The organism is Rhodovulum euryhalinum, assembly GCF_004342445.1.
Classification (GTDB): Bacteria; Pseudomonadota; Alphaproteobacteria; order Rhodobacterales; family Rhodobacteraceae; genus Rhodovulum; species Rhodovulum euryhalinum.
On the sequence record NZ_SLWW01000013.1, the window covers coordinates 1 to 111173 of the forward strand.

At 68.3% G+C, this 111173-nt stretch carries 107 protein-coding genes and 1 tRNA gene (1 of these 108 running past the window's edge); 46 read left to right on the forward strand and 62 right to left on the reverse strand.

Annotated features, from left to right (window positions below):
- Positions 1 to 166 precede the first annotated feature (166 nt).
- Positions 167 to 1168, reverse strand: coding sequence for a porphobilinogen synthase (gene hemB / locus EV655_RS14575; RefSeq protein ID WP_132546095.1), 1002 nt, complete (start codon positions 1166 to 1168; stop codon positions 167 to 169).
- A gap of 117 nt (positions 1169 to 1285) precedes the next feature.
- Here hemB and EV655_RS14580 point away from each other — a divergent pair, with 117 nt between their 5' ends.
- Together EV655_RS14580 and mfd are read left to right on the forward strand one after the other, a co-directional pair.
- Entirely contained in the window at positions 1286 to 1813 is a 528-nt protein-coding gene (locus EV655_RS14580) for a component of SufBCD complex (RefSeq protein WP_243645092.1), read from the forward strand.
- A gap of 32 nt (positions 1814 to 1845) precedes the next feature.
- A complete protein-coding gene (gene mfd, locus EV655_RS14585; RefSeq protein ID WP_132546096.1) occupies positions 1846 to 5289 on the forward strand; it encodes a transcription-repair coupling factor in 3444 nt (1147 codons plus the stop codon).
- A gap of 18 nt (positions 5290 to 5307) precedes the next feature.
- On the opposite strand, the gene EV655_RS14590 is transcribed toward mfd, so the two are convergent.
- From EV655_RS14590 to EV655_RS14600, 3 genes are all read right to left on the reverse strand, one after another.
- On the reverse strand, positions 5308 to 6522 hold the full coding sequence (locus EV655_RS14590; protein ID WP_132546097.1) for a multidrug effflux MFS transporter: 1215 nt from the start codon (positions 6520 to 6522) through the stop codon (positions 5308 to 5310).
- Positions 6523 to 6601: 79 nt separating this feature from the next.
- Positions 6602 to 7252: a DsbA family oxidoreductase gene (locus tag EV655_RS14595; RefSeq protein ID WP_132546098.1), complete on the reverse strand. Its 651-nt coding sequence runs from the start codon at positions 7250 to 7252 to the stop codon at positions 6602 to 6604.
- Positions 7239 to 8768, reverse strand: a complete 1530-nt coding sequence (locus tag EV655_RS14600; protein ID WP_132546099.1) for a class I adenylate-forming enzyme family protein — start codon at positions 8766 to 8768, stop codon at positions 7239 to 7241. Before EV655_RS14600 ends, EV655_RS14595 begins: the two co-directional genes overlap by 14 nt.
- 61 nt (positions 8769 to 8829) lie before the next feature.
- Between EV655_RS14600 and EV655_RS14605 the strand changes: the two genes are divergently transcribed.
- Entirely contained in the window at positions 8830 to 9453 is a 624-nt protein-coding gene (locus tag EV655_RS14605; protein ID WP_132546100.1) for a helix-turn-helix domain-containing protein, read from the forward strand.
- Between the two features lie 14 nt (positions 9454 to 9467).
- Here the strand turns inward: EV655_RS14605 and EV655_RS14610 are convergent, their stop codons facing one another.
- Entirely contained in the window at positions 9468 to 9581 is a 114-nt protein-coding gene (locus EV655_RS14610; RefSeq protein ID WP_132546101.1) for an entericidin A/B family lipoprotein, read from the reverse strand.
- A gap of 3 nt (positions 9582 to 9584) precedes the next feature.
- Positions 9585 to 11357: an extracellular solute-binding protein gene (locus EV655_RS14615; protein WP_243645093.1), complete on the reverse strand. Its 1773-nt coding sequence runs from the start codon at positions 11355 to 11357 to the stop codon at positions 9585 to 9587.
- 343 nt (positions 11358 to 11700) lie between these two features.
- Here EV655_RS14615 and EV655_RS14620 point away from each other — a divergent pair, with 343 nt between their 5' ends.
- Positions 11701 to 12474 (forward strand): 3-hydroxybutyrate dehydrogenase, encoded by a 774-nt coding sequence (locus EV655_RS14620; RefSeq protein WP_132546103.1) that lies wholly within the window; start codon positions 11701 to 11703, stop codon positions 12472 to 12474.
- A 63-nt stretch (positions 12475 to 12537) separates the two neighbouring features.
- Positions 12538 to 13575 (forward strand): patatin-like phospholipase family protein, encoded by a 1038-nt coding sequence (locus EV655_RS14625; protein ID WP_132546104.1) that lies wholly within the window; start codon positions 12538 to 12540, stop codon positions 13573 to 13575.
- 211 nt (positions 13576 to 13786) lie between these two features.
- On the opposite strand, the gene EV655_RS14630 is transcribed toward EV655_RS14625, so the two are convergent.
- Positions 13787 to 14395: a LysE/ArgO family amino acid transporter gene (locus tag EV655_RS14630; protein WP_243645094.1), complete on the reverse strand. Its 609-nt coding sequence runs from the start codon at positions 14393 to 14395 to the stop codon at positions 13787 to 13789.
- Between the two features lie 10 nt (positions 14396 to 14405).
- The gene (locus EV655_RS14635) at positions 14406 to 15146 is read right to left on the reverse strand and encodes a DUF502 domain-containing protein (protein ID WP_132546106.1); all 741 of its coding nucleotides are present in this window, start codon (positions 15144 to 15146) and stop codon (positions 14406 to 14408) included.
- Between the two features lie 527 nt (positions 15147 to 15673).
- On the opposite strand from EV655_RS14635, the gene rpsB reads away from it, so the two are divergent.
- Together rpsB and tsf are read left to right on the forward strand one after the other, a co-directional pair.
- Positions 15674 to 16444, forward strand: a complete 771-nt coding sequence (gene rpsB, locus EV655_RS14640; protein ID WP_132546107.1) for a 30S ribosomal protein S2 — start codon at positions 15674 to 15676, stop codon at positions 16442 to 16444.
- Positions 16445 to 16554: 110 nt separating this feature from the next.
- Positions 16555 to 17430, forward strand: a complete 876-nt coding sequence (gene tsf, locus EV655_RS14645; RefSeq protein WP_132546108.1) for a translation elongation factor Ts — start codon at positions 16555 to 16557, stop codon at positions 17428 to 17430.
- A gap of 464 nt (positions 17431 to 17894) precedes the next feature.
- Here the strand turns inward: tsf and EV655_RS14650 are convergent, their stop codons facing one another.
- Entirely contained in the window at positions 17895 to 18647 is a 753-nt protein-coding gene (locus tag EV655_RS14650; protein WP_132546109.1) for a LuxR family transcriptional regulator, read from the reverse strand.
- Positions 18648 to 19349: 702 nt separating this feature from the next.
- Positions 19350 to 20390, reverse strand: a complete 1041-nt coding sequence (locus tag EV655_RS14655; RefSeq protein WP_132546110.1) for an ATP-binding protein — start codon at positions 20388 to 20390, stop codon at positions 19350 to 19352.
- A 210-nt stretch (positions 20391 to 20600) separates the two neighbouring features.
- Here EV655_RS14655 and EV655_RS14660 point away from each other — a divergent pair, with 210 nt between their 5' ends.
- Entirely contained in the window at positions 20601 to 20981 is a 381-nt protein-coding gene (locus EV655_RS14660; RefSeq protein WP_132546111.1) for a hypothetical protein, read from the forward strand.
- Here EV655_RS14660 and EV655_RS14665 read toward each other — a convergent pair.
- The 4 genes from EV655_RS14665 to EV655_RS14680 are packed head-to-tail and all read right to left on the reverse strand — an operon-like array spanning position 20978 to position 24265.
- A complete protein-coding gene (locus tag EV655_RS14665; protein ID WP_132546112.1) occupies positions 20978 to 22156 on the reverse strand; it encodes a trans-sulfuration enzyme family protein in 1179 nt (392 codons plus the stop codon). The two genes, EV655_RS14660 and EV655_RS14665, sit on opposite strands and share 4 nt — an antisense overlap.
- Positions 22157 to 22188: 32 nt before the next feature.
- Positions 22189 to 22716 carry a gamma carbonic anhydrase family protein gene (locus EV655_RS14670; RefSeq protein ID WP_132546113.1) on the reverse strand — a complete coding sequence of 176 codons (528 nt, stop codon included), beginning with the start codon at positions 22714 to 22716 and terminating at the stop codon, positions 22189 to 22191.
- Entirely contained in the window at positions 22713 to 23360 is a 648-nt protein-coding gene (gene gmk, locus EV655_RS14675; RefSeq protein WP_132546114.1) for a guanylate kinase, read from the reverse strand. The genes EV655_RS14670 and gmk overlap by 4 nt, the downstream gene beginning before the upstream one ends.
- 5 nt (positions 23361 to 23365) lie before the next feature.
- Positions 23366 to 24265 carry a YicC/YloC family endoribonuclease gene (locus tag EV655_RS14680; protein WP_341540304.1) on the reverse strand — a complete coding sequence of 300 codons (900 nt, stop codon included), beginning with the start codon at positions 24263 to 24265 and terminating at the stop codon, positions 23366 to 23368.
- Positions 24266 to 24417: 152 nt separating this feature from the next.
- On the opposite strand from EV655_RS14680, the gene EV655_RS14685 reads away from it, so the two are divergent.
- Entirely contained in the window at positions 24418 to 25032 is a 615-nt protein-coding gene (locus EV655_RS14685; protein ID WP_132546115.1) for a PAS domain-containing protein, read from the forward strand.
- A 69-nt stretch (positions 25033 to 25101) separates the two neighbouring features.
- Here the strand turns inward: EV655_RS14685 and EV655_RS14690 are convergent, their stop codons facing one another.
- Positions 25102 to 26472, reverse strand: coding sequence for a class II 3-deoxy-7-phosphoheptulonate synthase (locus EV655_RS14690; RefSeq protein WP_132546116.1), 1371 nt, complete (start codon positions 26470 to 26472; stop codon positions 25102 to 25104).
- A 239-nt stretch (positions 26473 to 26711) separates the two neighbouring features.
- Between EV655_RS14690 and EV655_RS14695 the strand changes: the two genes are divergently transcribed.
- The 9 genes from EV655_RS14695 to EV655_RS14735 all read left to right on the forward strand — a co-directional run bounded on the left by EV655_RS14695 (position 26712) and on the right by EV655_RS14735 (position 34581).
- Positions 26712 to 27629, forward strand: coding sequence for a GlxA family transcriptional regulator (locus tag EV655_RS14695; RefSeq protein WP_132546197.1), 918 nt, complete (start codon positions 26712 to 26714; stop codon positions 27627 to 27629).
- 213 nt (positions 27630 to 27842) lie between these two features.
- Positions 27843 to 28388, forward strand: a complete 546-nt coding sequence (locus EV655_RS14700; protein ID WP_132546117.1) for an antibiotic biosynthesis monooxygenase family protein — start codon at positions 27843 to 27845, stop codon at positions 28386 to 28388.
- A gap of 86 nt (positions 28389 to 28474) precedes the next feature.
- Positions 28475 to 29659 (forward strand): ABC transporter substrate-binding protein, encoded by a 1185-nt coding sequence (locus tag EV655_RS14705; protein WP_132546118.1) that lies wholly within the window; start codon positions 28475 to 28477, stop codon positions 29657 to 29659.
- 103 nt (positions 29660 to 29762) lie between these two features.
- The gene (locus tag EV655_RS14710; RefSeq protein WP_132546119.1) at positions 29763 to 30551 is read left to right on the forward strand and encodes an ABC transporter ATP-binding protein; all 789 of its coding nucleotides are present in this window, start codon (positions 29763 to 29765) and stop codon (positions 30549 to 30551) included.
- Positions 30552 to 30620: 69 nt separating this feature from the next.
- The gene (locus tag EV655_RS14715; RefSeq protein WP_132546120.1) at positions 30621 to 31331 is read left to right on the forward strand and encodes an ABC transporter ATP-binding protein; all 711 of its coding nucleotides are present in this window, start codon (positions 30621 to 30623) and stop codon (positions 31329 to 31331) included.
- A 28-nt stretch (positions 31332 to 31359) separates the two neighbouring features.
- Positions 31360 to 31755, forward strand: coding sequence for a hypothetical protein (locus EV655_RS14720; RefSeq protein ID WP_132546121.1), 396 nt, complete (start codon positions 31360 to 31362; stop codon positions 31753 to 31755).
- Between the two features lie 110 nt (positions 31756 to 31865).
- Positions 31866 to 32276 carry a hypothetical protein gene (locus EV655_RS14725; RefSeq protein ID WP_132546122.1) on the forward strand — a complete coding sequence of 137 codons (411 nt, stop codon included), beginning with the start codon at positions 31866 to 31868 and terminating at the stop codon, positions 32274 to 32276.
- Entirely contained in the window at positions 32276 to 33286 is a 1011-nt protein-coding gene (locus EV655_RS14730; RefSeq protein WP_132546123.1) for a branched-chain amino acid ABC transporter permease, read from the forward strand. The genes EV655_RS14725 and EV655_RS14730 overlap by 1 nt, the downstream gene beginning before the upstream one ends.
- 11 nt (positions 33287 to 33297) lie before the next feature.
- Positions 33298 to 34581 (forward strand): branched-chain amino acid ABC transporter permease, encoded by a 1284-nt coding sequence (locus tag EV655_RS14735; protein ID WP_243645095.1) that lies wholly within the window; start codon positions 33298 to 33300, stop codon positions 34579 to 34581.
- 12 nt (positions 34582 to 34593) lie between these two features.
- On the opposite strand, the gene EV655_RS14740 is transcribed toward EV655_RS14735, so the two are convergent.
- Positions 34594 to 34842, reverse strand: a complete 249-nt coding sequence (locus tag EV655_RS14740; protein WP_132546125.1) for a hypothetical protein — start codon at positions 34840 to 34842, stop codon at positions 34594 to 34596.
- A 116-nt stretch (positions 34843 to 34958) separates the two neighbouring features.
- On the opposite strand from EV655_RS14740, the gene EV655_RS14745 reads away from it, so the two are divergent.
- Complete coding sequence (locus tag EV655_RS14745; protein ID WP_132546126.1) at positions 34959 to 35558, forward strand: nucleotidyltransferase family protein; 600 nt, start codon at positions 34959 to 34961, stop codon at positions 35556 to 35558.
- A 31-nt stretch (positions 35559 to 35589) separates the two neighbouring features.
- Here the strand turns inward: EV655_RS14745 and EV655_RS14750 are convergent, their stop codons facing one another.
- From EV655_RS14750 to ypfJ, 3 genes are all read right to left on the reverse strand, one after another.
- Entirely contained in the window at positions 35590 to 36024 is a 435-nt protein-coding gene (locus EV655_RS14750) for a hypothetical protein (RefSeq protein ID WP_132546127.1), read from the reverse strand.
- A gap of 699 nt (positions 36025 to 36723) precedes the next feature.
- Positions 36724 to 36807, reverse strand: a tRNA-Leu gene (locus tag EV655_RS14755).
- Positions 36808 to 36855: 48 nt separating this feature from the next.
- Positions 36856 to 37716, reverse strand: a complete 861-nt coding sequence (gene ypfJ / locus EV655_RS14760; RefSeq protein WP_132546128.1) for a KPN_02809 family neutral zinc metallopeptidase — start codon at positions 37714 to 37716, stop codon at positions 36856 to 36858.
- Between the two features lie 127 nt (positions 37717 to 37843).
- Here ypfJ and EV655_RS14765 point away from each other — a divergent pair, with 127 nt between their 5' ends.
- Both EV655_RS14765 and EV655_RS14770 read left to right on the forward strand, forming a co-directional pair.
- Complete coding sequence (locus EV655_RS14765; protein WP_132546129.1) at positions 37844 to 38422, forward strand: YqaA family protein; 579 nt, start codon at positions 37844 to 37846, stop codon at positions 38420 to 38422.
- A gap of 2 nt (positions 38423 to 38424) precedes the next feature.
- Positions 38425 to 38895: a disulfide bond formation protein B gene (locus EV655_RS14770; protein ID WP_132546130.1), complete on the forward strand. Its 471-nt coding sequence runs from the start codon at positions 38425 to 38427 to the stop codon at positions 38893 to 38895.
- 11 nt (positions 38896 to 38906) lie between these two features.
- Here EV655_RS14770 and EV655_RS14775 read toward each other — a convergent pair whose 3' ends face one another.
- On the reverse strand, positions 38907 to 39176 hold the full coding sequence (locus EV655_RS14775; protein ID WP_132546131.1) for an usg protein: 270 nt from the start codon (positions 39174 to 39176) through the stop codon (positions 38907 to 38909).
- Between the two features lie 193 nt (positions 39177 to 39369).
- On the opposite strand from EV655_RS14775, the gene gyrA reads away from it, so the two are divergent.
- The 4 genes from gyrA (at position 39370) to gluQRS (ending at position 45052) form a co-directional block, all read left to right on the forward strand.
- Complete coding sequence (gene gyrA, locus EV655_RS14780) at positions 39370 to 42114, forward strand: DNA gyrase subunit A (RefSeq protein WP_132546132.1); 2745 nt, start codon at positions 39370 to 39372, stop codon at positions 42112 to 42114.
- Between the two features lie 175 nt (positions 42115 to 42289).
- Positions 42290 to 42832, forward strand: a complete 543-nt coding sequence (locus tag EV655_RS14785) for a DoxX family membrane protein (protein WP_132546133.1) — start codon at positions 42290 to 42292, stop codon at positions 42830 to 42832.
- Between the two features lie 41 nt (positions 42833 to 42873).
- On the forward strand, positions 42874 to 44214 hold the full coding sequence (gene trmFO / locus EV655_RS14790; RefSeq protein ID WP_132546134.1) for a methylenetetrahydrofolate--tRNA-(uracil(54)-C(5))-methyltransferase (FADH(2)-oxidizing) TrmFO: 1341 nt from the start codon (positions 42874 to 42876) through the stop codon (positions 44212 to 44214).
- On the forward strand, positions 44207 to 45052 hold the full coding sequence (gluQRS, locus tag EV655_RS14795; RefSeq protein WP_132546135.1) for a tRNA glutamyl-Q(34) synthetase GluQRS: 846 nt from the start codon (positions 44207 to 44209) through the stop codon (positions 45050 to 45052). The genes trmFO and gluQRS overlap by 8 nt, the downstream gene beginning before the upstream one ends.
- 2 nt (positions 45053 to 45054) lie before the next feature.
- Here the strand turns inward: gluQRS and hisI are convergent, their stop codons facing one another.
- A complete protein-coding gene (gene hisI, locus EV655_RS14800; protein ID WP_132546136.1) occupies positions 45055 to 45414 on the reverse strand; it encodes a phosphoribosyl-AMP cyclohydrolase in 360 nt (119 codons plus the stop codon).
- Between the two features lie 66 nt (positions 45415 to 45480).
- On the opposite strand from hisI, the gene EV655_RS14805 reads away from it, so the two are divergent.
- The gene (locus EV655_RS14805) at positions 45481 to 45933 is read left to right on the forward strand and encodes an iron-sulfur cluster assembly scaffold protein (protein ID WP_132546137.1); all 453 of its coding nucleotides are present in this window, start codon (positions 45481 to 45483) and stop codon (positions 45931 to 45933) included.
- Positions 45934 to 46063: 130 nt separating this feature from the next.
- Here EV655_RS14805 and EV655_RS19030 read toward each other — a convergent pair whose 3' ends face one another.
- From EV655_RS19030 to sciP, 5 genes are all read right to left on the reverse strand, one after another.
- Complete coding sequence (locus EV655_RS19030; RefSeq protein ID WP_279389343.1) at positions 46064 to 46186, reverse strand: hypothetical protein; 123 nt, start codon at positions 46184 to 46186, stop codon at positions 46064 to 46066.
- A 108-nt stretch (positions 46187 to 46294) separates the two neighbouring features.
- Positions 46295 to 48385: an ATP-dependent DNA helicase RecG gene (gene recG / locus EV655_RS14810; protein WP_132546138.1), complete on the reverse strand. Its 2091-nt coding sequence runs from the start codon at positions 48383 to 48385 to the stop codon at positions 46295 to 46297.
- A complete protein-coding gene (ligA, locus tag EV655_RS14815; protein ID WP_132546139.1) occupies positions 48382 to 50508 on the reverse strand; it encodes an NAD-dependent DNA ligase LigA in 2127 nt (708 codons plus the stop codon). Before ligA ends, recG begins: the two co-directional genes overlap by 4 nt.
- A gap of 80 nt (positions 50509 to 50588) precedes the next feature.
- Positions 50589 to 51308, reverse strand: a complete 720-nt coding sequence (ctrA, locus tag EV655_RS14820; protein WP_132546140.1) for a response regulator transcription factor CtrA — start codon at positions 51306 to 51308, stop codon at positions 50589 to 50591.
- A 120-nt stretch (positions 51309 to 51428) separates the two neighbouring features.
- Complete coding sequence (gene sciP / locus EV655_RS14825; protein WP_132546141.1) at positions 51429 to 51707, reverse strand: CtrA inhibitor SciP; 279 nt, start codon at positions 51705 to 51707, stop codon at positions 51429 to 51431.
- Positions 51708 to 51835: 128 nt separating this feature from the next.
- Between sciP and mnmA the strand changes: the two genes are divergently transcribed.
- On the forward strand, positions 51836 to 52984 hold the full coding sequence (mnmA, locus tag EV655_RS14830) for a tRNA 2-thiouridine(34) synthase MnmA (RefSeq protein WP_132546142.1): 1149 nt from the start codon (positions 51836 to 51838) through the stop codon (positions 52982 to 52984).
- Between the two features lie 67 nt (positions 52985 to 53051).
- On the opposite strand, the gene lpxB is transcribed toward mnmA, so the two are convergent.
- The 13 genes from lpxB to pyrH form a co-directional block, all read right to left on the reverse strand.
- On the reverse strand, positions 53052 to 54209 hold the full coding sequence (gene lpxB, locus EV655_RS14835) for a lipid-A-disaccharide synthase (protein ID WP_132546143.1): 1158 nt from the start codon (positions 54207 to 54209) through the stop codon (positions 53052 to 53054).
- A complete protein-coding gene (locus EV655_RS14840; protein ID WP_132546144.1) occupies positions 54194 to 55042 on the reverse strand; it encodes an LpxI family protein in 849 nt (282 codons plus the stop codon). Before EV655_RS14840 ends, lpxB begins: the two co-directional genes overlap by 16 nt.
- Positions 55039 to 55836, reverse strand: coding sequence for an acyl-ACP--UDP-N-acetylglucosamine O-acyltransferase (lpxA, locus tag EV655_RS14845; RefSeq protein WP_132546145.1), 798 nt, complete (start codon positions 55834 to 55836; stop codon positions 55039 to 55041). The genes EV655_RS14840 and lpxA overlap by 4 nt, the downstream gene beginning before the upstream one ends.
- A gap of 3 nt (positions 55837 to 55839) precedes the next feature.
- Positions 55840 to 56301: a 3-hydroxyacyl-ACP dehydratase FabZ gene (gene fabZ, locus EV655_RS14850; protein ID WP_132546146.1), complete on the reverse strand. Its 462-nt coding sequence runs from the start codon at positions 56299 to 56301 to the stop codon at positions 55840 to 55842.
- A gap of 87 nt (positions 56302 to 56388) precedes the next feature.
- Complete coding sequence (locus EV655_RS14855; protein ID WP_132546147.1) at positions 56389 to 56982, reverse strand: OmpH/Skp family outer membrane protein; 594 nt, start codon at positions 56980 to 56982, stop codon at positions 56389 to 56391.
- A 4-nt stretch (positions 56983 to 56986) separates the two neighbouring features.
- Positions 56987 to 59308 (reverse strand): outer membrane protein assembly factor BamA, encoded by a 2322-nt coding sequence (bamA, locus tag EV655_RS14860; RefSeq protein WP_132546148.1) that lies wholly within the window; start codon positions 59306 to 59308, stop codon positions 56987 to 56989.
- Positions 59309 to 59442: 134 nt separating this feature from the next.
- Entirely contained in the window at positions 59443 to 59580 is a 138-nt protein-coding gene (locus EV655_RS18735) for a hypothetical protein (RefSeq protein WP_165905363.1), read from the reverse strand.
- A 98-nt stretch (positions 59581 to 59678) separates the two neighbouring features.
- Positions 59679 to 61025, reverse strand: a complete 1347-nt coding sequence (gene rseP / locus EV655_RS14865) for an RIP metalloprotease RseP (RefSeq protein ID WP_132546149.1) — start codon at positions 61023 to 61025, stop codon at positions 59679 to 59681.
- A 28-nt stretch (positions 61026 to 61053) separates the two neighbouring features.
- Entirely contained in the window at positions 61054 to 62235 is a 1182-nt protein-coding gene (gene dxr / locus EV655_RS14870) for a 1-deoxy-D-xylulose-5-phosphate reductoisomerase (RefSeq protein WP_132546150.1), read from the reverse strand.
- Positions 62236 to 62240: 5 nt separating this feature from the next.
- Complete coding sequence (locus EV655_RS14875; RefSeq protein ID WP_132546151.1) at positions 62241 to 63032, reverse strand: phosphatidate cytidylyltransferase; 792 nt, start codon at positions 63030 to 63032, stop codon at positions 62241 to 62243.
- Positions 63032 to 63757 carry a polyprenyl diphosphate synthase gene (gene uppS, locus EV655_RS14880; protein ID WP_279389344.1) on the reverse strand — a complete coding sequence of 242 codons (726 nt, stop codon included), beginning with the start codon at positions 63755 to 63757 and terminating at the stop codon, positions 63032 to 63034. Before uppS ends, EV655_RS14875 begins: the two co-directional genes overlap by 1 nt.
- 27 nt (positions 63758 to 63784) lie before the next feature.
- Positions 63785 to 64351, reverse strand: coding sequence for a ribosome recycling factor (gene frr, locus EV655_RS14885; protein WP_132546152.1), 567 nt, complete (start codon positions 64349 to 64351; stop codon positions 63785 to 63787).
- 55 nt (positions 64352 to 64406) lie between these two features.
- Positions 64407 to 65144: a UMP kinase gene (gene pyrH / locus EV655_RS14890; RefSeq protein ID WP_132546153.1), complete on the reverse strand. Its 738-nt coding sequence runs from the start codon at positions 65142 to 65144 to the stop codon at positions 64407 to 64409.
- Between the two features lie 88 nt (positions 65145 to 65232).
- On the opposite strand from pyrH, the gene miaA reads away from it, so the two are divergent.
- Both miaA and EV655_RS14900 read left to right on the forward strand, forming a co-directional pair.
- Complete coding sequence (miaA, locus tag EV655_RS14895; protein ID WP_132546154.1) at positions 65233 to 66105, forward strand: tRNA (adenosine(37)-N6)-dimethylallyltransferase MiaA; 873 nt, start codon at positions 65233 to 65235, stop codon at positions 66103 to 66105.
- Between the two features lie 135 nt (positions 66106 to 66240).
- Positions 66241 to 67029 (forward strand): AraC family transcriptional regulator, encoded by a 789-nt coding sequence (locus tag EV655_RS14900; protein WP_132546155.1) that lies wholly within the window; start codon positions 66241 to 66243, stop codon positions 67027 to 67029.
- Between the two features lie 14 nt (positions 67030 to 67043).
- Here EV655_RS14900 and lpdA read toward each other — a convergent pair whose 3' ends face one another.
- From lpdA to EV655_RS14925, 5 genes are all read right to left on the reverse strand, one after another.
- Positions 67044 to 68438 (reverse strand): dihydrolipoyl dehydrogenase, encoded by a 1395-nt coding sequence (gene lpdA / locus EV655_RS14905; RefSeq protein WP_132546156.1) that lies wholly within the window; start codon positions 68436 to 68438, stop codon positions 67044 to 67046.
- 40 nt (positions 68439 to 68478) lie between these two features.
- The gene (locus EV655_RS14910) at positions 68479 to 69057 is read right to left on the reverse strand and encodes a DUF924 family protein (RefSeq protein WP_132546157.1); all 579 of its coding nucleotides are present in this window, start codon (positions 69055 to 69057) and stop codon (positions 68479 to 68481) included.
- 73 nt (positions 69058 to 69130) lie between these two features.
- The gene (locus EV655_RS14915; RefSeq protein ID WP_132546158.1) at positions 69131 to 70411 is read right to left on the reverse strand and encodes an MFS transporter; all 1281 of its coding nucleotides are present in this window, start codon (positions 70409 to 70411) and stop codon (positions 69131 to 69133) included.
- A gap of 52 nt (positions 70412 to 70463) precedes the next feature.
- Positions 70464 to 71552: a tRNA preQ1(34) S-adenosylmethionine ribosyltransferase-isomerase QueA gene (gene queA, locus EV655_RS14920; protein WP_132546159.1), complete on the reverse strand. Its 1089-nt coding sequence runs from the start codon at positions 71550 to 71552 to the stop codon at positions 70464 to 70466.
- The gene (locus EV655_RS14925; protein ID WP_132546160.1) at positions 71549 to 74860 is read right to left on the reverse strand and encodes an AsmA-like C-terminal region-containing protein; all 3312 of its coding nucleotides are present in this window, start codon (positions 74858 to 74860) and stop codon (positions 71549 to 71551) included. Before EV655_RS14925 ends, queA begins: the two co-directional genes overlap by 4 nt.
- Positions 74861 to 75009: 149 nt before the next feature.
- Here EV655_RS14925 and EV655_RS14930 point away from each other — a divergent pair, with 149 nt between their 5' ends.
- From EV655_RS14930 to EV655_RS14940, 3 genes are all read left to right on the forward strand, one after another.
- Positions 75010 to 75471 (forward strand): peroxiredoxin, encoded by a 462-nt coding sequence (locus EV655_RS14930; RefSeq protein WP_132546199.1) that lies wholly within the window; start codon positions 75010 to 75012, stop codon positions 75469 to 75471.
- A 250-nt stretch (positions 75472 to 75721) separates the two neighbouring features.
- Positions 75722 to 77065 carry a M23 family metallopeptidase gene (locus EV655_RS14935; RefSeq protein WP_132546161.1) on the forward strand — a complete coding sequence of 448 codons (1344 nt, stop codon included), beginning with the start codon at positions 75722 to 75724 and terminating at the stop codon, positions 77063 to 77065.
- Entirely contained in the window at positions 77055 to 77618 is a 564-nt protein-coding gene (locus EV655_RS14940) for a bactofilin family protein (RefSeq protein WP_132546162.1), read from the forward strand. The genes EV655_RS14935 and EV655_RS14940 overlap by 11 nt, the downstream gene beginning before the upstream one ends.
- 117 nt (positions 77619 to 77735) lie before the next feature.
- Here the strand turns inward: EV655_RS14940 and prfB are convergent, their stop codons facing one another.
- From prfB to EV655_RS18740, 5 genes are all read right to left on the reverse strand, one after another.
- Entirely contained in the window at positions 77736 to 78863 is a 1128-nt protein-coding gene (gene prfB / locus EV655_RS14945; RefSeq protein ID WP_132546163.1) for a peptide chain release factor 2, read from the reverse strand.
- An 86-nt stretch (positions 78864 to 78949) separates the two neighbouring features.
- Positions 78950 to 81481, reverse strand: coding sequence for a penicillin-binding protein 1A (locus EV655_RS14950; protein WP_132546164.1), 2532 nt, complete (start codon positions 81479 to 81481; stop codon positions 78950 to 78952).
- Positions 81482 to 81605: 124 nt separating this feature from the next.
- On the reverse strand, positions 81606 to 82841 hold the full coding sequence (locus tag EV655_RS14955) for an N-acetylmuramoyl-L-alanine amidase (RefSeq protein ID WP_132546165.1): 1236 nt from the start codon (positions 82839 to 82841) through the stop codon (positions 81606 to 81608).
- Between the two features lie 133 nt (positions 82842 to 82974).
- Entirely contained in the window at positions 82975 to 83583 is a 609-nt protein-coding gene (locus EV655_RS14960) for a superoxide dismutase (RefSeq protein WP_132546166.1), read from the reverse strand.
- A 302-nt stretch (positions 83584 to 83885) separates the two neighbouring features.
- Positions 83886 to 84053 carry a hypothetical protein gene (locus EV655_RS18740; RefSeq protein ID WP_165905365.1) on the reverse strand — a complete coding sequence of 56 codons (168 nt, stop codon included), beginning with the start codon at positions 84051 to 84053 and terminating at the stop codon, positions 83886 to 83888.
- Positions 84054 to 84498: 445 nt separating this feature from the next.
- Between EV655_RS18740 and ccmI the strand changes: the two genes are divergently transcribed.
- Genes ccmI through EV655_RS14975 form a run of 3 tightly spaced genes read left to right on the forward strand, consistent with a single transcriptional unit; the run spans position 84499 to position 86410 of the window.
- Entirely contained in the window at positions 84499 to 85734 is a 1236-nt protein-coding gene (gene ccmI / locus EV655_RS14965; protein WP_132546167.1) for a c-type cytochrome biogenesis protein CcmI, read from the forward strand.
- On the forward strand, positions 85731 to 86210 hold the full coding sequence (gene ruvX, locus EV655_RS14970; protein WP_132546168.1) for a Holliday junction resolvase RuvX: 480 nt from the start codon (positions 85731 to 85733) through the stop codon (positions 86208 to 86210). The genes ccmI and ruvX overlap by 4 nt, the downstream gene beginning before the upstream one ends.
- The gene (locus tag EV655_RS14975) at positions 86207 to 86410 is read left to right on the forward strand and encodes a DUF1289 domain-containing protein (protein WP_132546169.1); all 204 of its coding nucleotides are present in this window, start codon (positions 86207 to 86209) and stop codon (positions 86408 to 86410) included. The genes ruvX and EV655_RS14975 overlap by 4 nt, the downstream gene beginning before the upstream one ends.
- A 2-nt stretch (positions 86411 to 86412) precedes the next feature.
- Here the strand turns inward: EV655_RS14975 and aroB are convergent, their stop codons facing one another.
- Positions 86413 to 87534, reverse strand: coding sequence for a 3-dehydroquinate synthase (aroB, locus tag EV655_RS14980; protein ID WP_132546170.1), 1122 nt, complete (start codon positions 87532 to 87534; stop codon positions 86413 to 86415).
- Positions 87531 to 88076 carry a shikimate kinase gene (locus EV655_RS14985; protein WP_132546200.1) on the reverse strand — a complete coding sequence of 182 codons (546 nt, stop codon included), beginning with the start codon at positions 88074 to 88076 and terminating at the stop codon, positions 87531 to 87533. Before EV655_RS14985 ends, aroB begins: the two co-directional genes overlap by 4 nt.
- A 122-nt stretch (positions 88077 to 88198) precedes the next feature.
- Here EV655_RS14985 and EV655_RS19035 point away from each other — a divergent pair, with 122 nt between their 5' ends.
- The 4 genes from EV655_RS19035 to EV655_RS15000 are packed head-to-tail and all read left to right on the forward strand — an operon-like array spanning position 88199 to position 92159.
- Entirely contained in the window at positions 88199 to 88333 is a 135-nt protein-coding gene (locus EV655_RS19035) for a hypothetical protein (RefSeq protein ID WP_279389345.1), read from the forward strand.
- Positions 88323 to 89864: a hypothetical protein gene (locus EV655_RS14990; protein ID WP_132546171.1), complete on the forward strand. Its 1542-nt coding sequence runs from the start codon at positions 88323 to 88325 to the stop codon at positions 89862 to 89864. The genes EV655_RS19035 and EV655_RS14990 overlap by 11 nt, the downstream gene beginning before the upstream one ends.
- The gene (locus tag EV655_RS14995; protein ID WP_132546172.1) at positions 89861 to 90796 is read left to right on the forward strand and encodes a site-specific tyrosine recombinase XerD; all 936 of its coding nucleotides are present in this window, start codon (positions 89861 to 89863) and stop codon (positions 90794 to 90796) included. The genes EV655_RS14990 and EV655_RS14995 overlap by 4 nt, the downstream gene beginning before the upstream one ends.
- Before the next feature lie 55 nt (positions 90797 to 90851).
- The gene (locus EV655_RS15000; RefSeq protein ID WP_132546173.1) at positions 90852 to 92159 is read left to right on the forward strand and encodes an HlyC/CorC family transporter; all 1308 of its coding nucleotides are present in this window, start codon (positions 90852 to 90854) and stop codon (positions 92157 to 92159) included.
- Positions 92160 to 92282: 123 nt separating this feature from the next.
- Here EV655_RS15000 and EV655_RS15005 read toward each other — a convergent pair whose 3' ends face one another.
- Positions 92283 to 93821, reverse strand: coding sequence for a helicase HerA-like domain-containing protein (locus tag EV655_RS15005; protein WP_132546174.1), 1539 nt, complete (start codon positions 93819 to 93821; stop codon positions 92283 to 92285).
- A 401-nt stretch (positions 93822 to 94222) separates the two neighbouring features.
- Between EV655_RS15005 and EV655_RS15010 the strand changes: the two genes are divergently transcribed.
- Positions 94223 to 94861 carry an invasion associated locus B family protein gene (locus EV655_RS15010; RefSeq protein ID WP_132546175.1) on the forward strand — a complete coding sequence of 213 codons (639 nt, stop codon included), beginning with the start codon at positions 94223 to 94225 and terminating at the stop codon, positions 94859 to 94861.
- A gap of 63 nt (positions 94862 to 94924) precedes the next feature.
- Here EV655_RS15010 and EV655_RS15015 read toward each other — a convergent pair whose 3' ends face one another.
- The 4 genes from EV655_RS15015 to EV655_RS15030 all read right to left on the reverse strand — a co-directional run bounded on the left by EV655_RS15015 (position 94925) and on the right by EV655_RS15030 (position 99193).
- Complete coding sequence (locus tag EV655_RS15015) at positions 94925 to 96133, reverse strand: beta-ketoacyl-[acyl-carrier-protein] synthase family protein (RefSeq protein WP_132546176.1); 1209 nt, start codon at positions 96131 to 96133, stop codon at positions 94925 to 94927.
- Entirely contained in the window at positions 96130 to 96396 is a 267-nt protein-coding gene (locus tag EV655_RS15020; protein WP_132546177.1) for an acyl carrier protein, read from the reverse strand. The genes EV655_RS15015 and EV655_RS15020 overlap by 4 nt, the downstream gene beginning before the upstream one ends.
- Before the next feature lie 36 nt (positions 96397 to 96432).
- Positions 96433 to 97524 (reverse strand): UDP-3-O-(3-hydroxymyristoyl)glucosamine N-acyltransferase, encoded by a 1092-nt coding sequence (gene lpxD, locus EV655_RS15025; RefSeq protein ID WP_132546178.1) that lies wholly within the window; start codon positions 97522 to 97524, stop codon positions 96433 to 96435.
- A 61-nt stretch (positions 97525 to 97585) separates the two neighbouring features.
- Positions 97586 to 99193: a L,D-transpeptidase family protein gene (locus tag EV655_RS15030; protein ID WP_132546179.1), complete on the reverse strand. Its 1608-nt coding sequence runs from the start codon at positions 99191 to 99193 to the stop codon at positions 97586 to 97588.
- 331 nt (positions 99194 to 99524) lie between these two features.
- On the opposite strand from EV655_RS15030, the gene mepK reads away from it, so the two are divergent.
- A complete protein-coding gene (mepK, locus tag EV655_RS15035; RefSeq protein ID WP_132546201.1) occupies positions 99525 to 100091 on the forward strand; it encodes a peptidoglycan L,D-endopeptidase MepK in 567 nt (188 codons plus the stop codon).
- A 76-nt stretch (positions 100092 to 100167) separates the two neighbouring features.
- Here mepK and EV655_RS15040 read toward each other — a convergent pair whose 3' ends face one another.
- Together EV655_RS15040 and EV655_RS15045 are read right to left on the reverse strand one after the other, a co-directional pair.
- Positions 100168 to 100887, reverse strand: coding sequence for a cytochrome b/b6 domain-containing protein (locus EV655_RS15040; RefSeq protein ID WP_132546180.1), 720 nt, complete (start codon positions 100885 to 100887; stop codon positions 100168 to 100170).
- Complete coding sequence (locus tag EV655_RS15045) at positions 100880 to 102520, reverse strand: tetrathionate reductase family octaheme c-type cytochrome (RefSeq protein ID WP_165905366.1); 1641 nt, start codon at positions 102518 to 102520, stop codon at positions 100880 to 100882. The genes EV655_RS15040 and EV655_RS15045 overlap by 8 nt, the downstream gene beginning before the upstream one ends.
- Before the next feature lie 272 nt (positions 102521 to 102792).
- Here EV655_RS15045 and EV655_RS15050 point away from each other — a divergent pair, with 272 nt between their 5' ends.
- Genes EV655_RS15050 through EV655_RS15060 form a run of 3 tightly spaced genes read left to right on the forward strand, consistent with a single transcriptional unit; the run spans position 102793 to position 105709 of the window.
- Positions 102793 to 104010, forward strand: coding sequence for an NAD-dependent epimerase/dehydratase family protein (locus tag EV655_RS15050; RefSeq protein ID WP_132546182.1), 1218 nt, complete (start codon positions 102793 to 102795; stop codon positions 104008 to 104010).
- The gene (locus tag EV655_RS15055) at positions 104007 to 104843 is read left to right on the forward strand and encodes a glycosyltransferase (RefSeq protein ID WP_132546183.1); all 837 of its coding nucleotides are present in this window, start codon (positions 104007 to 104009) and stop codon (positions 104841 to 104843) included. The genes EV655_RS15050 and EV655_RS15055 overlap by 4 nt, the downstream gene beginning before the upstream one ends.
- Positions 104840 to 105709, forward strand: coding sequence for an NAD-dependent epimerase/dehydratase family protein (locus EV655_RS15060; RefSeq protein ID WP_132546184.1), 870 nt, complete (start codon positions 104840 to 104842; stop codon positions 105707 to 105709). The genes EV655_RS15055 and EV655_RS15060 overlap by 4 nt, the downstream gene beginning before the upstream one ends.
- A 30-nt stretch (positions 105710 to 105739) precedes the next feature.
- On the opposite strand, the gene EV655_RS15065 is transcribed toward EV655_RS15060, so the two are convergent.
- Positions 105740 to 106411: an alpha/beta hydrolase gene (locus tag EV655_RS15065; protein WP_132546185.1), complete on the reverse strand. Its 672-nt coding sequence runs from the start codon at positions 106409 to 106411 to the stop codon at positions 105740 to 105742.
- Positions 106408 to 107037 carry a DNA-3-methyladenine glycosylase family protein gene (locus EV655_RS15070; RefSeq protein ID WP_132546186.1) on the reverse strand — a complete coding sequence of 210 codons (630 nt, stop codon included), beginning with the start codon at positions 107035 to 107037 and terminating at the stop codon, positions 106408 to 106410. Before EV655_RS15070 ends, EV655_RS15065 begins: the two co-directional genes overlap by 4 nt.
- Positions 107038 to 107263: 226 nt before the next feature.
- On the opposite strand from EV655_RS15070, the gene EV655_RS15075 reads away from it, so the two are divergent.
- Positions 107264 to 107839, forward strand: a complete 576-nt coding sequence (locus EV655_RS15075) for a lipid-binding SYLF domain-containing protein (RefSeq protein WP_132546187.1) — start codon at positions 107264 to 107266, stop codon at positions 107837 to 107839.
- Between the two features lie 19 nt (positions 107840 to 107858).
- Here the strand turns inward: EV655_RS15075 and EV655_RS15080 are convergent, their stop codons facing one another.
- Together EV655_RS15080 and EV655_RS15085 are read right to left on the reverse strand one after the other, a co-directional pair.
- Positions 107859 to 108185: a YnfA family protein gene (locus EV655_RS15080; RefSeq protein ID WP_132546188.1), complete on the reverse strand. Its 327-nt coding sequence runs from the start codon at positions 108183 to 108185 to the stop codon at positions 107859 to 107861.
- 38 nt (positions 108186 to 108223) lie between these two features.
- Complete coding sequence (locus EV655_RS15085; protein WP_132546189.1) at positions 108224 to 109096, reverse strand: NAD(P)-dependent oxidoreductase; 873 nt, start codon at positions 109094 to 109096, stop codon at positions 108224 to 108226.
- A 79-nt stretch (positions 109097 to 109175) separates the two neighbouring features.
- Between EV655_RS15085 and EV655_RS15090 the strand changes: the two genes are divergently transcribed.
- Positions 109176 to 111173 carry the 5' portion of a penicillin acylase family protein gene (locus tag EV655_RS15090; RefSeq protein WP_132546190.1) on the forward strand. The gene runs 471 nt beyond the window's last position, so only the first 1998 of its 2469 coding nucleotides appear in the window; its start codon is at positions 109176 to 109178; the stop codon falls past the right edge of the window.

The window sequence follows — 111173 nt, forward strand, 5'->3', positions numbered from 1 at the left end:
CCTCCTCCCCGCTCCTTCCCCCCCGCCCCCCCCCCCGCGCCCCCCCCCCCCCGCCCCCCCGCCGCCCCCCCCCCCCCCCCCCCCCCCCCGGTCGGCCTGGCCAAGCCAGGCCGAACCCCGGTCCGCGCCGGTTTCCTTGCGATCGCTCCGGTCTGGCCGCGCGGCCTTATCCGCGGCGCAGGACCCTCGCGGCCTCGGGCGCGAAATAGGTGAGGATTCCGTCGCAGCCCGCGCGCCGGAAGGACAGCAGGCTTTCCATCATCACCTTCTCGCGGTCCAGCCAGCCGTTCTGCGCGGCCGCCATCAGCATCGCGTACTCGCCCGAGACCTGATAGGCGTAGGTCGGCGCACCGAAGGCGTCCTTCACCCGCCGGCAGATGTCGAGATAGGGCATGCCGGGCTTGACCATGACCATGTCGGCCCCTTCGGACAGGTCCCGCTCGATCAGCCGCAGCGCCTCGTCGGTATTGGCCGGATCCATCTGATAGGTCTTCTTGTCGCCCTTCAGCGCGCCCGATGCCCCCACCGCGTCGCGGAACGGCCCGTAGAAGGCGGACGCGTACTTCGCCGCGTAGGACATGATCGCCACGTCCGGATACCCGTTCTCCTCCAGCGCGCGGCGCATCGCGCCGATCCGCCCGTCCATCATGTCGGACGGGCCCAGGATGTCGGCCCCCGCCTCGGCCTGGGCCAGCGCCATCTTCACCAGCGCCTCGACCGTCTCGTCGTTGACGATGATCCCGTCGCGCACGATGCCGTCATGGCCGTTGGCGTTGTAGGGGTCGAGCGCGACATCGGTCATCACCGCGATCTCGGGCACCGCGGCCTTGATCGCGCGGATGGTGCGGTTCGACAGGTTTTCGGGGTTCCACGCCTCTTCGCACAACTCGGTCTTGAGCGCGGGGTCGGTATAGGGAAAGAGGCAGATCGCCGGGATGCCGAGGCCCGCGGCCTCCTCGGCGGCCTTCACCGCCAGGTCGATCGACCGGCGCACCACGCCGGGCATCGAGGGGATCGGCTCTTCCACGCCCTCGCCGTCGCGGATGAAGATCGGCCAGATCAGGTTGCCCACGCCCAAAGTGGTCTCGCAGGTCAGCGCGCGCAGCGCGGCGGTGCGGCGGGTGCGGCGCAGGCGCGTCATCGGGAACGGGGCGAGGGTGGGGCGCATGGCAACGGCTCCTTCAACATTTGCTGCGACTGGGTTACACGGATCGGATCGTACCTCAAGAGCGGGATTCGTCGCGAAGCGTGCCGCCCACCGGCCCGGAACGGAGAGACAGGCCCCTTGGACTGGAACCAGCAAGTCTTCGAGCTGATCGACATGCGGTCGTTCTCGAACCTCTGGTACTGGATCGCGCTTGCGGTGCTGTGGTCGACCTCCAGCCACTGGGTGCTGGGCGTACCCTTCGACCTGGTGCAGCGTGCCCGCCGAAAGGGCGGCGAGGCGGCCGAGGACGTGGCCGCCCTGGTGCGGATCAACGCGCGGCGCTACCTTTTCATCGCGCGGGTTTCGGGGCTGTGGATCACCGGGTTGACCGGATTCATCCTCAGCCTGCTGGCAAGCATCGGTTTCTTCTATGGCAACGAGTTCTGCCAGGCGGTGTTCCTGCTGGTCGCCCCGCTGACGCTGGTCGGGCTGTGGTCGGTGCGCACCGCGCGGGCCTATGAACAATACGCGCACGAGGGCGAGGCCCTGTACCGCCTGCTGAAATGGCATCGGCTGGGGGTGCAGCTTCTGGGCATCCTGTCGATCTTCGTGACTGCCATGTGGGGCATGTGGCAGAACATGGCGATCGGCGTGCTCGGCGGTTGACACGGCGCGCCCGGCGCGTATGTCCCGCCCCCATGGCAGACAATCTTCACATCACGGCGGGCGGTGCGCCCGAAGGCTTTGACGCCCGCCTGCTGGCCCGCGAGATCGCCAGGACCGGCCAGCCCGCGATTCATGTCGCGCGCGACGACAAGCGGCTGGCGGCGATGCGGGCGGCGCTTGGCTTTTTCGCGCCCGACACGGTGGTGCTGGATTTCCCCGCCTGGGACTGCCTGCCCTATGACCGCATGTCGCCCAATGCCGATGTCGAGGCGGCGCGCATGGCGACGCTGGCCGCGCTGGCGGCGGGGGTGCCGGGGCCGTTCGTCCTGCTGACGACGCTGAATGCCGCGACCCAGCGGCTGCCCGCGCGCGAGGTGCTGCGCGAGGCGTCCTTTACCGCGCGCGTCGGCACCCGCGTCGACGAGGCGGCGCTGCGCTCGTTCCTGGTGCGCATGGGCTTTTCCCAGGCTCCGACGGTGATGGAGCCCGGTGATTATGCCGTGCGCGGCGGCATCATCGACATCTATCCCCCGGGCGAGGCCGGGCCGGTCCGGCTGGACCTGTTCGGTGACGTGCTGGACGGCGCGCGCCGCTTCGACCCGGCGACGCAGCGGACCACCGAGAAACTGAAGACGGTCGAACTGGCGCCGGTCTCCGAGGTAATCCTGGACGACGCCGCGATCACCCGGTTCCGCCAGAACTATCGGATCGAATTCGGCGCCGCCGGCACCGACGATCCGCTGTACGAGGCCGTCAGCGCGGGGCGCAAGCATGCCGGGCTGGAACACTGGCTGCCTTTCTTCCACGACCGGCTGGAAACGCTGTTCGACTATCTGCCCGGGGCCAGCGTGTTCCTTGACGACCAGGTGACGCCCACCCGTCTGTCGCGCTGGGAGTCGATCGAGGACCAGTACCAGACACGGCGCGAGGCGATGGCGCAGAAGGGGCGCATCGACACGGTCTACAAACCCTGTCCGCCGGGGTTGATGTATCTCGACGACGCTGCCTGGGGGCAGGCCGTCGCGGGACACCGGGTGGTGCAGTTGAACCCGCTGCCGCAGGGCACCGGGCCCGGCGTGATCGACGCGGGGGGGCGGATCGGGCGCAATTTCGCCCCCGAGCGCAAGCTGGAACAGGTCAGTCTTTTCAGTGCCCTGAAGGATCATGTTCAGGTCCGGCGCCAGGAGGGCGCCGTTGTCGTCGCCTCCTATTCCGAAGGCGCGCGCGAGCGGCTGAAGGGATTGCTGGAGGACGAGGGCGTGGCCGACGCGCGCCTTGCCGCCGATATCCGCGACGTGACCGAGGGCCGCGGGCTCTACCTCACGGTCTGGGCGCTGGAGCATGGTTTCGAAGGGCCGGGGCTGACGGTCATCTCGGAACAGGACGTCCTCGGCGACCGGCTGATCCGTGCGCCCAAGAAACGGCGGAAGGCCGAGAATTTCCTGACCGAGGCGCAGGCGCTGTCCCCGGGCGATCTTGTGGTCCATGTGGAACATGGCGTGGGCCGTTACACCGGCCTCGTGACGATCACCGCCGCGGGCGCGCCGCATGAATGTCTGGCGCTGGAATATGCGGGCGGCGACCGGCTGTTCCTGCCGGTCGAGAACATCGAACTGCTGTCGCGCTATGGCCATGACGAGGGGTTGCTCGACAAGCTGGGCGGCGGCGCCTGGCAGGCCAAGAAGGCCAAGCTGAAGGCCCGCATCCGCGAGATCGCCGACCGGCTGATCCGGGTCGCCGCCGAACGCCATCTGCGCCACGCCCCGATCCTGGAACCCAGCCACCACATGTGGGAGGCGTTCTCGGCGCGGTTCCCCTATCAGGAAACCGACGACCAACTGGCCGCCATCGCGGACGTTCTGGGCGACATGGCTTCCGGCACGCCGATGGACCGGCTGATCTGCGGCGATGTCGGGTTCGGCAAGACCGAAGTCGCGATGCGTGCGGCCTTCGTGGCGGCGATGTCCGGCGTGCAGGTCGCGGTGATCGCGCCCACGACGCTGCTGGCGCGCCAGCACGCCAAGAACTTCATGGAACGGTTCCGCGGATTCCCGATCGAGGTGCGGCAATTGTCGCGCTTTGTCAGCCAGAAAGAGGCGGCGGCGACGCGGGCGGGGCTGGCGGACGGGACGGTCGATATCTGCATCGGCACCCACGCCCTGCTGGCCAAGGGCATAAGGCTGAAGAATCTCGGCCTTCTCATCATCGACGAAGAGCAGCATTTTGGCGTGAACCACAAGGAACGGCTGAAACAGTTGCGCACGGACGTCCATGTTCTGACGCTGACCGCGACGCCCATTCCGCGCACCTTGCAGATGAGCCTGACCGGCGTCCGCGACCTCTCGATCATCGGCACGCCCCCCGTCGACCGGCTGTCGATCCGGACCTATGTAAGCGAATTCGACACGATCACCGTGCGCGAGGCCCTGCTGCGCGAGCATTACCGCGGCGGGCAAAGCTTTTTCGTGGTCCCCCGGATCAAGGATCTGCCCGAGATGGAGGCGTTCCTGCGCGACCACGTCCCCGAGGTGTCGTTCGTGGTCGCCCACGGGCAGATGGCGGCGGGCGAACTCGACGACCGGATGAACGCCTTTTACGACGGAAAATACGACGTGCTGCTGGCCACGACCATCGTGGAATCCGGCCTCGACATCCCGACCGCGAACACCATGGTCATCCACCGCGCCGACATGTTCGGCCTGGCGCAGCTTTACCAGATCCGCGGCCGTGTGGGCCGGGCCAAGACGCGGGCCTATGCCTACCTGACGACGAAGCCCCGCGCGCCGCTGACGGCGCAGGCGCAAAAGCGGCTGCGGGTGCTGGGCTCGCTGGATACGCTTGGCGCAGGGTTCACGCTGGCCAGCCAGGATCTCGACATCCGCGGTGCGGGCAACCTGATCGGCGAGGAACAGTCGGGCCATGTGCGCGAGGTCGGCTTCGAGCTTTACCAGTCGATGCTGGAAGAGGCGATCGCCCGGATCAAGTCGGGCGAGCTTGACGGGCTGAGCGAGACCGACAGCGACTGGTCGCCCCAGATCAACCTGGGTGTGCCGGTTCTGATCCCCGAGGACTATGTGCCCGATCTGGACGTGCGCCTGGGCCTTTACAGGCGGCTCTCGGGGCTGGCGACCAAGGTTGAACTCGAAGGCTTTGCCGCCGAGTTGATCGACCGGTTCGGCAAGCTGCCGAAAGAGGTCAACACGCTGCTTCTGGTGGTGCGCATCAAGGCGATGTGCAAGCGCGCGGGCATCGCGCGGCTGGATGGCGGGCCCAAGGGCGCCACGATCCAGTTCTGGGGCGACAAGTTCGCGAACCCCGCCGGGCTGGTCGAGTTCATCCAGGGCCAGAACGGGCTGGCCAAGGTCAAGGACAACAGGATCGTGATCCGCCGCGACTGGACCAGGGACAGCGACAGGATCAAGGGCGCCTTCGGGATCGCGCGGGATCTGGCGGAGAAGGTGAAAGGCGCGGCGTAAGGGTTCGGCCGGAACGCCCTAGCGTTCAGGCAGCCGCCGCATCAGCAGGACCGCCGCCGTCACCGCCAGCACCACGCCCGCCGCCAGCGGCCGCGGCGTGCCGTCGAAGGCCTGCCCGACCGGCGACGCCAGAATGGCCGACATCACCGTGGCAAGCGCCCCGATGATCGAGGCGGCCATCCCTGCGATGTGGCCCAAGGGCTCCATCGCCAGCGCGTTCAGGTTGCCGATGGTCAGTCCCAGCATCCCGAACAGCGTGATCGCCCACAGGATGAAGGTCGCGAACTCTGCGCCCGGCGGCAGGATGCCGCCCCAGAACAGCCCCGCCATCACCGCCGACAGCACCATCTGCCCGGTCAGCGTGACCCGCACCAGGAACCGCATCCCCAGCCGCCCCACCAGCATCGCGTTGGTAAAGCTTGCACTGCCCGCAATGACCGCGATCAGGCCGAACCACAGCGGGAAACTGTCGCCGCGCCCGAAATGGATGTCGAAGACCTGCTGGATCGAGGTCAGCATCATGAACAGCACCGAAAAGATCAGCGTCTGCACCAGGACCGCGATCCGCGCGACCGGATCGGCAAAGACCTCGCGCGCGGCCTCGATCAGGGGGCCGGGCTTCAGCGGGCGCCGCCGGGCGGGCGGCAGGGTCTCGGGCTGGCGCAGCGCGTACCAGCCGATCGAGATCGCCGAGAAGACCAGAAAGGCCGCGAAGATCGCCCGCCAGCCCGCCAGCGCGATGATGCCCGCGCCCACCAGGGGCGCTATGGCCGGCAACAGCGTGAAGATCATCATCACGAAGGACACGATCCGTGCCATGTCGCGCCCGGCATAGAGGTCGCGGATCACCGCCAGCGCCACCACCCGCGGCGCCGCGGCACCCAGCCCCTGCAACACCCGGCCCATCAGCATCGTTTCCAGCGTCTGGCCCGTCCCCGCGATCAGCGCCCCGGCAAGGTAGAGCACGGCGCCGCCGAGGATCACCCGCTTGCGCCCGAAGCTGTCCGAGAGGGGGCCCGCGATCAGCGTGCCCATCCCCATCCCCCCCACAAAGGCGGTGACCACGAATTGCGCGTGGTTCAGGTTGGCGGGCGTCAGTTCGGCGCCGATCTCGGGCAGGGCGGGCAGCATCGCGTCGATGGAAAACGCCACCGTCGCGAACAGCAGCGCCATCATCGCGATGAATTCGGGACGCGACAGCCGCCGTGCCCGGGTGATGTCCGCCTGTGTCATGGGGGCCTCCGGTTGCATCCCCCTCTTGCGACAGATCGCCCGGGGGTGCCAGCCGATAAATCCGCGCCGCGCCCGTGCCCTAGTGCAGGGGACCCGTGTCCGGGTCGCCCGCCAGTTCGGCGATCACCTGCAGCCACAGCGCGGTGGGCTGGGCGCCCACCAGCACATGGCGGTCGGCCACGATGAAGGTGGGCACGCCGGTCACGCCGCGCGCACGGGCATGGGCGTCGCGGTTGCGCATCTCGTCCAGATCGGCGTCCGAGGCCAGAAGGCGCGCGACCATCGCGCGGTCCATGCCGGCGCCCGCGGCGATGTCGGCCAGGACGTCCGGATCGCCGATATCGCGCCCCTCCAGGAAATAGGCAGCGAAAAGACCATCCACGGCCGCCGCCTGCCGGTGCTCGATCCCCGCCCAGTGAATCAGGCGGTGCGCGTCCAGCGTGTTGGGCGTGCGCGCGATCGCGGCAAGGTTCAGCTCGATGCCGGCCACGCGGGCCTTTTCGTCGATCTCGGCATAGACGCGCACGGCCTCGATCTGCCCGCCGAACTTGGCCTCGAGATAGGCGCGCCGGTCCATGCCGCCGCGCGGCATGTCGGGGTTCAACTGGAACGGGTGCCAGGCGATGGTAAAGGGATGATCGGGCCGCTCGGCCAGCGCGTTGTCCAGCAGCCGCTTGCCGATCAGGCACCAGGGGCAGATCGGATCGGCGAAGATATCAAGCCGGACCATGGGCCGCCTCGTAACTCGCGCGGATCAGCCGCCGGTTCAGCTTGCCGTTCGGGTTCTTCGGCAACTCGTCCATGTGGATGTAAAGCCGCGGCTGCTTGTAGCGCGCCAGCCGTTCGGCGGCAAAGGCGGCAAGCTCGTCCTCGGGCACCGGCTCGCCGGTGTAGAAGGCCGCGATCACCGAGGTGTCGGCCCGGATCGCGATCTCGGTCGCGGCGACCTCGTGCACGCGCGGATGTTCGGTCAGCGCGCGCTCGACCTCCAGCGGCGATACCCGCACGCCGCCCGCGTTCAGCATGTCGTCGGACCGGCCCAGATAGGTGATCGCGCCGTCCTCGGCCATCTCGACCATGTCGCCGGTCAGGAACCATTCGCCATGGAACCGCGCGGCGGTTTCCGCCTCGGCCTTGAGATAACCCAGCATCAGGCCCGGATCGCGGCGCGACACGGCCAATTGCCCCGGCTGGCCCCGGCTGACGGGCGCGAGATCCTCGCCCAGCACGGCCACCCGGCGGCCCGGCTGCGGATAGCCCGAGGCGGGCAGGGGGGCGGGGCGGGCAGGCGCACCCGAGATGAAGGTCGAGCACTCCGACATGCCCAGCGCCTCGTAGACCATGGTGCCCGTCGTCTCGGCCCAGGCGGCCCGCGTCGCCTCGGGCATCTTTTCGCCCGCCGACAGACCATGGCGCAGCACGGGCAGCACGACATGGGGGAACTCGCGCAGCATCTGGCGGTAGACGCCCGGCGCCGCGGCAAAGATCGTCGCGTCGAACCGTCTCAGCAGCAGCGGCAATTGCGCGGGCCGAACGCCGGGCGCGGGGATCAGCGCGGTCGCACCCATGGACCAGGGATCAAGCAAGCCGGTGCCCAGCGTGTAGGTCCAGTTGAACGCGCCCGCATGCAGCAGCCGGTCGTCTTGCGTCAGGCCATACCAGCCGTCCCACATCATCCGCCGCGCCCAGACCGCGCGATGCGCATGGATCACCCCGCGCGGATTGCCCGAGGTGCCCGACGTGTAGACGACATAGGCGGGCCGGTCCGGGTCGCCCAGGACATAATCGGCGGGCGTGTGCTCGTAGAAGATGCGCTGTGCGTCCAGGTCCAGGACGGGGGCGGCACAGTCTCCGGGCAGGGCGATGCCCGGACCGGCAAGGATCACCGCGGGCTCGATCTCGCGGGCAAGCTTCGTGATCTCGGGCACGGTCAGCAGCGCCGAGGTGGGCACCGGCACCAGCCCCGCGGCGATCGCCCCCAGATAGCCGATCGGGAACTCGACCCCGTTGCCAAGGCGCAGCAGGACCCGCGCCCCGGGCGCAAGGCCCATCGCGGACAGGCCCGCGGCAAGGCCGCGCACGGCGGCCTCAAGCCGGCCATAGCTCCAGCGTTCGGCGCCATGCGGGCCGATCACCGCCAGCGCGACCTTTTCGGGCGTGCGCGCGGCCGGGGCCAGCACATAGGCGGCCAGGTTGAAGGGGGCGGGGCAGGGGACCGGGGCCCCTTCGTCGTAGATCGCTTGCATGGGGCGCGTGCTAGCCCTGCTGCCTTGCGGTTGCAAGGGGCTGGGACTAAGAGCGATCGGGATGGAACGCGCGCGCGAACACGAGTTGATCCGGATCGAGCGGGCCGATGGCCAGGACGACGCGCCCGAGCCTCTGGACCTGGGCCAGAGGGTGCGGGAATTGCGCACCGCGCATGGCTGGACACTGGAACAGGCCGCGCAGCGGGCTGGGCTTGCGCGGTCCACCCTGTCGAAGATCGAGAACGACCAGATGTCACCCACCTACGAGGCGCTGAAGAAGCTGGCCACCGGGCTGGGCGTGTCGGTGCCGCAGCTTTTCACGCCGATGCGCGGGGGCGGGGCAGGCGGGCGGATGGCGGTCACCCGCATGGGCGAGGGTGCGGCACAGGCCACCGCCACCTATGAACACGAACTGATGGCCGGGGCCCTGGTGCGCAAGCGCATGCTGCCCTACCGCACGCGGATCCGCGCCCGCGACATTGCCGAGTTCGACGGCTGGGTGCGCCACGACGGCGAGGAATTCCTGTACGTCCTGACCGGCGTGATCCGGCTTTACACGGAGCTTTATGCGCCGGTCGAGATGCGCCGGGGCGACAGCGCCTATTACGACGCGACGATGGGGCACAACGTGATCTCGGTCAGCCAGGAGGATGCGACGATCCTGTGGGTGACCGCACTGGAGTAAGGCCGGGGCCCGGCTCAGAACGCGTTGCGGACCGCCCGTGCCCCGGACGAGATATCCTCGCCCATGCCCTCGATCGTGCCGCACCCCGCGAGCGCCAGAAGGGTCAGGACAAGCAGCATTCGGATCATGGCTTACCTCTTCTCGGACCACCAGATATCGGGCAGGAATCCGATCCAGTCCCCATATATCGGAAGTGTCTCGGGATAGCGCAGCGTCGCGCGATGTGCAATCAGCGCGGTCGGCGCATACCAGATCGGGATCACGTAGCGTCCCGTCGTCAGCACGCGGTCCAGCGCGCGGGTGGCGGCGACGAAATCCTCGCGGGTTTCCGCCGTCAAGAGCGCGTCGATCATCGCCTCGGCCGCGGGGCTGGCCATGCCCATCAGGTTGCGCGTGCCGGGCCGGGTCACGCCCTCGGCCCCCCAGTAAAGCCGCTGCTCGTTGCCGGGCGAAAGCGACAGCGCGATGGTGTAGAAGGTCATGTCGAAATCGTAGGCATCCGTCCGTTCGGTATATTGCGCGCTGTCGACAGCCGTCACGCGGACCGCGACGCCCAGCCGCTTCAGCTCCTCGACGAAGATGTCGACGATCTTCTGCGCCTCGGTCGCGCCCTGGCGCAGCAGGATCTCGAAGCTGAGGGGCGCCCCGTCCGCGTTGCGCAGCACGCCCGCATCATCCACCCGCCAGCCCGCCGCGTCGAGCCGGGCGAAGGCCGCGCGCAGGTTCTGGCGGTTCGACGGGCGCCCGTCCGCGACGGGCAGGGCATACCCCTCGATCGCACCGGGCAGCAGGTCGTCGGCGAAGGGGGCCAGCAACTCGCGCACCCGGCCCTCGGCGAGCCCCGGCCGCATGGCAAGCTCGGAGTTCGCGTAATACGAGGTGATCCTGGGCGCCGTGCCGCCGGTCAGCACCTCGCTTACGCGTTCGAAGTTGAACGCATGCAGCAGCGCGTCGCGCACCCGCCAGTCGGCGAAGACCGGGCTGCGTGTGTTCATCACCAGCCCCACCATCCCGGTCGGGCGCCGGTGCGCGATCTCCGATTTCACGATCTCGCCCGAGGCCACCGCGGGAAAGTCATACGATTCGGCCCATTTCACCGCGCTCGTTTCGCGGAAGACGTCGATCGCACCGCCGCGGAACGCCTCGAACAGCACGTCACCATCACCGAAGAACTCATAGCGGATCTCGTCGAAATTGTGCTGGCCACGGTTCAGCGGCAGATCGCGCCCCCACCAGTCGGGATCCTTGTGCAGCACCATAAACCGGCCCGGCTCGTAATCCGCGATCACGTAGGGGCCGGACCCCACCGGCGGCTCCAGCCCGCTTGCGGCGAAGTCGCGCCCCTCCCATTGCGCCTTCTTCAGCACCGGGCGCAGGCCAAGGATCAGCGGCAGTTCGCGGTCGGGGCTGCTGAAGGTGAACCGGACGGTGCGGGGTCCGGTGGCCTCTGCCGTTGCCACCTTGTCCCAGGCGCCGCGGTACCGGGGGTGGCCCTGGCGGCCCAGGGTTTCGAATGACCAGAGCACGTCCTCGACCGTGACGGGGCTGCCATCCGAGAATCGGGCGGCCTCGCGCAGGGTGAATTCGACCCAGCCGCGGTCCGGTCCGGTCTCGACCGATTCGGCCAGCAGACCGTAGAGCGTGAAGGGTTCGTCCCAGGACCGGCCCATAAGGGTTTCGTAGCCGAGGCTGCGCAGCCCCCAGGGCGCGGTCCCCTTCAGGATGAAAGGATTGAGGCTGTCAAAGCCGCCCGCCTCGCCCAGCACGATCCGGCCGCCCCGGGGCGCGTCGGGGTTCACATAGGGCAGCGACACAAAATCCGGTGGAAGCGCGGGGGCGCCGTACATAGCGATGCCATGGGCGGGCTCGGCCGCGACCGGTCCGGCCAGGCCGATCATTGCCATGGCGGCCGCAGCGACGCGCACGCGGAGGTAGTTTTCCGGTCTCATTTCGGCAACAATCCTGCTCGGTGCACCGTTCTGGTTTGGTCCGAACCCTAGGCGGGTCGACCAAGTTTTTCAAACTTTTAGCTTGGACCCCGGCGGCGGATTGCGTATAAAGGGACCACTGCTCGATAGGTTTCTTGCCTGTATGAAACCTGCCTCAATAACTTAACGCCCGCCTCGTGCGGGCGTTTTTTTTGGCTTCGCAGGCCGGTCGTTCGGGGATTCGCTTTGGGTGCTTTCCCGTCGGCGGCGCGGCCTGTAGGCTCCTTCGCATCCGCAGCATGACATCGCGAGGGACCCCATGTCGCTATCCGGAAAGACCGCCATCGTGACCGGCTCCAATTCGGGGATCGGGCTTGGAATCGCCCACGAGCTTGCCCGGGCCGGGGCCGACGTGGTGCTGAACTCGTTCACCGACCGGGACGAGGATCATGCGCTGGCGGCCGAACTGTCGCAACAGCACGGGGTGAATGTCCGCTACATCAGGGCCGACATGTCGAGCGCCGAGGAATGTCGCGCGCTGATCGCACAGGCCGGGGCCTGCGATGTCCTGGTGAACAATGCCGGCATCCAGCACGTGGCCGCGGTCGAGGCCTTTCCGGTGGAGAAGTGGAACGCGATCATCGCGATCAACCTGTCGTCCGCGTTCCACACCACCGCGGCCGCGCTGCCGATGATGCGCAAGGCGGGCTGGGGGCGGATCGTCAACATCGCCTCGGCGCACGGGCTGACCGCCAGCCCCTACAAATCGGCCTATATCGCGGCCAAGCACGGCATCGTCGGGCTGACCAAGACCGTGGCGCTGGAAACCGCCGAAGAGGCCATCACCTGCAACGCGATCTGCCCGGGCTATGTCCTGACCCCGCTGGTCGAGGCGCAGATCCCCGACCAGATGAAGGCCCACGACATGGACCGCGACACCGTGGTGCGCGAGGTGATGCTGGCCCGCCAGCCGTCGAAGCAGTTCGCGACGGTCGAGCAGATCGGCGGCACGACGGTGTTCCTGTGCTCGGACGCGGCCGCGCAGATCACCGGCACCACGATCAGCGTCGATGGTGGATGGACGGCGCTGTAGGGCGCGAAGGGGCGCGGCCGGCCGCAACCTGACATCCTTCTCCCAGCCTAGGAGTGCGTGCCCATGACCCCCATCCGGATCAACCTTGCGCTTCAGGGCGGCGGCGCGCATGGCGCCTTTACCTGGGGCGTGCTCGACCGGCTGCTTGACGAGCCGTGGATCGAGATCGCCGGGATCTCGGGCACCTCGGCGGGCGCGCTGAACGGCGCCGCACTCAAGGCCGGGCTGGTGGCGGGCGGGACCGAGGGGGCGCGCGCGGCCCTTGACCGGCTCTGGGCGCAGGTGGGCGCGGTGGGCGATCTGCGGCTGACGCACTGGATGGCGGCCTTCACCCCCGGGGCGGGGACGGTGGCGCGGATGCTGGAGGCCGCGCTGCCCTGGTCGCTGACCGATGCGGCGACCCGGATGGTCAGCCCCTATGCCTACGGCCCCTTCTACCGCAACCCGCTCGAGCGCGTGGTCGAGGGGTTCGACTACGACCGGGTCTGCGCCTGTGACCCGCCCGCGCTGTTCGTCGGCGCGACCAATGTCCGGACCGGCAAGGTGAGGATCTTCGAGGGACGCGCGATCACCACCGAGGCAATCCTCGCCTCGGCCTGCCTGCCCACCCTGTTCCAGGCGGTCGAGGTCACCGATCCCGACACCGGCGAGACCGAGGCCTACTGGGATGGCGGCTTCACCGGCAACCCCGCGCTGTTTCCGCTGTTCGCCGATGATCTGCCCGAGGATATCGTCGTGGTCTCGATCAACCCGCTGGAACGTGCCGAGGTGCCGGTCACGGGACAGGAGATCCAGAACCGGATCAACGAGATCAGCTTCAACGCCTCGATGCTGCGCGAGTTGCGGTCGATCCAGATGGTGAAGGATCTGATCGCCGCGGGGCGGCTGGAACGCGGCACGATGAAGGATCTGCGCGTGCACATGATCGCCGATGACGCGCTGATGCGGCAGTTGAACGTCGCGACCAAGCTGGTGCCGAACCCGGTGGTGCTGGACGAGTTGAAACGCGCGGGGCGCGCGGCGGCCGCGCGGTTCCTGGTCGAGGCCGCGCCGCAACTGGGCCGCGCGGCGACGGTCGATCTGCACAGGCTTTGCGACTAGCAACCGGGCGTGCGCCCGGTCGATGCGCCGGAATGACAGTCTGGGGGATGACCGGTTTCGCCCTGGCTGGCGCCCGGGCGACCCGCGCGGGGGGCGCTGCCCCCCGCGACCCCCGGAGTATTTCCGCCAAGAAGAAGGGCGAACCGGTCTGCTTTTCGCCGACGGTCTCCCCTTTGCGGGGTCCATCGGGCGAGGGAGCCGGGCCGCCGGGTCAAAGCGACAGGACAAGGCCCGCCGCGATCGTCCACATCACGACGCCGATCCCGAGATCGAGCACGCGCCAGGCGCGCGGGCTTGCCATCACCGGGGCCAGCAGGCGCGCGCCGTAGCCGAGGGCGAAGAAGAAGACGAAGGAGGCCGCGACCGCGCCCAATCCGAAGGCCATCCGGTCCGCGCCCGGGGCGAACCGCATCGAGACTGCGCCGATCAGCGCCAGCGTGTCGAGATAGACATGCGGGTTGAGCCAGGTTATCGCCGCGGCCGTGCCCAGCACCGCCCAGACCGATCCGCCCCGGCCATCGGCGGCCAGGGCGTGCCCGCCGCGCAGGGCGGCGCGGATCCGCAGCGCGCCGTAGGCCAGCAGGAAGGCCGCGCCCCCCAGCGTCAGGGCGGTGGGCAGCCATGGCGCGGCCCGGGCGAGCGTGCCGAACCCTGCCACCCCGGCCGCGATCAGCGCCGCGTCCGAGAGCGCGCAGAACAGGCAGAGCGCAAAGACATGGCGTTGCATCAGCCCCTGGCGCAGCACGAAGGCATTCTGTGCGCCGATCGCGAGGATCAGCGACAGCGAGGTGGCAAAGCCGGTCAGTGCCGGGCCGGTCAAGCGCGCGGTCTCAGGCGCCGATCTTTTCGCGCAGCGCGACATCCGGCAGCGGGCCGGGCGCGGGGATGGCCCGTTCGTCGGGCGAGACGAGACCGGCCGAGATGATCAGCTTGGCCGCTTCCTCGACCGTCATCTCGAGTTCGATCACGTCGCTTTGCGGCACGAACAGCAGGAAACCCGAGGTCGGGTTGGGCGTGGTCGGCAGGAAGACCGACAGCATCTGTTCGTCGCGGGGGATGCGGCGGTTCACCTCGCCCTTGGTCCGGGTCGAGACGAAGGCGATCGCCCAGACCCCCTTGCGCGGGTATTCCACGAGGCAGGCGCGGTCAAAGCTGGTCCCGGACTGGGCGAAGACCGTCTCGGCGATCTGCTTGAGCCCGTTGTAGATCGAGCGGACCACCGGCATGCGGCCCACCAGGCGTTCGCCCCACGCGATGAAAGAGCGCCCGATCAGGCCCTTGGCCAGCCAGCCCACGACCAGGGTGAACAGCAGGAAGAAGATGACGCCGAGACCGCGGATGTCGATGCCGATATACTGCTCGGGCTGGAACTTGCTGGGCACCAGCGGCAGCACGAAGCCGTCGATCCAGCCGGTGACGGTCCAGATCAGCCAGACGGTAAGGCCGACCGGCGCGATGACCACGAGGCCGGCGAGGAAGTTGTTCCGGATCCGCGCGAGAAGCGAGCGTCCGATATGGCGCGGATGGCCCTCGGACGGCTCGGACTGGTGGTGGTCGTGCTTCTCGAACATTCCCGTCTTTTCCTGACCCGTCGTCCCCTGGTCGGACCAAAGCTAGGCGCGGCCCGGCGCCTCTACAATAGCCGTCCCCGGTGCAGTCGCCGATTCCCGCGTTCCCGGGCGGGTTTCGCGGCAGGGCAGCGTCCGGACTGCCCGGTTTGACGGCACGGGGCCCGTCCGGCACAGGCATGGGCCGGATACGCGCGGTTCGACGAGATGAAGGCCCTCACCCCGCCAGATTGACGATCCGCGGTGATGCGACTCGCGGTGGACCGGGCAAGGCCGCCGCGGCGGGGGCGGTGCCCATGACCGCCACCTGTCGCACCACGCCGGGGACAATGCTTGGCCTTGATGCCCTCCAATTCGGGTGTTTCGGCCTCGATACGGGGCAGGGGGCTTGTGCCGGGGCGGAAAACGGGCTATTCGCGCGCCACTTCACAGGCGGGGTTGGGCCGGTCGGGGAGACATCCCGTCCCGGTCCGCCGGTTGGGCAACATGCCCTTTGCCCCCGCCGAGGCGCAAACCGGAAAGGACACGACATGGCGCTCCCCGATTTCTCGATGCGTCAGCTTCTGGAAGCTGGCGTTCACTTCGGTCACCAGACCCAGCGGTGGAATCCCCGCATGGGCGAATACATCTATGGCGACCGCAACGGTATCCACATCATCGACCTGACGCAGACGGTCCCGATGCTGGACGCCGCGCTGAACGTGATCCGCGAGACCGTTGCCAAGAACGGCCGCATCCTCTTCGTCGGCACCAAGCGGCAGGCGCAGAAGCCGATCGCCGATGCCGCCGAGCGTTGCGCGCAGTACTACATGAACCACCGCTGGCTGGGCGGCACGCTGACCAACTGGAAGACCGTTTCCCAGTCGATCAAGCGGCTGAACGAGATCGACGAGCGGATGGCCAACGGCGCCGAAGGCCTGACCAAGAAGGAACGGCTGGGCATGGAGCGTGAGCAGGCCAAGCTGCAGGCCTCGCTTGGCGGTATCCGCGAGATGGGCGGCCTGCCGGACCTGCTGTTCATCATCGACGTGGGCAAGGAAGATCTCGCCATCCTCGAGGCCCGCAAGCTGGGCATCCCGGTCGTGGCAGTGGTCGACACCAACTGCTCGCCCGCGGGGGTGGATTATGTGATTCCGGGCAATGACGACGCGGCGCGCGCGATCCAGCTGTATTGCGACCTTGCGGCCCGCGCGGCCCTGGACGGAATGAGCGCCCAGATGGATGCCGCCGGCGTCGATATCGGCGCGCTGGAAGAGGCGCCGGTCGAAGAGCTTGTGGCCGAGGAACCGGCCGAGGCCTGATCCCCGCGGATCGCAGGTCCGGCCCCCCGGACCCGATGTCACGGGATTGATACCGGGCGCGGATATCGCCGCGCCCGGAACTTCATTCGATAATCGAGGAGAGCCGAGCCATGGCAATCACGGCTAGCATGGTGAAAGACCTGCGCGACAGGACCGGCGCGGGCATGATGGACGCCAAGAAGGCGCTGACCGAGACGAACGGCGACATGGACGCCGCCATCGACTGGCTGCGCACCAAGGGGCTGGCGAAGGCTGCCAAGAAGTCGGGCCGCACCGCCGCCGAGGGCCTGGTAGCCGTCGCGGTCGAGGGCGGCACGGGCGTCGCCGTCGAGGTGAACTCTGAAACCGATTTCGTCGCCAAGAACGCAGACTTCCAGGAGATGGTCGGCGGGATCGTCGCCGCAGCGATGGGCGCGGCCGATATCGAGGCGCTGAACGCGGCCGATCTGGGCGGCAAGAGCGTGGCCGACACGATCACCGACAAGATCGCGACGATCGGCGAGAATATGACGCTGCGCCGGATGGCCCGGATCGAGGGCGAGACTGTCGTCAGCTACATCCATAACGCCGCCACCTCGGGGATGGGCAAGATCGGCGTGCTGGTGGCGATGACCGGCGGCGACGAGGCGTTCGGCAAGCAGGTCGCGATGCACGTGGCCGCGGCGAACCCCGCCTCGCTGGGGGCCGACGATCTTGACCCCGCCGTGGTCGAGAAGGAACGTCAGGTCCAGATCGAGATTGCCCGCGAAAGCGGCAAGCCCGAAGCGGTGATCGAAAAGATGATCGAGGGCCGGATGAAGAAGTTCCTGTCCGAGGTGACGCTGCTCGGCCAGGCCTTCGTGCTGAACCCCGACATCACCGTCGAGGCCGCCGCGAAAGAGGCGGGCGCCACGATCACCGGCTTTGTCCGGCTCGAGGTGGGCGAAGGCATCGAGAAGGAAGAGGAGGATTTCGCCGCCGAGGTCGCCAAGGCGGCACGGGGCTGATCCGTCGGCCGGCCGTACCGGCCGGCGCGCGACATCTGCCGGGGGCGGTTCGGGCAGGGGCCCGGGCCGCCCTTCGGCATTGACGCACCATGATCTTGCGGATGCACAACGGACCCTGCGCAGCTGCGGCGGCACGCTGTGCCCGACACAAAAAGAGGCGGTGCGACCACCCCTTGGCCGCACCGCCCCTAACTTCCCACGTCCCCCCAGAAGAGGTCAAACCGCGCGAAGTGGTTCGCACGGCCCGACCGACTATAGGCCGATCCGTACGAGTCCCGGCGATCCGGGGAACGGCCTCGCCAACGAAATTCCGTGGTCGCGACCGTCCGTCAGTTCCCTGGCCCAAGGCCACCACTCACGGAACAAGCGGAATATTGCCGATTTACGCTTGGTCAGGAAAGTAGGGGAATCCTTACTCGAACCGCGCGGGCCGACACCATCAGTCAGCTGGCGAATCGGCAGTGTCAGCCGCTGGCGCTGAAGATCTGGTTCTGGAACCACGCCTTGAGCACGGCCTGGGCGGTGGTTTCGACATCCAGGGTCTCGCGGGCGAGGCGCAGGTGCTTTTCCACCGTGGCCGGTGTCACGCCGAGGATCGTCGCGATGTCCTGCGCGGTCTTGCCATCGCCCACCCATTCCAGAACCTCGCGCTGGCGCGGAGTCAGCGGCGGGCGGGTCGAGTGATAGGGCAGGTTCTGCACCTTCAGGTGCATGACTTCGTTCATCAGCAGGATCTCGGTCCCGTGCTGCGCCCACACGCTGTCCACCTCGTCTTGGCTGACCCCGGCGCGGGCCACCAGCCCGATCGCCCCCCGCGAGCGCACGGAAATGTCACGGAAAGCAATGGTATAACCCGCGAACAAGCCCATCGAGCGGTTGTATTCCAAGACCCGTTCCTCGGCCGGGGTCAATTCGCCCCGGGCGTGGCGTTCGGAAAGTTCGCGCCAGCTGCACACGCCCTCGTTCTGGTTCGCCCAGCGCACCATCGGCGCGTCGCGGTACATTTCCTTGTCGACAAAGGTTCGGATGTATTCCGGGCAAAGGTTCGACAGGACGAACAGATCGTCCCGATCCCCCAGGGAATTGGCCGAGCGGAAGCGAGTGAAACCGTAGATCAGCCGGTCGAAGCCGTATTCGGCCATCCGTTTCGTGTGATACGACCAGAGCTGTTCAACGCTCTGCGCCGCGACGATGGTCCGAAGATGGTCGAACGGCATGGCGCCTCCATGGCTCGGGGTGGCCGCTTGCGCGGTACAGCCGCGGCATCGGCGCGGTTCCCCAAATCAATGGAAATGTTTACGCCACGACATGCCCTCATGTCGAGGGGATGTGCCATTCCGGGCCGTGGGGCGTGCCGTGATCAAGGCCGGTGCCATGGACGCGCAGGATGTCATCGCAGGCTGCGTGCGGGTTCTCAGAAATGACACGCAGGCCGTTGCCCTGATGCGTTTTTTCGGATTTCTTCCGGCAATGCTGGCCGGGCGTGCCGCAGGGCCAGGTTCGTCCGATCCGAGACGCCGGCACCGGCTGGCTTTCATATCAGTATTTACATAATACTGATTATCGGACGAATATATGTTCGCTGGCGAACGTTAAGTGTCTGGAAAGCATGATCGCTTAGGATCGCCGCCGGTGCGCCAACGAAGGAGACCCGCCATGGGGTCCATCTTGAACACTGCCCTTTCGGGCCCGGCATGCTGTGACGACTTAGGGACATGCCGTGCCGATCGCCGGTCTGACGCCGAAGAAATGGACGTGCTGCAACTTTCGCCCGTGGCCATCGTGCGGGCCGAGATGCTGGCCGCGGTCGACGAGTTGCTGGAAACCTTTCGTGTCCGCGGCTAGGCCCGGCTGACGCAAAGGCTGCGCCCCTGACCGTTCCCGTGCACGCGGTGTCGCACGGATGTCGCGTTCGTGCGTCAAGCCACCGGCAACATGACCGAAAAGGTGCTGCCTTGGCCTGGCGTGCTCTCGATGCGAAACCGGCCGCGATGGCGGTTCACGATATGCTTGACGATGGCAAGCCCAAGCCCCGTGCCGCCCATCTCGCGCGAGCGGTGGGAGTCGACCCGATAGAACCGTTCCGTCAATCGCGGGATGTGAACGGGATCAAAACCCTCGCCCCGGTCGATCACGTCGATCCGCACCCCGGGGCCGCGAAAGGCCAGTTCGCGTTCCGACGTGGTCAACACCACGCGCAGGCTGCCGCCGGTGCCGCCATATTTCAGGCCATTCTCTATAAGGTTGTGGAACACCTGGGTCAGCTGGTCCGAGTCGCCCAGCACATGCACCGCGATATCGGCCCCTTCGAGGGTCATCTCGACGCCCGACTCCGCGGCAAGCGGCCGCAGGGTCTGGACCGAGCTGCGCAGCAGCGCCGAGACGTCCACCCGCGCGTCGGGCCGCACCCGTTCTTCGGCCTCGACCCGGCTCAGCGACAGCAGATCGCTGACCAGCCGGCTCATCCGCTTGGCCTCGCGCCCCATGATCTCGAGAAAGCGCCCGCGGGCCGCCGCATCGTCGCGGGCGGGGCCCTGCAAGGTCTCGATGAAGCCCAGCAGCGCGGTCAGCGGAGTCTTCAATTCGTGGCTTACATTGGCAACGAAATCGCGGCGGATCTGGCCCATCTGCTCGCGCTCGGTAACGTCGGTGAAAACCACCACAACCCCTTGTCCCCCATCGGTTCCCAGCGGGCTGGCGACCACCTCGTAAGTGGCCTCGCGGGCCATGTCGGTCGTCAGATAGCGCACCCTGCGCGCCTGCCGCAGCCGCAGTGCCTCCTCGACGCAGTCGAGCAGCGCCGGCTGGCGCAAGACGGTGATGTAGTGCCGGCCGGTTCCGGCCGCGCCGAACATCGCCGAGGCGGGCGCGTTCATCGCGTTCACCCGCTCCTCGCGGTCGATGAGCACGACCGGCAGCGGCACGCCCGCGATGATCGAAGGCACGAGATTGACTGGCATCGACGGGGCGCTCCGGACGGGGACAAGTGGTCTTCCTATGCGAAATGGACCCAACGTCAATCAAGGTGCAATGTGATCGGGATTTGCCTGTGCCCCGGATTCGCCATATAAAGTCAGGGAAACCTGTCTTTTAAGTCAGGTTGACAACCTGAGATTGATTCGCGGCGTGACTTCGTACCGAGGCGCCGCCCAGCGGAGCGGCAAATAGAAATGGAGCAGCAACGCCATCTCCTTCCCGATGCCTCGGTCTGCCCGCCGATTGCGCCGTCCCTTGCGCTTCTGGTCGGGTTCCAGAGGAACGAGCATCCAGAGCTGTGCATGCCCTTTTCAGGCGCGCGATGCGAGACCCTGCCCTACGCGCTTCTGCATGCGGCGCTTGCCTGCGCCCCATGGGCTGAATACGTGGTCTCGCCATTGGTAAGCGACCAGTTCGATGCCCTCGACCTTGCCGCGCAATTGTCGCTTGCCGGTTATCGTGGCCGCTATGTCGTGGTCACGCCGCCGCTGCCCGCACCGAACGTGATCCGCCAGGAACTCGAACAGCTTTGCCCCGGCCTGAAGGTCGAACTGATCCCGCGGGCGCGGATCTAGGCGGCTGCGGCGACGCCGCGGGCCATCTCCTCGATCAGGGTCTCTGCGGGCTCGACGCCCACCGACACGCGGAACATTCCCTCGGTGATCCCCAGTGCCGCGCGTGCATCCGGGGACAGCGCCCGGTGTGACGAGGACGCCGGATGCGACAGGGTCGTCGCGATATCGCCCAGCGTCGGGGCGAAGGCGATGGCCGGGCAGGCCCGGGCAAAGGCATTGGCCGCAGCGCGCCCGCCCGCCAGATCGAAACTCAGCATGTTGCCGAACCGCCCGTCCAGAAGCGTGCGCGCCCGGTCGTGATCCGGGTGATCCGCCCGGCCCGGATACAGCACCCGCCGGACCCCCGGCAGCCCGGCCAGGTGATCGGCCAGCCGGGCGGCGGTCGCCTGGGCGCGGTCATGGCGCAGCTCGAACGACAGAAGCCCGCGCTCGGCCAGCCAGCAGTCGAAGGGGCTGGGAGTCATCCCCCAGGTGGCGGCGGCAACCCGCAGCGCCCCGGCCAGTGCCGGATCGCGCGCGGCGACATAGCCAAGGGTCGCGTCGGCATGCCCCGCCAGCAGCTTGGTCACCGAATGAATCACGATGTCGGCGCCATGCTCGAACGGCCGCAAGGTGCGCGGCGTGGTAAAGGTGTTGTCGACGGCCAGCAGGACTCCGCGCGCACGCGCCACCCGCGCGATGCCTTCAAGGTCCGCCACCCGCAGCGTCGGGTTCGAGACCGTCTCGATCAGGATCAGCCGCGTCTCGGGGCGCAGCGCCGCCGCGACCGCCGCCGCATCGGTCGGATCGGCAAAGGACGCGGCGATGCCGAAACGCGGCAGATCCTCGGTCAGCATCCTCAGACTGCGGCCGTAAAGCTGGTTGCCCCCCAGCACATGATCGCCCGCCCTCAGCGCGGCCAGCATGGCGATTCCGACCGCCGCCATGCCCGACCCGGTGACAACGCCCCCGTCGGCCCCCTCCAGCCCGTCGATCATCCGGCCCAGCACCTCGGCATTGGGATGGCCCTCGCGGGCATAGGCATAGCCGCGCGTCCGCCCCTCGTATTGCGCATCCAGCGCATCGGGGTCGGCGGCGGCATAGACCACCGAGGGCTGCAGCGGCGTCGCCACCGGGCGCGATGCGCTTTCGGGCCAGGGCTGGCGGCGGGCGGGAACATGGGGGGCGTCGGACATCGGGCGGCGGGGCTCCCTTGGAAAGGCCTGCCTCAGGCGACCGTCAGGCCGGCGCGGAAGCGGCGCATGTTCTGCTGATAGTTCCGGGCCGACACGCGCAGGGACTCGATGGCGGCCTCGTCGAGCTGGCGCACCACCTTGCCCGGGCTGCCCATCACCAGGCTGCCATCGGGGATCTCCTTGCCCTCGGTGACCAGCGCGCAGGCCCCGATCAGGCAGTTCCGGCCGATCTTCGCCCCGTTCAGGATGGTGGCCCCCATGCCGACCAGTGTGTTCTCGCCGATCGTGCAGCCGTGCAGCATCGCCTTGTGACCGATGGTGCAGCCCGGCCCGATGACCAGCGGAAAGCCCATGTCGGTATGGCAGACCACATTTTCCTGCAGGTTCGTCCCCGCCCCCACCGTTATCGGCTCGTTGTCGCCCCTCAGCGTCGCGCCGAACCAGATGCCCACCCCGCTTTCGAGGATGACCTTGCCGATCACGTTGGCATCCGGGGCGACCCAGACATCGCCGTCGGCAGGCAGGGTCGGCGCGATCCCGTCGAGGGCATAAAGGGTCATGGCAGGGCCTCGAATTCGGCCTGAAGCGCGCGCACATGGGCCGTCAGGCCCGGCTGCTGGCTGCGCCGCAGGCGGGTTGCGGTCAGGATGGTCTTGAGCTTGTCCTCGGTCGCGTCGAGGTCGTCGTTCACCAGCACGAAATCGTAGCCGTCCCAGTGGCTGATCTCGTCCCAACTCTTCTGCATCCGCTTGGCGATGGTCTCGGGCGTGTCCTGCCCGCGGCTGACCAGCCGGCGGCGCAACTCGGCGATCGAGGGCGGCAGCAGGAAGATCGACAAGGTGTGCTGGCCGAGCGAGGAGTTGCGGATCTGCTGCGCCCCCTGCCAGTCGATGTCGAACAGCACGTCGCGCCCCGCCTCGATGGCCGCGCGCACCGGCGCCTCGGGCGAGCCGTAGAAATTGCCGAAGACATAGGCATGCTCCAGCATCGCACCCTTGGCGACCTCGGCCTTGAAGGCGGGTTCGGTCAGGAAATGGTAGTCCCTGCCGTCCTCCTCGCCCGGCCGGGGCGGGCGCGTGGTGGCCGAGACGGAAAACACGATCCCGGGATCCCAGTCGCGCAGCCGGCGCGCCAGCGTCGACTTGCCCGCGCCCGAGGGCGAGGAGAGGATGATCAGCAGGCCGCGCCGTTGTTGCTGCCCCATGCCCCCTACTCCACGTTCTGGACCTGCTCGCGCATCTGGTCGATGACGTGCTTGAGGTCAAGCCCGATGCGGGTCAGCGGCGTGGATTGCGATTTCGAGCACAGCGTGTTGGCCTCGCGGTTGAACTCCTGCATCAGGAAGTCGAGCTTGCGGCCCACGGGCCCGTCGGCGTCCAGCAGCGCGCGCGCCGCCTCGACATGGGCGGCCAGCCGGTCAAGCTCCTCGCGCACATCGGCCTTGACCGCGATCAGCGCCAGTTCCTGCGCCACCCGGTCCGGATCGGCGCCATCGGAATTGCCCAGCACGCGGGAAAGGTTCGTGCGCAGCGTCTCGGCCATCTGGCCGCGCCGCGCCTCGGCCTCTTCGGCGGCGGACCCGATCAGTTCGGCGATCTGGGCAAGGTGGTCGCGCAAGACCGCGCCCAGTGCCTCGCCCTCGGCGGCGCGCATCGTGACGAACGCGTCGATCAGCGCGTCCAGATCGGCCAGCAGGGCTGTGACAAGCGCCTCGGTCTCGGCTTCGGGAAGCGTGGTGTCGGCGACGCCGCGCATGCCCAGGATATCGGCCGCCGTGGGCACGGCAAGCCGCAGATCGTGCTCGGCCGCCGCCGCCTCGACCTGCTTGAGCATGACGATCGCCGAATCAAGCGCACGCGGATCCAGCACCGCAGCCCCCGCCCCACCGGCCTCGCGCACAAGCTTGACCCCCAGCGTCAGGCTGCCGCGCGCGATGCGCGCCTGCACCGCCGCGCGGGCGGACTGTTCAAGCCCCGGCAACCAGTCGGGCAACCGCAGGCGCAGGTCGAACCCCTTGCCGTTGACGCCCCGGAGTTCCCAGGTCCAGCCATGGCCGTGGCCCTGCCCGCCGCGCGCGGCGAAGGCGGTCATCGAGTTAGGCATCGTCATTAACCATCGGTAAAGACTTTCCTCTCGCTCGTGGCTTTTTTGTGGCATTGTTTGGACGTGGGGCTGTTCCGGACTATCACTTCCCGCAAGAGGCGACAACGCCCGCCGCAGGGAACAACGGACAGCCGGTTTGGTGTGACCGGGGTGACGAGATGTCTGAGAACGACAAGGGTCTGCGGGCAGCGGTGATCGCGCTGGCGGGGTATCGTGGAGGAAACGGCCTCGCGCCGCTCGACGCGATCGAGGCCTATTGGCGCGAGCAACTGGAGTCCCGCGGCGTGGCGCCCAGCCGTGCCGAACTGGACCCGCGCGGGTTTTCCAAGGCGCTGACGAACTGCTTCATCGCCGAGGCGATCACGCCGCGGCATCTGCGCCTGCGCCTGACCGGCCAGCACCTGAGCGAGGTCATGGGCATGGACATGCGGGGCATGCCGCTCTCGGCGCTGATCCTGCCCGACTCGCGGCCGCATCTGGAACAACTGATCGCCGAGGCGCTGGCCGGGCCGGCCCGGCCGACACGGATCAACATCTTCGCACCGCCCCGCTTCGGCCAGCCGGCGCTTTACGGCGGCATGGTGCTGCTGCCGCTGAGGAACGAACCCGGGGCACCGCAGCGCATGCTGGGCGCCTTCGCGACGGTCGGCAAGCAGGGCCGCGCGCCGCGCCGCTTCCGCATTCTGGGTGCGGGCGCCGAGAACCGCCCGGCGATCGCCCCCGGACGCCCGGTTCTGCAAGTGATCGAGGGCGGCCTTTCGGAACGCGTCTGACGCGGGCCGTTCCGGATTGCCCATGAAAAAAGGCGGCCGTGCCGCCTTTTCAGTGTCGTCTTGACAGGCTCAGAGCGCCGCGGCCGCCGCGCCCTCGCCGTTGCGGTTCGCCAGTTCCTCGGCCACGAGGAACGCCAGTTCCAGCGCCTGGGACGCGTTCAGCCGCGGATCGCAGGCGGTATGATAGCGCGAGGACAGGTCCTCGTCGGTCACCGCGCGCACGCCGCCGGTACATTCGGTCACGTCCTTGCCGGTCATCTCGACATGCACGCCGCCCGGGATGGTGCCTTCCGCCTTGTGGACGGCAAAGAATTCCTGCACCTCGCGCAGCACCGACTCGAAGGGCCGCGTCTTGAACCCGGTGGCCGACTTGATCGTGTTGCCGTGCATCGGATCGCAGGTCCACACGACCTCGGCGCCCATGTCGCGCACGATCCGGATCAGCCGCGGCAGGTGGTCGCCCACCGTGCCCGCGCCGAACCGCGCGATCAGGGTCAGCCGCCCCGGCACGTTCTTCGGGTTCAGCGTCTCGATCAGCGTCCTGAGGTCGCTCTCGGTGATCGAGGGACCGCATTTCAGCCCGATCGGATTCAGCACGCCGCGGCAGTATTCGACATGCGCGCCATCCACCTGCCGCGTCCGGTCACCGATCCACAGCATGTGGCCCGACCCCGCCACCCAGTTGCCCGAGGTCGAATCGACCCGGCACAGCGCCTCTTCGTATTCCAGCAGCAACGCCTCGTGCGAGGTGAAGAAATCCACCACCGACAGCGAACTCATCGTGTCGCCATTCACCCCCGCCGCGGTCATGAAGGCCAGCGTGTCCGAGATCCGGTTGGCCATGTCGCGGTATTTCTCGGCCTCGTCGCGGTCGGTGAAGCCCAGCGTCCAGGCATGCACCCGGTGGATATCGGCAAAGCCGCCCTTGGAAAACGCGCGCAACAGGTTCAGCGAGGCCGCGGCCTGGGTATAGGCCTGCAGCATCCGGGTCGGATCGGGAAGGCGCGCTTCCGTCGTCGGTTCGAACCCGTTGATGATGTCGCCGCGATAGCTGGGCAGTTCGATCCCCCCCACCATCTCGGTCGGGGCCGAGCGCGGCTTGGCGAACTGGCCGGCCATCCGGCCGACCTTGATCACCGGCAGCTTGGCGCCCCAGGTCAGCACCACCGCCATCTGCAGCAGCACCTTGAACGTGTCGCGGATCGTGTCGGCGGAGAATTCCGAAAAGCTCTCGGCACAGTCGCCGCCCTGCAGCAGGAACGCCTCGCCCCGCGCCGCCTGGCCCAGCTTGGCCGTCAGGTTGCGCGCCTCGCCCGCAAAGACCAGCGGCGGATACTTTGCCAGTTGCGCCTCGGCGGCGTCCAGCGCCGCCTGATCCGGATAGTCGGGCATCTGCACCCGGGGACGGGACCGCCAGTCGGATTTCTGCCAGGTCGTCATTGTTCTCGCTCCGCAGGTCTTCGGCATTCCGAGGCGCCTTATAGGGGCAGGCGCCCGCCCCCGCCACCACCAATTCCCCTGTCGCGGTCTTGATCCCCCGCGGCAAACCTGTTTTCGCTGGGACGTCAGGCGCGGAGGAACAGGTGGCGGCACGGGCCCGGGACAGCGACCTTGTCGAGGTGGCGGCCGATGGCCGCCGCACGACGGACCTTGTGTTCGTCCTGCTCGACCGCTTCACGATGATGAGCTTCGCCGGTGCGATCGAACCCTTTCGCATCGCCAACCGGATGTCGGGCAAGACGCTCTACCGCTGGCGCCTGGCCGGCGAAGGCGGCGAATGGGCGACCTGCTCGAACGGCGCGCGCATCGCGCTCGACATGGATCTGGACGCGCTGGGCCGCGACGAAACCGTCCTGGTCTGCGGCGGGATCGACGTGCAGCAGGCGACCACCCGGCGGCTGGTCGGCTGGCTGCGGCGCGAGGCGCGCAAGGGCGGCACCATCGCCGGGCTGTGCACCGCGGCGCATGCGCTGGCGCGCGCGGGGTTGCTGGACGGACGCCGCGCGACGATCCACTGGGAAAACCAGGACAGTTTCGCCGAGGATTTCCCCGAGATCGAGCTGACCCGGTCGGTCTTCGTGATCGACGGCAACCGGATGACGACGGCGGGCGGCACCGCGTCGATCGACCTCGCGCTGACGATGATCGCCGCGGCCCATGGCGAGGACCTGGCCAATGCCGTGGCCGACCAGCTGATCTATTCCTCGATCCGCACCGACCAGGACACCCAGCGGCTGTCGATCCCGACCCGGATCGGGGTGCGCCATCCCAAGCTGTCCCAGGTGATCCAGGTGATGGAAAAGAACCTCGAGGACCCGATCTCGCCCGCGACGCTGGCAAGCGACGCGGGCATGTCGACACGCCAGCTGGAACGGCTGTTCCGCCGCTACCTGAACCGCAGCCCCAAGCGGTACTACATGGAACTGAGGCTGGCCAAGGCGCGCAACCTGCTGATGCAGACCGACATGAGCGTGATCAACGTGGCGCTGGCCTGCGGCTTCGCCTCGCCCAGCCATTTCTCGAAATGCTACCGGGCGCATTACCGCACGACGCCCTATCGCGAACGGGGCAGCCGGGGCGGACGCGCCGAGACCTGAACACCGTCCCCGGCTTCTTCTTGGCCCAAATACTCCCGCCGGAGGCAGCCGCGCGCATCGCGCGCGGCCCGGCCCGACGCCGGACAAACGGGGCGCAAGCCCCGTGCGGGCCGGGGCGGGAGCGTCCGGCCGGACGCCGATAGCCCTTGCCTTGCCCTGCCCGCTCCGGTCACTCTGGGCGGACCCGGCTTGCGGGAACGAGCCCCTGACCAGATGCATTGCCTGTTCTTCGACGTCCGCCCGAAACCCGGCCACATGGTCCAGTATTTCGCGCATGTGGACCGGCTGAAACCCGTCCTCGCGCGGCACCGGGGGCTGTTGTATCTCGAACGCTTCCGCCCGCTCGACGCGCCGGACGCGCTGTTGTCGCACCAGCTCTGGCAGGACGAGGCCGCGATCCTGGCCTGGCGGCGCGACATGACCCACCGGGCCAGCCAATGGGCGGGGCGGCGCATCCATTTCGAGGCGTACCGCATCCGCGTCGGCCCGCAGGAACTGTGCCTGCCCGGGCCGGGCACGCTGCCCGCGGAACCCGGGCGCTGGCTGATCGCGGCCTATGGCACGGCCCCCTCCCGCATCGGCCGCGCCTTCGAAAGCGTCACCCGGCCCGGCCGCTTCGTTACCCTGACCGAGGCCGGCGACGGGGCCGAGGCCACGGAGCGCGCCGCCGCGATGGCCGCCGACGGCGCCGAGACGGTGCGCGTGTTCCGTATCGCGCGCGACTACACGATGACCGACCGGGCCGAGGCGCCAGAATAGGTGCGCCCTCTGCCCGCCCTTCCCTTTTGCCGCGCCCCCGCTTAGTCTGGCGGGCGGTTTTCGTACCAACACGGGAGTTGCAACACATGAAGAAGCTGCTGATGGCCTCCGCCGCGCTGGGCCTGATGGCCGGCGCCGGTTCTGCCGAAGAGGTCAAGGTTGGCGTGCTTGCCGCCTTCACCGGCCCGCTGGAATCCCTCGCCCCGCCGATCGCCTCGGGCCACGAGCTTGCGCTGAAGGAGGCCAGCGACTCTGGTCTTTTCCTCGGGGGCAGCACGATCACCGCGATCCGCGGCGATTCCACCTGCGTCGATGCCGCCGCCGCGACCGCCGCGGCCGAACGGCTGGTGACGTCCGACCGGGTGGCGGGTCTGCTCGGCCCGATGTGCTCGGGCGCGACAGGCGCGGTGGTGACGAATGTCGCGGTGCCGAACGGTATCGTCGCGATCTCGGCCTCGGCGACCTCGCCGGCGCTGTCCTCGATCGAGGATAACGGCCTGTTCTTCCGCACCGCGCCCTCCGATGCCCGCCAGGGCGAGGTGATGGCCGACATCATCCTGGAAAAGGGGATCGACACGGTCGCGGTCAGCTATACCAACAACGACTACGGCAAGGGGCTGGCCGACAGCTTTGCCGCGGCCTTTGCGGCCAAGGGCGGCACGGTCACGCTGAACGCCGCGCATGAAGACGGCAAGGCGGACTACTCGGCCGAGGTGGGCGCGCTGGCGTCTGCGGGCGGCGATGCGCTGGTCGTGGTGGGCTATGTCGACCAGGGCGGTTCGGGCGTGGTGCAGGCCGCGCTGGATACCGGCGCCTTCGACACCTTCGTGTTCCCCGACGGCATGGTGGGCGACGCGCTGGTGGGAAATTTCGGGTCCTCGATCGACGGCTCGTTCGGCCAGAACCCGGCCTCGGCGGGCGAGGGCCGCGACATGTTCACCGCGATGGCCCAGGCGGCGGGCTTCGACGGAACCTCGGCCTTCTCGGCCGAAGCCTATGATGCGGGCGCGCTGATGGTGCTGGCGATGCAGGCGGCGGGTTCGGCCGATCCGAACGTCTACAAGGACAAGCTGATGGAGATCGCCAACGCCCCAGGCGAGCCGATCCTGCCCGGTGAACTGGCCAAGGCGCTGGAAATCCTCGCCGCGGGCGGCGATGTGGACTATGTGGGCGCCTCGGCGATCGAGCTGATCGGACCGGGCGAAAGCTCGGGCTCGTACCGCGAGGTCGCCTTCGAGAACGGCGAGTTGAAGGTCGTTGGCTACCGCTGAGGGCGGCGGGCGACGATCCTGACCGAAAGAACAGGCGGCCCGGGGGTTTTCCGGGCCGTTCCTTTAGGCTAATCACGCGCGCCATGGCGCGGGGGACCGACACGTGATCCGGGTAGAGAACCTTCACAAGCATTTCGGCGGCTTCCACGCGGTCGACGGGGCCTCGATCGAGATCGCCACGGGCTCGATCACCGGGCTGATCGGGCCGAACGGCGCGGGCAAGTCGACGCTGTTCAACGTGATCGCGGGGGTGCTCCCGCCGACGAGCGGTCGCGTGACCATGGATGGCGAGGACATCACCGGCCTGCCGCCGCACGACCTGTTCCACAAGGGGCTGTTGCGCACCTTCCAGATCGCGCATGAATTCAGCTCGATGACGGTGCGCGAGAACCTGATGATGGTGCCCGCGGGCCAGTCGGGCGAGACGCTGTGGAACGCCTGGTTCGGGCGCGGCCGCGTGGCGGAGGAAGAAAAGGCGCTGGCACGGAAGGCCGACGATGTGCTGGACTTCCTGACCATCGACCACCTGACCAATGAGAAGGCGGGGAACCTGTCCGGCGGGCAGAAGAAACTGCTGGAGCTTGGCCGCACGATGATGGTGGATGCCAAGGTCGTGTTCCTCGACGAGGTGGGCGCGGGCGTGAACCGGACGCTTCTGAACACGATCGGCGATGCCATCGTGCGTCTGAACCGCGAACGCGGCTACACCTTTTGCGTGATCGAGCACGACATGGATTTCATCGGCCGGCTGTGCGATCCGGTGATCGTGATGGCCGAGGGCAAGGTGCTGGCCCAGGGCCGCGCCGACCAGATCATGCAGAACGAGGCGGTGATCGAGGCCTATCTGGGCACCGGGCTGAAGAACAAGCTGAAGGCGGAAGGCACGGCCTGAGCGGCGTTGCGCGGGCGGAAAGGGCGGATTTGAGTATTTTTGCCAAGAAGAAGGACGGGGCACGCGCGGATGGCTGAACCTTTCCTGATCGGCGACCGGATGACCGGCGGCTATGGCGGTGCGGATATCCTGCATGGCTGCACGGTGGCGGTCGACAAGGGCGAGATCGCGGTGATCGTGGGCCCGAACGGGGCGGGCAAGTCGACCGCGATGAAGGCGGTGTTCGGGATGCTGGACATCCAATCGGGCGCGGTGCGGCTGAACGGCGAGGACATCACCCGCCTGACGCCGCAGGCGCGCGTGGCCAAGGGCATGGCCTTCGTGCCGCAGACCAGCAACATCTTCACCTCGATGAGCGTCGAGGAAAACCTGGAAATGGGCGCGTTCCTGCGCCGCGACGACATCTCGGGCACCATCGAGGAGGTCTATCACCTGTTCCCGATCCTCAAGGAAAAGCGACGGCAGGCGGCGGGCGAACTGTCGGGCGGGCAGCGCCAGCAGGTGGCCGTGGGACGCGCGCTGATGACCCGACCGACCGTGCTGATGCTGGACGAGCCGACCGCGGGTGTCAGCCCGATCGTGATGGACGAGCTGTTCGACCGGATCATCGAGGTCGCGCGCACCGGCATTTCCATCCTGATGGTGGAACAGAACGCCCGCCAGGCGCTGGAGATCGCGGACAAGGGCTATGTGCTGGTGCAGGGGCGCAACGCCTATACAGACACCGGCCGTGCGCTGCTGGCCGACGCGGAGGTGCGGCGCACCTTTCTGGGGGGCTGAGATGGCAAAACCGTTTTCAATCATCGGATTGGCGGTATTTCTTGCAGCACCTGCCGCGGCCGCGCCGCTGGCGCTGGACTGCACCGCCCAGCGGGCCTGCGTCGCCGATCTGGATGCGGCCTGCGAGACGATCGGGATCATCTATGCGCTGGATGTCGGCGCCGACGAGGGCGACAAGGTCGTGCTGACCACCGGCGAGGGTGAACGGTTCTACGAATTCCGCCGCCTCGCAGGGGCCGAGGGCGTGCTGCTGCAGGCCGCGGGCGGGGCACTTGAGCCGGGCCAGGGCGCCGGCGCGATGACCGTGTTCGACGACCTGCGCTTTGTTCTGAGCCGGCACAACCGGATCGCGCTGAGCGAGGAGGATGACGACCTGCGCGCGGTGTCGATCTCGATCCACGGCACCTGCGCGGCGCGCCAATGATGACGGGGGGCCGCTTGACCGCTGCAATGGCCGAAAAACCGGCTAGGATCGATCCGGAACCGCGCGATCTGCGGCCGGCCAAGCCCGGCGTCCCTTCATGGAGAAAAGCCATGTCCCCTTGCCGTTCCTTCGCCCTTGCGGCGGCCCTTGTCGCGCTGGCGCCCCCCCTGCCCGCGCCCGCCCAGCAGGCGACCGAGGCCACCGACAACGACTTTGCCCTTGCCTGCGCCTTCGTCCGGGAATGCCATGAGACCGAGCCTTGCGCCGAGGCCGATTTCGCGCTTGAGGTGACGGGCCGCGTGGGCGGGCTTGGTGCGGGCGTGGTTCTGGCGCGCGCGACGCTGTCCTCGGTCGCGGGCGATATCGACGCCTTCGGCACGCTGGGCAACGGCACGTTGTTCCTGCAGGGCGGGAATGGCGGCGGCCGGGCCTATCTCGTCGTCACCGACGGTGCCGCGCGCTATACCCGGCACATGGCCCAGGGGCCCGTCTCGGTTACATATCACGGAACCTGCGAGTAATGGATCTGCTGAACGCCCTTGTTGCCTTTGCCAACTTCGTGCTGATCCCGGCAACCGCCTATGGCGCGCAGCTTGCGCTGGGCGCGCTGGGGGTCACGCTGATCTATGGCATCCTGCGCTTTTCGAACTTCGCCCATGGCGACACGATGGCCTTTGGCACCATGGTGACGATCCTCGTCACCTGGTGGCTGCAGTCGATGGGCGTGACGCTGGGCCCGCTGCCGACCGCGCTGCTGGCGCTGCCCGCGGGGATCGCCGCGACCGCGGCGCTGCTGCTGGCGACCGACCGGATGGTCTATCGCTTCTACCGCCAGCAGCGGGCGAAGCCGGTGATCCTGGTGATCGTGTCGATGGGGGTGATGTTCATCCTGAACGGGCTGGTGCGGTTCATCATCGGGCCGGACGACCAGCGTTTTGCCGATGGCGAGCGGTTCATCGTCTCGGCGGGCACGTTCAGGCAGATGACCGGGCTGGCCGAGGGGCTGGCGATCCGCACCACGCAAGGCATCACCATCGTCACCGCGCTGATCGTGGTGGCGGCGCTGTTCTGGTTCCTGACCTACACCCGCACCGGCAAGTCGATGCGCGCCTTTTCCGACAACGAGGACCTGGCCCTGCTGTCGGGCATCAACCCCGAACGCGTGGTCGCGATCACCTGGGTGATCGTTGCGGTGCTGGCGACCGTGGCCGGCGTGCTCTACGGGCTGGACAAGACCTTCAAGCCCTTCACCTATTTCCAGCTTCTGCTGCCGATCTTCGCCGCGGCCATCGTCGGCGGCCTCGGCAGCCCGCTCGGCGCCATCGCGGGCGGCTTCCTGATCGCGTTCTCCGAGGTGACGGTCACCTATGCCTGGAAGAAGGTGCTGACCTATCTCGCGCCCGAGGGCCTGGAACCCGAGGGGCTGGTCCAGCTTCTGTCGACCGACTACAAGTTCGCGGTCAGCTTCGTGATCCTCGTGATCGTCCTTCTGTTCCGCCCGACGGGGCTTTTCCGGGGGAAATCGGTATGACGCGCCGGGACATGGCCCTTTTCGCCCTCGTGGCGCTCCTGATCCTCGGCACCGGGTTCGTGCAAAGCTGGAACTCGGCGCTGTTCATCCTGAACTACGGGCTCATCTCGGCGATCATGGCGCTGGGGGTGAACATGCAATGGGGCTATGCGGGCCTGTTCAACGTGGGCGTGATGGGCTTCGTGGCGCTGGGCGGGCTGGGCGCGGTGCTGGTGTCGATGCCGCCCGTGGGCGAGGCCTGGGCGGCGGGCGGGCTGCGGATGGTGGGGGCACTGGCGCTGGGGCTTGGCGTGATCATCGGCGCGATCGTGCTGTGGCGGCGGGCCCCGGCCGGACGCTGGCGCGGGCTTGCGATGGTGGGCTGGCTGGTGGCGGGCTTCTTCGCCTTCCGCGCGGTCTTCGATCCCGCGGTGCAGGCGATCGAGGCGGTGAACCCGGCCGCGACCGGCTATCTGGGCGGGCTCGGGCTGCCCGTGCTGCTGGGCTGGCCGGTGGGCGCGGTGCTTGCCGCGGGCGCGGCCTGGGTGATCGGCAAGACCGCGCTGGGGCTGAGGTCGGACTATCTCGCCATCGCGACGCTCGGGATCGCCGAGATCGTGATCGCGGTCCTCAAGAACGAGGACTGGCTGAGCCGCGGCGTCAAGAACGTGATCGGCGTGCCCCGCCCCGTCCCCTACGAGGTGGACCTGCAGGCCGATCCCGGTTTCGTGGCGCAGGCCGAGGCGCTCGGGCTCGACGCAGTTACGGCCTCGACGCTGGTCGTCAAGCTGGCCTATACCGGCCTCTTCGCGGTCGTCCTGATCGCGCTGATCTGGCTCTCGCAAAAGGCGCTGAACTCGCCCTGGGGGCGGATGATGCGCGCGATCCGCGACAACGAGGTGGCGGCCGAGGCGATGGGCAAGGACGTCAAGGCGCGGCATCTGCAGGTGTTCATCCTCGGGTCCGCGATCTGCGGCCTCGCGGGCGCCATGATGGTGACCTATGACAGCCAGTTGACGCCGTCCTCCTATCAACCGCTGCGCTTTACCTTCCTGGTCTGGGTGATGGTGATCGTGGGCGGGTCGGGAAACAACTGGGGCGCGGTGCTGGGCGGCTTCCTGATCTGGTTCCTCTGGGTGCAGGTCGAACCGCTGGGCGCATTCCTGATGCAGCTTCTGACCTCGGGCATGGCCGAGGAATCGGGCCTGCGCGCCCACCTGATGGAGAGCGTCGCGCATATGCGGCTGCTGACGATGGGGGTGATCCTGCTGCTGGTGTTGCGGTTCAGCCCGCGGGGGCTGATCCCGGAACGCTAGCGCGGCGCCGGATCACCCGTCGCAGGCGCATCCGGGTGGCTTTCGGCAATTGTAGGCGCGGCTGATGCAACTGTCTCCGCAGGCCTTGCCCTTTCGGCAAACCTTGCAGCAATAGGCGGGAACGATCCGCTCCTGGCTCAGCCGCTGCAGCCAGTCCGCAACGCCGCGCGGCGCCACCTGCGCCTTATCGACCGCGAGTGCCGGACCACCGCTCACCGCAAGGGCGAGCGCGGCGACCTTCAGTGATATATAGCGGGCCATCCCCCATTCTCTCCGGTTGCCCGTCGAGCGTTAACCAAGATTAACCGAATCTTCCGGAATTGCCACCCGGCGGTGCTGCGTTTGCGTCTTTGTCACGCCCGGCCTAGTCTGGAACCATGGGCAAGGTGCTGATCCTCGTGCCCGCGGCCGGGACGTCCTCCCGGATGGGCGGGCGCGACAAGCTTCTGGAACCGGTCGAGGGCGAGGCGCTGCTGCGCCGCCAATTGCGCGCGGCGTTGGCCACCCACGCGCCGGTCCTGGTGACCCTGCCCCGGCACGCTGGCGGACCCCGCGCCGAGATGCTCGAGGGGCTGCAAGGCTTTCGCGCCACCTATGTCGACGGGGCCGAGGGCATGGCCGCGTCCCTGCGCGCCGGGGCGCAGGCGGCGCGCGCGGCGGGGGCCGCGGGGCTGATGGTGCTGCTGCCCGACATGCCCGAGATCGTCACGGCCGACATCGCGCTGATGCTGCGCCAGTTCGACGAGGCGCCCGACACCGCGCTGCGCGCCACCGCCGAGACCGGCGAGGCGGGCCACCCTGTGATCTTTCCCGCGCGCTGCTTCGACGCGCTGGTGGCGGTCACGGGCGACACCGGGGGGCGCGCTGTTCTAGCCGGCGAAACCGTGCGCGCCTGCCCCCTGCCCGGCCGCCGCGCGGTGACCGATCTCGACACGCCCGAGGACTGGGCGGGCTGGCGTGCCCGGACCGGATACTAGCCTGGCGCGGCGCGCAAACGCCCAGATCGGCTTAAGCCAATGCCCCCGAGACCCGCATCCGGCGCGCATAAAGATAGAACAGCACCGCCATCCCCGCCGCGCCCGCGATCATCGTCACCCCGAAAAGGCCCGATACGGCCGCCAGCGGCGGCGTCGCGAAAAGGATCAGCCACCCCGCGCAGCCGATCATGGCCAGTGCCGCCATCCCCAGCACCCAGGGCGCGCTTCCGAGCCGCAGGAACAGCATCACCGCGCCCGCAAGCCCGCCCCAGACCGCCATCGCCCAGGCCCCGTCCACCGCCGCAGGCAGCGCGGTGAAATAGTCGGCCTGGCTCTGGGTGAAGATCTGCAGATAGGGCGCGACGCCATACTGGGTCAGCATGTAGTCGGTGCAGCCCGCAAGGTTCCAGAGGATCGCGAGGATCGCCACCGGCATCAGGTGCCAGGTTTCCGTCTCGTCGGTCATCTTCGCCCCCGTCCGGCCCCTTTGGCCACCCGGCCAAACTGCCTGCAAGCCGGGGCGGCTGTCCAGCCGGTGCGACATCATGGGCACGGCCCCGCACCCGGCGGCTGGCCGGGGCGCAAATGCCGCCCCGGCCAGCCCCCAGCCCGGTCCACCGCAGGGACCCCCATCCCCTCGCTTCAAACCGGCCGGAGCGCCGCGTCTTCACCCACCCCGGTCCCCGCGGCAATACACGGGTCCAGACGTGGCACGGCGCCCCGGCCTTTTCCTGCGGCCACCCCCATGGCCCGCAGCCGATCGCCCCCCCTCAGCAAGGCCCGTTCAGGGTATGCCGAACCCCGGCCCCGCCAAAGCGGAATTCGGCGGAAAGAGGGCCGAAGAAAGACGAAAACACGTTTCGGAGCAGGGAGTTGCAGCGTTGGTCCCCTGACATTGTTGCCGCTGGCGAAACGATCCGGGGGACCATCGTCGCCAAGGCGAGAACGATCCGCGCCGGCCCCGGGGGACCGGTCACAGCTTCTGGGCGAACCGGGGCATGATTGTCGCCGGATACCACCGCGGCGCCCTGCCGGTCGCTCGCCCGATCCGCCAGCCCTGCCACGACACGGGTCGGAACCGGTTTCCCGCCAACCGGCCGATTGGCCCCGGCGTGGAAACCGCATCCGACGAATCAGTACCATCCGTATCAATCGGAAAGAGGGGTGGTGCCCGAGGCGAGAGTCGAACTCGCACGCCTTGCGGCGGAGGATTTTGAATCCCCTGCGTCTACCATTCCGCCACTCGGGCCACGCGCTTCGATTAGCGCGCGCCTGCGCCGCGGTCAATCCGGCAGGCTTACAGCCGATCGGCCCCGAACGTGTCGCAGGCGCCCGGTTCGCCGCTGTCATAGCCGCGGGTGAACCAGCGCTGGCGCTGGGCGGAACTGCCATGGGTAAAGCTGTCGGGCATGGGCACCCGCCCCGCGGCGCGTTGCAGCGTGTCGTCGCCGATCCGTTCGGCGGCGTTGACCGCCTCGGCGATGTCGCCGGGTTCCAGGCTGCGGAACCGCGCCTCGGCATGCGCCGCCCAGACGCCCGCGAGGCAATCGGCCTGAAGCTCGATCCGGATCGACATCTCGTTCGCGTCCGCCTCTGCCATCCGGGCACGCGCCGCATTGGCCTGCCCGAGAATACCCATCTCGTTCTGGACATGGTGCGCGACCTCGTGGGCCACGACATAGGCGGCGGCGAAATCGCCCCCGGCCCCCATCTGCCGCGCGAGCGTCGCGAAGAATGCCGTGTCCAGGTAGATCTTGCGGTCGAGCGGGCAGTAGAACGGACCGGTCGCCCCCGAGGCCCCGCCGCAGGGCGACCCGGTCACGCCCTTGTACAACACCAGAACCGGCGGCTCGTAGCGCGCGCCCAGCTTGTCGGCGAACAGCGTGGCCCAGACCTCCTCGGTATCGGCCAGCGTCACCGAAACGAACTCGCCCGCCAGCTTGTCCGCCTCGGTCAGCTCGGCCGGGCCCATGGCCGCCCGCCCCTGCGGATCAAGTTGCCCCTGCACCAGGGGCGTCACGTCGACACCCAGGAACCAGCCGATCAGCACGATTGCCACAAGCCCCAGACCGCCGATCCCGCCGACCTGCATCGCACCGCCGCGCTGCCCGCGACGGTCCTCGATGTTGCGGCTGCCGCGCCGCCCCTGCCACCGCATCGCCTTGCCTCCCCCCGACCTTTCCCCAAGCTTACCGGCAGCGCGCGCCTGCGCACAGCCCCTTCGTCTTGACGCCGGGACGTGGCCGTGGCTTGTGGAGCCCGACCGAACCAAGGGCCGACGACCCATGCTCCGCCGCCTCTATGACTGGACCCTGTCGCTGGCCGAAAGCCCGCACGCGCTGCGTGCGCTGTTCGTCGTGGCCTTCGTCGAAAGCTCGGTCTTCCCGATCCCGCCGGACGTGCTGATGATCCCGATGATCCTGGCCCGCCCCTCGCGGGCCTGGGTGATCGCCGGGGTGGCGCTGGTGGGGTCGGTGCTGGGCGGTCTGGCGGGCTATGTGATCGGCTGGGGCTTTTTCGAAAGCGTCGGCCGCCCGGTGCTGGAGTTCTACGGCAAGGACGCCTATTTCGACGCCTTCTCGGACAGCTACAACGACTATGGCGCCTGGGCCGTGCTGATCGCGGGCATCACGCCTTTCCCCTACAAGGTCATCACCATCCTGTCGGGGCTGACGGGGCTGAATCTCGGGGTGTTCATGGTGGCCAGCGTGATCGCGCGGGGTATCCGTTTCTTCGTGCTGGCCGCCCTGTTGTGGAAGTTCGGAGCGCCGATCCGCGCCTTCATCGAGCGCTATCTGGGGCTGTTGTTCACGTTGTTCGTGGTGTTGCTGATCGGCGGATTCTACGCGGTGAGGTTCCTGTGAGGATGACGCGCAACAGGGCGATCTTTCTGGCGGCGGCCGGCTCGCTGGGGGTGCTGTTCGCAGGCTACTGGTTCCAGTATGTCGTCGGACTTGCGCCCTGCAAGCTGTGCCTGTGGCAGCGCTGGCCGCACCTGATCGCGACGCTGCTGGGGATGGGGGCGATCGCCGTGGGCGGGCGGATGCTGCCGCTGGCGGGCGCGGTGACGATGGCGGTGTCGGCCGGGCTGGGCGCCTATCACACCGGGGTCGAGCGGAAATGGTGGCCCGGGCCGTCGTCCTGTTCGGGCGATGTCGCGGGCTTTCGCGGGATGACGCCCGAACAGATGCTCGACCCGACGCTGGTTCAGCCGGTCGTGCTGTGCGACCAGGTGCAATGGGCCATGTTCGGCCTGTCGATGGCCAGCTACAACGTGCTGATCTCGCTGGGTTTCGCGGTGTTCTGGCTGTGGGGTCTCGCGCTCAGCCGGGGCTGAGCGCGGGGGTCTCAGTGCAGGGTGAATTCGCCCACCACATTGGTCCATTCGCCGGGTGAGATCATCTTGCGATGGGTGAACCGCACCGAATGCAGCGGACCCTCGATCGTTTCCTGCCAGAACTCGATAAACCTGAACAGCCGGGGGTGATCGGGGGCGATGTCATAGTCCTGCCAGACGAACGTGTTCAGCACGTTGCGGTAGTCGGGCATCCGGTAGAAGAATTCGGCCGTCGTCAGGCCATAGCCTTTCAGCATCAATTCGGTCTCGGATTGCGGCACGGGTGAACCTCCTGATCGCGTTAATGAATCAATGATGCCGGATTGCTGTTTATTTTCAATGAAAACAGTATGTTGGCACTCATGTGAGAGCGCTGCCAAAGTGCGGGCGCGTCGGCCGTTGCACCCAACATGAAGGTTCTGATAGAGTGCAGCCAACAAGATGTAGAGCAGCCGAAAAAGGCCGGGCCCAAACGTGAACGACACGCCGGAAACCCCCGATAACGAAGACGAAAACGGCTCTGGTGGCGCCCCCCGGCGCCCCGCCTATGACGGGCCGACGGTCGCGATCGAGCAGGAGATGCAGACCTCCTATCTCGACTACGCGATGAGCGTGATCGTCTCGCGCGCGATCCCGGATCTGCGCGATGGCCTGAAGCCCGTGCACCGCAGAATCCTTTATGCGATGCACGAGACCGGCAACACCCACGACAAGCCCTACCGCAAGTCCGCCCGCCCCGTGGGCGACGTGATGGGGAAATACCACCCCCACGGCGACAGCGCGATCTACGACGCGCTGGTGCGGATGGCGCAGGATTTCTCGATGTCGCTGCCCCTGCTGGACGGCCAGGGCAATTTCGGCTCGATGGACGGCGATAACGCCGCGGCCATGCGCTATACCGAGGTCCGCATGGACAAGCCCGCCGGGGCGCTGCTGGCCGACATCGACAAGGACACGGTCGATTTCCAGGACAATTACGACGGCAAGGACCAGGAACCCACCGTCCTGCCTGCACGCTTTCCCAACATGCTGGTCAACGGCGCGGGCGGCATCGCGGTCGGCATGGCCACCAACATCCCGCCGCACAATCTGGGCGAGGTGGTGGATGCCACGCTGGCGCTGATCGAGAATCCCGACCTCTCGACCGAACAGCTGATGGACTACATCCCCGCCCCCGATTTCCCCACCGGGGCGCTGATCCTTGGCCGGTCCGGCGCGCGCAAGGCCTATCTGGAGGGGCGCGGCAGCGTCATCATCCGCGCCAAGACCCGGATCGAGGAGATCCGCAAGGACCGCTTCGCCATCGTCGTGGACGAGATCCCCTATCAGGTGAACAAGGCCACGATGATCGAGCGGATCGCCGAGGCCGCCCGCGACAAGCGGATCGAGGGCATCGCGCATGTCCAGGACGAATCCGACCGGGTCGGCGTGCGCGTGGTGATCGAACTCAAGCGCGACGCGACGCCCGACGTGGTGCTGAACCAGTTGTTCCGGTTCACACCCATGCAGACCTCGTTCGGCTGCAACATGCTGGCCTTGAACGGCGGCCGGCCCGAGACTCTGACGCTCAGGCAATTCCTGAGCGCCTTCATAGGCTTCCGAGAGGAAGTTGTAGCGCGGCGCACGGCCTATGAACTGAACAAGGCGCGCGAGCGCAGCCATATCCTGTGCGGTCTGGCGGTCGCCGTGTCGAACGTGGACGAGGTGGTGGCGACGATCCGCGCCTCGAGCGATGCCGCCGAGGCGCGCATGCGGCTGATGGAGCGGCGCTGGCCCGCCGCGGATATCGCCGGCTATATCCGGCTGATCGACGATCCGACCCACAAGATGAACGAGGACGGAACCTATTACCTGTCCGAAACGCAAGCCCGCGCGATCCTCGACCTGCGCCTCCAGCGCCTCACGCAGCTGGGCGTCAAGGAGGTTACCGACGAACTTGAAGAACTGGCCGCAAGGATCAAGGATTACCTCGATATTCTCCGCTCGCGCGACCGGATCATGGAGATCATCTCCAACGAACTGAAAGAGGTCCGCGCCCAGTTCGCCGTCCCCCGCCGCACCGAGATCGCCGACTGGTCCGGCGACATGGAGGACGAGGACCTGATCGAGCGCGAGGACATGGTGGTGACCGTCACCCAGTCCGGCTGGATCAAGCGCACGCCGCTGGCAGAGTTCCGCGCGCAGCGCCGCGGCGGAAAGGGGCTGTCGGGGATGCAGACCAAGGAAGAGGACGTGGTGACCACCCTCTTCGTGGCCAATACCCACACGCCGCTCTTGTTCTTCACCACCGACGGGATGGTCTACAAGCTGAAATGCTGGCGCCTGCCCCAGGGCGGCCGCACCTCCAAGGGCAAGGCGATCGTCAACATCCTGCCCATTGCGACGGGCGTGTCGGTCGCCGCGATCATGCCCGTCGACCGGCCCGAGACGGAATGGGAAGAGCTGCAGATCGTCTTTGCCACCACCGAGGGCGATGTCCGGCGCAACCAGTTGTCGGACTTCACCAACGTGATGCGCAATGGCAAGATCGCGATGAAGCTGCCCGAGGGCGTGGCGCTGGTGAACGCCCGCATCGCGACCGAGGATGACGACGTGATGCTGGTCACCGCGGGCGGCCGGGCGATCCGCTTCCCCACGACCGACGTCCGCGTGTTCAAGGGCCGCGACTCGACCGGCGTGCGGGGCATCCGGCTGGGCACGGGCGACCGGGTCGTCTCGATGGCCGTGATCCGGCATTTCGAGGCCACGCCCGAGGAACGAACCGCCTTCCTCAAGCAGCGCCGCCTGATGGCCGGTGTCACCGAGGAGGACGAGAGCGACGAGGACGAAGAGGCCGTCGCCGGCGGCCAGCTCTCTCCCGAGCGCTATGCCGAAATGTCGGCGGCCGAGGACCTGATCCTGACGATCACCAAGCGGGGCACCGGCAAGCTGTCATCGTCCCACGACTATCCCGTCCGCGGCCGCGGCGGCCAGGGCGTGCAGGCGATCGACAAGGGGCTGCGGGGCGGGCCGCTGGTCGCCTGCTTCCCGGTCGAGATCGACGATCACGTGATGCTGGTCACCTCGACCGGCCAGTCCATCCGCTGCCCGGTCGAGGGAATCTCGTTCCGCTCGCGCAGCGCAGGCGGCGTGCGGGTGTTCAACACCGGTGCGGGCGAAGAGGTCGTCTCGGTCGCCTGGATCGCCGATCAGGGCGAAGAGGCGGACGCGGGCGACTGAGGAGCGCCCGCGGTTAAGCCTCTTTTCACCATGCCGTCAAAAAGACACGGCTTGCGGCGCTCTCGGGCCGTTTTTGCGGTGCGCGGTCAGGATTTCGTCAAGAAGTCGCCGGAATGCTCTGCTCAGATTTGAAGCGAGCGAACACCGACCTGCCACCGAAGGGATTTCCGCATCCATGACCGGCAAATCGCCCCTCGTGCAGGCGACCTCGTGTCGTGCGCTGTCCACGGCGCGGATGCTGGTCGCCTCGTATTTCATTGCCCACGCGACCGGGATCATCGTCATGCCCGAAGGCGTCGATTTCGTGCCCCGGGCCGAAACCGCGACGGTCGCTTCCTGGGCCGCGATCACCGTCGTTTGGCTGACCGGCGTGGCGCTGTTCGTCGGCCGGATCGTGCGGCCGGCGGCGTTGACGCTCGGGATCTATACGGTGTGCTCGGCGCTTTTCTCCCATGCGGGGCTGTTCTTCCTGCCGATGGCGCGCCAGACCCTTTGGGTCGAGCTTGCGATGGTCGGCACGCTGGTCATGATCGCGCTCGGCGACAAGGCCGGAACCTGTGCGGCACCGCGCCGGCGCGGCGCCACCGGGTTCGATGCCGAGGACGAGTTGTCCCGCACCCGGCTGGAACTGGCTGCCACCCGCGCCGCGCTGGCCGAGATCCAGGCCAGCGACAAGGTGATCTCCTACGCGCCGGGCACGATCCGCCGGTCGGCCTGAGCCCCCTTTCCTTCCGCCGTCCCGGCCGCTAGATCGGGGCCATGGCAGACCTCCTTCACATCATCGGCGGCGGCATGGCGGGCTCCGAGGCCGCCTGGCAGGCCGCGCAAGCGGGCATCGACGTGGTGATCCACGAGATGCGCCCCGGCACCGGCACCTTTGCCCACCAGACCGACCGCCTGGCCGAGATGGTCTGCTCGAACTCGTTCCGCTCGGACGATGACGAGCAGAACGCGGTCGGCCTGCTGCACTGGGAGATGCGCGCGGCGGGGGGGCTGATCATGGCGATGGCCGATTCCCATCGCCTGCCCGCGGGGGGCGCGCTGGCGGTCGACCGCGAAGCCTTTGCCCTGGCGGTGACCGAGCGGCTGCTTGCGCACCCGAGGATCGCGCTGGAACGATCTGAAATCACGTCTCTTCCCGCCGCTGGTCACTGGATCATCGCGACCGGCCCGCTGACCTCGGACGCGCTGGGTCAGGCGATCCGGGCCGAGACGGGCACGCAGGCGCTGGCCTTCTTCGACGCGATCGCGCCCATCGTCCATGCCGACAGCGTGGACCTGTCCAAGGCGTGGTTCCAGTCGCGCTACGACAAGGGCGAGACCGAGGCCGAGCGCACCGCCTATCTCAACTGCCCGATGGACCGCGCCCAGTACGAGGCTTTCATCGACGCGCTTCTTGCCGCCGACAAGACCGAGTTCCACGAAGGTGAAACCGCCGGGTATTTCGACGGTTGCCTGCCGATCGAGGTGATGGCCGAACGCGGCCGCGAGACGCCGCGCCACGGGCCGATGAAGCCGGTGGGCCTGACCAATCCGCACGCGCCCGACGTCAAGCCCCACGCCGTGGTGCAGTTGCGCCGCGACAACGCGCTGGGCACGCTCTACAACATCGTGGGCTTCCAGACCAAGATGAAGTACGGCGCACAAGTCGATGTCTTTCGGATGATTCCAGGGCTTGAGGGTGCCCGGTTCGCGCGTCTTGGCGGCATCCACCGCAACACCTTCCTGAACTCTCCGACACTGCTCGATTGCGAACTGCGGCTGAAACCGAAACCCCATATCCGTTTTGCCGGCCAGATCACCGGGGTCGAGGGCTATGTCGAATCCGCGGCGATGGGCCTGCTGGCGGGCCGGCTGGCCGCCGCCGAACTGACGGGCCGGGCGCTGCCCCCGGTGCCGCCGACCACCGCCACCGGCGCGCTGGTCGCCCATATCACCGGCGGTGCCGAGGCGAAGACGTTCCAGCCGATGAACGTCAATTTCGGGCTGTTTCCGCCGGTCGATGGGCTCAAGGCCGGGCGCCGCGGCCGCCGCGACCGCTACAAGGCCTATACCGACCGCGCCAAGGCGGACTGGCACGCCTGGCTCGGCCATGGCTGAGGCGCGCACCCGGTTCGCGCCCTCGCCCACCGGGCCCCTGCACCTTGGCCACGCCTTCTCCGCGCTGACGGCGTTCGAGAGGGCGCGGGCGGCCGGTGGCCGGATGCTGCTGAGGATCGAGGACATCGACACCGCCCGCTGCAAACCCGCGTGGGAGGCGCAGATCTTCGAGGATCTCGCCTGGCTCGGAATCGACTGGCCGCGCCCGGTGCTGCGCCAGTCCACACGCCTGCCGGCCTATGCCGCGGCGCTCGGCCGGCTGGCGGCGATGGGGCTGACCTATCCCTGCCGCTGCCGCCGGGCCGACATCCGCGCGGCCCTTTCGGCCCCGCACGCGCCGGTTCTGGGCCCCGACGGGCCGGTCTATCCCGGCACATGCCGCGGCCGCCCGATGGCCGAGGCGGGCCCCGATGACGCGATCCGGCTGGACATGCGCGCGGCGCTGGCCCGCCTTGGCCCCCTGCCCGCCTTCACCGATACCGGCCCGGCCCACGCGGGCCGCCACGACCTTCGGGCCGAGACGCTGGTCGACACCGTGGGCGACGTGGTTCTGGCGCGGCGCGACATCGGCACCTCCTATCACCTGGCCGTGGTGGTCGACGACGCGTTCCAGCACATCACCGAGGTCGTGCGCGGCGAGGACCTGTTTCCCGCAACCCCGATTCACGTTCTGCTTCAGGCGCTTCTGGGCCTTCCCTCACCCGCCTACCACCACCATCGGCTGATCGCCGACGACACCGGCAAGCGGCTGGCCAAACGCGACGACGCGCGCGCCATCGCCACCTGGCGCGCAGAGGGCGCGACCCCCGCCGACATCCGCCGGCTGGTCGGGCTTTGACCTCAGCCGGCCACGGGCGCCATGATCTCCACTTCCTCGCCCCCGCGGATCGCGGTGTAGAAGCAGCTGCGCCGGTTGGTGTGGCAGGCCGGGCCCTCTTGCTCGACGATGACCAGCAGGCAATCGCGGTCGCAATCGACGCGCATCTCGATCAGCCGCTGGACATGGCCCGAGCTTTCGCCCTTGACCCAGAACGCCTGGCGCGAGCGCGACCAGTAGGTGACGCGGCCCGTCTCCAGCGTGCGGGCCACGGCCTCGGCGTTCATCCAGGCCAGCATCAGCACCGCGCCGGCTTCGTCCTGGGCAATGGCGGGGATCAGCCCGGCCGCGTCATAGCGCAGCGATGCGGGATCGAAGGACATCGGCAACTCCTTTGAAAACGGACGCGCCGGGGTTATTTATGCGACACGCGGACAGAAGGGAACGCCATGACCGCCGACACCGATCTCGTCAAGCTCTACTCCCAGCGCATCCTCGCGCTGGCGGCCGACATTCCGCATCTGGGCCGGCTCGATGCGCCGATGGCCAGCGCGCGCAAGCGCTCGCCGCTCTGCGGCTCGACCGTCAGCGTGGACCTGGATGTTGCGGACGGGCGGATCACGCGGTTCGGTCAGGACGTCAAGGCCTGCGCCCTGGGCCAGGCGGCGGCGGCCGTGGTGGGCGCGGCGATCGTCGGCCGCACCCGGGCCGAGGTCGAACGCGCCCGCGACCAGCTCAAGGCCATGCTCAAGGAGAACGGCCCGCCGCCCGAGGCGCCGTTCGACGGGCTCGAGGTGCTGGCGCCCGCGCGCGACTACAAGAACCGCCACGCCTCGATCCTGCTGGCGCTGGAGGCGACGCTGGAAGCCTTCGACGCCGCCGAAGCCGCCGCCTGCGCCTGACAAAAAAACCGCCGCGCTCCGGTGGACGGAGGCGGCGGCAGGGGTGCGGTCCGTGCGTCAGGTCAGGAAGAGGCAGGTTCCCAAACCCCCTGGGGAGGGGCGCAGGCACAGACAGCGGGCAGTGAAATCCTCAGAACAGCGCGGGCAGGTGAAGGCCTGCGAACAGCGTGACCATGAGGGCGGCGGCCCCCAGCGCGTCCTGCCAGAGCGTGCGGCGGCACCGGGACATGGCGTTGGCGAGGTCTGTGATCATGGGTCGTCCTCCTGCTGTGTCGCGTTGTTGCCTCTTTGTTCTCACGGTTCGTTCAAATTGTAAAGAACTTTTTAAGAACATAAGTGAACATCCGAGGATAAAGCGCCCTCAACCGACCTTTATGAGTCGAATCGCCCGGTCCTGTTCCATCAGCCAGAGCAGCACGCGGGCGGCCTGGCCGCGCCCGCTCTCCAGCCCCGGATCGTCGGCCAAGAGCTTGCGCGCATCGCTTTGCGCCAGCGCCATCAGCGCCGATTGCCGTTCCAGATCCGCGATGCGGAACCGCGGCAGGCCGGATTGCGCGGTGCCGATCAGATCGCCCGCGCCGCGCATCGCCAGATCCTCTTCGGCGATGCGGAACCCGTCCTCGGTTTCGCGCAGGATCTCCAGCCGCCGCCGCCCGGCCTCGGTCAGCGGCGGCTGATACATCAGCAGGCAGGTCGAGGCCGCCGCGCCCCGTCCGACCCGGCCGCGCAACTGGTGAAGCTGCGCCAGCCCGAATCCTTCGGCGCGCTCGATCACCATGATCGAGGCATTGGGCACGTCGACGCCGACCTCGATCACCGTGGTCGCGACCAGCACCGCCGTTTCGCCCGCCTGGAAACGGGCCATCGCCGCGTCCTTGTCGGGGGCGGGCATCTGGCCGTGGACCAGCCCCACGCGGCCCTCCCCCAGCGCGGCGCGCAGCCGCGTGAACCGGTCCTCGGCGGCGGTCAGGTCCACGGCCTCGGATTCCTCGACCAGCGGGCAGACCCAGTAGGCCTGCCGCCCCTCGGCGATGGCGCGGCGCAGGTGGTCCACCACCTCGTCGATCCGCCCGGCCGAGATCAGCGCGGTCTTGACCGGCGTGCGGCCCGGCGGTTTCTCGTCCAGCACCGACACGTCCATGTCGCCATAGCTGGCCAGCGCCAGGCTGCGCGGGATCGGCGTCGCGGTCATCACCAGCACGTCCGCCCCCTGCCCCTTGGCGGCCAGTTCCATCCGCTGGGTCACGCCGAAGCGGTGCTGTTCGTCGACGATGGCCAGGCGCAGGTCTTGGAACTCCACGTCCTTCTGGAACAGCGCATGCGTACCGACGAGGATCTGGATGTCGCCCGCAGCCAGTGCGGCGAGTTTCGCCCTCCGCTCGGTGCCCTTGTCGCGGCCGGTCAGGATCTCCAGCACCACGCCGGCCGCCTCGGCCAGCGGGCGCAGGTTGGCCAGGTGCTGGCGGGCGAGGATCTCGGTGGGCGCCATCATCACGCCCTGCCCGCCCGCCTCGACCGCGACCAGCAGCGCCATCAGCGCGACCAGCGTCTTGCCCGCGCCGACATCGCCCTGCAACAGCCGGGTCATCCGCGTGGGCTGGCCCATGTCGGCGGCGATCTCGTCGATGGCGCGGGTCTGGGCGGCCGTCGGCGCATAGGGCAGCGCGGCCAGCACGCGCGCCCTCAGCCGCCCGTCGCCAAGGCTTGCCCGCCCCTTGCCCCGCCGCACCGAGGCCCGCGCCAGCGCCAGCGTCAACTGGTGCGCGAAGAGCTCGTCATAGGCCAGCCGTTGCCGCGCGGGCGAGGTGGCCGCAAGCTCGCGCGGACCGAGCGGCGCATGCGCCGTCCGCAGCGCCGCGGCCCAGACGGGCCAGCCTTCGCGGGCGCGCAGCGCGGGGTCGATCCATTCGGGAAGGTCGGGCAGCCGGTCGAGCGCGGCCTGAACCGCGCGGGTCATCTGCCGGAGGCTGACGCCCCCGGTCAGCGGATAGACCGGCTCGAAATCGGGGATCGCCTCGGCCTGGTCGGGGGGCAGCATGTGGTCGGGATGGGCGATCTGGATCATGCCGTCGAAATGCTCGACCTTGCCCGAGATCACCCGCCGCGCGCCCTCGGGCAGGATCCGGCGCAGCGCCTCGCCGCGGGCGTGGAAGAAGACCAGCGTGAAGGCGGTTTCGGCATCCTGCACCTGCACCCGCCAGGGCCGGCCCCGGCTGCGCGGCGGTTCGTGGCGCAGCACCTCGATCTCGACCGTCGCCACCTCGCCCGGGGGCACCTGGCGAAGGGAGGCCCGCCGCCGCCGATCCACCCCCGAATGGGGCAGCGTGAAGATCAGATCGCGCGGCTTCTCAATGTCGAGTTGCGCCAGCAGCTTGGCGGTCTTGGGGCCGACGCCCTCAAGCCCCGTCAGCTCCCCGAACAGCGGGAACAGGATGTCGGGCCGCCCGCTCATGCGGTCCCGATGAGGGTCAGCCACGCCTCCTCGTCGATGGTCTCGATGCCAAGCTCGGCCGCCTGTTTCGCCTTGGACCCTGCCCCCGGCCCCGCGACGACCAGATCGGTCTTCCTGGACACCGACCCCGCCACCTTGGCCCCCAGCGCCTCGGCCCGGGCCTTGGCCTCGGCCCGGGTCATCTTCTCCAGCGTGCCGGTGAAGACCACGGTCTTGCCCGCGACGGGGCTGTCGACCTGCCCGCGGGGCTGGACGGGCTCGATCGTCAGATGCGCCACCAGCCGGTCGATCGAGGCGCGCTCGGCGGGCTGGTGGAAGGCGGTCACTAGGCTTTCGGCCAGCACCCGGCCGACCCCGTCGATGGACAGCAGATGCGCCCACTCCGCCCCCTCGCCCACGGTGGCGTTGGTCATCGCGGACTCGAAGGCTTGCCACGTCAGGTAGTTGCGGGCCAGAAGGTCGGCGTTCACCTCGCCCACATGGCGGATCCCCAGCGCGAAGATCAGCCGGTTCAGCGGGATCGTGCGGCGCGCGTCGATGGCGGCAAACAGGTTCGCGGCGGATTTCTCGCCCCAGCCCTCGCGGTTTCTCAGCTTGCTGAGGTTCCGCGCGTCACGGTCTTGCAGCGTGAAGATGTCTGCGGGTTCGCGGATCGGCAGGGTCTCGTCGCGGTAGAACATCTCGACCTGTTTCGCGCCCAGCCCCTCGATGTCGAAGGCGCCGCGGCTGACGAAATGCTTCAGCCGTTCGACAGCTTGCGCAGGGCAGATCAGGCCGCCGGTGCAGCGGCGGACGGAATCGCCCTCGTCCCGGATCGCGTCCGAGCCACATTCCGGGCAGGTCGTGGGAAAGGCATAGGGCAGGGCGCCCTCGGGCCGCTTCGACAGGTCGACATCGGCCACCTTGGGGATCACGTCGCCTGCGCGATAGACCTGCACCCAGTCGCCTTCGCGGATGTCCTTGCCGTCGCGGATCGGATCGCCCTTGGCATCGCGCCCGGCGATGTAATCCTCGTTGTGCAGCGTCGCGTTCGAGACGACGACGCCGCCGACCGTCACGGGATGCAGCCGCGCCACCGGCGACAGCGCCCCGGTGCGGCCCACCTGGATCTCGATCTTCTCCAGCCGCGTCCAGGCCAGTTCCGCGGGAAACTTGTGCGCGATGGCCCAGCGGGGCGTGGTGGACCGGAACCCCAGTCGCTCTTGCAGGGTCAGGTCGTCGACCTTGTAGACCACGCCGTCGATGTCGTAGCCAAGCGTCGCGCGGCGCTGTTCGATGGCGGTGTAATGCGCCATCAGCGCGTCGGGACCGTCGCACAGCGCCGTCAGCGGGTTGACCGGAAAGCCGAACCCCGCCAGCCGGTCGATCGCGCCCTTCTGGGTGTCAGCCAGCGGCGCGCTGAGCGCGCCCCAGCCATAGGCAAAGAAGTTCAGCGGGCGGGACGCGGTGATCGCCGGGTCAAGCTGGCGCAGCGATCCTGCGGCGGCGTTGCGGGGGTTGGCGAAGGTCTTTTGCCCGGCCGCGGCCTGGCGGGCGTTCAGCGCCTCGAAATCGGCGTGGGACATGTAGACCTCGCCGCGCACCTCGAGGATCTCGGGCGCGCCGTCGATCCGGTCGGGGATGTCGGCCAGGGTGCGGGCATTGGCGGTGACGTTCTCGCCGGTCTCGCCATCGCCGCGGGTCGCGGCCTGCACGAGGCGCCCGCCCTCGTAGCGCAGCGACAGCGACAGCCCGTCGATCTTGGGCTCGGCGGTGTAGACGAGCGGCGCGTCGGGGGCGAGGCCCAGGTATCGGCGGATGCGGGCGTCGAACTCGGCGATCTCTTCGGGCGCGAAGGCATTCGCGAGCGAGAGCATCCGCCGTTCGTGCCGGACCTTTGCGAATCCCTCGGCGGGCGCGGCACCCACGCGGTCGGAAGGGCTGTCGGGCCGCTTCAGCGCCGGGAATCGCGCCTCGATCGCGGCATTGCGCCGCTTGAGCGCGTCATAGGTTGCGTCGGAGATCTCCGGCGCGTCCTTCAGGTGATAGGCGTCGTCGGCCCGCGCGATCTCTTGCGCAAGACGGAACAGCTCCGCCCGCGCCGCCGCTTCGGTCAAATGCTCGACAGGTGTCTCGGCCGTCATACGCTTTCCCGCGGCTCCCCGGGCTCAGTGATAGGGGCGCTGCGGAAGGATTTCCAGCGGCCCATCGGACCGCGTGCGGATTATGCGCCAAGCGCGATCGACTTCGGCAACTCGCCGCGCATGGGTTCCGGATCGCGCAGCACGTAGCCGCGGCCCCAGACGGTCTCGATATAGGTCTCGCCACCCGTTGCCTGCGCCAACTTCTTGCGCAACTTGCAGATGAACACGTCGATGATCTTGAGTTCGGGCTCGTCCATGCCGCCATAGAGATGGTTGAGGAACATCTCCTTGGTCAGCGTCGTGCCCTTCCGCAGCGACAGAAGTTCGAGCATCTGGTATTCCTTGCCGGTCAGGTGCACCGGCTTGCCCTCGACATCGACGGTCTTGGCATCCAGGTTCACCTCGATCCGTCCGGTGCGGATGATCGATTGCGAATGGCCCTTGGACCGCCGGATGATCGCGTGGATGCGGGCGACCAGTTCCTCGCGGTGGAACGGCTTGGTCATGTAGTCGTCGGCGCCAAAGCCGAAGCCCTTGATCTTGTTCTCGGTATCCGCGGCGCCCGACAGGATCAGGATCGGCGTGTCGACCCGCGCAAGACGAAGCTGGCGCAGCACCTCGTGGCCGTTCATGTCGGGCAGGTTCAGATCGAGAAGGATCAGGTCGTAATCATAGAGCTTGGCCAGATCGATGCCTTCCTCGCCCAGGTCGGTCGTGTAGACGTTCAGGTTGGCGTGGGTCAGCATCAGCTCGATGCTCTTGGCCGTTGTCGGGTCGTCTTCAACCAGAAGCACGCGCATTGCTAGGATCTCCGCTGGTTCGTCGAATGTTCACGATCCTTGACGAACATTGGTTAAATTCATCTTACCTTGGCGTTAACGATAGCATTTACAATTTTAGGTTGTCCAGTTAATTTCGCGTCAAGGTTGTCTGAACTCTTTCAGGGCGGTCACCTTCAACCCGCGCAGGCCGTGTTCGCGCACCGCGCGCCGCCAACTGTCCAGTTCTTCCTCGGACAACGAATAGCGTTCCAGCGCCTCATCCTCGGAGATCAGCCCGGCGGCGACCGCCTTGACCACGGCGGCCTTGCGGCTGGCGACCCATCGCCTGGTATCGACGGGCGGCAGGTCCGCGCGCGTCATGGTGGTACCGTCGGGCAGCGTGACGGTCCGCGGCCCATCGATGCGTTTCAGAAACATCGGCTCTCGTCCCTCTTGCGGATGAGCCGAAACTGGCCGCGCATGCTTAAGAGCGGGTGAAACAGAGGGTTGAGAGTATCTCGCATTTTCCTATATTCCCGCGCATGTCCCCCCCAGGAGTCGTTCCCATGCCGCTGGACAGCGCGACACGCCCGCTGAACTCGCTCGGCTTCGCCAAGCCCGAGGCGGAAACCCGTGTGCTGGTCGCCATGTCGGGCGGCGTCGACAGTTCGGTGGTGGCCGCGCAACTGGCCGAAGAAGGTTATGACGTCGTGGGCGTTACGCTGCAGCTTTACGACCATGGTGCTGCGCTGGCGAAGAAGGGCGCGTGCTGCGCGGGACGCGACATCCACGATGCGCGCCGGGTGGCCGAGAGTGTGGGATTCCCGCATTACGTTCTGGACTACGAGAACGCCTTTCGCGAGGCGGTGATCGAGGAATTCGCCGACAGCTATCTTGCGGGCGCGACACCGGTGCCCTGCATCCGCTGCAACGAACGGGTCAAGTTCCGCGACCTGCTGGAAACCGCCAGGGACCTGGATGCCGACTGCATGGCCACGGGGCACTACATCCGGCGCGTGATGGGCGCGCAGGGGCCGGAACTGCATTGTGCGGCGGACCCCGTGCGCGACCAGTCCTATTTCCTGTTCTCGACCACGCGCGAACAGCTTGACTACCTGCGCTTTCCGCTGGGGGGGCTGCCCGACAAGGCGGCAACCCGCGCGCTGGCCGCGAAATACGGCCTGCCCGTGGCCGACAAGCCGGACAGCCAGGACATCTGCTTCGTACCCGAGGGCAACTATGCCAGCGTGATCGAGAAGCTGCGTCCGGGGGCTGCCGAGCCGGGCGAGATCGTGCATGTGGATGGCCGTATCCTGGGGGTGCATGACGGCGTGATCCACTACACGATCGGCCAGCGCCGGGGCCTGGGGATCGGCGGGCTGTCCGAGCCGCTTTTCGTCGTGCGGCTGGATGTCGACGCGCGCCGGGTGATCGTCGGGCCGAAGGAGATGCTTTCGACCCGGATCGTGCCGGTGCGCGAGGTGAACTGGCTGGGCGATGCACCGCTGACCGCGCGGGCGGAATGGGAGGTCTTGGTCAAGGTCCGCTCGACCCGGCCGCCGCGGGCGGCGATCCTGCGCCCCCTGTCCGACACGCAAGCCGAGGTGGAACTGCTGACCCCAGAGGATGGCGTGAGCCCGGGCCAGGCCTGCGTGGTCTACGAACCCGGCGGGACGCGGGTGCTGGGCGGCGGCTGGATCTGGCGGGGCGCCTGACTTCCGGACCGCGTCTCCCTGTGGCCGGCGTCGGCGTCCTGAGTATTTTTGCCAAGAAGAACGGGGGTCAGGCCAGCCCGTCGAGGACGGCGCGGGCGGCGCGCAGGCCAGGCGGCGGGCCGTCGAGGCCAAGGCGGGTCATGGTGACGCGGGCAGCGTGCCTTTGGGCCGCGCGGGCGGCGGGGTCGTCGATCAGCCGGGCAAGCGCCTCGGCGATCGGGCCGGGCTTGCAGGCGGCGCCGAGGAATTCCGGCACGGCGCGGGTTTCGCTGACGATGTTGACCAGAGTCACCGTGTCCAGCCGCAGCATCCGGCCGATGATCTGGCGGCTGAGCCAGGTCATGTCATAGGCAATGACCATCGGCACCCCGTTCGCGGCCAGTTCCAGCGACACCGTGCCCGAGGCGGCCAGCGCCAGATCGGCGGCGGCAAAGGCGGCGCGCTTTTCCTGCGCCGCGCCGGGCGCGGCCGGGTCCAGCACGACCGGCGTTCCGGGCCAGGCGGCGGTCAGGCGGCGGATCTCGGCGACGACGGGGGCGGCGGCGGGGACGATCACGCGGGCCTCGGGATGGCGCGCCTGAACCGGGCCGAGCGCCGCGCCGAAGATCGGTGCAAGGCGCGCCACCTCGCCCCGGCGCGACCCCGGCAGGGCGAGGATCAGCGGCGCCTCGGGCGCGATTGCATGGGCCGCGCGGAAGGCGGCGGACTCTGCGGCAGTGGCGCGGGGCTGGGCCACGACGGGGTGGCCGACGAAATCGCAGCGCATGCCCTCGGCCTCCATGTAGGGAGGCTCGAAGGGGAAGAGCGCGAGCACCTGGTCGATCACCTGCGCCATCTTCGCCGCGCGTTTCGGGCGCCAGGCCCAGACCGTGGGGGCGACGTAGTGCACCGTGCGGATGCGGCTGGCGGCCTTGACCCGGCGGGCAACGCGCAGGCAGAAATCCGGGCTGTCGATGGTGACGAGCGCGTCCGGCGACAGGCGAACCACCTCGTCCGCGCATTGGGTGATCCGGCGCATCAGCGCGCGGTAGCGGGGCAGCACCTCGGCAATGCCCATCACCGACAGTTCGTCCATCGGAAAGAGGCTGGTCAGCCCCTCGGCCTGCATCAGGGGACCGCCGACGCCGTGGAACTCCACACCCGGCGCTAGCGTCTTCAGCCCCGCCATCAGCGCGGCGCCGAGCGCGTCGCCCGAAGGCTCGCCCGCGATCAGGAAGATCCGCATGGCGGCCGGACCCAGAGGAAAAGGCCAAGCGCGTCGGCGCGGGCCACGGTTTCGGCACGGTCGAGCACCAGAACGCCGCCGGCCTCGATCACGATCCCGGCAAGCCCGGCGCGGGCGGCGGCCTCGACGGTGGCCGGGCCGATTGCCGGCAGGTCCACCCGGCGGTCCTGGCCGGGCTTCGGCGCCTTGAAGAAGACACCCCGCGCGCCCTTCGGATCGGGGCGGCAGGCGCCCGCGACATCGGCGACCCAGGCCAGCATCGCATCCGTCCCGGGCAGCGTCTCGACGGCGAGGCACAGCCCCTGGGCCACCACCGCCCCCTGCCCCAGGTCGGCCGCGCCAAGCGCCGCGACGATTTCGGCCGCGCGGACGGCATCGCGCGCGTCTGCCGCCCCGGGCTGGGCCTCGGTCAGGACACCGGGCGCGGGCAGCAGGTCTGGGGCGATGGCACCGGCGCCCACCACCTCGACCCCCTCCTCCTCGATCAGGGCGACCACGGCGCGCAGCGCGGCGTCATCCCCCTGCCCCAGCATCGGCAGGATCCGGGGCAGCAGCAGCGCGGTTCGCGGGTCGATCCGTTCCGGATCGAGCCGGGGGCGCGTCACGGCGCCGGCCAGCACCACGCGCGAGACACCGCGCTCGTGCAACAGGTCGAACAGCAGCGCGAGGCGCTCCAGCGCGAAGGTTTCGACCGGCAGGCGGTCGGGGTTCTCCATCTCGAACCCCTCGACCTGGGCGATCACGAAGGGTACGCCCGAGGCGGCGAGTGCGCGCGCCAGATGCGCGGGCAGCGCGCCGCGTCCGGCGATAAGGGCGGTCGCGCGCCCCATCAGCCCGGCGTCAGGAAGGAACGGTCGGTGTCGGCGAGGATGAAGGCCACCATCTCGCCGACGTAATCGCTGGTCGCCTCGGCCGACAGGCGGCGGGCGCGGTCGAGGAAGGTGCCCTCGCCCTGGGCCAGCGCCTGGAACGCGGCGCGCAGCGCGGCGATATCCTCGCGCGCGACGCCGCGGCGTTTCAGCCCGACCAGGTTCAGCCCGTCCAGCACGCCCCGCGGTCCCTGGACAAGGCCATAGGGGATCACATCATTGGTGACCATCGTCACAGCGCCGATGATCGCGCCCTTGCCCACGCGCACCCATTGGTGGATGCCCGACAGCCCGCCGATGATGACCCCGTCACCGATGATGCAATGGCCCGCCAGCGCCGCGTGGTTGGCCATGATGACGCCGTTGCCCACCTGCGCGTCATGGCCCACATGCGAGCCCGTCATGAACAGGCAGTCGTCGCCGACGCGGGTGACGCCGCCGCCGCCCTCGGTGCCGGTGTTCATCGTCACGCCCTCGCGGATGCGGTTGCGGGCCCCGACGATCAGGCGGGTTTCCTCTCCGCGGTATTTCAGGTCCTGGGGCACATCGCCGATATTGGCGAAGGGGAAGATCACCGTGCCCGCGCCGATCTCGGTCAGGCCGGTGACGATGGCGTGGCCTTTGACCTCGACATCCGCGGCCAGCCGCGCCTGCGGCCCGATCACGGAGAACGGGCCGATGGTGCAGCCGGGGCCGATCTCGGCGCCGTCTTCGACGATGGCCGAGGGGTGGATGCGGGCGCTGGGATCGACGGCCATGGCCTATTCCTTCGGCAGATCCATCATGGCGGTGAATTCCGCCTCGGCGGCCATTTCGCCCTCGACCGTGGCCACGCCCGCGAATTTCCACACCTTGGACCCGCCACGCTTGACGGTGATGTGCAGTTCCAGCACGTCGCCGGGCACGACCTTGCGGCGGAACTTGCACTTGTCGATGGCCATGAAATAGACCAGCAGGTCCTTGTCGGCCATGTCGAGAGTGACGCCCACCAGAACGGCGGCGGTCTGGGCCATCGCCTCGACGACAGTGACGCCGGGCATGATCGGGGCGCCGGGGAAATGGCCCTGGAAATGAGGCTCGTTGAAGGTGACATTCTTGATGCCGACCGCGCTTTCGTTTGCCACGATCCGCGTCACGCGGTCGATCAGCAGGAACGGATAGCGGTGCGGAATGATCCGCTGGATCAGCTGGATGTCGGCTTCGGTCACGGGGGCACTGGTCATCTGAACGGCTCCTTGCACTCCGGGCCGGGCCCGGTGGCCCGCGTCCGGCAGAGCCCTAGCAACTCCCCACGTCCGGGGCAAGCCGGGCTACTCGGGCGCGGGCACCGTGTCGCCGGGGACGTCCGGCGCGGGCTGGTCCGCATCGGGGGGGGCGAGTCGGGCGTCGATCACCGAGATGGCCTCGTCGGTGATGTCCACCTGCTCGGCCGAAAGGATCACCGCGCCCCGTTCCAGCACCACGACGGCGCCCCGTTCGCGCACGATCTCGGCCACCAGCGGCAGGGCCCGACGGTAGAATGTCTGCTGGTCCGCCTCGCTGCGTTGGGCAAGCGTGCGGGCCTTGGCGTCCTGCGCGCGGCGGATCGCCACCACCTTTTCATCGAATGTCTCGGCCAGCGCACGGAACTCTTCGGGCGGCATCTGGGCGCGGCGTTCGGTCAATTCGCGCTCTTCCGCGATCAGCTGGGCCTCGATCAGCCGGTTCTCGGCGGCAAGCGCGGCGCTGTCGGCCTCAAGCGCATCGACCAGCGCCTGACCCGCGCGGCTTTCCGTGAAAAGCCGCTCCTGGTCGATGGTCAGGATCGGGCTGCGCAGAGGCTGGGCCGGGTCCTGCGCGGCCACGGGCACCAGGCAGGCCAGGAAAAATGCTAGTCCCAGCGCGGCGATGCGCCCTGCGCGCATCCGCTCAGAACCGGGTCTGGATCGTCAGGTCAAAGCTCTGGGTGCGGTCGTAGTCTTCCTTGGCGATCGCCTCGGAGAAGTTGAACCGCAAGGGCCCGATCGGCGTGTCCCAGAAGATCGAGAAGCCGACCGCCGAGCGCAGGTTGAAATCGTCATCCACCCCGCCCGGAGTGTCGAGAGACCAGACCGATCCGACATCGGCGAACAGGCCGCCAGAGATGCCGTATTCCTCGGGCAGGCCCAGCGGGAACTGCGCCTCGAAACGGGCCACCACGAACATGTTGCCGCCCAGCGCCTCGCGATCGGGGGTGGCCAGGTCGCGCGGGCCGATGCCGTTACCGTCGAAGCCGCGGATCTTGCCGTTGAGGAAATAACGGTCCAGAAGCCGGCTGTCGTCGTCGCCCAGCATCGCCAGCGCGCCGCCCTCAAGCTCGGCCCTCAGCGTGATCTCCTCGTTCCAGACAGTGGTCTGGGCGGCGGCCAGCGCCGTGGTCTCGATATATTCCAGATCGCCGCCGAGTCCGGCGTAGTCCTGGCTGAACTGCAATTGCCAGCCGGTATTCGGGTCAAGCCCGGTCAGGCGGCTGTCATAGCTCAGCGTGTAGCCGATCTTGGAATAGCTCAACCCGCCGCGGTTGGCATCGGCCTGAATGATCGCCGCGTTACCGGTATAGTTGCTGATCTCGCCCTCGCCGAAGGTATAGCGCAGCTCCAGCCGGGCGGCCTCCGAGATCGGGAACTCCAGCGAGGGCGAAATCTCGGCCACCTTCGTGTCGTAAAGCGCGTTATAGGCCTCGTCGGTCTCGGCATAGAGTGCCGAGAAGCGGAACCGCACGTCGCGGCCAAGAAAGGCCGGTTCGGCGAAGACCAGCCGCGAGGTCGCGTTGTCGCTGCTGGTGTCGATCCGGACGCTGAGCGACTGCCCGCGCCCGAGGAAATTCGACTCGCTGAACGAGATGGCAGCGCCGAACCCGTCGAGTTCCGAGTAGTTGAGCCCGAAGGCGAGCGAGCCGGTCGGCTGTTCCTCGACATCGACATCGACGATCATCTGGTCGGGCTCGGTGCCCTCGCGCGCGCTGACCTCGGCCTTGGAGAAGAAGCCGAGCGCACGAATCCGGTCGGCCGCCTCGCGGATCTCGCGCGGGTTGAACGGGTCGCCCTCGACCGCCTTGAACTGACGCCGGACCACCCGGTCGAGCGTGGTGGCGTTGCCCTCGATATCGATACGCTCCACGAACATGCGGGGGCCGCGGGTGACGGCGAACTCGATGTCCAGCGTCAGGTCGCGGTCGTTGCGCACGATGCGCGGCTCGACCCGGACGAAATTCATCCCCTTGCGGGTCGCCAGCCGTTCCATCCGGGCGATGGTGTTCTCGATGGCGAGCGGGTTGTAGATCTGTCCCGGCTTGATGTTCGCCGCCGCCTGGAACTCATCGGGATCCACATCGTCGAGGTCCGACACGGTGGTGATCTCGCCAAAGCGGAACTGCTGACCCTCGCGCAGGTTGAAGGTCAGAAGATAGCCGTCACGGTTGCGGGTCAGTTCCGGCGTGACCGAGAGAACCTGGAAATCGACATAGCCGCGCGAGGTGTAGAAGTCCTTCAGCACCTGCTTGTCGAACTCGATGCGGTCGGCGATGAACGTGTCCGACCGGATGATCCGGCGCAGCAGGCCCGCCTGCTTGGTGCCCAGCGCGCCGCGCAGGCGGCGTTCCGAATAGGCGCGGTTGCCCACGAAGGAGATGCGCTCGATCTCGACCACCGCGCCCTCGACGATCTCGAACACCAGGTCGACGCGGTTCTCGGACCGGCGGATGATCCGGGGCGTGACGCTGGCGGCCAGACGGCCCTGCTGTTCATAGGCGGCCACGATCGACGCGGCGTCGGCCTCGGCCATGCTGGGCGCGTAGACCCGGCGCGACTTGGACTGGATGATCGAGGCCAGATCCTCGTCCTTGATCCGCGAGTTGCCCTCGAAATTGATCACGTTGATCGTGGGATACTCGACCACGTTGATGACCAGCGTGCCACCGCGGGGCAAAAGCTCGACCGTTTCGAACAGGCCGCTGTCGGCGATGGCCTGATACGCGTCGTTCAGCCGCGCCGCCGACACCGCCTCGCCCCGCCCGATCCCGGCATAGGAGAGAATCGTCGAGGCATCGACGCGCTGGTTGCCGTTCACCTCGACATTCGAAAACCGGTAGGTCTGGGCCAGGACCGCCTGCGGCGCAACCGCCGAGACGCTTGCAACGCCGAGGAAAACCGAAGCTGCCAGAAGATGGGCTCGCCCGTGCCGGCCGAGATCCCCGCGTGCAAATGTCGACATGTCCGCCCCGCCGTGACGTGTTTTTTCTTCGACTTTTGCTACCGGGAACGCCTGCGGATGTCAAAAGGTCCGGCACCGGTAAAACGCAGACGTTGCCCGCGAAACGCAGTCGGCCTGTGCGATGCGCGCAGGAATCAGAGCCCGTTCAGCCAGGTCCCGAGCGTCAGCGCCAGCGCGATGGCAAAGGGAAACAGCATCCGGTCCCAGTTCAGCTCCATCAGCAGCGCAAGACCGCGATAGCCGTTTCTAAGAGTCTCTATGGCCTCACTCATGGCGACTCCGTCCGGATCCCTGTGATTTGCAAGTGGCCGTCATGCTAGCCGACAATCATGGCAGCAATTGGGCCGGACGGTTGCCGGGATCGCGGCGATCAGGGACAGAAGATGTCGTTCGTCAGCGCAAAGCTCATCAAGCCGATCAGCAGCGCAAGCCCCGCAGCGGTCAGGAACCGCATCGCCCGGTCGCTGGGCGGTCGCCCGGTGATCCCCTCGTAGAGGTAGAACACCAGGTGCCCGCCATCGAGCACCGGAATCGGGAACAGGTTCAGCAGCCCGACCGCCGCGGACAGCATCGCGATGAACCAGATGAAGGTCTCCAGCCCCTGGCTGGCCGCCGCGCCCGAGCTTTCGGCAATTCCGATCGGTCCCGACAGGTTGCACGAACTGATCGCGCCGGTGACCATGTGATACAGGCTCGACAGGCTCGATTGCAGGATGAAGCCCAGCTGATCCACGCCGTACTCCAGCGCCTCGACCGGTCCGGGCACGCGGGTCGCGCTTTCGAAGGCCAGCCCGCCGGTCATCCCGATCAGCCAGCGCGTCTCGAAGCTGCCATCGGGCATCGGCAGGTCCATCGACTTGGGCGTAAGGTTGAAATTCAGCGTCTCGCCCGCGCGCCAGACGGTGACATCAATCGGCGCGCCGGCGCTGGCGGCCACCCGCTGCTGCAATTCGCGGAAGGCGCTGATCGGCGTGCCGTCCAGCGCCAGGATCACGTCGCCCGGCCGCATCCCCGCGTCCGAGGCGGCGGTCTGCGGCTGCACCGAGGCGACGATCGGCGGGAACGGATAGGGGCCGGTCACCTCGCGCTCGGCCCCGTCGCGGCGCACGGTGTAGACCGGCGGCGCATCCATGGGCAGCGTTTCGACCACCGTGTAGAAGGCGGCGTAATCGGGCGTCGGGGTGCCGTTCAGCGCGAGGATCGTATCCCCCGGCGCCAGTTCGGCGCCCGCCACGGCCGCGGGCGGCAGGTCGGCCAGATCGGCCACGGTCGGCGGCTCGACCGCGACGCCGCGGATCAGGGACAGTGCTGCGAAAACCAGGATCGCCAGGGCGAAATTGAACAGCGGCCCGGCCGCGACCGTCGCCGTCCGCGCCCAGAGCGGCGCGCCATGCATCGTGTGGCGCCGGGTCTCGGCATCCATGCCCGCAACGTCGGGCGAGGCCTTGGCGCTGGAGGCGCTGGCGTCCCCAAGGAACCGCACATAGCCCCCCAGCGGCAGCGCCGCGATCTGCCATTGCGTGCCATGCCGGTCGGTGCGGCTGGCCAGCACCGGGCCAAAGCCCAGCGAGAACACGTCGGCCTTGATGCCCGACCAGCGGCCGACAATGTAGTGGCCGTATTCGTGAACGGTGACGATGATCGAAAGCGCCACCACGAACGCGATGATCGTGAAGGCGAAGTTCCCCGCGGAGGGAATCAGCGAAACGAGATCCAAATGCTCAGGGTCCTGGCTTGTGACTGCTCTAGCGTTCCAGGCCGCGCACGATCTCCGCCGCCGCCTCCCGTGCGAGATGGTCCGTTTCCAGAACTTTCTCAAGGCTGTCGGGCGAATTTGTCAGCAGGCTGTCGCCCGAAAGCTGCCCCAGCACGCCCTCGACCACCTCGGCCATCTGGGTAAACCCGATCCGCCGCGCGAGGAAGGCATCCAGCGCGGCCTCCTTGGCGGCGTTGAATGCGGCACCGCTCAGCCCGCCGGCTTGCATCACCTCGCGGGCCAGCCGCAGCGCGGGCCAGCGGTTTTCGCAGGCCGGGCGGAAGTTCAACTGGCCGATCTGCGCCAGGTCCAGCCGCGCCACCGGCAGGTCGCGCCGCGCGGGCCAGTTCAGCGCATAGCCGATGGCGTGGCGCATGTCGGGCGGGCCGACATGCGCCATGATCGCGCCGTCGCGGAATCCGACAAGCGCATGGATCAGCGATTCGGGGTGAACGACGGCCTCGATCCGGCTGGGATCGATTCCGAAATATTCCTTGGTCTCAATCAGTTCCAGCGCCTTGTTGAACATGGATGCGGAATCGACCGTGATCCGCTGGCCCATCGCCCAGTTGGGATGCGAGGACGCCTGTTCCGGCGTTGCGTTCTTCAGTGCCTCGATCGGCCAGTCGCGGAACGCGCCCCCCGAGGCGGTGACGATGATGCGTTCCACCGCTTCGATCTCTTCGCCGACAAGGGCCTGGAAGATCGCCGAATGTTCACTGTCCACCGGCAGGATGCGCGCGCCATGCGCCTCGGCGGTGGCCAGCAGCAGCGGGCCCGCCGTCACCAGGCTTTCCTTGTTGGCCAGCGCCAGCGTCGTGCCGTGTTTCAGCGCGCGCATGCCGGGCACCAGCCCCGCGGCGCCCACGATGGCCGACATGATCCAGTCCGCCGGGCGATCCGCCGCCTCGGCCAGCGCCCCTGCCCCGGCCGCGGCCTCGACCCCGGACCCGGCCAGCGCGGCCTTGAGGTCGTCATAGCAGTCGGGATAGGCGGTCACCGCCAGATCGGCCCTGAGCGCACGGGCCTGTTCGGCCAGCCGCGCAACATTGCGCCCGCCGCTCAGCGCGACCACGTCATAGGCGTCGGCCCCGCCCTGCCGGGTCAACAGGTCGACCGTGTTCTCGCCGATCGAGCCCGTTGCGCCGAAGATCGTGATCCGCCGTGCCATGCGTCCTAGAACCTCACCTCGGGAAGCTGAAAGAAGACCGACGCCAGCAGCAGGCAGAGCGCCGCGCCCAGAAGGCCGTCGAACCTGTCGGCCAGACCGCCATGCCCGGGCAAGAGCGAAGAGCTGTCCTTGACGCCCGTGCGGCGTTTGATCGCGCTTTCGGCGACATCACCCATCTGGCTGGCAAAGGACAGAACGACCGACACCAGCGCAAGCCCCGCGCCCGCCCCGGTCAGCGCCGCAAAGACCGCGCCCGCCAGCCCCGCCGAAACCCAGCCCGCCAAGGTCCCCGACCAGGTCTTCTTCGGGCTGACACGCGGCCAGAACTTCGGCCCGCCGATGAAGCGGCCCGCGAAATAGCCCGCCACGTCGGTCGCGATGACGACCAGAACCAGCCAGACCATCCACGCCATGCCCTGATCGACGCGAAAGCGTGCCAGCGCATAGCCCGCCAGCGCGATCGCCAGCGCATAGACTGCATAGATCACCCGGTCGCGCGGCATCCGCCCGGCCCCGACCAGCGCAGGCGCGGCCAGCAGGGGCAGCGCATAGATCCCCGGCAGCGCAAAGGCCGCCAGCACCGTCCCCCCCGTCAGCACCCCCAGCCCCACCGGCAGGCGGCCCGTTCCGGGGCCCATCATCCGGCCAAGCTCCCAGATCATGATGCCCGAGACCACAGCCGCCAGGCCCGCGAACCACAGCCCGCCAAGCGCGATCAGGACAACGCCGGCAACGCCCATTGCCACGCTCGAGGCGAGCCGCGCCGACAGGTCGTCCCAGGTTCCTCCGGCCGCCATCAGGCCTTGACCGCTCCGAACCGGCGTTCGCGGGCGCCGTAATTCACCAGGATCTCGGCGAAATGCTCGCGCGTGAAATCGGGCCACAGCACCGGGGTGAACTCGTATTCCGCATATGCCGACTGCCAGAGCAGGAAGTTCGAGATGCGCGCCTCGCCGCTGGTGCGGATCACGAGGTCGGGGTCCGGCAGCAGGCAGGTGTCCAGGAAATGCGCCAGCGACTCGGCATCCACATCCTCGGGGTCAAGCCGGCCCGCCGCCACCTCGCGTGCCAGCCGCTTGGTGGCGCGCGCCACCTCGTCGCGGCCGCCATAGTTGATGGCGATGGTCAGGTGCACGACGTCGTTGCCTTCGGTCAGTTGTTCCAGCCCGCGCATCATCCGCACCAGCTTGGGGTCCAGCCGGTCGCGGTCACCGATGAACCGCACCCGCACGCCGTCGGACAGAAGCGCCTGCGCCTCTTTCTGGATGTAGCGGCGGAACAGCGTCATCAGGCCGGTGACCTCGGCCTGGGTGCGTTTCCAGTTCTCGGTCGAGAAGGCGAAGATCGTGAGATAGCGGATGCCCAGATCGGGGCAGGCTTCGACGATCTCGCGCACCCGGCGGGCGCCGGCCTGGTGCCCGAACAACCGCGGCCGCCCGCGCATCTGCGCCCAGCGGCCATTGCCGTCCATGATGATCGCCACATGGGTCGGGCCGGTCTCTCTGTCGTCCTTCGCGGCCACGCCGCCCCCTTTCCGACCCAGCAGATCTCAGACCTGCATGATTTCCTGCTGCTTGGCCTCGAGCGCCCTGTCGATCTGGGCGATCTGCTTGTCAGTCAGGTCCTGGATCTCGTCATGCCAGACCTTCTGGTCGTCCTCGCTCATGCCTGCGGCCTTGGCCTTCTTGATCTGTTCCATCCCGTCGCGGCGCACGTTGCGGACCGCGACCCGGGCATGTTCGGCATATTGCGCCGCGACCTTTGACAATTCCTTGCGGCGTTCCTCGTTCAGCTCGGGGATCGGCAGCATGATGATCGTGCCGTTCTTCTGCGGGTTGATCCCCAGACCGGATTCCATGATCGCCTTTTCGACCTTGTTCACCAGCGCCTTGTCCCAGACGTTGATGGTCACCATCCGGGGCTCGGGGACGTTGACCGTCGCCACCTGGTTGATCGGCGTCAGCGCGCCGTAGGCGTCGACATGGATCGGCTCGACCATGCTGGCCGAGGCCCGGCCCGTCCGGAGCGAGGCGAATTCATGCTTGAGCGCGCTCATCGCGCCATCCATCCGGCGTTGCAGATCGTCGAGGTCGATTTCCAGATCGTCTTCGGCCATGGGTCTGAACTCTTCTATTTCTGGTTCGCTATGCCACGTCGCGACGTCTATACCGCTAACCGTGCACGATTGTATAGGTGCCTTGCCCGGCAAGGATGCCGCGGAAACCGCCCGGTTCGTCCAGGCTGAAGACAATGATCGGCAGGTCGTTATCGCGCGCAAGCGCGATGGCCGAGGCATCCATCACCTTGAGATTCTTCACCAGAACGTCGTCATAGGTGATGTCGTCGTATCGCGTGGCGCCGGGATGCTTGAGCGGATCGCGATCATAGACGCCGTCCACCTTGGTGCCCTTGAAGATCACCTCGCAGGCCATTTCGTTCGCACGCAGGGTCGCCGCGGTATCGGTGGTGAAATAGGGGTTGCCGGTACCCGCGGCAAAGATGCAAACGCGGCCCTTTTCCAGGTGGCGGACGGCGCGGCGGCGGATATAGGGCTCGGCCACCTCGTCCATCCGGATCGCGCTGATGACCCTGGTAAAGACACCCAGCCCCTCCAGCGCGGATTGCATCGCCAGCGCGTTCATCACGGTCGCCAGCATCCCCATGTAATCGGCGGTCGTCCGCTCCATCCCCTGTGCCGATCCCGCGAGCCCGCGGAAGATGTTGCCGCCGCCGATCACCATGCAGATCTCGACGCCCAGATCGCGGACCGACTGCACCTCTCGGGCGATGCGTTCCACCGTGGGCGGGTGCAGGCCAAAGCCCTGGTCGCCCATCAGCGCCTCGCCCGAGATTTTCAGCATCACCCGCTTGTAGGTGGGCTTCGGTTGCGTGGCGCCGGTGTCGTCCATACGCTCTTTCCCTGCTCGTTGTCTTGCAATGCGCGCAAAATGTCGGAAAAGCGGGCGGGGTTCAACGCCGAACGAGGCCCCTGCGCGCATGGAACTGCCCGATCTCGACCCCGCCCGCCCGGTGCTGATCGCCGGACCCACCGCCAGCGGCAAGTCGGCGCTGGCGCTGGCGATCGCCACGCGGCAGGGCGGGGTCATCGTGAATGCCGACGCCTTGCAGGTTTTCGCGGACTGGCGCGTGCTGACCGCAAGACCCACGCCCGGGGACGAGGCGCGCGCGCCGCATGCGCTTTACGGGCATGTCGGCTGGGACGCGGCGTATTCCGTCGGCCACTGGCTGCGCGATCTGGCGCCGATCCTGAATGGCCCTGAAAGGCCCATCATCGTCGGTGGCACCGGGCTCTACTTCACCGCGCTGACCGAAGGACTGGCCGAGATCCCGCCGACGCCCCCCGCGATCCGGGCCGCGGCCGATGCGCGGATCGCGGCCGGGGGCGCGGCGGGGATGCTGGCCGAACTCGATGCCGCGACCGCCGCACGGATCGACCGGCGCAACCCGGTCCGCGTCCAGCGGGCCTGGGAGGTGCTGCGCGCCACCGGCCGCGGCCTTGCGGCATGGCAGGACGAGACGCCGCCGCCGCTGTTGCCGCTGGCCGCCGCGCAGCCGCTGGTGATCGAGGCCGCGACGGACTGGCTGAACGCCCGGATCGACGCGCGGTTTGACGCGATGATCGCGGGCGGGGCGCTGGACGAGGTGCGGTCCAACCTGGCGCGCTGGGATCCCGGGCTGCTGTCTGCGCGGGCGATCGGCGCGCCGGAACTCGTCGCGCATCTGCGCGGCGAGACGACTCTGGCCGAGGCGGTCACCGCCGCCAGGATCGCCTCGCGCCAATACGCCAAGCGCCAGCGCACCTGGTTCCGCTCAAGGATGGGGGCCTGGGCCCGGATTCGGGCGGATTGACGCCGAACCGCAGCCCCGCCGGCAGAAAACAGCACGAATCGAACCTGACAGGCTTTACCGGACGGTGCGAATCAGTTGAGGGTTGCCCGGTTCGAACCTGGGCGTCCCGCGCCCCGTTGGGTATTTGCCGCTGCCATGACCCTGTTTCCGGAAATCCGCCTGGTGCCGTTCTCGCGCCTGACCCAGGGCAGCCGCTGGCGGGCCGAGGCGATGCGCAGCTATTCCGCACCGCAGCTTCTGTGGATCACCAAGGGCCAGGGCCGGATCACGGTGGCGGGCGTCACCCGCGGCTATGGCGCGCACAACGCGATCTTCATCCCCGCCCACACGATGCACGGGTTCGAGATGACCGGCCAGGTGTTCGGGACGGCGGTGACGTTCTCGGGGATTCGCGACCTCGATCTTCCGGACACGCCGCACCATCTGCGCATCCGCGACGGGCAGGTGCAGGTCGAGATCTCGCAATTGCTGGACGGGATCGAGCGCGAGCTTTCGGGAAAGCGGCCGGGATCGCGGCGCGCGATCCGCCACTATTCCGGGCTGGTCTCGGTCTGGCTGGAACGCCAGATCGCGGTGGCCGACGACGTGACCACGGCGCCCGAGTCGGCGCGGCGGCTGGCCGCGGGCTATGCCGCGCTGGTCGAAAAGGGATTCCGCGGCGGGAAATCGGTCTCGGACTACGCCGCCGATCTGGGGGTCACACCCACGCATCTGACGCGGATCTGCAACCAGACCTGCGGGCGCACCGCCCTGGACCTGCTGAGCGAACGCAAGATCAGCGAGGCGCGCCGCCTGCTGGCCGACACCCGCGCGCCGATCAAGGAGATCGCCAGCGCGCTTGGCTATGCCTCGCCGGCCTATTTCACCCGCGCCTTCCATGCCCGCACCGGGCGCACGCCCAAGGATTTCCGCAAGGCGGACTGACGGGCCGTTTCCCGCTAGAAATGGATCGCCCGGCCAAAGGCATCCAGCACGGATTCGTGCATCATCTCGGAAAGCGTCGGGTGCGGGAAGACCGTCTCCATCAGGTCGGCCTCGGTGGTTTCCAGCCCGCGGGCCACGACATAGCCCTGGATCAGTTCCGTCACCTCGGCGCCCACCATATGCGCGCCCAGAAGCTCGCCGGTCTTCGCGTCGAACACCGTCTTGACCAGCCCCTCGGGTTCCCCCAGCGCGATCGCCTTGCCGTTGCCGATGAAGGGGAAGCGGCCGACCCTGACCTCATATCCCTTTTCCTTCGCGCGCGCCTCGGTCAGCCCGACGCTGGCTACCTGCGGATGGCAATAGGTGCACCCTGCGATCGAGCCCGGCCGGATCGGGTGCGGGTGACCGCCCGCGACCAGTTCCGCCACCATCACCCCCTCGTGGCTGGCCTTGTGCGCCAGCCAGGGCGCCCCGGCGACATCACCGATGGCGTAAAGCCCCTCGACGCCGGTGCGGCAGTATTCGTCGGTCACGACATGGCTGCGGTCGATCGTGACGCCGAGATCTTCCAGCCCCAGCCCCTCGACATTGCCCACGATGCCGACCGCCGAGATCACCGTGTCGACCTCGATCTTTTCGGTCTTGCCGCCCTGCTCGACATGGGCGGTCACCTTGTCGGCGGCCCGGTCCAGCCGCTTGACCGTGGCCTTTTCGCGAATGGCCATCCCCTGCTTTTCGAACTGCTTCTTCGCAAAGGCCGAGATCTCGGCGTCCTCGACCGGCAGGATCCGGTCCATCACCTCGACCACCGTGGTCTCGGCGCCCAGCGTGTTGAAGAAGCTGGCGAACTCGATGCCGATGGCGCCCGATCCGATCACCAGCAACGTCTTCGGCATGTGCGGCGGGACCAGCGCGTGCTTGTAGCTCCAGACGCGCTTGCCGTCGGGTTCCAGCCCCGGCAACTCGCGCGCCCGCGCGCCGGTGGCCAGCACGATGGCCTTCGCGGTCAACTCCTCGGTGCCCTTGTCGGACCTGACCGACACAAGGCCCGGGCCGGACAGCGTCGCCGCGCCCATCACCACGGTGACCCTGTTCTTCTTCAGCAGGTGCCCGACGCCCGAGGCCAGTTGCCGGGCTACGCCGCGCGAGCGTTTGACCACCGCGTCGAGGTCATAGCCGATGCCGTCCGCCTTGAGCCCGAACTCCTTCGCCCGGTGCATCAGGTGAAAGACCTCGGCCGAGCGCAGCATCGCCTTGGTCGGGATGCAGCCCCAGTTCAGGCAGATGCCGCCCAGGTGCTCGCGTTCGACCACGCAGACGTTCAGGCCCAGTTGCGCACCACGGATCGCGGCGACATAGCCGCCCGGCCCTGCGCCGATCACGATCATGTCGAAGTCCCGCGCGGCCATGGGGTCCCCTCCCTGTCAGACTGTCCCGGTCCCCGCCGCCTCAGGCCGAGGCGCGCAACTCTGCCACGCAGGCGGCATAGCCGCCACCCTCCAGGAACGCGATTTCCTCTTCGGAAGAGCCGCGGTGCAGTGCCTCGTTGCGGAACGGGAAGCGGCCGAAGCGGCGGATCAGTTCACGATGCGCCTTGGCATGAAGCAGGTTGTCGGCCCCGGTCTCGGGCATGCGGGTCAGCATCAGGCGCACGCAGCGGTCCTGGTCCATCAGACATTCCGAGTGCATCAGCGGCATGTAGAAGAACTGCCGCTCGGGCTCGGGGTAGCGCATGTCGAAATGCGCCTCGATCGCCTGCTTGGCGGCAGCCCGCGCCAGCGCGTCGGTGGCAAAGGCGCGCCAGTCGCCGCGGAACATGTTGCGCGGGAACTGGTCGGTCAGGATCAGAAACGCCATCGCGCCGGTGGGGTTGGTCGGCCAGTCGTGCAGATCACCCGAATGGGCGGATTCCCAGAGCGGCTTGAATCGCGCGGTGATCGAGGCGTCCAGTTCCGGATCGGCCTTGTACCAGCCCTCGGGCCCGACCTCGTTCAGCCAGAACTCGATGATCTCATCGCGGCGCGACATTCCACTCCTCCTGCTCCGGTCCCGGGCCTGCCCGCGGTGATCGTTTCAGATTCAGCCCACCGGCGCAAGCCGTTCAGGCCCGGCGCTGCGCGTCCTCGTCGCGGGCCTGCGCACCATCCTGCTGGGCCTCGATCGCGACCTCCTGGGCGACCTCGACCGCCACCGGCGAGGCGGTGGGCAGCACCGGCGAATAGGTTCCGGTCTCGTCCACCGGCACGGGCGCGCGCTGGGTCATCCGGAAGCCGGTGAAGACGGCAAGCGACAGCATCAGGATCGCGATGAACAGAAAGAACCCCTGCGGCCCGATCAGCCCCATCATCCAGCCGGTCAACACCGGCCCGAGGATCGCGCCGACCCCGTTGATGAACAACAGCCCCCCCGAGGCCGCGGCCATGTCGTCGCGGTCGAGATAGTCGTTGGTGTGCGCGATCAGCAGCGCATAAAGCGGGTTCGACATCCCCCCGATCACGAAGGCCGCTGCCAGCAGCGCGGCGAACCCGCCGCCCATCGCCATAGCCGCCCCCGCGGCCGCGCCCCCGGTGGCGGCCGCCGCCAGGATCAGCGTGCGCCGGTCCATCCGGTCCGACAGCCACCCGATGGGATACTGCAGGAACAGCCCGCCCAGATAGATCGTCGCGATGAACGCCGAGATCTGCGGCACGCTGAGCCCGGCATTGGTCCCGTAGACCGAGGCCATCCCGAACAGCGCCGAGAACACGCCGCCCATCAGGAACATGCCGACCGCCCCGGTGGGCGAGCTTTGCACCAGCCGGACCAGCGACATCGGCTTGGTCGTCTCGAAGGCGGGCAGCGGGCTGACCGACAGAAGGATCGGCGCGAACGAGATCGACACCAGCACCGAGGGAATGACGAACAGCACGAATCCCGCTGGATCGGCGATCAGGATCAGGCCCTGCGCGCTGACGATCCCCGCCATCTGGGTGATCATGTAAAGCGACAGCGCCTTGCCGCGGTTCTCGTTCGTGGCGGAATTGTTCAGCCAGCTTTCCGCAGTCACATAAACGCCCGAGAAGCAGAAGCCGATCAGCACCCGGCCGATGGTCCAGGCGACCGGATCGGCGAGCGTGGGGTAAAGGATCAGCACCGCCGAGATCAGCGAGCCGAGCGCGGCAAAGACGCGGACATGGCCGACCCGGCGGATCAGGGCCGGCGCCAGGCGTGAGCCGCCGAGGAAGCCCGCGAAATAGCCCGCCATCACGATCGACATCTCGAAGGTCGAAAACCCCTCGATGCCGCCGCGGATGCCCAGCAGCGTGCCCTGGATGCCGTTGCCGACCATCAGCAGCAGCATGCCGAGCAGAAGCGCCCATGAACTGGCGAGAACCTGGAACATCGGGATCGTCCTTTCGCGTGCGTGGCCCCTGTCTAGGGGAGATCGACGCGACTCAAATGCCCGTCTGCGACCCCTGCGTGACCGCTTCCGGCCCCGGGATCAAGAGCGAGGCATCGCCGTATGAGAAGAAGCGGTACCTTGAATTCACCGCATGCGTGTAAATTCTTCGTGTCCGCTCGATCCCCATCAACGCCGAGACCAGCATCATCAGCGTCGAGCGCGGCAGGTGGAAATTCGTCATCAGCGCGTCGGTGATGCGGAACCGGTAGCCGGGCCGGATGAAGATGTCGGTCTCGCCCGCCCAGGGATGCAGGTGTCCAGCTTCGTCCGCCGCGCTTTCGATCAGGCGCAGCGCGGTGGTGCCCACGGGGATGATCCGCCCGCCCGCCGCCCGCGTCGCGTTGATCTCGGCCGCGGCGGCGTCCGTCACCTCGCCCCATTCGGCATGCATCCGGTGGGCCGAGATGTCGTCGGTCTTGACCGGCAGGAAGGTGCCCGCGCCGACATGCAGCGTGACATGGGTGGAGGCCACGCCCCTCTCGCGCAACGCGGCCAGAAGCGGCTCGTCGAAATGCAGCGACGCCGTGGGCGCGGCGACGGCGCCGGGACGGGCGGCCCAGACGGTCTGGTAATCCTCGCGATCCTGCGCATCCGCGGGCCGTTTCGCGGCGATGTAGGGCGGCAGTGGCATGGCGCCGGCCGCGGCAAGGGCCGCGTCGAACGCCGCGCCGCCGAGGTTGAAGGCCAGCGTCACGTCCTCGGCACCCTTGCCGGCCACCTGCGCCCGAAGGCTGTCCGAGAACACCACCGTCTCGCCCGTCCCGAGCTTGCGCAGCGGCTTGGCCATCGCGCGCCAGCGGCCGCCGGGGGCGGGGTCCATCAGCGTCACCTCGACCCGGGCCTCGACCGGGCCCTGGGGCGTTTCGCGGCGGCGGGTGCCGGTCAGCCGCGCCGGGATCACGCGGGTGTCGTTCAGCACCAGCCGGTCGCCGGGCAGCAGCAGGCCGGGCAGGTCGCGGACATGCAGATCGCGCATCGCGTCGCCCTCGGCCACCAGCAGGCGGGCGGCCGAGCGCGGCCGCGCGGGCCGGGTGGCGATCAGGTCCTCGGGCAGGTCGAAATCGAAATCCGACAGCTTCATTCGCGCGCCCCTTCGACCGGCCGTTGCTGGACCCGCGGCGGCGGGCCGCGGAAGATTTCCCGAAACATCCCCGGTGTCAGGATCGACAGCGGATTGACCCGAACCTCGGGCGCGCGCGCGTCGCCCGCAAGGCGATAGTTGAAGCCGAACAGCCCCTCGCCCTCGCGCGTCAGTACCGAGCCGATCGCGTTCACCAGGTAGAACGGCGAGACCACGCCCTGCATGTCGATACGCCTGGTCTGCGTGCCGTAGACCCCGGCCATCGAAAGGCCCAGCGAGGGGCCGATGGCGCTGGCCTCGGCCAGTTCGACCGCGCCCGGGAACAGCCGGAACCGCGCCTCGACATCGGTGAACAGGATGCCGTCGCCGTCCAGCAGTTCGGGAATGCCGACGACCGAGATCGCCGACAGCAGCTCGACCAGGACCGGCGTCCCGCCGACTCGGATGCCGTCGATCAGAAGCCGCCCGGCATAGCGCCCCGGCTGCCCTTCGGGCTGTAGCACCAGATCGAGCGTGCCGCCCTTGGCGCGCGCGTAAAGCCCCGCCCCCCGAAGCGCCGCACCCGCATCGGCGGCCCGCACCCGGACCCCGGTGCCCGTGCCCGACGGCGCCAGCGTGGCGACCACGGGGCCGCCCCCCTCAAGCGTCCCGGACAACTGGCCATTCAGCCCCCCCTGCCCCGAAATCTGGCCGCGGATTCCGGCCAGCGCGATCCCGTCGCTGACGATCAGCCGGTCAAGCGCAACCTCGACGGCCCCGCCGCCCGGTGCGCCGCCGGGCCCGCCGCCGGAAAACTCGGCCGCGCGCAGATCGACGGTGCCGCCGGTGATGGCGATGGCGGGCGGTCGGCCTGCGCCGCGGCCGCTGATCACCACCGGCACATCCAGCCAGCGCCCGAGCCGCACCCGCGACAGCCGCGCCGCGTCGAGCCCGCCGCCCGCGCCAAGCGCGACCGAGCCCTCGGCCGACAGCCCCGGCGCCTCGACCAGCAGCCGCTCGATGGCAGGCGCCTCGCCCAGCCGCCCCGCCACGTCGAGCCGCCCGGTGCTGCCCGGCGCCTTGGACCAGCCCAGCCCCGGAACGCGCAGGCCAAGCCCGGCCAGATCGGAGGTGAGCGAGAACCGCGGCGGCGCGCCGCGAACCAGATCGACCGCGAACCGGCCCTGTGCCGCACCCGACAGGCTGTCCTCGGGCAGGCCGATCCCCAACCCCGCATTGAACGCCTGCGAAAGCACGATGGTACCCTCGACCCGGCTTTGCCCCTCGGTTTCGGGGCCCGGCACCATCGACCACGCACCGCGGAGCGGCACGCCGTCCAGTGTCGCCGCCCCCGAGATCGCCACCTCCTCGCGGCTGGCCCGCAGCGCGAGGCGCTGCGCGTCGATCCGGCGCCCCGGCACGAGGCTGTCAGAGCGCAGGCCGGTCAGATCGCCGGTCACCCGGTAGTCGACCTGATCGACCTTCAGCCCCCTGACAAGAGGCAGACGCAGCCGGGTTTCCAGGCTGGCCATGCCCTCGGCCAGCCCCGTGTCCAGCCCCGCCCGCGAGGGGACGCGCAGCGGTGGAAGGTCGATCAGCGCCAGCGCCGCCGCGATGGTGCTGCGGGTGCGCAGCACGATCTCGGCCTCGGGCGGGTCAAGGACTACATCGGGCACCTGAAAGGTCGAGCCAGCAAGATCGACCTCGCCACCGCCCGGCACCGGAATCGTGCCGCCCTCGATCGACAGGGTGTAGGTCCGGCCCGAGATCGTCGAATAGCCGTGGCCGCCGCGGATGGCGGGCATCTCGTCGAGAAAGCGCACCTCGGCGTCGCGGAATGCATGGGTCAGCCAGATCAGCGGCCGCGCGCCGGGCGGCAGCCGCAACGCCGCGCGCACATCATACAGCGTGCCCGCGACGACGTTCTTGGCGAACCATCTGCGGGTGTTCGGCGCCACGCCCAGCGGCCAGAGCGCCAGAAGCCGCTTGTCGGCGATCTCGGCGATCTCGGCATCGACCGAGATATCCCAGCCCTCGGGCAGCGCGCGCACCAGGCCCCGGCCGCGATAGGCCCGGCCTTCGTCCAGCAGCACCACCTGGCCCAGAGTCGCGGTCAGCGGATCGAGCCCGAGCTTGAGGTCGAGCGCGCCACCCGTGAACACGGCCGGTTGCGCAAACATCCCCTCGGGGTCGAGCGCGACCTCGCGAAACGCAAGTTGGCCGATCAGCGTCTCGGGCCAGCCGCCTTCCATGTCGCGCAGGTCGGCATGGCCATCGGCAACCATCCGCAAGACGGCGGTGTCCAGCGCGATCTGGTCGAAATTCAGCCGTCTCCGGACGGGGTCGTAGGTGAAATAGGACTTGCCCGAGGCAAAGCCGATCGGCGTCGCCCCCCCCGCAGGCCGCAAGACGCCCGCCCCGATCTCGAGCGCGGCGCTGAGCGGCCCCAGCGTTCCCGCGGCGTCGACCTGCGTCCGGATCGCCCCCGAGATCGGCGCGTCGATCAGCGCCAGCGCGGCCAGTGCGGGCGACTGTGTGGCGATATCGGCCGAGGGCATGTCCGAGAAATTCGCCGAGAACCGCGCCGCGGGGCTGCCCTTGACCGACACGAAGTCGAAGGCAAGCTCGGCGGGAACCTCTGCCTCGCCGCGCAGCGAGAAGAACGCCCGCACCGCGACCTCGTCCGCGTTCTGGTCCAGCGTCATCAGCCCGTTCTCGACGGCCCAGGTCCGGCCCGCGCGGGCATCCTCGAAGGTCAGGCCCAGCCCCTCGACGCTAAGCCCTTCGATCGCGGCAAAGCCGGGCGCGGCGAAGGCGCGGTCTATCTCGTCCAGCAATTCGCCCAGGCTGCCGGCCGCGCTGACCGGGGCCCCGGCCCGCCCGAGCGCAAGGTCGAGCCGACCGTCCGGCGCCCGCCGCAGCGTCAGCCCGGCCCCGGTCAGCGCCACATGCGTGACGTCGACCCGCCCCGCCAGCAGCCCCGCCCCGGACAGCGTCGCGCCGATCTGGGGCAGCGCCGCCACCTCGCGGCCGGCGCCGTCCAGCACCACAACATCGGTGAAATGCACCTCTGGCAGGTCGTCGCGCGCGAACAGCACGTCCATCGCGCCGATCTGCACCTCGACCGGGGCGAACTGGCTGTTCAGGCGCGCCTCGACCCGGTCGGTGACCCAGCCGGGCAGCGTCACCATCCGGCCGGTCAGCGCCAGCCCGGCCAGCCCGGCCAGCGCCACCACCAGGCCGACGCTCAACAGCAGCCAGAGGCCGAACCGCTGGTGCGGCTCGATCTCGCGGCGGTCGCTGCTTGTCCGGTCTTCCGTGTCGTTCATCCCGACGGCCTGCCCCGCGGCGCCCTGCGGCGGATGCAGCCTCTGCTTGCCTGCCCGCACGCACCGCCTATTCTCTGCGGCGTCGCGCTACACCCTTGGCGCGTTCCTGCCAACCCGAAGGCTTGCCAATCCAGAGGATGCAACGACCCATGATCGACACCGGCCAGACCGCGCCCGATTTCACCCTGCCCCAGGACGGGGGCGCCGACGTCACGCTTTCCGCGCTGCGCCCCGCGCCCGTGGTTCTGTATTTCTATCCGAAGGATGACACGTCGGGCTGCACGAAGGAAGCCATCGCCTTCTCGGGTCTGATGTCCGAGTTCGAGGCCGCGGGGGCCAGGGTCTTCGGCATCTCGAAGGACAGCGTCGAGAAGCACGGCAAGTTCCGCGGCAAGCACGACCTCAGCGTGCCGCTGCTGTCCGACGAGGCCGGGGATGTCTGCGAACGCTACGGCACCTGGGCCGAGAAATCCATGTACGGGAAGAAGTATTGGGGGATCGAACGGTCCACCTTCCTGATCGACGGGGCGGGCAACGTGGCGCGGGTCTGGCGCAAGGTGAAGGTGCCGGGCCATGCCGAGGACGTGCTCGAGGCGGTCAAGGCGCTCTGATCGCAGACCTGGCCGGGCGGATGCCGCAGGCGCGGCCGGCCGGGAACTACTCTGGGGTGAAATGGATGCCGATCTGCAACTCTGGCGCGGTTGTCGGCGGATTCTTGCCCGATTTTACCCCTCGCCAGCCGCGAACTGTGCATAAAGGCTCAAAAAACTTGCGGCATCGGCACGCGCTGGCTAGTCACGAAGGCGTCACGGCCCGGTGAGGCGTGTCTGACCGAGAACAAGGGCAGATGAGGCGAAGGCATTGACGAGGCGACTTTCCCACCGCATCGACGTCGCGCTTGGGCGCTATCTTCCTGAACAGAGACTGTTCCTGCGCACCGACCACAGCACGAGGTTCCTGCGTCTTTCGCCCATGGCGCAGGCGCTCGGCCTGGCCAGTGGCGCCGGCGTGGTGGCCTGGGCGATGCTGTCCACGGCAATCCTGCTGACCAACCATGTCGGCTCGGGCAACCTGCGCGACGAGGCCCGGCGGGAACAGGCGCTCTACGATCAGCGGCTGAACGCGCTTGCCGGCGAACGCGACGCGGCGGCCGAAGAGGTTGGCGCGGCGCGCGAGCGGTTCGAGATGGCGATGGGCGAGGTCTCGCGGATGCAGTCCGAGCTGCTCGCTTCGGAAGAGCGCCGCCGCGAGCTGGAAACCGGCATGTCGGTGCTTCAGCAAAGCCTGCGCAAGACCATGGCCGAGCGCGATGCCTCGCGCGCCCGCAGCCGCACGCTTGCCGCCGAACTCGAGGGAAAGGGCCGCCAGGTGGCCGAGGGGCCGCGGGCGGCCGACGTGCAGGACACGCTGGCCTTCCTGACCGGCGCGCTCGAGGAAACCGCGGTCGAGCGTGACACGGTGGCCGCGGACGCCGCCGCCGCCTACCAACTCGCCGAGGCGCTGGCCTACGAGCAGAAGCTGGTACAGGAACGCAACGACCAGATCTTCACCTCGCTGGAAGAGGCGCTGACCGTCTCGATCACCCCGCTTGACAAGATGTTCAAGGCGGCGGGCCTGTCGACCGATCAAGTGATCAACCGGGTACGGCAGGGCTATTCCGGGGTCGGCGGTCCGCTTACGCCGCTGTCGATGTCCACCAAGGGCGACGATGTCCTGCCCTCGCCGGACGAATTGCGCGCCGCCGCGCTGGTCGAGAAGCTGGACGAGATCAACCTCTACCGGATCGCCGCCGAGAAGCTGCCCTTCGCGCAGCCGTTGAAATCGGCCTATCGCTTCACCAGCCCCTTCGGGGTTCGCAGCCACCCCACGAAGGGCGGCCAGCGCATGCATGAGGGCGTGGATTTCGCCGCGGGCTATGGCACGCCGATCCACGCGACCGCCGATGGCGTCGTGACCAAGGCAGGCTGGGTCTCGGGATACGGCCGGCTGGTCACGATCCGGCACGAGTTCGGGCTGGAAACCCGGTATGGCCACATGGCTCAGATCCGGGTCGAGGAAGGTCAAAGGGTCTCGCGCGGGGACCGGATCGGTGATATGGGAAATTCCGGACGGTCGACCGGCACCCATCTGCACTACGAGGTGCGCGTCGACGGGAAACCCGTGAACCCGATGACCTACATCAAGGCAGCCAGAGATGTTTTCTAAAAGCAGGATCAACGAGCCCGGCCCGAAGGCCGGCGAACCGGAAAAGGGCAAGACGGCCGAGGCGGGTATTCCACGTCCCGGTGGCGACAGCCCCATTCCCGGGGCGCCCAGGCCCAAGCCGCCCGCATCGATGCTGTCTTCGGACCTCGTGGTGACGGGCAACCTGAAGACGACGGGCGACATCCAGGTCGAGGGCACGATCGACGGCGACATCCAGGCGCATCTGCTGACCGTGGGCGAGAACGCCACCGTCCGGGGCGAGGTGATGGCCGATGACGTGGTGATAAACGGCCGGGTGATCGGCCGGGTGCGCGGGCTGAAGGTGCGGCTGACCTCGACCGCGCGGGTCGAGGGCGACATCATCCACAAGACCATCGCGATCGAGAGCGGCGCCCATTTCGAGGGATCGGTGCAGCGCCAGGATGATCCGCTGAATTCGGGCAAGCGCGCCGTCCCGGGCCAGGCGCCCGGCGCCGCGGCCAAGTCGGCGCATGTTCTGGGCGATGGTGCCCCGGGCGCAAAACCCGCCGAAGGCATGTCGCCCAAGGGCTGACAAGGAAACGCCAGGGAGGAGGCGGAGGGCCCCGCGCCGCATGGTCGGCCGGGGCCCTCATCTTTTCCAGCCAGCGGGCGCTGGCCGCCTCCCCTGACCTTTCGGCGCGGTGTGCGCTCAGTCCTCTGCCTGGGCCTCGGCCCGGGTCTTGCCCGCGACCTTGAGCGCGAGCGTCGCTGCCATGAACTGATCCAGGTCGCCATCCAGAACGCCGGCCGTGTCCGAGGTCTCGACCCCGGTGCGCAGGTCCTTGACCATCTGATAGGGCTGCAGCACGTAGGACCGGATCTGGTTGCCCCAGCCCGCTTCGCCCTTGGCCTCGTGCTGGGCGGTGATCTCGGCGTTCCGCTTGTCGAGTTCCATCTGGTAGAGCCGCGATTTCAGCGCCTTCATGGCGATGTCGCGGTTCTGGTGCTGGGACTTCTCGGAACTGGTCACCACGATGCCGGTGGGCATGTGGGTGATCCGGACCGCCGAATCCGTGGTGTTGACGTGCTGGCCGCCCGCGCCGGAGGACCGGTAGGTGTCGATCCGGATGTCCGAGGGGTTCACCTCGATCTCGATATTGTCGTCCACCACCGGGTAGACCCAGACCGAACTGAACGAGGTGTGCCGCCGCGCCGCGCTGTCATAGGGCGAGATCCGCACCAGCCGGTGCACGCCCGATTCCGATTTCAGCCAGCCATAGGCGTTGTGCCCCGAGATCTTGTAGGTCGCGGACTTGATCCCCGCCTCTTCGCCCGCGCTTTCCGATTGCAGCTCGACCTTGTAGCCATGCGCCTCGGCCCAGCGGACATACATCCGCGCAAGCATGTTCGCCCAATCGCAGCTTTCCGTGCCGCCCGCGCCCGCATTGACTTCGAGGAAGGTGTCGTTGGCGTCCGCCTCACCATCCAGAAGCGCCTCCAGTTCCTTCTGGGCGGCCTTCTCCCTCAGCGCCTTGAGCGCGGCCTCGGCGTCCCTGACGACATCCTTGTCGTTCTCCATTTCGCCCAGCTCGATAAGCTCGATATTGTCTTCGAGGTCGCGCGAGATGCCCTTGTAGGTCTCGATTGCGTCGGCCAGCGCCTGACGCTCGCGCATCAGCTTCTGCGCGCGGTCGGGATCGTTCCAGAGCGCGGGATCCTCGGTCATCGCGTTGAACTCTTCCAGCCGGTGCTCGGCCGTGTCCCAGTCCAGCCGCTGCGCCAGCAGCTTCAGCGACTTGCGGATCTCCGCGACGGTGTTCTGCGCCTCTGCACGCATGGAAACAGTACCCTTTCCCGGTCTCGTCCGACGGTGTCAGTTGGGGGTGATAGCCCGCCCGGCGAGGACGGGCAAGCGGCCAGCCCTCAGTAAAGCCCGCCCGAGGACAGCGTGCCGAAATTCGCCTTAGGCCCCACCACGGCCTTGCGGCCGGTCGAGGTGGTGACCTCCTGAGCCGGGCCCGCCGGGTCCGGCTCGCCCTCGCCGCGGCCGAACAGCGGCAGGTCCGAGCCCATGGCGAAGCCGCCGTCGATCATTGCGCCAAGTCCGAAGATCGGTTCCTCGCCCACGCGGAAATACTCGGCCACCACATGCTCGCCAGAGGCGTCGTCGGGCAGCCGCCCGCCCGAGTAGCGGTCGATCTTGATGAAACGGCCGCCCGGCGGCACCTTGAACGGGCCGCCGCCATACTTGGCCGTGGCCTTCTGCATGAACTCGTTGAACACCGGCGCGCACAGCGTTCCGCCCGCCGCCCGCCCACCCAGGCTGCGGGGCCGGTCATAGCCCATGTAGCAGCCCGCCACGATGTTCGAGGTGAAGCCGACGAACCAGACGTCGCGCGCGTCGTTGGTGGTGCCGGTCTTGCCCGCGGTGGGAACACCCAGGTTGATCCGGCCGGCCGCGGTGCCCCGTTCCACCACGCCCCGCATCATCGAGGTGAGCTGATAGGCGGTGATCGCGTTCATCACCCGCTCGCGGTTCGACACGATGGTGGGCGCGACACCGGGCGCAAGCGTCGGGTCGCCGCAATCGGTGCAGGTGCGGGTGTCGTGACGGTAGATCGTCTTGCCCCAGCGGTCCTGGACCCGGTCGACCAGCGTGGGCGCCACCCGCTCGCCGCCATTGGCGAACATCGCGTAGGCCGCCACCATCCGGTACAGCGTCGTCTCCTGGCTGCCGAGCGCGTTCGCAAGATAGGGGTCCAGCCGGTCATAGACGCCGAAGCGTTCGGCATAGCCCGCCACCGTCTCCATGCCGACTTCGCGCGCGAGGCGGACGGTCATCAGGTTGCGCGAGCGCTCGATGCCGGTGCGCAGCGGCGCCGGGCCGTAGAACCGGTTCGAGGCGTTCTTGGGCCGCCAGATGCCGGCGCCCGTATCAACTTCGATCGGCGCGTCGATGATGATCGTGGCGGGCGTGAACCCGCTGTCGAGGGCTGCGGCATAGACGAAGGGCTTGAACGACGAACCGGGCTGGCGCGTCGCCTGGGTGGCGCGGTTGAAGACCGAATCCTGGTAGGAGAACCCGCCCTGCATCGCCAGCACGCGGCCGGTATTGACGTCCATCGCGACAAAGCCGCCCTGCACCTCGGGCACCTGGCGCAGTGTCCAGCGGATGAAGCTGCCATCCGCATCATTCACCATCCGGCGCACATGCACCACGTCGCCGGGCGCGAAATTCTCGAACAGATCGCCCTTGAACCACGAGGTATCGGCACGCGGCACCTCGGCGTTACCCTCGACCCCCTCGATGCCGATCACGAGGCGCTGGTCCTCGACCTTCAGCACGACGGCGGGCAGCCAGGGGGTTTCTAGATCGATATCGCGGGCGATCTCTGCCTCGGCCAGCGCCGCGCGCCAGGTGGCCTCGTCTGCCAGGGCGGCGGGGTCGATCTTCGCCCCGCTGCCGCGCCAGACGCCCTGCCCGCGGTCGAACTCCTCCAGCGCGCGGCGCAGGGCGCGGGCGGCCTCGACCTGCAGTTCGGGGTCGATGGTGGCGCGGATCGTCAACCCGCCGCCGAAGAACTCGCCCTCGCCGAAGTTTTCCGACAACTGGCGGCGGATCTCGTCGGTGAAATAATCGCGCGGTGGCAGGCTGGCCGAGAACTGGTCGTAATCGCCGTTCTGCACGGTCCTGAGCGGGGCGGCAACGGCCGCCTCGTAGGCGGTCTGGTCAAGATGGCCGTTGTCGCGCATTTCGCGCAGGACGTAGTTGCGCCGTTCCACCGCGCGGTCATAGGCGCGCACCGGGTGATAGGTCGAGGGCGCCTTGGGCAGCGCGGCCAGATAGGCGGCCTCCTGCGGTTCAAGCTGGACCAGCGTCTTGTTGAAATAGGTCTGCGCGGCCGCGGCGACGCCATAGGAATTCTGCCCGAGAAAGATCTCGTTGAGATAGAGTTCAAGGATGCGGTCCTTGGACAGCGTCTTCTCGATGCGGGTGGCGAGGATCAGTTCCTTGATCTTGCGCTCGCCGGTCCGCTCGCCGCCCAGAAGGAAGTTCTTCATCACCTGCTGGGTGATGGTCGAGGCGCCGCGCAGCGTCTCGCCCCGGGTTTGCACCGCCTCGATCCCCGCCGCGATGATGCCGCGGGCGTCAAAGCCATGGTGGGTATAGAAATTCTTGTCCTCGGCCGAGATGAACGCCTGTTTCACCAGGTCGGGGATGTCCTCGGCCGGCGCGAACAGGCGGCGTTCCTCGGCGAACTCGTCGATCAGGCGGCCCTCGCCGGAATAGATCCGGCTGATCGTCTTGGGCTGGTAGGTCGCCAGATCCTCGTGGTCGGGCAGATCGCGGGCATAGGTCCAGAAGATGGCGCCCACCATGATGGCGGCGCCGAACAGCCCCAGGGTGACGAAGGTGTAGATCACCCCGAGCGAAGATAGAATGAACCGGATCAAACCGCCCCTGCCCCTTGCTGGTCGTGGCGACCTGTATACGCCGGGGACCGCCCGGGGTCAAAACGAACGCCCCGTTTCGGGCCATTTCGCGCCGGTGCGGCGGTCAACTCCTCGGGAGCACGCGCTAGCGGCGCAACAGGCCGGCCTGGGCGGCGTCGGCGGCGGCCCAGGCCTCCAGCGCGCCAGCGATGCCCGACACCGCCCGCGCCCGCCAGTCGGGCGAGGCAAGGTTGCGGCGGTCGGTCTCGGACGACAAAAAGCCCAGTTCGACCAGCACCGAGGGGATGTCGGGCGATTTCAGCACCGAAAACCCGGCCGAAAGCCGCGGCCGCTTGTGCAGCCGCCCGACGCTGGCGCGCAGGCCCTCGACAAGGGCATCGGCCAGCCGGTCCGACCGCGGCGCGGTCTCGGTCCGGGCAAGCTCCATCAGGACGGTCGCGATCTCGTCGTCCTGGTCGGTCAGGTCGACACCGGCAAGCAGCGCGTCGCGGTCGTGGCGTTCGGCCAGCAGCGCCGAGGCCTCGTCGGACGCGGTTTCGGACAGGGTGTAGACCGTTGCCCCGGTCGCATGCCCGTCGGCCAGCGCGTCGGCGTGCAGCGACAGGAACACATCCGCCCGCGCCGCCCGCGCGATGTCGATCCGGGTTTCGAGTGCCACGAAATGGTCGCCGTCCCGGGTCAGCACGGGCTCGTGGCCCAGCCGGATCAGCGCCTCGGCCAGTTCGCGCGCAAAGGTCAGCATGAGTTCGGATTCGCGCAGGCCGTCACGCTCGGCGCCCGGGTCGATCCCGCCATGGCCGGGGTCGACCACGATCCGCAGCGGCCGCGTGCCGTCCTGGCGGCGTTGCGGCGGCGGCAGCGTCTCGGCCCGCGGCAGACCCCAGAGCGCGGCCTCGGGCACGCGGCTTCGGGCGGCGAACGCGTCCGGATCGGCGGGGGCAAGCCGCACCGTCAGACGCGCCCGCCCCGTATCCGGATCGCGCGCCATCACGGCGGCCTCGATGGCGAACGGCCCGGTCAGATCCAGTACCAGCCGCGACCATCCGGGCCGCACCGTCCCGGCCCGCGCCGCCCGCACCCTTTCCGTCGCGATCAGACCCGCGGGATCGGCGCCCCCCCAGTCGACCTCGCGGAAATCGGCCACCAGCCGGGGCGGGCCGTCCAGCGTGTAGACCCGGAAGGGCACGGGCAGCGACAGATCAAGCGCGAGCGAGATCCCCGCCCCGGCCTCGCGGACCGCCGAGGCCGCCATGTCGGGCCGGGCAAGCGCGCTCAGGTCCTGGGCCGAGGCCCGCGGCACTACGGCGAGGCACACCAGGATGGCCGCCACCAGACGGAAAAGCGAAAGACGATGGTTCATGGCTGCCCGATCTTGTTTTCCGGACAGCATAGCGCAGGAGGGGCCGCGGCGGAACCTCGGCGCGGCACCCCCTGAACGGCGGCGGCCGCCCCCCGGGGAGGGGACGGCCGCCGATCTGCACGTGACGCGCGGCTCAGGCGTTCGACAGCCGCTCGGCCACGTTCTCCCAGTTCACCAGGTTGTCGAGGAAGTTCGTCAGGTAGGCCGGGCGCTTGTTGCGGAAGTCGATGTAGTAGGAATGTTCCCACACGTCGCAGCCCAGCAGCGCGGTCTGGTTGAAGCAGAGCGGGTTCACCCCGTTCTCGGTCTTGGTCACCTTCAGCGTGCCGTCGGTATCGACCACCAGCCAGCACCAGCCCGACCCGAATTGCCCCGCGCCCGCGGCGCCGAACTCTTCCTTGAACTTGTCGACCGAACCGAAGGCATCAACCACCCGCGCCTCGAGTTCGGAGGGCATGGCCACCTTCCTGGGCGACATCATTTCCCAGAACTGGCAGTGATTCCAGTGCTGCGAGGCGTTGTTGAAGATGCCGTTCTGGGCCACGGCGCCCTTCTGGTAGGTGCCCTTGACGATCTCTTCCAGCGCCTTGCCTTCCCACTCGGTGCCCGCGATCAGCTTGTTGCCGTTGTCGACATAGGCCTTGTGGTGCAGGTCGTGGTGATACTCCATCGTCTCCTTCGACATGCCGTGACCCTCTAGCGCGTCATGGGCATAGGGAAGATCGGGAAGTTCGAAAGCCATGGGGGCCCCCTTTTCGGTTAATGAGCTGCGTCACTTTGCCCTAGATGGCTGCGCATCGGGGGCAAGGTCAACCCCCGTCGCGGAAATCACGCGCGGCAGACCGGGGGGCTGCACCGGGCGAAAGCTCGGCGCACGCGTCAGCGCCCAGGAAGGGAGTTGCCAAAGACTTGATTGGCGTCGCCGAAACGAAATCATTTCCGCATGCGGTCCGACAGGGGACCGGCGGCACGGGATCGCCTGGCATGGACCAGCACCGCGCCCCCTCGGTCCGGGACCCGGACGAGGGCGCGCCCGTGTGCCGCTTATTCCTCGGGCAGCGGATAGACCTGGACGGAGCTTTCGCCGCCACTGCTGCCGTAAAGCTGGGCGCCGACCACGCCGAAGAACAGCGGCACCAGCAGGCCGGCGAGGATGCCGAACCACTTCGCGGCGGATTCGGGAACAAGGACGTCGTAGTTGTCGTCAGCCATGGGCGGGTCTCCGAAATAGGTTTGGCGCCCGTTATGCGAAGCGCCCGCCCGCGCGTCAAGGCGACCAAACGCGCAAGATGGCCGCCTGCGACAGCGCAGCCCAGGGATCGCGGCGGGCCGCGGTCCCTGCGCCGATCACATCGTGGTGAGATTTCCCGTCGCAGCGGCCCGGGCCATGCCCGCCCGCCCAAGACACAGCGCCGCCACTTGGCCGTCGGGCGCGGCGGGTGCAGGGCTGGTCGCGGCCGGTTTCCGCCCATGCCTGGCAGGCGTTCCGGGGCGTGTGCCGCACCGGTTGCGCCGGTCGCGGCACACGCCCCGGCAGGCCGTCAGCGAACCGCGTCAGGTGGCCGGACACGCCGATCCGGGCGCCGCGCTTTGGCCTTTCGATTCCGGCGCATGCGTAATAGATCGGCGGGGAAGGCACGGAAAGGGGTGGAACCTCATGCTGTTCACGTTCGTCGCCATCGGGCTGGCCGCGGTGATCGCGGCGATGCTGACGCTGACGCTGATGCGCGGGCGGTCGGGCGACGAACCGCCCGCCGCCTATGACCTGCGGGTCTACCGCGACCAGCTGCGCGAGGTGGAAAAGGACCTTGCCCGCGGCGTCATCACCGCCGACGAGGCCGGGCGCATCCGCACCGAGGTATCGCGCCGGGTGCTGGACGCCGACCGCGCGCTCAAGGACCAGCACGGCGGCGCCCAGGCCCCCCGGGGGGCAAGCCTTGTCGCGGGCGCGGCGCTGCTGGCGGTGCTGCTGGGCGGCACCTGGGGCGTCTATCGCACGACCGGGTCGCCAGGCTATCCCGACCAGCCGTTCAAGGCCCGCGTCGACGAGGCGGCCGAATTCCGCGAGACCCGCATGCGCCAGGCCCAGGCCGAGGCCGAAGCGCCGCCGATCCCGATGCCCGCCCCCGACCCGGAACACCTGAAACTGGTCGATCGGCTGCGCGAAGTGGTGGCCGAGCGCAACGACGACCTGCGCGGCTATCTGCTGCTGGCGCGCAACGAGGCGGCGCTGGGCAATTTCCAGGCCGCCTATGCCGCCCAGTCCCGCGCGATCGAACTCAAGCAGGGCCGCGCCACCGCCGAGGATTATGCCACCAAGGCCGACATGATGGTGCTGGCCGCCGCCGGCTATGTCTCGCCCGAGGCCGAAGACGTGCTGGAAGACGCGCTGAACCGCGATCCGCGCAACGGCACGGCGCTGTATTACTGGGGGCTCATGCATATCCAGACCGGCCGCCCCGACATCGCCTTCCGCGTCTGGCGCGAGCTTCTGTCGGTGTCGAAGGCGGGCGATCCCTGGCTTGAGCAGGTGAACAAGGAAATCCGCGACCTAGCCTGGTATGCGGGCGAGGACGACTATACGCCGCCGCCGCTGCCCGAGGGCGAGGCACTGCGCGGACCCAGCGCCGAGGACATGGAGGCCGCCGCCGAGATGTCGCCCGAACAGCGCCAGGAGATGATCCGCAACATGGTGGCGAACCTTTCGGACCGGCTGGCGCGGCAGGGTGGCAGCCCCGAGGAATGGGCGCAGTTAATCCGCGCCCTGGGTATCCTCGGCGACAGGACCCAGGCCGGTGCGATCTGGACCGAGGCGCAGCAGGTCTTTGCCCCCAGTCCCGAGGCGCTGGAAACCGTCCGGGCCGCAGCCGTCGCAGCAGGCGTCACCGAGTGAGCGTCCTCGACACGCCCGAAGCCTTTGCAGCCGCCCTGCCCGCGAGCGGCGCGCTGGTGGGGCTGGATTTCGGGGAAAAGACCATCGGCGTGGCGGTGTCGGACGGGTTGCGGTCGGTCGCGACCCCGCTGGAAACCATCCGGCGGAAGAAATTTACGCTGGACGCGGCGCGTGTGCTGGAGATCGCGGCGGGCCGGTCGGCCGCTGGCCTGCTGATCGGCCTGCCGCGCAACATGGACGGTACCGAGGGGGCGCGCTGTCAGTCGACCCGCGCCTTTGCCCGCAACCTGATGCGGCTGACGGAGCTGCCCATCGGGTTCTGGGATGAACGCCTGTCCACCGTCGCCGCCGAACGCGCGCTGCTGGAGGCCGACACCTCGCGCAAGCGCCGCGCCGAGGTCATTGACCATGTCGCGGCGGGGTATATCCTTCAGGGGTTCCTTGACCGCCTCCGCCACATGAAGGACGCGCCATGAGCGAGAACCGCCCCGCCCGCGTCCCGGGCGCCATCGAAACGCCCTGCACAAGGGTGTGCACCGTCGACCGCGACAGCCGGCTTTGCGTCGGGTGCCTGCGCTCGATCGACGAGATCGCCGCCTGGACCCGGATGAGCCCCGAAGACCGCCGCCGGGTGATGGCCGAATTGCCCGCGCGCCGCCCGCTGCTGGGCGGCTGAGATCAGCGCGCGGCCAGCGCCTCGGCCAGCATCGCGCGCAAGAGCCCCGCATCGACACCCGAGGTGACGAAGGCCTGCCCGATCCCGCGGGCCAGGATGAATCGCAACCGGCCGTCCTGCACCTTCTTGTCCTGCGCCATCAGGCCGATCAGTGCGTCGGCATCGGGCAACGCGCCGGGTATGTCGGCCAGATCCTTCTTCATCCCCATCTGGGCCAGATGCGCCCGCACGCGGGAGGGATCTTCCTGCGAACACAGCCCCATCCGGGCCGACAGCTCGAACGCCAGCGCGCAGCCGATCGCCACGCCCTCGCCATGCAGCAGGCGGCCGGAATAGCCGGTTGCCGCCTCAAGCGCGTGGCAGAAGGTGTGGCCAAGGTTCAGCAGCGCGCGGTCGCCCTGTTCGGTCTCGTCCCGCTCGACGATCCGCGCCTTCATCTCGCAGGATCGCCGCACCGCCTGGATGCGCGCGGCCAGATCGCCCTTGGCCAGCGCCGGGCCGTTCTGTTCCAGCCACTCGAAGAACGCCGCATCCCCCAGCAGGCCGTACTTCATGACCTCGCCGTAACCGGCCAGGAAATCACGCTTTTCCAGCGTTTCCAGAACGCCCGTATCGGCCAGAACCAGGCTGGGCTGGTGGAAGGCGCCGATCAGGTTCTTGCCGAGGGGCGAGTTGATCCCGGTCTTGCCGCCGACCGAACTGTCGACCTGCGCCAGCAGCGTGGTCGGCACCTGCACGAACCGCACGCCCCGGCGCAGCACGGCGGCCGCGAAGCCTGCCAGATCGCCGATCACGCCGCCGCCAAGCGCCACCACCATGTCGCGCCGCTCGACCTTCTGTTCGATCAGCCATTCCACCGCGCGCGAGAACTGCGCCCAGCCCTTGGTCGCCTCGCCGGGCGGCAAGGCCAGCGCCGGGGCCTCGATGCCCGAGGCGGCCAGCCCCGCGCGGAACGGCTCCAGATGCAGGGCGGCGACGGTTTCGTCGGTCAGGACCGCGACGCGCGGACGCGCCAGCAGCGGCCCGATCTCGGCCCCCGCGCGCGCGATCAGGCCCGGCCCGATGCGGATGTCATAAGCGCGCCCCGGCAGGGCCACATGCACGGTCTCGACGGTATCGTTCACGCAACCTCCAGCACGTCGGGCCGGGTGCGGAGCGCGTCCAGCACCTTGTCGGCCATATCCTCGATCGAATAGCGCGGATCGGCCTTCACCGCCAGATCCGCCAGCGCGTACAAGGGCTTGCGCTCGTCATAAAGCCGCGCAAGCGTTCCGTGGGCATCGGCCGTCTGCAAGAGCGGGCGGGTCGACTTGTGCCGTACCCGGTTCCACAACAGGTCAAGATCCGCATCCAGCCAGACCGCCACGCCCCTGGCCGAGATCACGGCGCGGTTGCCGGCCGACAGGAACGCCCCGCCGCCGGTGGACAGCACCCCCGGGCTTTCGTCCAGCAGGCGCGCAATCACCTCGGACTCGCGGGCGCGGAAGAATGCCTCGCCATCGCGTTCGAAGATCTCGGCGATCGACATGTTGGCGGCCTTGACGATCTCGGTATCCGAATCGCGAAACGGCACGTCAAGCTTGCGCGCCAGCACCGTGCCAACCGCGGTCTTGCCCGCCCCCATCAGCCCGACGAGGGCGACGGTTTTCTTCAGCCGTGCCGTCACCTCCGGCAACCTCCCGCCAAGTTCTGCAATTCGGCCTTTCAATGGCGTGAACTCGGCCGGAATGCCAGTTATAATCGCCGCAAGGCAGGCAACGCGCAAAGCGAAACGGAAGGCAGGGCAGCATGGTGCGGCTTCTCAAGGCACTGATTTTTCTGGTGATCGTCGGGTTCATCGGGCTCGTTGGTTTCGCCTATCTGGGCGATCTTACCCCCGAGCAGTCCGAAATGCGCGAAAGCCTGACCCTCGATGTGGACTGATGCGCGCGCTTCCCTTGCCGCTGCACTGGTGGCGCTGGCGGCAGCGGCGGCCCCGGCGCGCGCCGAACCGCCCTTGTCGGCGATCGACTGGCTGTCGGAATCGGTGACCGGCCCGGCCACGCGCGCCGTGCCGCCCGCCCTCAGCCCCGGTCCCGGCACCGAGCCGATCGAGGTTCAGCCGCTGGCCGGCCCCAATGCCGACGCCGTGGGCCTTTTGCCGGCACAGGTCACCGGACTGCCGGGCGACCTGTGGGGCAGCGGACGCCCCACCGAGATCGCCCGGGCGATCCGCGCCGAGCGGGTGGACACGCTGCCCGCCGTGCAGGCGCTGCTGTTCACGCTGCTGATGGCCGAGCTTGACCCGCCCGCCGCGGCGCGCGCGGGCGAGGAAGGCGCGCTGTTGCTGGCCCGGATCGACAAGCTGCTTGATCTCGGCGCGCTGGACCAGGCCCAGGCGCTGGTCGAACGGGCGGGCCCGACCAACCCGGAACTGTTCCGGCGCTGGTTCGACATCTCGCTGTTGACCGGACAGGAGGACCGCGCCTGCGCGGCGATGCGCGCCACGCCGGACATTGCGCCGACCTTTCCCGCGCGGGTGTTCTGCCTGGCGCGCGGCGGCGACTGGAACGCCGCCGCGCTGACGCTGGAAACCGCCCGCGCGCTTGGCTTCGTGACCGACGAGGAGGATGCCCTGCTCGCCCGTTTCCTAGACCCCGAGCTTGCCGAGACCGGCGAGCCCCTGCCCGCGCCCACGCGCCCCTCGCCGCTGATCTTCCGGATGCGCGAGGCGGTGGGCGAGCCGTTGCCCACGACCACCCTGCCGCTGGCCTTCGCGCGGTCCGACCTGCGCTCGACCGCGGGGTGGAAGGCACGCATCGAGGCGGCCGAGCGGCTGGGGCGCACCGGTGCGCTGCCGCCGAACCAGCTGCTTGGCGTCTGGACCGCGCGCAAACCCGCCGCCTCGGGCGGCCTGTGGGACCGGGTGGCGGCGTTGCAGGCCTTTGACGTGGCGATGATCGCGGGCAAGCGCGATGGCGTGGAAAAGGCGCTGGAACCCGCGTGGAACGCCATGGTGGCGGCCGAGCTGGAGGTCCCCTTTGCGCGGCTCTACGGCGCCCGGCTGGCGCGTCTCGGGCTGACCGGCGAGGCCGGAGAGATCGCGTTCCGCGTCGGATTGTTGTCCGAGGATTATGAGGCCGCGGCGCGCGCGCGCGCGCCTGCGTCCGCCGAGGAACGCTTCCTGATCGGGCTGGCCACGGGCGAGGTGGCGGGCCTGAGCGCGCCGGACCCGTTGGGCGCGGCGCTGGTCGAGGGGTTTGCCGGGGCCGATCCCGGCCCGGCACAGGCGCGGCTGCTGGCCGAGGGGCGGTTGGGCGAGGCGATCCTGTCGGCGATCGACCTGATCACCAACGGGGCGCGCGGCGACATCGGCGACGTGACGCGGGCGCTGGCGCTGATGCGCCGGGTCGGGCTTGAATCCGTCGCCCGGCAAAGCGCGCTGCAACTGATGTTGCTGGAGCGGCGCGGATGAACCGGGACGCGGGGCGCTGGATCGCCACCTTTCTCGAAGCGCAGGCGGCCGAGCAGGACGCCGCGGCCAATACCCAGCTGGCCTATGCGCGCGATCTGAAGGCCTTTGCCGACTGGCTGGAGCGGAGCGGCCTGTCCTTCGCCACGCTGGGCGAGCGTGACATAACCGCCTATCTGGTGGAATGTGATGCCGAGGGCCTGGCGGTCGCGACCCGCGCCCGGCGGCTCTCGGCGATCAGGCAACTGTTCAGATTTGCCTATGACGAGGGCTGGCGCGGCGACAACCCGGCGCTGCAGATCAAGGGGCCGGGCAAGCCCCGGCGCCTGCCCAGGACGCTGACCCATGACGAGGTGGACCGGCTGCTTGATGCGGCCGAGGCCAGCCCGCGCGAGGCGACGCGCAACGCCTGCCTCGTGCAACTGCTCTATGCGACGGGCATGAGGGTCAGCGAACTGGTGTCGCTGCCGGTATCCTGTGCGCGGGGTGATCCCAGGATGCTGCTGGTGCAGGGCAAGGGTGGACGGGAACGCATGGTGCCGCTGTCGCGCCCGGCCCGCGCGGCGCTGGCCCTCTGGCTGGTCGAACGCGACGCGGCCGAGACGGCCGCACGGGCCAAGGGGGCGCCCGCCAGCCGCTACCTGTTCCCCTCGCGCGGCAAGCTTGGACATCTGACGCGGCACCGGTTCTACGGGCTGATCAAGGAAATCGCCCTGGCGGGCGGGATCAATCCGGACAAGGTCACGCCGCACACGCTGCGCCACGCCTTTGCGACCCATCTGCTGGCGGGCGGCGCCGATCTGCGCTCGATCCAGACGCTGCTGGGCCACGCGGACGTGTCGACCACCGAGATCTACACCCATGTACTGGATGAACGGCTGCGCACGCTGGTGCTGGAGCATCACCCGCTGGCCCGCGCCACCGACGCGACTTGAACCGAGGCCCGCCGCGCCCCATAACTTGGGACGCACAGCCCCGACAGAGAGAAAGATGGAAAGCCCAGCCCCGCTGCTCGACACAGCCTTTTTCGCAACGATTGCCGCCATCCTTTTCCTACTGCTGCTATCGGCCTTCTTCTCGGGCTCGGAAACCGCGCTGACCGCCGCCTCGCGTGGCAAGCTGCGCGCGCGGGCCGACCGGGGCGACCGCGGCGCGGAACGGGCGCTGCAGATCACCGAGGACAACGAGCGGCTGATCGGCTCGGTGCTGCTCGGCAACAACATGGTCAACATCCTGGCGGCCTCGCTCGCCACCGCGCTCTTCACCCGGCTCTTCGGCGAGTCGGGCGTGGCGCTGGCCACGCTGGTGATGACGCTGCTGGTGCTGATCTTCGCCGAGGTGCTGCCCAAGACCTACGCGATCACCAATGCCGAGACCGCGGCGGCCCGCGTCTCGCCGGTGATCCGGCCGGTGATCCTGGTGTTCTCGCCGGTGGTCTCGGCGGTGCGCGCGCTGGTGCGGCTGTTGCTGGCGCTTTTCGGTGTGCGCACCGACCCCGACAGCCATATCCTCGCCGTGCGCGAGGAAATCGCGGGCGCGCTGCAGCTTGGCCATTCCGAGGGCGTTGTCGAGAAGGAGGACCGCGACCGAATCCTGGGTGCGCTGGACCTGAGCGAGCGGACGGTCGAGGAGATCATGCTGCACCGCTCCAAGATCGAGATGGTGGATGCCGACGAGGCGCCCGAGACGATCCTGTCGCATTGCCTGGAAAGCGCGCATACCCGGCTGCCGATCTACAAGGACGATCCCGAGAACATCGTCGGCGTGATCCATGCCAAGGACCTGCTGCGCGCGATGAACAAGCTGATGCGCGGCCCCGACGCAAGCCCGGAGAAGCTGAACGAGTTTCGCGTTCTCGACGTGGCGATGAAGCCCTATTTCGTGCCCGAGACCACCACGCTGGACGACCAGATGCGCGAGTTCCTGCGCCGCCACACCCATTTCGCACTGGTGGTGGACGAATATGGCGCCCTGCGCGGCCTGATCACGCTGGAGGACATCCTTGAGGAGATCGTGGGCGAGATCACCGACGAATTCGACGTCGACGCCGAACACCCGCTGCGCCAGACCGAGGACGGTTCGGTCCTGGTGGACGGCGCGATGACGATCCGCGACCTGAACCGGGCGATGGACTGGGCCTTGCCCGACGACGAGGCGAACACCATCGCGGGCCTGGTGATCCACGAGGCGCAGTCGATCCCGACCCAGGGGCAGGTATTTTCCTTCCACGGCTTCCGGTTCGAGGTGTTGCAGCGCCAGGCGAACCGGATCACCCGGCTGAAGATCCGGCCGTTGTGAGGGCGGCGGGGGCGCTCCCGCCCCCGTCCGGCGCGGGGCATGCGCCCCGCTTGTCCGGCGTTGGGCGTGGCGCGGCCTTGCGGCCGCGTGCCTCCGGCGGGAGTATTTAGGCCAAGAAGAAGCTCAACGGCCCTTGAACAGACCGCCGAGGATGCCGCGGACGAGGCGCTTGCCGGTGGTGCCGGAGAGTTCCTTGATGAGCGCGTCGCCCAGGGCCGCACCGAGGCTGGCGGGGGGCTGGCGGCGGGCCCGTGCCGAGCCGCGGGCGGGGGCAGAGTAGCGCCGGGCGGCGCGGTGTTCGCGTTCGGCGGCGGCCTCGGCCTCGTCACGGCGGGCGGCATCTTCGGCTTCGCGGGCGGCCTCGGCAGCGCGGCGCGCCAGCATCTCTTGCGCGGAGTCGCGGTCGATGGGCCGGGCGTACTTGCCCGCCATCGGCGAGGCCGCCAGCAGCGCAGCCCGCTCGGCCGGGTCGAGGGGGCCAAGCTGCGAGGATGGCGGGCGGATCAGCGTGCGCTGGGCGACGCCGGGGACGCCCTTGTCCTCGAGAAACGAGGTCACCGCCTCGCCCACGCCGACCTCGCGGATCGTGTCGGCCGTATCGAAGCCGGGATTGTCGCGATAGGTTTCGGCGGCGCGTTTCAGCGCGGTGCGGTCGCGCGCGGTGAAGGCGCGCAGCGCATGCTGCACCCTGTTGCCGAGCTGGCCGAGAATATCCCCGGGCACGTCGTCTGGGTTCTGGGTGATGAAATAGACCCCCACCCCCTTGGAGCGGATCAGCCTTGCCACCTGTTCCACCTTGTCGACCAGCGCCTTGGGCGCATCGTCGAACAGCAGATGCGCCTCGTCGAAGAAGAAGACGAGTTTCGGTTTCTCGGGATCGCCCACCTCGGGGAGGTCCTCGAACAGTTCGGACAGCAGCCAGAGCAGGAAGGTCGCGTAGAGCCGGGGTGCGGACATCAACGCATCGGCGGCGAGGATATTGATCTGGCCGCGCCCATCCGGGGCGACGCGCATGAGATCGGCGAGATCAAGCGCCGGCTCGCCGAACAGCCGCGCCCCCCCCTGGTTTTCCAGCACCAGCAACCGGCGCTGGATCGCGCCCACGGAACTGGCCGCGACATTGCCGTAGACAAGCGACAGCGTGTCCGGGTTTTCACCTAGAAAGACCAGCATCGCGCGCAGGTCGTCGAGATCGAGCAGCGGCAGGCCCTGGTCGTCGGCGACCCGGAAGGCGACGTTCAGCACGCCCTCCTGCACCTCGTTGAGATCCAGCAGCCGCGACAGCAGGAGCGGTCCCATCTCGGCCACGGTGGTCCGGACGGGATGGCCCTGCTCGCCGAAGAGATCCCAGAAGGTGACCGGAAAGGCGCCATAGGCATAGTCGGTCAACCCGATCCTGGCGGCACGCGACTGGAACGCGTCGTGCAGCTTGAAATCGACCCGACCCGCGGCGGCAAGCCCCGCGAGGTCACCCTTGATGTCGGACAGGAACACCGGCACTCCCGCGGCCGAGAAGCCCTCGGCCATGATCTGGAGCGTCACCGTCTTGCCGGTGCCGGTCGCCCCGGCGATCAGCCCGTGGCGGTTGGCATAGTCAAGGCGCAGGTACTGCGGCACCCCATAGTCCGGGCCGCCGCCCCCGATGAACACACGCTGGGACAAGCTGTTCGCTCCTTCCTTGATCCGGCCGGACCGACAATACTTGATTAACCTTTCCGTGCGAGTCTGAATTCATCCCGCAGACCGGGTCCCTGGCCTGGGCGGGTCTTCCTCCCTGATGGACTGGGCCGCATCCACGCGATGCGGCCTTTTTTCATGCGGGGTTGTGCCGCGGCCTTGGGGTGATTCATTGCCTGTTGACGGCTGTTAACAAAGCCCGTAGCCTGCGCCCATCATAAAGGTCGGCCCGTCCGACAGGGAGCAAGAAAACCACGTAAAAGGGCCGCGCTGCGGCCCTTTTTCTGTCGGCTGGCAACGGACCGCCGTCAGCCCGATTGCCCCCTGACACGCCCCCGCCGTCATGCTAGAGCGGGCCAATGAACACAGCTTAGGCAGGCAGACTCATGCGTGAACTCGTCCGAACCCTCGGCCTTGCGGCCATCGTCGCCCTTGCCGGCCCCGCGCTTGCCCAGGACAGCGCCCCGGCGGATGCCCCCGAGGCGGGCACGGAAACCGCTGCCCCCCCGGCAGCCGAAACCGGCGAGGTCGAGCGGCTTCCGATGGGCGAGCAAGACGCCCCCGAACAGCCCCAGGCCTATGTCAAGGATACCTTCCAGGACTGGCGCGTGGTCTGTGTCAAGATCGCCGAGGACCGGGAATCCTGCAACATGCAGCAGCTTCTGCGGGACGCCAACGACAACCCGGTAAGCCAGGTCTCGATCGCACCGCTGCCGCCCGCGGCCGCCCCTCGCGCCGCCGGCGTCGAGATCGCAACGCCGATCGAGACGCTGCTGAGCGAGGATCTGCGCCTTGGCATCGACACCTCTCCGGTCAAGCGCTATCGCTTCACCTTCTGCACGCCGCAGGCCTGCTATGCGCGCTTTGCGCTGACCGCCGAAGAAGTCGCGGCCTTCAAGGCCGGGAAGGCCGCGAAGGTGACGATCGTGCCGCTGATGGCGCCCGACCAGACCGCCGAGATCTCGATGTCGCTGGCAGGCTTTACAGCGGCCTACGACCTGGTGGCCGGAACCCTGGCGCAGTAGCGCGCCGCCAGCCGCGGGCCGGGGTGGTGCCGCCCCGGCCGCGGCCCAACGGCGTTCAGCCGCTTACACCCGGCGCAGCGCCAGCACCGCGTTGAGGCCACCGAAGGCGAAGGCGTTCGACAGCGCGACATCGACCCGGGCCTCGCGCGCCTCGTTCGGCACCACGTCAAGCATACATTCCGGGTCCGGTTCCTCGTAGCCGATGGTGGGTGCGATCACCCCGTCCTTCAGCGCCATGATGCAGGCCAGCAATTCGACCGCGCCGGTGCCGCCGATCAGGTGGCCGTGCATCGACTTGGTGGACGAGATCATCAACCGGTCGGCATGCGCGCCGAACACGTCCGCCACCGCCGCACATTCGGTCTTGTCGTTGGCCGCGGTGCCGGTGCCGTGGGCGTTGATGTAGCCGATATCCTCGACGGCCAGCCGCGCATCCCGCAGCGCACCCGAGATCGCCCGGGCCGCACCCTGGCGGGACGGCATCACGATGTCCGACGCATCCGCGGTCATCGCGAAACCGACCACCTCGGCCAGGATTTCGGCGCCGCGCGCCCGCGCATGTTCGTATTCCTCGAAGACGAAGATCGCCGCGCCCTCGCCCTGGACCATGCCGTTGCGGTTCGCACTGAACGGGCGGCAGGCGTCCCTGGACATCACCCGCAGCCCTTCCCACGCCTTGATGCCGCCAAAGCACAGCATCGATTCCGACCCGCCGGTGACGATCACCCGGCTCATCCCCCAGCGGATCATCTGGAACGCCTGCCCCATCGCGTGGTTCGACGACGCGCAGGCCGTGGCCACGGTGAAGGACGGCCCCTTGAGGTTGTAGGTCATCGAGACGTGGCTGGCGGCCGCGTTGTTCATCAGCTTGGGCACGACGAAGGGATGGACGCGGTTCTTGCCCTCTTCGTAGACCGAGCGGTAATTCTCGTCGAGCGTGGTCATCCCCCCGCCCGAGGTGCCCAGGACCACGCCGGCCTCCTGCGAAAGCTGGCCGCAGAATTCCAGGCCCGACTGGGCGATCGCCTCGCGCGCGGCCAGCAGCGTGAACTGGGTGAAGCGGTCGTAAAGCGCGATCTGCTGGCGGTTGAAATGGTCCTCGGGCTCATAGCCCTTGACCTGCCCGCCGATCCGGATCGACAGCCGGTCGATGTCGCGGATGTCCAGTTCACCGATGCCGCAGCGCCCCTCGCGCAGGGCCTCCAGCGTCTGCGGCACAGTGTGGCCAAGCGCGTTGATCGTGCCCTGGCCGGTGATGACGACGCGATTCATGCCTTCTGGTCGGCGACCAGCCCCTCGACCGCGCGCACGATCGCCGCGACCGACGAAATGTCGAAATCGCTCTCGGTCGGTTCGTTGGCGTTGAACGGCACCTGGATGTCGAACGCCTCTTCGATGGCGAAGATCGACTCGACAAGTCCCAGGCTGTCGATTCCCAGGTCCTCGAGCGTCGACTCCATCTTCACGTCCGAAGGTTCGAGCACGGCCTGCTCGGCGATGATCGCGATCACCTTGTCCTTCACGCTGTCCGACATGGGGCTGCCTCTCTGCCTCGTTGATCCTGCGTGGATTTAGTCGCTCCCGGGGCGCTTTGAAACCGATTTTTGCAGCTCGGCGACCTGCGCGAATAGCCGCGGCAGGCGGCGCAGCGCCTTGTAGACCTCGACATGGGTCTCCATGCGCATCGCGGGATAGCCCAGCAGAACCCGGCCCTTCGGCGCATTGGTGAAGATCTTGGTCGCACCGCCCGCGATCACGTCATCGCCGACGAAGATGTTGTCGTTGACACCCACCTGCCCCGCGAACACCACCCGGTCGCCGATCCGCGACGATCCCGCGATGCCGACCTGCCCGCACAGCAGGCAGTCGCGCCCGATCTCGACGTTGTGGCCGACATGGACGAGGTTATCCAGCTTGGTGCCCGACCCGATCCGGGTGTCGCGGATCGTGCCGCGGTCGATGCAGGTATTCGCGCCGATCTCGACATCGTCGCCGATGCTGACCGCGCCCAGCGAATGGATGCGCGTCCAGCTTTGTGCCGCCGCGCCGCCGGCATCGCCCAGCGTCTCGCGCACCGTCTCGACGGCGGATTTCTCGGGCGTGACGAACGAGAACCCGTCCGCACCGATCACCGCCCCGGGCTGGATGATGACGCGCTCGCCAAGGATCACCCGTGCGCCGATCCTGACACCCGCGTGGATCAACGCATCCGCCCCGATCAGGACATCCTCGGCGATGACGGTCTGCGCCGCGATCCGCGCCCGCGGCCCCACGACCGCGCGGGGGCCGATCACCACCAGCGGGCCGATCGCAGCCCCCGCGCCGATCCGGGCACTGGGGTCGATCACCGCGCTGGGATGGATGCCCGGTGCGATCTCGGGGCCGGGATCCATCAGCCGGGTCAGCCCGGACATCGCATAGCGCGGCCGCGGCACGAAGATCGCCGCCTCAAGGCCAAGGGCGCGCCAGTCCGCGCCGTCCCACAGGATCGCGGCGCGGGCCCGGCCGCGCGCAAGGCCATCGGCGTATTTCGGGTTCATCGCCAGGGCCAGCGCGTCGGGCCCGGCCTCGGCGGGTTCCGCGGCGCGCACGATCGGCAGGCTGCCGTCGCCCTCGACCCGCGCGCCAAGCGCGGTCGCGATCTGGTCGAGTGTGAACGTCATGCCGACCCCCTGCCCGTGGCCGGGTCGGCAGCGCGCCGCCCGGTCCTCTTCGGGCCCGGATCTACCCCCGAACCGGGGCGAGCGCCACCCCGGCCGCCTCGAGCGCCTCGAAAATCGCGGCGTCCCGGCCATAGACATCGCGCCGGTACTGCATGCGGCCCCTGGGGTCGGTCACTGCGGTGCGGTAGATGATGTGCACCGGCAGCGGTTGTTCCAGGTCCACCCGCGTCTCGCGCCCGGTGGCCAGCTTGGCGGCGAAGAAGCCCTTGGGGTCGTCGGTCTGCGCGGCCAGCAGCGCATAGGCGAAGTCGAACGGGTCGCCCAGCCGGATGCAGCCATGGCTGAATGCGCGCACCTCGCGGTCGAACAGCGATTTCGACGGCGTGTCATGCAGATAGATGTTGTAGGGGTTGGGGAACATGAACTTCACCAGACCCAGCGCATTCCCCCGCGACGGCGGTTGCTTGAGGTCGAACGGGAAGTTTCTGGCGGTGTAACGCGCGAAATCGATCGCGCCGCGGCTGACCACCCGGCCGCTGCCATCGACGAGTTGCAGATAGCCATGCGCGTTGGGGTTGGCCTGCATCCTGGGCAGGTATTCGTTGACGGCAATCGAGCGCGGCACGTTCCAGGTGGGGTTCACCACCATGTGCTCCATCACATCCGAGAACTCGGGCGTGCGCTGGTCGCTCTGGTTCTTGCCGACGACCGAGCGGGTCTGGAACACCACCTCGCCCTCTTCGATGATGCGGGCGTGGAAATCGGTGATGTTGACCAGCACGTGCCGGTCGCCGCGATCGTTGCCAAGCCAGCGCTCGCGTTCCATCGCGACCAGAACCGAACGCAACCGCGCCTCGGCGGGCAGGTTGATCTCGTCGATGGTGCCCGCGCCGGCGACGCCATCTGGGGCGATGCCGTGGTCAAGCTGGAAGGCCTGCACCGCCGTTTGCAGCGCCGCGTCATAGGTGGCCGCGGCACTGCGCGACAGATACCCCATCGCAATCATGCGGTTGCGCAGCGCGATGACAGCCGCGCCGGACTGTCCCGGGCGCAGCGTGCCGCGCGGCACCTCGGGGCCCCAGCCGCCCTCGGCGATCAGCCGTTCCAGGCGCATCTTCTCGCGCAGGAGGCGGGCATATTCGGGGCTGCGCGGCGCGAGGCTGCGCAGGAAGGCGGCGGGATCGTCGGTGGCGGCAATCCGGGCCAGCAGCGTGGCCGGGTCGGGGCGGGCGATCTCGCGCTTGATGTCGGACAGCACGCGGCCCGGTTCGATCACCCCGGAGCTCACGTCGTGGGCATAGGCAAGGAACATGTCCATCGCCGCGACTTCGGCCCGGCCGATGTCGCGCAGGCTGCGCGCACCACGGAATGCCGCTATCAGCGCCTCGGGATCGTAACGCGAGGCGGGCAGCCCATGGTCGGGCGCCTGCGCCAGCACGGACAGCAGCGCCGCGCGCCGGTCGGCGGCCTCGGCCGACGTCCAGAACGGTGCATAGCCGCGTTGCCGGTAGAAGGCCGCAATGGCGTCGTCCTTGGCGGCTGCCTCGGCCACCGCCTGGCGGAACGCCGTCAGGTCCATCGCCGCGTTGGCAGGCGCAGGAGCGCCCAGCCCGAGCACCACCGCGGCCACACCGGCCATCAGACCCCGGCGCAGATCAACAAAACGCATCAACCCATTCCCCCGTCAGGCTTTCCGGTCGCGCACGCAAGTTTCGACATTCGAACAATCCCGTCATGCTGTCCACACACAAATCCGCAAGACGCCAACGAAATTCCCGATCCTGTTGCAAGAATCCAGCGGCCGTCGAAAAAGCACCATATGCCCCAAGAGTGAGCAAATTCTTGCCGGTTTGCCCCTGCGCGGCGGATCCGCGACGAATCGATGCTTGGCGGAAATGGGCGGATGTGCGATAGACGCGTTGGGCAGGCAAGTATGGCCCGAGGCAAAAAACGCCGTGAAATCGCGGCATTGGAACGAAACTGGGGCAGGCGGAGAAAATATGCACATGACCCAGAACGGCATTTCGCGCCGCAGTCTGTTAGCTGCGTTCGCTGCGACAACCGTTGCGGCTGCACCGACCTTCGCGAACGCTTTCGGGCTTCTTCGGGGCGCTGGAGATATCCGGCGGATCCGGATGTATTCCGGGCGCACCGGCGAAAGCATCGACACGATCTACTGGATCGAAGGCGATTACATCAAGGAAGCCGTCAAGGAGATCAACCACTTCATGCGCGACTGGCGCAACGATCAGGTGGTCTCGATGGATATTCGCAACTTCGACATCATGGCGGCAGCCCACAGCCTGATGGATGTGGACGAGCCCTATATGCTGCTGTCGGGCTATCGCAGCCCGCAGACCAACGCCATGTTGCGGGCGCGCTCCAAGGGCGTGGCAAAGAACTCGCTGCACATGAAGGGCCAGGCGGCCGACCTGCGGCTGAAAAGCCGGTCGGTGAGCCAGATCGCGCGGGCGGCCGGGGCGTGCAACGCGGGCGGCGTCGGGCGTTATTCCGGTTCGAACTTCGTGCACATGGATTGCGGCCCGGTGCGCACCTGGGGCCGCTGAGCCGCGGATCACCGATCCGGAACGAACAAGGCGCCCTGCGGGGCGCCTTTTCGCATGCCGGCGGGGTTTCCTCCAGTCAGTCGACCAGCCGCCAAGTCTCGTGCCGTTCGAGATAGGCCTCCTGCTCGGGTGTCAGTGCCACCGTCTCGGTGCCCACGATCATCGGCCGCACACCTTCGCGGAAGGAATGGCCGATGGTCAGAAGATAGATGTGCAGGATCACGAAACCCGCAACGATCCAGGCGACCGCGAGATGGACATTCGCCACCAGTTCGAGCCAGAACGGCGCATTCGGCAGCGTCTCCCAGAAATTGTAGGTCAGATAGACCAGCCCCGTGCCCCAGACCAGCGGGAAGACCACCGTCTTGAGCGCCGCATACGCCATCGCCTGAAGCGGGTTGAGCCGCTGCGCGAGGCTTTTCTGGTAGGGATGGTGTTCGCCCTTGAACACGCCGAAGGCATAGTAGCGCGCCACGGCGAACAGGCCGAACACCCGCGGCAGAAAGACCTTCCAGTTGCCGGTGGTCATCAGCCAGAAGGTGGCGAAGACCCACAGCAGCAGAAGCGCCAGCGCCACCAGCGTGTGCAGGCGGACCGCCATCTCGAAGCTGAGCAGGTTGTGCCAGCCATTCATGCCGAGCCCGGTGAACATCAGGATCACGATCGAGCCCGCCTGCGACCAGTGCCAGAGCCGCTCGAACCGGGGATAGATCAGGACCTCGCGCTCGGCGCAGTCCGGGCAGGGCGTCAGGCCGCGTTCGAACGGCGCCGGGGGCTTGTGGCTGGTATCAGTCATGGGTCGTCCCTCCCTTTCCGCCTCGGGTGATCAGCCGCAGCACGGTGTGCAGCATCACGCCTGCCGCCATCATGGCAAAGACCAGCATGCCCGCCAGCGCGCCCCAACTGAGGGGGCGCGAGCCGGGCATGTAGAACCCGCTCAGCCCGGCAAGCCGCCCGTTCTCGGCATGGCAATCCCGGCAGGCAAGCGCGTTCTCGGCAGGCGCCACCATATGGGTGATCGGCCAGTACATATGGGTATCGACGAACCCGTACTGGCCGGAATACTCGGCCCCCGCAGCCTTCATCCCCGCCTCGATCGCCTTGGACCAGTCGAAATTGGTCCAGAAGGCGGTATCGGTCGTCGGGCCCCAGACATTGGAATAGGCCAGCTTGTTCAGCCCCGAGTCATAGGCCTGGCGCCCCTCCATCCGCTTGAACGGCCAGATGCGCGAGCGGCCATCGTCAGGACTGCCGTCGATCCGGTTGATCTCGACCACGCCGGTCGGGTCGATGACCTCGTCGGTGGTGGTATAGTTCACCTGCCCGTTGAACCAGGCGTAGTGCGGCACGACGTTCTCGCCCCATTCGAAATCGCCCTTGGTGGCGAGATAGGTGTGCAGCGCCTTGCCGTCGCCCTGGACATAGCCTTCCTCGTGCACCGGTTTGCCCGCCGCATCCATCCTGCCGGCGGTCGACCAGTCCCAGCCGGTCTTGGTGGCGACACCACCCCGGGCAAAGCTGGGAATGTGGCAGGTCTGGCACGCGACCCGGTCGACATGGTCGTTCAGCTTCGTCCCCGTGACCGACAGCGCCTTGTGGGGCGCATTGCCGTGGCAGCTTTCGCAGGTGGCAACGTCCTGGCGGACCTGGCCGGGCTTGCCGGTGCCCTCGGGGTCCATCGCGTGGACGTCATAGCGCGAGCCCGCGAAGATGTGCTTGTCGGAATGGTGGCAGGTCGAGCAGGTGAAATTCTCGCCGTCCGGCGACATGTGGACATCCACCTCGGGGCTGGGGTGGTAGAGCACCGACGACAGGTCACCATGCTTCACGTTGTCCCCACCGCCGCCGTAGAAATGGCAGGACCCGCAATTCTCGCGCCCCGGCTGGCCGACGCTTTGCGCCGCCTTCTTCAGATCCACCACCCAGGCGTCGGCGCCGGTGATGGTCTTGCCCTTCGCCTCGAGCGGCGGGTGGCCGGCGGCGGAGTCGAGCTTGGTGTATTGCCCGGACGTGTCGTGGCAGACCAGGCAATCCACCGCCGTTGCCTCGGCCGGCGGAGGTTCGCTCATGTCGGTCCAGCCATAGCCGGTGTGGCACGAGGTGCAGCGCGGCTCGTTCGAGGCGACGTTGCCGCAGAACGAATTGACGACATTGCTCTTGCCGAGGATCTGCCCGGTCGAGGGGCTCTCGAACTCCCATTTCCAGTGGACCGAGTGCTTGACCTGGGTCGCAGCCTCGGTGTGGCAGGACAGGCAGGCCTCGGTCACCTCGGGGCCTGATGCGAAATCCTTCTGCAATTCCTTGAGCTTGGAATGATCCGTGGTACTTTCGGAAATCTGTGGTGCGGCATCCTGCGCGGCTGCGCCCAATGCCCCGCACAGCCCGATGATCGCGGCCAGACCCACCGCTCCAATTCCGTATCCGCGCATGTCCGTCCCTCCCGCTGCGCACCTTGGCACAACCCGTGTATCCCAAAGTATACTCGAAACCAAAGCTGAGTCACGGAAATATCTTATAATCGTTATAACGCAGGTCACTCCGCCGCAGGGGGGCGTGGGGCTGGAAACCTGCATCCATTTGTGGCCAAATCCGCGCACCGGATGGCAGCGACACAAAACCTTCAAATGAAAGCGGGAAAAGGCTGCCATGACAGCACGGGCGCGGCACGCTGCCCGCCCACAAGGTCCGAAAGGAGAAGTCGATGAAGATTGCGGTTCTCGGAGGCGATGGTTTCTGCGGCTGGCCCACCTCGCTGCATTTGTCCAACCTGGGCCACGAGGTTCACATCATCGACAACCTCAGCCGGCGCTGGATCGACACGGAACTGGGTGTGCAGTCGCTGACGCCGATGGATTCGATCCAGGAACGCTGCCGCATCTGGAAGGAGGTCACGGGCGAGAAGATCCACTTCCACCTGATCGACCTGGCCAAGGAATACTACCGCCTGCGCGACTGGCTGGCCAAGGAACGCCCCGAGGCGATCATCCACTTCGCCGAACAGCGCGCCGCGCCCTATTCGATGATCTCGGACCGCCACAAGATCTACACCGTCGACAACAACATCAACGCGACCCACAACCTGCTGGTCGCGATGGTGGAAATCGGGCTGGACGCGCATCTGGTGCACCTCGGCACGATGGGCGTCTATGGCTATTCGACCATCGGCGCGCCGATCCCCGAGGGCTATCTGGACGTGTCGATCGACACGCCCAGCGGCGCGAAGGGGATGGAGATCCTCTATCCGACGCGGCCCGGCTCGGTCTATCACATGACCAAGTCGCTCGATCAGATCCTGTTCCAGTTCTACGCCCAGAACGACGGCGTCCGGATCACCGACCTGCATCAGGGTATCGTCTGGGGCACCAACACCGACCAGACTAGGCGCCATCCGCAGCTGGTCAACCGCTTCGACTATGACGGCGACTACGGCACCGTGCTGAACCGGTTCCTGGCCCAGGCTGCCATCGACTATCCGCTGACGGTGCACGGCACGGGCGGACAGACGCGAGCCTTCATCCACATCCAGGACACGGTGCGCTGCGTCGAACTGGCGCTGAAGGACGCGCCGGAGCGCGGTGACAGGGTGAAGATCTTCAACCAGATGACCGAGACGCACCGGGTGCGCGACCTGGCCGAACTGGTGGCGAAGATGACCGGCGCCCGGATCGCCTACCTGCCGAACCCGCGGAAAGAGGCCGCCGAGAACGAACTGGTGGTGAAGAACGACCACTTCCTCGACCTCGGTCTGAACCCGATCACGCTGCAGGAGGGCCTGCTGGAAGAGGTGATCGAGGTGGCGAAGAAATTCGCCCATCGCGTCGACCGCTCGCGCGTGCCCTGCGTGTCCGCCTGGACCAAGGACATCGCCACCCGTGTCGTCCACGATGTCGAGGGCAAGAAGCTCAAGTCCGTATCGTGAGCGACGGCCTCAGGCCCGCCGCCCCGGCGCGCGGGCGCCTTGCCTATGTCACCCTGGTCACCAACGCGGATTTCGCGTTGGGGGCCAAGGCGTTGGTCCGCTCTCTTCAGACGACGCGGACCGAGGCCGAGGTTTGCGTGCTGCATACCGGCGGGGTGCCCGGGGACAGCCTGGCGCCGCTGGCCGACTTGGGCGCGCGGCTGGTCGAGACCGACCTCCTGCCCACCTCCGACGCCTTCAACGCGGCCCATGCGCGCGACCGCATCCACGGCCTGGCCCCCTTCACCAGGGGCGAGAAGCCCGCGTTCCACACGCCGCTCGACAATTTCTGCAAGCTGCGGCTCTGGCAGCTCGACTACGAGCGCGTGGTGTTCCTGGATGCCGACACGCTGGTGCTGCAGAATATCGACCGGCTGTTCCACTATCCCGAGTTCTGCGCCGCGCCGAACGTCTACGAAAGCCTTGCCGATTTCCACCGGATGAACTCGGGCGTCTTCACCGCAAGGCCCGATCCCGCGACCTATGACCGGATGCTGGCGCGGCTCGACGCGCCGGGGGCGTTCTGGCGGCGCACCGACCAGACCTTCCTGCAGGACTTCTTCCCCGGCTGGCACGGCCTGCCGGTATTCGACAACATGCTGCAATATGTCTGGTTCAACCTGCCCGAGCTGTGGTCCTGGCCCGACATCCGCGTGCTGCATTTCCAGTATGAAAAGCCGTGGCAGGACCACGCCAAGGCCGACCGCCTGCGCCCGCTGATCGAGTTGTGGCGCGCCTATGAGCGCGGCGAGGACATCCCCGATCCGGCCACCCTGCCCGGCCCCCGCGCATGAGCCTTGCGGTCACCGGCGCCACCGGGCTTGTCGGCCGCTTCTTCGTGGAGGAGGCGCGGGCCTCGGGCGAACCCGTCAGCGTTCTGACCCGCACTCCCCCGCCGCACGGCTTCTTCCCAGGCCCCGTCGCGCACATTCCCTACGCGCTGGGCGACCGGCCCGAGCTGACCGGGATCGACTGTCTGATCCACTGCGCCTTCGCGCATGTGCCGGGGCGCTATCGCGGCGGCGAGGGCGACGATCCCGAGGGGTTCATGCGTGCCAACCTGACCGGGTCCGTCGCGCTATTCGAGGCCGCGCGTGCGGCGGGGGTGGCGCGCGTGCTGTTCCTGTCCACCCGCGCGGTCTATGGCGCCTACCCGCCCGGCACCGACCTGTCCGAGGACATGGACCCCCGGCCCGACACGCTTTACGGCGAGGTCAAGGCCCGGGCCGAGGACGCGCTGTTCGCGCTTGCCGCCCCCGGCTTCGCCCCCGTGTCCCTGCGCGCCACCGGCATCTACGGCCCGCCGGGCCCCGGCCAGCGCCACAAATGGGCGGACCTGTTCGACGCTTTCCGGCGCGGCGACCCCATCGTCCCCCGCCGCGGCACCGAACTGCACGGGGCCGACCTGGCCGCCGCCGCCCGGCTGATCCGCACCGCCCCGGCCAGCGCCGTCGCGGGCCGGGCGATCAACCTGTCGGATATCCTGCTTGACCGGCACGACCTGCTGGCGATGCTTGCCGCGGCCGAGGGGCTGGACCATCCCCTGCCGCCAGCAAGCGATGCCCCGGTCAGCGCGATGCAGACCGACCGGGCGCATGCGCTGGGCTGGCGGCCGGGCGGGACGGGCCTGTTGCGCACCACCCTGCCCGCCCTGCGCTGAGCGGCGGACGGATCCGGACAGGCAGGGTGTTCAGCCCGTTTCGATCCCCAGCCGCTCGCGCATGAAGGCAAGTGCCACGCTCAGCCCGTCGGGGGCGATGCCGTGACCAGTACCCTTCATCACATGGGCATAGACATCGAATCCCACGGCGCTCAGCGCGTTGCCCGCCTCGGGCAGCGCCGCGATCGGCACCACGTCATCCGCATCGCCATGGACCAGCAGCACCGGCGGACGCGCAACCATCTCGTCTTCCAGAAGCTCGGGATCCAGCAGCCGCCCCGAGAAGCCCACGATCCCGGCGCAGGCGGGCGCCCTGCGGGCCCCGACATGCAGCGCCATCATCGTGCCCTGGGAAAAGCCGAACAGCACCGTCCGCATCGGGCTGACCCCCTCGTCCTCGGCGACCGAGTCAAGCCAGGCGTTCAGATCGTCCACCGCCCGCCCCATGCCCGCGCGGCTCTGCTCCTCGGACGACCCGTCGATCCAGGGAATCGGGAACCACTGATAGCCGAAGGGCACGCCGGCGCAGGTTTCGGGCGCGTCGGGGGCCAGGAACGCGGTGCCCGGCATGTGCGGGGCCAGCGGCTCGGCAAGGCCCAGCAGGTCCGCGCCGTTCGCGCCATAACCGTGCAGAAAGATCACCAGCCGTTCGGCCTCGCCCTTGGCTGCGCCCGCGCGGCCCGCTTGCAATGCCCTCGTCACCTGACACCCTCCCGATCCTTGGCCACCCGGTAGTAGGCCCAAAGCGCGCGCGCGGCAACCGCCCGCCAGGGCGCCCAGGGCGCGGCCATCTCGCGCAAGGCCCGCTCGGCCGGGCGGGTCTCGAGCCCGAAAAGCAGCCGCGCGGATTCCTGCAGGGCCAGGTCGGCCGGGGCAAAGACATCCGCCCGGCCGAGCGAGAACATCGCGTAAATCTCGGCGGTCCATCGCCCGATCCCCGGCACCTCGACAAGGCGGGCGACCACCTCGGCGGAAGGCACGGTGCGAAGCGCCCGATAGTCGATCCCCGCAGCCGCCAGGGCCTTGGCATAGCGTGCCTTCTGACGCGAAAGCCCGCAGGCCCGCAGCGCCTCTTCCGAGGCCGCGGCAACCGGTTCGGGCGCGACCAGCCCGGCCGCAGACAGCCGCCCCCAGATCGCATCCGCCGCCGCAACCGAAACCTGCTGGCTCACGATTGCCGACATCAGTGCGGCGAACCCGTCCGCCCGCCGCCGCAGCGGCAAGGGACCGGTCAGCGCCAGTGCCGTGCCGAAACGCGGCTCGACCCGCACCAGATGCGCCGCGCCTTCCGCAAGGCAGGCCTCGGTCTGGATGATCCGTTCGTCCATGGCCCGGATCATAGGCCGGCAGCGGGCGGGACGCGATAGGCCCCGCACCATCGCCGAACGCTCGACCGCTTTGACCGGCGGGGGGGGGAACCCAAGTCGGGGCCGCTGACCCCGCTGCCTGCGCAAGGAATCGCCATCCCGCGCGAGTGGGCACGTGACATGGCGGATGCGTACCTCTATAGTTTGTGGCAAGGGCTGGAAAGGCCACAACAAGAGGCACCGAGCTATGCAAGATGGCAAGACAAAGAGCAGCTATTCCCGGCGCGGCTTCATCGGCGCGGTGGGCGCCAGTACGGCGCTTGCGGCCTGTGGCAACGGCGTCGGCAGCAGTGGCGGCGGGCAGATCGACAGCCGGGTAGACGGCACGCGGAACTACCTCTTCAGCCGGTTCCCCGGCACGATGGACCTGGCAGAGAAGGCACAGGGCATCCTCTGGATGCCGCTGATCACCAAGGCCGGCCTGTGGGTCGGCGGCGCCTACGGGCGCGGCGCGCTGCGGGTGAACAATGTCACCGTCGACTATTATTCGGCCACCCAGGCAAGCTTTGGCCTGCAGATCGGCGCCCAGCAATACGCGCATGCGCTGTTCTTCATGACCCCCGAGGCGCTGCGGAAATTCCGCTCTGGCGCAGGCTGGTCGGCCGGGGCGGACCTGGAATATGCCGTGCTCGACGATGCCGGCGCGGTTTCTGCGGACACGGTGACTTCGCTCGATCCGGTGATCGCGCTGATCTTCGGCCAGCAGGGTCTGATCGTCGGCGCGTCGCTGGAGGGCACCAAGTACACGCGCATCATCCCCTGAGACGCACCGCGCGGCCGTCTCAGCCGGTGCGTGGCGCCCACAGGATGACCGCGGCGCCTGCCAGACAAAGGATTGCGCCGAGGCTGTCCCATTGATCCGGCCGCTGGCCCTCGACCGCCCAAAGCCATAGCAGGGACGACACGATATAGATCCCGCCATAGACGGCATAGGCGCGCCCTGCGTGATCTGCGGGGCTGAGCGTCAGCAGCCAGGCGAACACCGCAAGCGACAGCAGCCCCGGGGCAAGCCAGAGTGCGGACCGGTCCAGCCGGATCCACATCCAGAAGGCAAAGCACCCGGCGATTTCGGCCAGCGCCGCGGCGAAATAGATCAGGACAGACTGCACCACGCCCCCTTGCCTGCGCGGCCCTGACCGCGCCGCCGTTAGCCCATCGCGCGCAGCCGCCGGATCAGGCTCGACGTGTCCCAGCGCCCGCCGCCCAGCTTTTGCACATCCTTGTAGAACTGGTCCACCAGCGCGGTGACCGGCAGGCTGGCGCCGGTCTCGTTCGCGGTGTCCAGGCAGATGCCCAGATCCTTGCGCATCCAGTCGACCGCGAAGCCAAAATCAAAGCGGTCCTCGATCATCGTCTCGTAGCGGTTGACCATCTGCCAGCTTCCGGCCGCGCCGCCGCCGATCACCTCGACCACCGCCCGTCCATCCAGTCCGGCCTTCTCGGCGAAATGCAGCCCCTCGGCCAGCCCCTGCACCAGCCCCGCGATGCAGATCTGGTTGACCATCTTGGTCAGCTGCCCAGCCCCGCTGTCACCCAGCCGCCGGCAGAGCTTGGCGTAAGACCCGATCACCGGTTCGGCACGGACATAGGGCGCCTCGTCGCCGCCGCACATCACCACAAGCTGGCCGTTCTCGGCCCCTGCCTGCCCGCCCGAGACCGGCGCGTCGACGAAGGCCACGCCCCGGTCGGCCGCAAGGCCATGCATCTCGCGGGTGACGGCGGCCGAGACGGTGGTATGATCGACGAAGACCGCCCCCCGGTCCATGCCCGCAAACGCGCCGTCAAGCCCGGTGCAGACCGCGCGCAGGTCGTCGTCATTGCCGACACAGGCCATCACGAATTCGGCGCCGCTTGCGGCCTCGGCGGGGGTCGGGGCGGATCTGCCGCCATGCTGGGCAACCCAGGCCTCGGCCTTGGCGGCGGTGCGGTTGTAGACGGTGACCGCGTGGCCGCTGGCGGCCAGATGGCCCGCCATCGGATAGCCCATCACCCCCAGCCCCAGGAATGTGACTTTCGCCATTGGCTCCTCCCCTCGTTGCAGTCGGTGGCGTTTGCCCCTAACTAACGGCCCCAGTCGGGGCGTCAACAACGGGGCGGAGATGGCCGCGCTATTCCGGTGGCTTCTGCGGCTGTTCACGGCCGCTGTGATCCTGGCCGTCCTGGCCGGCGGCACGGTCTATTACCTGGCCGCGCGCTCGCTGCCCGAGTACGAGGCGACCCTTGCGGCGCCAGGCCTGGATGCGCCGGTCGAGATCGTGCGCGACAATGCCAACGTGCCCCATGTCTTCGGCGCGTCCGACAAGGACGTGTTCTTCGGCCTGGGCTTTGCCCATGCCCAGGACCGGTTGTGGCAGATGACCGTGCTGCGGCGTACCGCACAGGGGCGGCTGTCCGAGAACTTTGGCGCCGAGACGCTGAAGATCGACGAACTGGTGCGGCGGCTTGACCTTTACGGGCTGGCGCAAAGTTCGGTCAAGGCGCAGGATCCCTATGCGGCGGGCGCGTTGCAGGCCTATGCGGACGGGGTGAACGCCTGGATCGCGCGGGTCAATTCCGATGCCCGCGGCCGGGGCGCGCCCGAGTTCTTCCTTTTCCCGCCAGAGGTGGCGCTGTGGCAGCCAGCCGATTCGATCGCCATCGCCAAGCTGATGGGGCTGCGGCTCTCGACCCATCTGGAGACCGAAGTGCTGCGCGCGCGCGTCTCGCTGCTGATCGACCCCGAGCGGGTGCGCGACATCCTGCCCGACGCGCCGGGCACGGGGCTGGCCGCCCTGCCCGACTATTCCGACATCGCCCCCGGCGTCGTGCCCTCGGCCGCGCCGCTGAGCCGCATGGCCGGGGGGGCGCTGTCCCCCTTTGCCCCGCGCGCCTTCGCGTCGGCCTCGAACGTGTTCGCCGCAGCGCCGACACGGTCGGCCGCGGGGGGCACGCTGCTGGCCAACGATCCCCATCTGGGCTTTTCGGCGCCCGCGATCTGGTATCTGGCGCGGCTGGAACTGGCCACCGGCGGGGTGATCGGCGGCACCATCCCGGGGATGCCGATGATCCTTGCGGGGCGGTCGGCGCATCTGGGTTGGGGGATGGCGTCGTCCTACCTGGACGATCAGGACGTGTTCCTGGAGCAGCTTAACCCAGACAACCCCGAGGAATACCGCACACCGGACGGGTTCGAACCCTTCGAGACCCGGCGCACGATCATCCGCGTCGCCGAGGCCGAGCCGGTGACGATCACCATGCGCTGGACCGCGAACGGCCCGGTCCTGCCGGGGGACCATTTCGGCCTGGGGTCGATCACACCGCCCGGCCATGTCACGGCACTTGGCTGGACCCTGCTGAACGGCGCCGATACCTCGGTCAGCGCCGCGCTGAAACTGATGCGCGCGCGCAGCGTCGACGAGGCGTTGGAAACCGGGCGGTTCTACATCGCGCCCTCGCAGAACCTGATGGTGGTGGACCAGGACACCATCGCGATGCAGACCATCGGGGCGATGCCCCGCAGGCTGGCCGGTCATCAGAGCGAAGGCCGCCTGCCGGTCCCCGGCTGGAAGGACGAGAACCGCTGGCAGGGCTGGCTGAACTATGCCGCGAACCCGCGCTTTCGTGCGCCCGAAAGCGGCATCCTCGGCAACACCAACAACAAGCTGGTGGAACGTCCCTTTCCGCTGCATGTCAGCCATGACTGGGGCGACACCCAGCGGATCGAACGCTGGAAGGCGCTGATGGAGCGCCGATCGGTCCATACCCGCGAAAGCTTCATCGAGGCACAGTTGGACACCGTGTCCTTCACTGCGCAGTCGCTGTTGCCGCTGATCGCGGGCGATCTGTGGTTCACCGGGGATCCAGCGCCCGCCGGCAGCCCCGAGCGGCGGCGCCAGCGCGCGCTGGAACTGCTGGCGGCCTGGAATGGCGAGATGAACGAGCATCTGCCCGAACCGCTGATCTATGCCGCCTGGCTGCGCCAGTTGCAGGACAGGCTGATCCGCGACGAACTGGGCCCGCTGGCCGTCGAGTTCACCCATGTCGACCCCGTCTTCATCGAGCGCGTGTTCCGCGACATCGACGGCGCCGGGGCCTGGTGCGACATCCGCCAGTCGGGG

What these genes read in the sequence shown, in the direction of transcription:
- ccmI (WP_132546167.1), top strand. Translation starts at nt 84,499, where the DNA reads ATGCTGTTCACGTTCGTCGCCATCGGGCTGGCCGCGGTGATCGCGGCG.
- lpxA (WP_132546145.1), bottom strand. Translation starts at nt 55,836, where the DNA reads ATGGCCGTCGATCCCAGCGCCCGCATCCACCCCTCGGCCATCGTCGAA.
- EV655_RS14660 (WP_132546111.1), top strand. Translation starts at nt 20,601, where the DNA reads ATGGAGCAGCAACGCCATCTCCTTCCCGATGCCTCGGTCTGCCCGCCG.
- mfd (WP_132546096.1), top strand. Translation starts at nt 1,846, where the DNA reads ATGGCAGACAATCTTCACATCACGGCGGGCGGTGCGCCCGAAGGCTTT.
- fabZ (WP_132546146.1), bottom strand. Translation starts at nt 56,301, where the DNA reads ATGACCAGTGCCCCCGTGACCGAAGCCGACATCCAGCTGATCCAGCGG.
- hemB (WP_132546095.1), bottom strand. Translation starts at nt 1,168, where the DNA reads ATGCGCCCCACCCTCGCCCCGTTCCCGATGACGCGCCTGCGCCGCACC.
- EV655_RS14955 (WP_132546165.1), bottom strand. Translation starts at nt 82,841, where the DNA reads ATGAACCATCGTCTTTCGCTTTTCCGTCTGGTGGCGGCCATCCTGGTG.
- ctrA (WP_132546140.1), bottom strand. Translation starts at nt 51,308, where the DNA reads ATGCGCGTGCTTCTGGTTGAAGACGACCCGACAACGGCCAAGAGCATC.
- EV655_RS14805 (WP_132546137.1), top strand. Translation starts at nt 45,481, where the DNA reads ATGACCGCCGACACCGATCTCGTCAAGCTCTACTCCCAGCGCATCCTC.
- EV655_RS14715 (WP_132546120.1), top strand. Translation starts at nt 30,621, where the DNA reads ATGGCTGAACCTTTCCTGATCGGCGACCGGATGACCGGCGGCTATGGC.
- EV655_RS14975 (WP_132546169.1), top strand. Translation starts at nt 86,207, where the DNA reads ATGAGCGAGAACCGCCCCGCCCGCGTCCCGGGCGCCATCGAAACGCCC.
- EV655_RS14665 (WP_132546112.1), bottom strand. Translation starts at nt 22,156, where the DNA reads ATGTCCGACGCCCCCCATGTTCCCGCCCGCCGCCAGCCCTGGCCCGAA.
- EV655_RS14605 (WP_132546100.1), top strand. Translation starts at nt 8,830, where the DNA reads ATGGAACGCGCGCGCGAACACGAGTTGATCCGGATCGAGCGGGCCGAT.
- EV655_RS14620 (WP_132546103.1), top strand. Translation starts at nt 11,701, where the DNA reads ATGTCGCTATCCGGAAAGACCGCCATCGTGACCGGCTCCAATTCGGGG.
- EV655_RS14600 (WP_132546099.1), bottom strand. Translation starts at nt 8,768, where the DNA reads ATGCAAGCGATCTACGACGAAGGGGCCCCGGTCCCCTGCCCCGCCCCC.
- EV655_RS15040 (WP_132546180.1), bottom strand. Translation starts at nt 100,887, where the DNA reads ATGACTGATACCAGCCACAAGCCCCCGGCGCCGTTCGAACGCGGCCTG.
- miaA (WP_132546154.1), top strand. Translation starts at nt 65,233, where the DNA reads ATGGAACTGCCCGATCTCGACCCCGCCCGCCCGGTGCTGATCGCCGGA.
- ypfJ (WP_132546128.1), bottom strand. Translation starts at nt 37,716, where the DNA reads ATGCGGTGGCAGGGGCGGCGCGGCAGCCGCAACATCGAGGACCGTCGC.
- EV655_RS15075 (WP_132546187.1), top strand. Translation starts at nt 107,264, where the DNA reads ATGCAAGATGGCAAGACAAAGAGCAGCTATTCCCGGCGCGGCTTCATC.
- EV655_RS14750 (WP_132546127.1), bottom strand. Translation starts at nt 36,024, where the DNA reads ATGACCGACGAGACGGAAACCTGGCACCTGATGCCGGTGGCGATCCTC.
- EV655_RS14700 (WP_132546117.1), top strand. Translation starts at nt 27,843, where the DNA reads ATGCATTGCCTGTTCTTCGACGTCCGCCCGAAACCCGGCCACATGGTC.
- EV655_RS15000 (WP_132546173.1), top strand. Translation starts at nt 90,852, where the DNA reads ATGGAAAGCCCAGCCCCGCTGCTCGACACAGCCTTTTTCGCAACGATT.
- EV655_RS14735 (WP_243645095.1), top strand. Translation starts at nt 33,298, where the DNA reads ATGGCCCTTTTCGCCCTCGTGGCGCTCCTGATCCTCGGCACCGGGTTC.
- EV655_RS15045 (WP_165905366.1), bottom strand. Translation starts at nt 102,520, where the DNA reads ATGCGCGGATACGGAATTGGAGCGGTGGGTCTGGCCGCGATCATCGGG.
- EV655_RS18735 (WP_165905363.1), bottom strand. Translation starts at nt 59,580, where the DNA reads ATGAGTGAGGCCATAGAGACTCTTAGAAACGGCTATCGCGGTCTTGCG.
- EV655_RS14960 (WP_132546166.1), bottom strand. Translation starts at nt 83,583, where the DNA reads ATGGCTTTCGAACTTCCCGATCTTCCCTATGCCCATGACGCGCTAGAG.
- EV655_RS19035 (WP_279389345.1), top strand. Translation starts at nt 88,199, where the DNA reads ATGGTGCGGCTTCTCAAGGCACTGATTTTTCTGGTGATCGTCGGGTTC.
- EV655_RS14625 (WP_132546104.1), top strand. Translation starts at nt 12,538, where the DNA reads ATGACCCCCATCCGGATCAACCTTGCGCTTCAGGGCGGCGGCGCGCAT.
- mepK (WP_132546201.1), top strand. Translation starts at nt 99,525, where the DNA reads ATGCACATGACCCAGAACGGCATTTCGCGCCGCAGTCTGTTAGCTGCG.
- EV655_RS19030 (WP_279389343.1), bottom strand. Translation starts at nt 46,186, where the DNA reads ATGATCACAGACCTCGCCAACGCCATGTCCCGGTGCCGCCGCACGCTC.
- EV655_RS14910 (WP_132546157.1), bottom strand. Translation starts at nt 69,057, where the DNA reads ATGTCGCGCCGCGATGAGATCATCGAGTTCTGGCTGAACGAGGTCGGG.
- EV655_RS14915 (WP_132546158.1), bottom strand. Translation starts at nt 70,411, where the DNA reads ATGTTCCAGGTTCTCGCCAGTTCATGGGCGCTTCTGCTCGGCATGCTG.
- EV655_RS18740 (WP_165905365.1), bottom strand. Translation starts at nt 84,053, where the DNA reads ATGGCTGACGACAACTACGACGTCCTTGTTCCCGAATCCGCCGCGAAG.
- EV655_RS14730 (WP_132546123.1), top strand. Translation starts at nt 32,276, where the DNA reads ATGGATCTGCTGAACGCCCTTGTTGCCTTTGCCAACTTCGTGCTGATC.
- tsf (WP_132546108.1), top strand. Translation starts at nt 16,555, where the DNA reads ATGGCAATCACGGCTAGCATGGTGAAAGACCTGCGCGACAGGACCGGC.
- dxr (WP_132546150.1), bottom strand. Translation starts at nt 62,235, where the DNA reads ATGGCACGGCGGATCACGATCTTCGGCGCAACGGGCTCGATCGGCGAG.
- EV655_RS14590 (WP_132546097.1), bottom strand. Translation starts at nt 6,522, where the DNA reads ATGACACAGGCGGACATCACCCGGGCACGGCGGCTGTCGCGTCCCGAA.
- EV655_RS14990 (WP_132546171.1), top strand. Translation starts at nt 88,323, where the DNA reads ATGTGGACTGATGCGCGCGCTTCCCTTGCCGCTGCACTGGTGGCGCTG.
- EV655_RS14875 (WP_132546151.1), bottom strand. Translation starts at nt 63,032, where the DNA reads ATGGCGGCCGGAGGAACCTGGGACGACCTGTCGGCGCGGCTCGCCTCG.
- frr (WP_132546152.1), bottom strand. Translation starts at nt 64,351, where the DNA reads ATGGCCGAAGACGATCTGGAAATCGACCTCGACGATCTGCAACGCCGG.
- trmFO (WP_132546134.1), top strand. Translation starts at nt 42,874, where the DNA reads ATGGCAGACCTCCTTCACATCATCGGCGGCGGCATGGCGGGCTCCGAG.
- mnmA (WP_132546142.1), top strand. Translation starts at nt 51,836, where the DNA reads ATGCCGCTGGACAGCGCGACACGCCCGCTGAACTCGCTCGGCTTCGCC.
- lpxD (WP_132546178.1), bottom strand. Translation starts at nt 97,524, where the DNA reads ATGACGTTCACACTCGACCAGATCGCGACCGCGCTTGGCGCGCGGGTC.
- bamA (WP_132546148.1), bottom strand. Translation starts at nt 59,308, where the DNA reads ATGTCGACATTTGCACGCGGGGATCTCGGCCGGCACGGGCGAGCCCAT.
- lpxB (WP_132546143.1), bottom strand. Translation starts at nt 54,209, where the DNA reads ATGCGGATCTTCCTGATCGCGGGCGAGCCTTCGGGCGACGCGCTCGGC.
- rpsB (WP_132546107.1), top strand. Translation starts at nt 15,674, where the DNA reads ATGGCGCTCCCCGATTTCTCGATGCGTCAGCTTCTGGAAGCTGGCGTT.
- recG (WP_132546138.1), bottom strand. Translation starts at nt 48,385, where the DNA reads ATGAGCGGGCGGCCCGACATCCTGTTCCCGCTGTTCGGGGAGCTGACG.
- sciP (WP_132546141.1), bottom strand. Translation starts at nt 51,707, where the DNA reads ATGTTTCTGAAACGCATCGATGGGCCGCGGACCGTCACGCTGCCCGAC.
- EV655_RS14695 (WP_132546197.1), top strand. Translation starts at nt 26,712, where the DNA reads ATGATGAGCTTCGCCGGTGCGATCGAACCCTTTCGCATCGCCAACCGG.
- EV655_RS14785 (WP_132546133.1), top strand. Translation starts at nt 42,290, where the DNA reads ATGACCGGCAAATCGCCCCTCGTGCAGGCGACCTCGTGTCGTGCGCTG.
- EV655_RS15060 (WP_132546184.1), top strand. Translation starts at nt 104,840, where the DNA reads ATGAGCCTTGCGGTCACCGGCGCCACCGGGCTTGTCGGCCGCTTCTTC.
- EV655_RS14680 (WP_341540304.1), bottom strand. Translation starts at nt 24,265, where the DNA reads ATGACGATGCCTAACTCGATGACCGCCTTCGCCGCGCGCGGCGGGCAG.
- EV655_RS14745 (WP_132546126.1), top strand. Translation starts at nt 34,959, where the DNA reads ATGGGCAAGGTGCTGATCCTCGTGCCCGCGGCCGGGACGTCCTCCCGG.
- EV655_RS14670 (WP_132546113.1), bottom strand. Translation starts at nt 22,716, where the DNA reads ATGACCCTTTATGCCCTCGACGGGATCGCGCCGACCCTGCCTGCCGAC.
- prfB (WP_132546163.1), bottom strand. Translation starts at nt 78,863, where the DNA reads ATGCGTGCAGAGGCGCAGAACACCGTCGCGGAGATCCGCAAGTCGCTG.
- gmk (WP_132546114.1), bottom strand. Translation starts at nt 23,360, where the DNA reads ATGGGGCAGCAACAACGGCGCGGCCTGCTGATCATCCTCTCCTCGCCC.
- EV655_RS14655 (WP_132546110.1), bottom strand. Translation starts at nt 20,390, where the DNA reads ATGCCAGTCAATCTCGTGCCTTCGATCATCGCGGGCGTGCCGCTGCCG.
- EV655_RS15085 (WP_132546189.1), bottom strand. Translation starts at nt 109,096, where the DNA reads ATGGCGAAAGTCACATTCCTGGGGCTGGGGGTGATGGGCTATCCGATG.
- EV655_RS14685 (WP_132546115.1), top strand. Translation starts at nt 24,418, where the DNA reads ATGTCTGAGAACGACAAGGGTCTGCGGGCAGCGGTGATCGCGCTGGCG.
- ligA (WP_132546139.1), bottom strand. Translation starts at nt 50,508, where the DNA reads ATGACGGCCGAGACACCTGTCGAGCATTTGACCGAAGCGGCGGCGCGG.
- EV655_RS15030 (WP_132546179.1), bottom strand. Translation starts at nt 99,193, where the DNA reads ATGCGTTTTGTTGATCTGCGCCGGGGTCTGATGGCCGGTGTGGCCGCG.
- queA (WP_132546159.1), bottom strand. Translation starts at nt 71,552, where the DNA reads ATGAAGCTGTCGGATTTCGATTTCGACCTGCCCGAGGACCTGATCGCC.
- EV655_RS14615 (WP_243645093.1), bottom strand. Translation starts at nt 11,357, where the DNA reads ATGGCAATGATCGGCCTGGCCGGACCGGTCGCGGCCGAGCCCGCCCAT.
- EV655_RS15020 (WP_132546177.1), bottom strand. Translation starts at nt 96,396, where the DNA reads ATGTCGGACAGCGTGAAGGACAAGGTGATCGCGATCATCGCCGAGCAG.
- EV655_RS14925 (WP_132546160.1), bottom strand. Translation starts at nt 74,860, where the DNA reads ATGAACGACACGGAAGACCGGACAAGCAGCGACCGCCGCGAGATCGAG.
- EV655_RS14725 (WP_132546122.1), top strand. Translation starts at nt 31,866, where the DNA reads ATGTCCCCTTGCCGTTCCTTCGCCCTTGCGGCGGCCCTTGTCGCGCTG.
- EV655_RS14705 (WP_132546118.1), top strand. Translation starts at nt 28,475, where the DNA reads ATGAAGAAGCTGCTGATGGCCTCCGCCGCGCTGGGCCTGATGGCCGGC.
- EV655_RS14900 (WP_132546155.1), top strand. Translation starts at nt 66,241, where the DNA reads ATGACCCTGTTTCCGGAAATCCGCCTGGTGCCGTTCTCGCGCCTGACC.
- gluQRS (WP_132546135.1), top strand. Translation starts at nt 44,207, where the DNA reads ATGGCTGAGGCGCGCACCCGGTTCGCGCCCTCGCCCACCGGGCCCCTG.
- lpdA (WP_132546156.1), bottom strand. Translation starts at nt 68,438, where the DNA reads ATGGCCGCGCGGGACTTCGACATGATCGTGATCGGCGCAGGGCCGGGC.
- hisI (WP_132546136.1), bottom strand. Translation starts at nt 45,414, where the DNA reads ATGTCCTTCGATCCCGCATCGCTGCGCTATGACGCGGCCGGGCTGATC.
- EV655_RS15010 (WP_132546175.1), top strand. Translation starts at nt 94,223, where the DNA reads ATGCGTGAACTCGTCCGAACCCTCGGCCTTGCGGCCATCGTCGCCCTT.
- EV655_RS15050 (WP_132546182.1), top strand. Translation starts at nt 102,793, where the DNA reads ATGAAGATTGCGGTTCTCGGAGGCGATGGTTTCTGCGGCTGGCCCACC.
- EV655_RS15015 (WP_132546176.1), bottom strand. Translation starts at nt 96,133, where the DNA reads ATGAATCGCGTCGTCATCACCGGCCAGGGCACGATCAACGCGCTTGGC.
- EV655_RS14940 (WP_132546162.1), top strand. Translation starts at nt 77,055, where the DNA reads ATGTTTTCTAAAAGCAGGATCAACGAGCCCGGCCCGAAGGCCGGCGAA.
- EV655_RS14650 (WP_132546109.1), bottom strand. Translation starts at nt 18,647, where the DNA reads ATGCCGTTCGACCATCTTCGGACCATCGTCGCGGCGCAGAGCGTTGAA.
- EV655_RS14930 (WP_132546199.1), top strand. Translation starts at nt 75,010, where the DNA reads ATGATCGACACCGGCCAGACCGCGCCCGATTTCACCCTGCCCCAGGAC.
- EV655_RS14765 (WP_132546129.1), top strand. Translation starts at nt 37,844, where the DNA reads ATGCTCCGCCGCCTCTATGACTGGACCCTGTCGCTGGCCGAAAGCCCG.
- pyrH (WP_132546153.1), bottom strand. Translation starts at nt 65,144, where the DNA reads ATGGACGACACCGGCGCCACGCAACCGAAGCCCACCTACAAGCGGGTG.
- EV655_RS14635 (WP_132546106.1), bottom strand. Translation starts at nt 15,146, where the DNA reads ATGTTCGAGAAGCACGACCACCACCAGTCCGAGCCGTCCGAGGGCCAT.
- EV655_RS15070 (WP_132546186.1), bottom strand. Translation starts at nt 107,037, where the DNA reads ATGGACGAACGGATCATCCAGACCGAGGCCTGCCTTGCGGAAGGCGCG.
- EV655_RS14855 (WP_132546147.1), bottom strand. Translation starts at nt 56,982, where the DNA reads ATGCGCGCAGGGCGCATCGCCGCGCTGGGACTAGCATTTTTCCTGGCC.
- EV655_RS14690 (WP_132546116.1), bottom strand. Translation starts at nt 26,472, where the DNA reads ATGACGACCTGGCAGAAATCCGACTGGCGGTCCCGTCCCCGGGTGCAG.
- EV655_RS14770 (WP_132546130.1), top strand. Translation starts at nt 38,425, where the DNA reads ATGACGCGCAACAGGGCGATCTTTCTGGCGGCGGCCGGCTCGCTGGGG.
- EV655_RS14595 (WP_132546098.1), bottom strand. Translation starts at nt 7,252, where the DNA reads ATGGTCCGGCTTGATATCTTCGCCGATCCGATCTGCCCCTGGTGCCTG.
- EV655_RS14610 (WP_132546101.1), bottom strand. Translation starts at nt 9,581, where the DNA reads ATGATCCGAATGCTGCTTGTCCTGACCCTTCTGGCGCTCGCGGGGTGC.
- EV655_RS14740 (WP_132546125.1), bottom strand. Translation starts at nt 34,842, where the DNA reads ATGGCCCGCTATATATCACTGAAGGTCGCCGCGCTCGCCCTTGCGGTG.
- EV655_RS14995 (WP_132546172.1), top strand. Translation starts at nt 89,861, where the DNA reads ATGAACCGGGACGCGGGGCGCTGGATCGCCACCTTTCTCGAAGCGCAG.